Genomic DNA, 111690 nt, shown 5'->3' with positions numbered 1-111690 from the left:
TCACGGATCAGCCCGGCCAGCCCGCCGTCATGGCCGTGATAGGCATTCACGTTCTGGCCCAGCAAAGTCACCTCGCGGACGCCGCGCTCTACCAGATCGCGTGCCTCGGTCATGATACGGTTTGCGGGGCGGCTGACTTCGGCACCGCGCGTATAGGGCACCACACAGAAGGCACAAAACTTGTCGCAACCTTCCTGAACCGTCAGAAATGCCGTTGGTCCGCGCTTGGATTTAGGGCGCGAGGCCAGATGTTCGAACTTATCCTCTTCGGGAAACTCGGTGTCCAAAGCCCGTTCACCACCCTGGATTTTGGTCTCCATTTCAGGCAGGCGGTGATAACTTTGTGGTCCCACCACCAGATCAACCATCGGCTGGCGGGCGACGATCTCGGCGCCTTCGGCCTGGGCAACACAGCCCGCGACACCGATTTTCAGGTCTGGATTTGCGTCCTTCAACGGGCGAAATCGCCCTAGTTCCGAATAGATCTTTTCCGCAGCTTTCTCGCGAATATGACAGGTATTCAATAGGATCATATCGGCATCATCTGCCGTCTCGGTCGACACATACCCCTGCCCGCCCAGCGCTTCGGCCATGCGTTCGCTGTCATAGACGTTCATCTGACAACCGTAGGTCTTGATATAAAGCTTCTTGGGCGCGGCCATAACGGATCAACCTGTCATTCGGATCATCGCGCGTCCTACACGGGCGTGCACGTCTTGCCAAGGCTTCGAAGGCCGTGCGATGGTCGCCGAAATCGACGAAAAGCAGAAAACCAGCCGTGCAGTTCAAAGGCGTCACACAGGCAGCGTCAGACGACGCGATCAAAAAGGCCAAAGGTCCGGTCGCGATCATCATCGCCGAGGACGAGGTCGAGGTTGATACGACCATACGCCACCACGCTTATTTGGGGTTTCGCACGATCTTTCTGATCGCGCCGCCGGAACTGTCGATTCCGAAATCGGTGCGCGACATGGTGATCCGCATCGACTGTGCAACGCGCGACGCAGGAACGACGGAAAAGTCGGTCAACACAATTGCTGCCGCGCTGCCCGAGAACACTTGGCTATATTACTGCTATAACGCCGAATATCTGTTCTTTCCCTATTCAGAGACGCGCAGTATCGGCGAGATGTTGACGTTCCATGCAGAAGAACGCCGCCGTTCAATGTTGACCTATGTTGTCGATGTTTACGCTGGCGATCTTGAATTTGCCCAGAACGCAGTTTCTCTCGAAGACGCACATTTGGACCGTTCGGGCTATTACGCGTTGGCGCGTCAAAACGGTGATGGAGCGCCAAAAGACCGGCAATTGGATTTCTACGGCGGCCTTCGGTGGCGATTTGAAGAACACATCGGTGAAGAGCGTCGGCGTATCGATCGGATCGCCCTGGTGCGCACGCATTCAGGTGTCAAACTCAAATCCGATCACACCTGGTCAGATGAAGAACTAAACACCTATTCCTGCCCCTGGCATCACAATCTGACCGCCGCCATCGTGTCATTTCGCACGGCCAAGGCTCTGCGAACCAACCCCGCGAGTCGTTTCGAAATCGACACGTTTCGCTGGTATAACTCGACCGAATTCGAGTGGCATTCGCAACAATTGCTGGAGTTGGGTCTGATGGAGCCCGGCCAGTGGTTCTAGCGCTCGCGCGTGCGGACGACCTCGTCAAATCGATCCAGTGGTAACACCGGTTCAAGCACTGCGCGCAGTTCGGCGCGTCGGGGATGGTGTGGATTGGCAAATGTGAAACACAAGTAATCTTCGATAATCGCTGCCTGCTGCTCGTAGCCAAACCGGTAGAACAACTCGTGCGCTCCGCTGGCTGAAAAGTAGGGATCGGCCAGACGGACGCTCTCCATTATTGCCCGAAATGCCGAATATCCGGTGGTTTCACGGTTCTGCCATTGCCAGACATGCGCCAACTCGTGGGCAAAGATCAGTGTCTGCGGGAACCGCCGTGCCTTTGGCCAGCCAAGTGCCATGTCATCAGAATAAAGGCCCGGATCAAAATGCAGCCCGTTTCTGAGTGCAAAAGCCTGCGGTGGTTGCGCCCCGCGCGGCTGTGGTGTGCGCACACAGGCTTTATCGGTTCCGACAAGTACGCGAACGCCGGTTTTCTTCAACTTTGGTGGCGGTAAGATGCCAAGGCCCAAACTGACGCGAACGTTTGAAGTGTCCAGCGAGGGACCATACAGATCTTCGGCAAAGGCGACTTCGTTTTCGGTCAGCGGGCGCGAACATGCGGCCAGAACCAGCAACAGACACAAAAGTATCCGCATTACAGCATCGACGGTACAACCTGGTCCGGTGGGCGGTGCTCATCGGCGAAGGTTTTGATATTTATGATAACTTTCTCGCCCATCTCGACGCGGCCTTCCACGGTCGCCGATCCCATATGCGGCAACAGAACCACGTTTTTCAACTCGCGCAGGCGTGGATTGACGTCGTGACCGTGTTCGAAAACATCAAGCCCCGCACCGGCAATTTCGCCCGCACGCAGCATCCGCGTCAGGGCGTTTTCGTCGATCACTTCGCCACGCGATGTGTTCACGATCACCGCCGACGGTTTCATCAGTTTCAATCGGCGTGCGTTCATCAGATGAAAAGTCGACGGCGTGTGCGGGCAATTTATCGACAGGATATCGACCCGGCTAACCATCTGATCCAGACTTTCCCAATAATTCGCCTGCAACTCTTCTTCGGTCTCGGTCCGCAGCTTGCGGCGATTGTGGTAATGGACCTGCATTCCAAACGCCGAAGCGCGTCGCGCCACTGCCTGCCCGATCCGACCCATGCCCAGAATGCCCAATCGGCGGCCACTTAGCCGCCCACCCAGCAAGGCAGTCGGCGACCAGCCATCCCATTCGCCCTTTTGCATGACCGACAGACCTTCGGGGATGCGACGGGTCACTGCAAGGATAAGCGCCAAGGCCATATCAGCAGTGTCATCAGTCACAACACCCGGCGTGTTCGAAACCAGAATGCCCCGCTGTCGCGCGGTCTGCACATCGATGTGGTCGACGCCCGCGCCGAAATTCGCGATCAGCTTAAGACGATCCCCCGCTTGCGACAGCAGCGGCGCATCAATCTGATCGGTCAGTGAAGGAACAAGAATGTCAGCGTCCTGAACCGCCGCGATCAGTTCGTCGCGCGACATCTCATTGTCATCAGGATTAAGTCGGACATCAAATAACTCGGACATCCGCGTTTCGACCGCCTCTGGTAACCGACGCGTGACGACAACACTCAGGCGCGTGTAAGGCATTTCGACATCCCCGACCATTTTTTACGTGCGAACTTCATGTCAAAGTGGCAAGAAGACTGCGCGGGCACAAGAGACGCTTTAATGAAAAGCGCGGCGGCAAACGAGGTATCAGGCGGGATGACATTCTTGCGGACTGGAATCGCAGGCATTTTAGCCATCTGGATCACAGCATCCGGCGCATTCGCGACCGAGCGTGGGCCCGTCACAAATCTGCCAATTCCGCGTTATGTTTCATTGAAAGCCGAAGAGGGTAATGCCCGACGTGGCCCGTCCCTATCCCATCGCATCGACTGGGTCTTTACCCGTCGCAATATGCCGCTGGAAGTTACGGGCGAATACGGGCACTGGCGCCGGGTCATAGATCGCGACGGTCAAGGCGGCTGGGTGCACTATGCGCTGTTGTCGGGAGTTCGCCATGTCATCATCGAAACCGACATGACGGCGCTTTATGTCAAGCCAAACGCTGAGAGTCCGGTCAACGCCTATTCTGAGGCGGGAGTCGTGGCGCGTTTGGGGTCTTGCGCACTGGATTGGTGTCGAATCACGGCTGGCAAAAGCAAAGGCTGGATCGAAAAGCGCCTGCTTTGGGGCGTAAAACCCGAAGAAATCCGGGAATAGTCAGTCTTTCACCTCAGAGCTATCGCCCATCAGAAACCTTGCGCCTTTCCCTTTGTGGCGTGCGGCATCATCCGGATTGTAAAGCGCACACCGCGCCAACGACAGACAACCGCACCCAATACAGCCATCCAGATTGTCGCGAATGCGTTCCAGCGTCTCGATGCGTTGATCCAGCTCGCCACGAATGTCCGTGGCGATCCGCCGCCAATCGCGCGGGTTCGGTGTGCGCCCGTGCGGCAGACGCGACAGAACCTCGCGAATGCGGGCCAAGGGAAACCCCAGATCCTGCAAAATGCGAATAAAGCTGAGCCGCCGCACATCGGCGCGAACGAATCTACGTTGGCCCGCCGCGTTCCGCTCGGCCAGCAAAAGCCCTTCCGCCTCGTAAAACCGAATGGCTGACACAGCGACACCGGTGCGTTCCGCCAGAAACCCGATGGATATCTCTTTATTTCTAAGCGTTTGTGCCATCATTTTGCCTCTCGAAAATACTTCTTGACCTCAAGTTAACTTGAGGCCTCAGATTAAGCCAGCATCGAAATTGAAGGAGCCACAAAATGGCACAGGCAAGACTTGAACACGTCAATCTGACCGTCACGGATCCAAAGGCAACCGCCGCCTGGATCGAGCGTATCTTTGGCTGGAAAATCCGCTGGCAAGGTGCCGGAATGCAGACCGGTCACACAATCCATATCGGTGAAGATGACACCTACCTTGCTCTGTTCACCTATGGCGACGCTCAAAAGGGCAACGAAACCAGCTATCACACCGTTGGCGGCCTGAACCACGTGGCCGTAGTGGTGGACGATCTGGATGCCACCGAACAGCGGGTGATCGCCGAAGGTTTCACCCCCAAAAGCCACGCCGACTATGAACCCGGACGTCGGTTCTACTTTTACGATGGCGACGGCATTGAATTCGAAGTCGTCCAATACGACTGAACACCTTGACCTTTGGCGCGCGGCTTGGCACCCCGCGCGCCATGTCTGATCAACATCCCTCTGGCGCTCCCTGGCGCAATTTCTATGGCCGCTTCAAAGGCAAGGCCCTGCGCGAAAGCCAAAAGAAGTATCTGGACGACCTGGCGCATCTGTCGCCCGGCAATGTCGATTGGGACACAAATCCCGACCGCACCCCGCTTGATCTGAAGACTTTGTTTGGCGACCGCCTGTTGTGGCTGGAGATCGGATTTGGCGGCGGCGAACACATGGTGCATCAGGCTGCGCTGAACCCTGATGTCGGCATCATCGGCGCAGAGCCCTATATCAACGGCGTTGCGATGCTTTTGGGCAAGATGCGCGACGCCAACGTAACCAATGTGCGGGTGCACCCCGGCGACGCGCGCCATCTGATGGATGTTCTGCCTGCTGGATCTGTCGCCAAAGCCTTTTTGCTTTATCCTGATCCCTGGCCAAAGAAGCGCCACCACCGCCGCCGCTTTGTCACGCAAGAGCATCTGGCCCCTTTGCATCATGTGATGGCCCCGGGTGGAGAACTGCGCATCGCCACGGACATCCCCGACTATGTTCGCCAATCTCTGGAAGAGGTGCCAAAAGCAGGCTTCGAATGGCTGGCCGAGCGCGCCGATGACTGGCGCACACCCTGGTCCGACTGGACGCGCACCCGTTACGAGGCCAAGGCCATCCGCGAAGATCGAACACCACATTACCTGACCTTCCGTCGCATCTGAGCGCGAAAAAGCGCGGCTGCCCGGATGGACGCCCCCGATTGTCTGCGCTAACAGACCGAAGACTTCAAAGGATCGGAGACCCACATGTCAGGCCACGGAACTCCCGTTCCCATGACATCCCGCCGCGCCGCGCCGCTGAAAGGCGAAGCCCGCGTGCCCGGCGACAAATCGATCAGCCATCGCTCGCTGATTTTGGGTGCTATGGCCATAGGCGAAACCCGGATAACCGGTCTGTTGGAAGGCGAAGACGTTCTGCGTACCGCCGATGCCATGCGCGCATTCGGAGCCGAAGTCACCCAACATGGCCCCTGCGAATGGAGCGTGCACGGCGTCGGGGTTGGCGGCTTTGGTGAGCCCGAAGATGTGGTCGATTGCGGTAATGCGGGTACCGGCGTGCGCCTGATCATGGGGGCCATGGCCACCACACCGATCACGGCAACCTTCACCGGCGACGCCTCGCTCAGGTCACGCCCTATGGGTCGCGTAACCGACCCGATCGCACTGTTTGGTGCAACGTCTTATGGTCGCACCGGTGGCCGCCTGCCAATGACCGTGGTCGGCGCGTCCGATCCCATGCCGGTTCGATACACACTGCCCATGCCGTCGGCTCAGGTGAAATCTGCTGTCCTGCTGGCGGGCTTGAATGCGCCCGGCCAAACCGTTGTTATCGAAGGCGAGGCTACCCGCGACCATACCGAACGAATGCTGCGCGGCTTTGGCGCAGAAGTCACCGTCGAGGAAACTGGCGAAGGGCGGATTATCACCCTGACCGGTCAACCCGAACTGGCGCCCCAAACCATCGACGTGCCGCGCGATTCGTCATCGGCGGCCTTCCCCGTCGCCGCGGCACTGATTGTCGAAGGATCGGACGTGCTGGTCCCCAATATTGGCCTGAACCCAACCCGCAGCGGCCTTTTTGAAACGCTACGGGATATGGGAGCTGACCTGAGCTATGAGAACATGCACGAAGAAGGCGGCGAACCTGTTGCTGACCTGCGCGCCCGTTATTCGCCGGATATGCAGGGCATCGACGTGCCCCCGGATCGCGCCGCTTCAATGATTGACGAATACCCTGTCCTGTCGGTGGTCGCGGCCTTCGCAACCGGCAAGACAACCATGACCGGCGTCAAGGAACTGCGCGTCAAGGAAAGCGACCGCATCGATGCCATGGCCACGGGGCTACGCGCCGCTGGCGTCACCGTGGATGAAGGCGAGGACTGGTGGGAAGTTACCGGCAACGGCCCCGGCAGCGTGGCGGGTGGCGCAACCGTTGCCGCGCGTCTGGATCACCGGATCGCCATGTCCTTCCTCTGTCTCGGCATGGCCAGCACAAAGCCGATCACTGTCGATGACAGCACGCCCGTGCTCACGTCATTCCCGGTCTTTGAACCTTTGATGACTACCCTCGGCGCACGTCTGGATCGCGCCAACCAATGAGCCGCATGGCGGCGCTGCGTTTGCTGTTAGGGGTTGTTTCGGCGGCCCTGTTTACAATTATGATCTGGCTTGGCGAAACCCGCATTGCACCCCTCGTTCCGAACGGTGATCTCTTGCAAGCGCAGGTTTTTGGTTACGATACCCATAGACTGGTCAGCTTCATGTCCGCCCTTAAAGGCAATCCCGCCGAAGCAACCTACAAAGCCATCCTGCAATGGCTCGACGCTGGCTTCATCACAACCTATGCCGCTTTCGTCTTTGTCATGCTCTGGCCCCACCGCCGCCTCGCCCTGACCCTTGCCCTGCTCTATGCCGGACTGGACCTCGCCGAAAACATCAGCCTCTTACAAGCGCTCGCCGCCATTCCGCAATCAACGGGCACCTCTCCGCCTGCGTCGGGCACCTGGTCGCTTACGGGCGTCATCACGGCGCTGAAATACGCGACGCTTTTGACAATCGCGCTGACAGTCATCTGGCGATGGACCAAAGCGCGGCACATATGACAACCGGTGGCTGTAACTGCGGCGCGATCCGCTATGAAATTAAAGGACCGCTGCGACCGGTCATCGCTTGCCATTGCGAGCAATGCCGCAAAACCAGCGGTTTTCACGTCGCCGCCACCAGCGCTGCCAAATCCGACATCGTGATCACAGGCGACCCCACCTGGTTTCACGCATCCGACACCGCGCGACGCGGATTTTGCCCAACTTGTGGCTCCAACCTTTTCTGGGACGGCCCCGGTGCCAACCTGTCGATCTTCGCCGGCACGATCAACAGCCCAACGGGACTTACACTCAAAGGTCACATCTACTGTGCCGACAAGGGTGATTACTATGACCTGTCGGATGACCTGCCCAAAGCGCCCGGCGATCATCCCGATCTGACTACCAAAGTCTCTGGTTAATTCGCACTTTCTTTCTGGCGAAAATACTCCCGCCGGAGGCAAGAAAATCAATTCGGGGCAAAGCCCGCACCAGAACCACGCATGTGCCCGTCAGGGTGCATTCCGTCTGATCAAACCCGATCAATCCCGCCCGAGATCCTGCAGAATCGGGCAATCGGGCCGCGCGTCACCCGCGCAGTTCTCCACAAGATGCCCCAATGTCGCTTCCATGGACTGCAAAGCTGCAATCTTGTCTGCAATCTCGCCCAGATGCTTGCGTGCTATGCGCCGCACTTCTGAACTGGCCCGCCCCTCGTCCTCATATAGTGCCAATAATGCCCGACAATCTTCTATCGAAAACCCCAGGGCCCGCGCGCGACCCAGAAACCTGAGCTTGTGTAAATCGCTTTGGGAAAATTCCCGATAGCCATTTTCACCACGCCCGGCGCGCACCAGGTCAATGTCCTCATAATATCGGATTGTCTTTGCTGGCAGCCCCGAGGCCGCAGAAACTTCGCCAATATTCATTCTTCTGCCTCCGTTCCAAACCGCCGCAGCCTGAGCGCATTGGTAACCACTGCAACGCTTGACAGCGCCATGGCCCCCGCCGCCAGCATTGGCGACAGCAATACCCCGAATACCGGATAAAGCACCCCGGCTGCCACTGGGATCAAAACCAGATTATAGCCGAACGCCCACCCAAGGTTCTGGCGAATATTGCGCATGGTCGCCCGGCTGATGGCTATGGCGCGTTCAACGCCGGCTGGCGAACCCGACATCAAGACCACATCCGCCGTCTCCGCCGCAACATCCGTGCCCGTTCCGATCGCAACACCCACATCAGCGGCAGCCAGGGCCGGAGCATCATTCACCCCATCCCCGACAAAAGCCAATGATCCCATGGCCTGCAATTCCTTCAGTGCCGCAACCTTGCGGGCAGGCGTGGCATCTGCAACGACAATATCAATCGCCAGTTCCGCCGCGATCGCGCCTGCGGTCGCAGCATTGTCACCGCTGATCATTGCCACCTTCAAACCGCTATTCTGCAATCCGCGCACCATCTCTGCTGCGCCTTCACGTATGGGATCCGCCACGGCAAGAGCTCCCAAAAGCTGCGTCCCCCGCGCCACATTGAACACGGTTTTCCCCGCCCGTCTCAGCGCCTCACTTTCAGCCGCCAGGGGGTCTGCATCCACCCCATGGGCATCCATCATTGCGCGGTTTCCAACCCGTATAATCGCACCGTCAACAAGCCCCTGAACGCCCTGCCCGGTGACCGACATGAAATCCGTCGCAGGCGTAACCTCTCCGGCGCGGTCCAAAATCGCCTTTGCCAGAGGGTGCTCTGAATGAGCTTCGACCGCTCCTGCCAACTGCAAAATCTCTGCCTCGCTCACCCCGTCGACGGACAGAACATCTGTCACTTCGGGCCGCCCGACGGTTAAGGTTCCCGTCTTGTCAAAGGCGACGACGTTTACCGCTTGCAACGCCTGCAACCCGTCAGACGCCCGAAACAGCACCCCCATCTGGGCCGCCCGCCCGGTTCCGACCATGATCGATGTTGGCGTCGCCAACCCCAGCGCACAGGGACAGGCAATGATCAAAACCGACACCCCGGCAATCAATGCCAGCGCCAGACCCTGCCCAAGCAGCAACCAGACGGCAATTGTCACCGCCGCCACAACCATGACAGCTGGTACGAACCAGGCTGTGATCCTGTCCACCAATGCCTGAATGGGCAGCTTGGCACCCTGTGCTTCGCGCACCATGCGCACAATGCCAGCCAGCGCAGCATCGCGACCCACCGCGCGCGCCTCAACCACAAGGGATCCGGGCCCATTGACCGTGCCGCCCGTCACAGCATCACCGATTGCCTTGGCCACCGGCACCGGCTCGCCGGTCATCATGCTTTCATCCACATGGGACGCCCCCTCGACCACGACTCCATCCACCGCCAATCGCTCACCGGGGCGCACCCGCACCCGGTCGCCGACAACCAAAGTCTCGACCGGCCGCTCAACATCGCCCGCCTCGCTCAGAACCAACGCCGTATTGGGGCGCAACTTTAGCAAAGCCCGCGCTGCGGCACCCGTGCGTCGCTTGGCCCCTGCTTCCAGCCTGCGCCCAAGTAGGATCAGCAGGACAATCACTCCCGCCGCCTCAAAATAAACCTGCCGCGAGGCCTCAGGCAGACCCCCAGGAGCAAAAGTTACAACGCTGGAATACAAAAACGCCGCCCCCACCCCGATGGCGACCAACGCATTCATATCCGGCGCACCCCGCCAAAGTGACTTTGCACCACGGGTGAAAAAATCCCGGCCCGGCCCCAAAAGTGCCAGACCAATCAGCAAGAATTGCACCAGCTGCCAATTCTGATGCCCGATGAACTCACCAACCATATGATGCACAGCCGGCAGCAGATGCCCGCCCATCTCGATCAGAAACACCGGCGAAACCAGCACCGCCGCCCAGCGCAGCGACCGGGTCAACTTCTCAGTTTCTTCCATGAACTGCGCGCGCCGATCAGAAGCACTTCCCAAAGGCCCAACAGGATAGCCCGCTCCGCGCGCCGCATCCTCAATCGATCCGAATTCCACGCTCTCCAACACACGCAAAGTCGCAGATGCATTGGCCAGATTGACCGCGACATCTATAACCCCCGGCACCTCGCGCAGGGCTTTCTCAAGACGCCCGACACAAGAGGCGCAGGACATCCCCGAAACTGAAACTTCCATACGCTTCAACGACGGCGCATATCCGGCCGCTTGTAAGGCCGCCGCCACGTCGCTGCCCAACTCTGCCCCTGCATCAACCGACACGACGCCGGTCGCCAGATTGGCCCGCGCGGCCTGCACCCCGGCAACTGACTGCGCAGCCGCCTCAACACGGCGCACACAGCTGGCACAGGTCATTCCCTGCACTTCTATTTCCAACGGGTTTTGATTGGACACGGCAACATTTCCCTCAAGTTCATGGTTGACATAAGGGTTCCAGTGACTGGAAGGTCAAGGCATCCAGCTTCTTCTGTCCAAAAATACTTCGGGGGACGCGCGTCAGCGCGGGGGGCAGCGCCCCAATTCCCGCGAAACGCCAGTTTCGCGCGGATCGCCTCGGCGCAGCCGAGGGGAAACCAATACTATGTCTAAGCCGTCTCGGCCTCGCGCACGGCCTTCAGGGCCTCTTCAACCCGATGGCAAGCCACCCGCGCGCCTTCGATCGACCGCAACTCGGGCCGCTCCTGACGACAAATATCGGTGGCGAGAGGACACCGTGGATTAAATGCACAGCCTGACGGCGGATTAATCGGATCGGGAATTTCCCCCTGCGGCGGTGGTATTTCCCGCCCAAAACCATCCATCTTCGGTGCAGCCGCCAGCAGCATTTGCGAATAGGGATGCGCCGGGCGATTAAACAAAGTCGTCGGATCCGCCTCTTCCACAAGGCGGCCCAAATACAAAACCCCGATCCGGTCGGCCATGTGCTGCACAACCGTCAAATCGTGACTGATGAACAGATAGGTAAGGCCGAACTCGTCCTTCAGATCGCTCATCAAGTTCAGAACCTGCGCCTGCACCGATACATCCAATGCCGATGTCGGTTCATCGCAGACGATCAGTTTTGGCTCACTTGCCAAAGCGCGGGCAATACAGATGCGCTGCCGCTGGCCGCCCGAAAACTCATGCGGAAATTTTCCGGCATCTTCCGCCGCCAAACCGACCTGCTCCAGCAACCGCTCGGCCAGTCCCTCAGTTTCGCCACCCTTCGCGGCTACCGGCTCGGCGATAATATCGCGCACCTTCCAGCGCGGGTTAAGAGAGGCGAAGGGGTCCTGAAAAATCATCTGGATGTTCGAACGGACCGCCTCGATCTTGTCTTCATCGGTTTCCCGGGACAGATCCACGCCCTCGACCTCAACCAAACCTTCGCTTGGTGACAGCAACCCCACCACCATCTTGCCAATGGTCGACTTGCCGGACCCGCTTTCGCCGACCAACGCATAGACCTCACGTTCGGGGATCTCAAAACTGACATCGCTCACCGCCGTCAGCATCGATTTCGGCAGCCGCTCGATCATCCGGTTCAGCCAAGGCTTGGAGACATCAAAGACCCGCGTCAGGTTTTGCACCGATACCAGCGATTTCATTCTGCCATCTCCTTGTGCTCAACCGGGAACCAGCAGGCCGCGCGTCCCGCATCCGCATCCAGGTTTGGCCAGGGGTTGGCCCGGCATTTATCCTGAGCCTTGGGGCATCTGGGATGAAACGCACAGCCATCCGGCAGATTACCCAACCGGGGCATCGACCCCGGTATCTGGCGCAATCGTCTCTGCCCGCGTGAGGCGCGCGGCGTCGAGCCCATCAGACCTTCAGTGTAAGGATGGCGTGGCTCCTGAACCACATCGCGCACCGGACCCAATTCGGCCAGACGACCTGCATACATCACCGCAACCCGGTCAGCCGCTTCGGCAATCACGCCCATATCATGGGTCACCAGCATCACAGCAGTCCCGCGCTCGCGACAAAGCCGCTTCAACAAGGCAATGATCTGCGCCTGCACCGATACATCCAGCGCCGTCGTTGGTTCGTCGGCGATGATCAGCGACGGTTCGGCGCATAGAGCAAGGGCAATCACTACACGCTGACGCATACCGCCTGAAAACTCATGTGGATAGCTGTCGATCCGGCTGGCGGCGGCAGGTATGCCCACCTCTTCCAGAGAAGCAACCGCGCGCTTGCGGGCTTCGGATTCTGAAATATCCAGATGGGCCAGCATGGTCTCGGTCAGTTGGTCCCCGATCTGCAAAAGCGGATTGAGCGACGTCAGCGGATCCTGAAAGACCATCCCGATCTCTTTGCCGCGTACCTTGCGCATGTCCTCGCGCCCAAGCTGGTCAATGCGCTGGCCTTTCAGAAGAACCTCACCACCTGCAATCCGGGCTGGTCTGTCCAGCAATCCAATCACCGCGTTGCCAGTCATTGACTTGCCCGCGCCACTTTCACCAACAACCCCAAGAATTTCACCCGCAGCGATATCGTAGCTAACATTGTCGACCGGTTTCACGACCGCAGTGCGGGTCGGAATTTCAACGACAAGGTTCCGCACTGAAAGGACAGGGTCGGACAAGGCATTCTCCTTCAGATTTCTGGCCTTTATGGACGTCTCTTAGCCCCAAGAGCAAGCAATCACTGCCCTAAACCTTGGTCTGAGAGGCGCAAAGATAATCCCAAGTGCCATGGCGATACCGAGGGCCTGCCCCGATCTGCCACTCATCGCACCAAAGCGACCCATAACTTGCAAAGGAAAACTGACATGACACGCAATCCCTTCCCAATGATCTCGGCTGCAGCTCTTACGGTTCTTATCCCGGCTGCGGCCTTCGCAAATTTCAGCGTCGGCGACACGCTTGGTACCGACCTCGAGGAAATTCGTGCCAAGTTCGAAGCTCAAGGCTATACGGTAACTGAGATCGAAGCCGAAGACGGCGAGATCGAAGTAGAATACCTGATGGACGGCCAGGAATACGAAGTGACCATTGCCAGCGACACTGGCACCGTGGTCGAGATCGAGGCCGAAGACGGCGATGATGATGACGACGGTGAAGACGACGACGAGTGATAAATTTCAGCGGGCGCGGCTGGCATGACCGGCCGCGCCTCTACCCTATGGGCCCTGTTCGCCCTGCAGTTATTCTGTGCCATTTTCTTTGTGCTCGACGCCGTGCTTGATTTTCTGGGCCTTGAAGGCGGAACCGGCATTCGCAACCTTAACACTTTTGAATACTTCATCGCCGCCGCCTTATTGATCGGTGTTCTGGTGACAGGGCGCGAAATCTCACGGGTCATGCACCGCAACAAACGTCTGACAGATCAGGTTCGTGCCGCCTCGGGCGAGTTCACCAAACTGATGGAAGATCACTTCGAAGACTGGGGCCTGACAGCCTCGGAACGCGATGTTGCCATTCTGGCCATCAAGGGCCTGTCCATCGCCGAAATCGCTGCCGCACGCGGCAGTGCCGAAGGCACAATAAAAGCCCACAGCGCCGCGGTTTACCGCAAAGCAGGTGTCAGCGGCCGATTACAACTGCTCAGCCTGTTCGTGGATGAACTGGTGGATGTGTCAGGCAGCAGCACCGCGACCTGATCACACGCCACCTATTGCCCATATCCACAGCGTTAAATAGGGTTTCCTTCCGTTCAAATTTTTCCCTTCGAGGTTGATTTTCCTATGCCCGATTTCGCGATTTACCCAAGCCTCAAAGACAAAACCGTCATCATCTCAGGCGGCGCACAGGGCATCGGTGCTGAAATGGTCACCGCATTTGCGGCCCAAGGTGCAAAAGTTGGATTTCTGGACCTTGACGAAAGCGCCAGTGCCGCCTTGACAGAAGCAACGCCCGGCCTTTCTTACGAAATCTGCGACCTTCGCGATATCGACGCCATGCGCGCCGCCCTTGGCAAGCTAATCGACAGACTTGGCCCGTCCCATGTGCTGGTCAACAACGCCGCCCGCGATGATCGTCATAACTGGCAGGACGTGACCCCGGAATACTGGGATGAACGTCAGGCCACCAACATTCGCCACATGTTCTTTGCCATCCAGGCAATCGCGCCCGGCATGATCGAAAACGGCGGCGGTTCGATCATCAACATGGGATCAAACTCGTGGTGGGAAGCTGGCGGTGGCTTCCCGGCCTATACAACGGCCAAAGCCGCCGTTCATGGCCTTACGCGAACCATGGCCCGCGATCTGGGTGACCACCGCATTCGGGTAAATACCGTGGTGCCGGGCTGGATCATGACCGATCGCCAGAAAGAGCTTTGGGCGACGCCAGAAGCGCTAGAGTCGCACCGCGCACGCCAATGCCTGCCCGATCTGATCGACCCGGTCTATGTCGCCCGCATGGTGCTGTTCCTCGCCTCTGACGACGCGGCCATGTGCTCGGCAAACAATTATATGGTTGAAGCTGGCTCGATCTAAACCGAGCGTGTAAGCCCGCCATCAACCCGCAGGTTCTGTCCGGTGATATAGCTGGATTTGTCCGAGGCCAGAAAGGCAACCGCCTCTGACAGTTCCTCAACCCGCGCATAGCGCCCCGCAGGGATGCGCGCCACGCGATCCTCTTTCTCGGGCAAGCTGTTGATGAACCCCGGCAACACGTTGTTCATACGTATGCCGTCCGCCGCAAATTTGTCCGAAAACAGCTTGGCATAACCAGCCAATCCAGCCCGGAACACCGCAGATGTCGGAAAGTCCGGATCAGGTTCGAACACCGCAAATGTCGATATGTTCACAAACGATCCTGACCCCTGTGTCTGCATGATCGGCAAGACCAGCCGCGCGATCCGCACCACATTCAGGAAATAATAGTCCATCCCCAGATGCCAGTCGTCATCGCTGATCTCTTCCACCGGCCCTTTCGGCCCGTGACCGGCGCAGCTGATAACACTGTCGATCCGTCCAAACCGCTCCATCGTTGCGGCGACAAAGGCTTCCAGATCCGCAACAACCAGGTTCGAGCCGGTAAATCCAAGCCCGCCAAGTTTGTTGCCCAGCGCCTCACCCTTGCCCGAGGACGACAGGATCGCCACGTCAAAGCCTTCGTCAGCCAGCTTGCGCGCAGCGTCAGCACCAATGCCGCTGCCTCCGCCCACGATCATCGCGACAGGTTTACTCATTTTAGTATTTCCTTATTTCAGCCTTGGGTTCAGCGCATCCCGCAACCAATCCCCCAAAAGATTTACAGAAAGCGCCAACGCCAGAAGCGTCATCGCAGGGAAGAACAGGATCCACCATTCGCCAGAGAACAGGAAGCCCTGCCCGATGCGGATCAATGTGCCCAGCGACGGCTGCGTCGGCGGCGCGCCGACGCCCAGAAAGCTCAGTGTCGCCTCGGCAATGATCGCCAAAGCCAGAGAAATCGTTGCGATCACCAGAACCGGTGAAAGTACATTCGGCAAGATGTGCCGCAGCATGATCGCGGGCGACGTGCGCCCGATCAACCTGGCCGCCTGCACATATTCCTTGTTCCGCTCAACCAATGTGGCCCCACGCACCACGCGCGCAAATTGCACCCAGTCACTCAACCCGATCGCAATGATCAACACCCAGATCGCCATCTGATCGCGGTATTCAACAGGCGTGAAGCCCTTGGCGACCCCAAAGATCAGCATCGCAACCAGAATGGCCGGGAACGTCAGTTGAACATCCGCCACCCGCATAATGATCGTTTCAGTCCAGCCGCCCAGATACCCGGCAATCAAACCCAGCGTGACTCCCAGAACCATAGCGAAAGCAACAGCGGCAAAACCTACAAACAGCGAAATCCGCATCCCATACAGAATGGTCGAAAACACATCGCGTCCCTGATCATCGGTGCCCAGCCAGAACTCCTCGCCCGTAAAGGCATTTGGAACACCCGGCGCGCTGAAGCCGTTCATCAGGTTCAGACTGGCAGGATCAAACGGGTCATATGGCGCGATCAACGGCGCGCACACCGCTGCCATAACCAGAACAACCGTGACGGCAAAGCTGACCATAGCCACCGGAGACCGCTTGAACTTCCAGAAGAAATCGCTGTCCAGAAACCGCGCGATGCGCCCGACGTCTTTGGCCGCCACCGGCTTGGCATTACTTGCTGTGCTGTCGGTCATGAGACCATTCCCATTCGCTCGTGCCATGCCTGCAGACTTTCGTCCGGATAGGCGTCAAAGGTCTTGTCGTTTTCGCCAATTATCGGTTCGGCCCAAGCGGCGCGAGAGCCCAACATCAGATGCGTCCGTTCCGGCGCGGCTGGTATTTCAGTGTCAATCGCCGAGGCATGGGGATGCAGCAACTCGGGCCACTTCGGCGAATACGCCCAAAGCGCGCTTCCGCAATTGCCGCAAAACGTCCGTTCCATATTCTCGCTCGAGGCGTACGTGCGCATGTGCTCGCGTCCCGAAACCTCCAGCGAATTGGCCTTGGCACCGACATTAATCGCATAGCCACCACCGCCCGCCGTCTTCCGGCAGATCGAGCAGTAACACAGGTTGAACGGCACCGGATGCGGTGCGTCCACTTCAAACTGCACCGCCCCGCAATGACATGACCCCTGAAGCTGCATCAATGCGCCCCAACCCGGTCAGCCCTGAGCCTTGGATCCACCCAGAAATAAAGCAAATCAACCAACAGATTGATGCCCACGAACATCACCGAAATCAGCATCAGATAGGCCGCCATCACCGGAATATCGACGAACTGAATGGCATTGATGAACAGCAATCCGACGCCCGGCCACTGGAACACTGTTTCCGTAATGATGGCGAAAGCGATGATTGACCCCAGTTGCAAACCGGTCACCGTGATCACCGGCACAAGCGTATTTTTTAAAGCATGACGGAAGTTTACGGCCCGTTCTTTAAGTCCCCGCGCCCGCGCAAACCGGATGTAGTCCTGACGCAGAACCTCCAGCATCTCGGATCGCACCAACCGCATGATCAACGTCATCTGATAAAGCCCCAGCGTGATTGACGGCAGTATCAGCGCCTTCAACCCGCTTTCGGTCAAAAAGCCTGTGGACCACCACCCAAGCTGAACGACCTCTCCACGCCCAAACGACGGCAACATATCCAGTTCGACCGAGAACAGATAAATTAACAGAATCCCGATCAGAAATGTCGGCAGACTCACCCCTATGAGTGACACCGACATGATCACATTCGAGGCCCAGCCGTCTCGTCGGATCGCGGTAAATACCCCCAGCCCAATTCCGATGGAAATCGCCAGAAACCCAGACACTGCCGCCAGTTCCAGCGTTGCAGGCGCGCGTTCTGCAATGATCGTGCCAACCGGTCGACCCTGCCGATAGCTGACACCAAAGTTGCCTTTCACCGCGCCGGTCAGGAACTTGTAATATTGAACCGGAAACGGCTGATCCAAACCTAGTTCAATGCGCAATCGGTCGATGTCGGCTTGCGTGCGCTCCTGTCCCAAAAGGTTGTCAATCGGATCGCCGACAAAGCGAAACATCGAAAAGGCCACCAATCCCACTACAAGCAGGACCAGAATGGATTGCGCGATACGGCGGATAACATAGGCAAGCATGGATATGTTTGTGGGCTGCAACCGTCCCGCCGTCAAGGCACGTCCCCATGCTTCTTCTGTCAAAAAATACTTCGGGGTGAGCGCCATAGGCGCGAGGGGCAGCGCCCCTAAACTTTGCACCTGTCACATTGGCTCACCCACATGTGCGTTGCACGAACCTCAAACCGCCCCCAACTGTGAAGACACCACAACAGGAGGTTCCATGCCCCGCTTTATTTTTGCCGCCATCGCTGCCCTGCTGATAGCTCCGACGCTGGCACAGGCGCAATCCAGCGAACCGATGACACAGGGGCGCGTGTTGGACATCCTTCTGGCCCTTGATCCGGATGCGGCTCCGTCTGGTCCCGGCATCGAGCTTACCATCGAAGATGTGCCGCTCCTTGTCATCGTCGACCCTCGAAGCGACAGGCTGCGTGCTATGGTCCCTATTCGATCCACCGATGACATGAGCGACGATGACCTCAGACGTGTCCTGCAGGCCAATTTCGACACTGCCCTTGCTGCACGCTATGCCGTTGCGCAGGGTCGTCTCTGGGGCACATTCCTGCACCCTTTGTCACCGCTGCAACGTGACGAGCTCATTTCCGAACTTGGCCAGACCGTCAATCTGGCCCTTACATATGGCACGCTATTTACCAGCGGCGCCCTCAGCTTTGGCGGCGGCGACAGCCCCGATCTTCAGCGCGATCTCATCAACCGTCTGCTCGAAAAAGGTCAGGATATCTGAAAGTTATCCTGGCTCAGACCAATTCGCCGGCCTTGAACAGCTCCATCAGATCAGCCTCTGGGCGTGCTCCGATATGAGAAATTACTTCCGACGCCGCAGCGCATCCCATGCGCCCACACATCTCCAGCGGCAAGCCTTGAGAATGCGCCCACAAAAATGCGCCCGCAAAGGCATCGCCAGCTCCCGTCGCATCGACAATCTCGGTCGCCACGGCGGGCGCGTGCCAGCGTTCACCACCGGACAGAATATGCGCGCCTTTCGCGCCTTCGGTGCAGGCTACGATCTCAATTTCTGACGCGGCCTGCGCCAGCGCAGCTTCGAAATCATCGGTCTGATACATCGACATGATCTCGTCTCGATTGGCGAACAACAGATCCACATGATCCCGGATCATCACACGAAAGGCGTCTCGATGGCGCTCAACACAAAACGGATCCGACAAGGTCAGCGAAACCTTTCCACCCGCCGCCTCGGTGGCCCCGATAGCTTTGGCAAAAGCTGCCTTACTTTCAGGCCCGTCGAAACGATATCCTTCCAGATAGATCATCGCCGCATCAGCCATCTGAGCGTCGTCGATATCTTCGGACTTCAGAAATTCGGTGACGCCCAGATAGGTATTCATCGACCGCTCCCCATCCGGGGTAACCAGAACAATACACCGCCCTGTCTCGGCCTCTTCGCTTGCTGGCGCCAGTGACGTCTCATAAACCGCACCCTGCGCGCGCAGGTCGTGGGCAAAAATCGCCCCCAGCTGGTCGTCTTTCACCTTCCCGACGTAAGCCGTTGAACCGCCCAGCGCTGCAACCACCGCAATCGTATTGGCCGCAGACCCGCCCGAAACTTCGCGCGCCGGTCCCACTCGCGCATAAAGATCAACGGCGCGATCCATGTCGATCAACTGCATGATACCCTTTTCCACCCCGACTTCGGTCAGAAAAGTATCCTCGGCGCGCGCCAGCACATCCACCATCGCATTGCCGATTCCGACAACATCAAAGCGTTTCGTCATTCTGTCTTGTCCTCGAATTGGCACAGATCGCGTATCAGACACGCGTTGCATTTGGGTTTGCGGGCGACGCAAGTGTATCGCCCATGCAGGATGAGCCAGTGATGCGCATGCTGCTGAAATTCGGCTGGAACCTGATCTTCGATCGCCCGTTCAACCGCCACCACATCCTTGCCCGGTGCCAGACCGGTGCGATTTCCAACCCTGAATATATGGGTATCTACCGCTTGAGCGGGATGCTTGAACCACATGTTCAAAACCACATTCGCAGTTTTGCGCCCGACACCCGGCAATGACCGCAAGGCGGCACGCGACGACGGGACCTGACCGTCATATTCATCCACCAGAATTCGGCTCATCTTGATGACGTTCTTGGCCTTTTGACGAAACAGACCAATGGTCTTTATATGCTCGGTCACACCCTCTTCGCCCAGCGCCAACATCTTCTCCGGCGTGTCGGCGATCTCGAACAGCTTGTGGGTGGCTTTGTTCACACCTGCATCCGTGGCCTGTGCCGACAACGCTACGGCCACAACCAGCGTATAGGCATTGACGTGGTGCAGTTCGCCCTTTGGCTCGGCCTCAGAGTTCTGAAAACGGGTAAAGACCTCGTGGATCGTATTATAAGAAAGCTGTTTGGCCATCGGTGCCGGTTTTGGCGGATTGGTCGCGGCGCGGCAAGGGCGTTCTACGCAAAGGCGCTTATGGCCTCGGCGTTTTGGCCCATGTGCAATTATCAAACTCGGTAAAATCCACCAATCGCTCTACCTGACCGCTTTGCGACAGGCGTGAACAGCCCTCGATGGCATCAAAATCGGTGAAAACCCGCACGGTTCCCGCATCCCCCGGCAAACAAATCACTGTGCCGAACCCGCCAGTACGCGATGTGGCCTTATCTGCCACATCAACAACCAACAGCAACTCGGACTGGCTGTCGTTGTGCAGACAGATTTCGGCGGCAGCCGGGGTTGCCCCCGCGGCCAGCATCACAACCAAAAATCGAAGCACCTTCTAGTTCAGCGTCGCCAGATAGGCGGCAACATCCGCACGGTCACCTGCATCCCGCAATTTGAATGTCATCTTCGCCTTGGCGCGACTGTCGTCCAGATACTCGCGCAAGAAAGCACGCGGATCGGCAATGTAGTCGGCCAGATTCTCTTCGTTCCAGACCAATCCGGCCTCACCCGCTTCGACCATAGACTTGCCGTAGCGATAGCCTTTGAACGTCCCGGCCTGCCGTCCGATCACATCCGTCAATACTGGCCCCGATGCGTTGCGCGCCCCATCACCCACTTTGTGGCAGGCAGAACATTTCTTGAAACCGGCTTCACCGGCAACCGGGTCACCCGCGGCAAAAGCAGGGGATGCCAGCAACGAAGCGACAATTAGGGCAGCATTCATACGAAGAGACATTTGACGACTTCCATTTAAAACAACTGTTCTGAACGCTTATCAGCCTGAACACCGGTCCCTGTCAGCCCATGGTCACTTCAAAGTGAAGAAAATTTGGGCCCTCGTGAACACAATTCGAGGCATCAAAGGCGAACTGGATTACAACTAACAGGAATCGAACACGTGAAACAACTGACGACGATTGCCGCAGCAGCGGTTTTAGCGCTGGGCACAGCTGCAACTGCGCAAGATGCACCCTTCGGAGGCGACGACGACACCGCTTATGCGGCCGTGTTGTGGGATGTCATGGTGGCCGCCCGCCTGGCCGGTGACGACCGCATCCAAAGTTTTCCCTACGAAGGCCTCGAACCCCACGGTTTTGTGCTCGAGACATTCTACACAACTGCGACCGTGAACGGGCATACCGGCGATCTCGTCATCAAGAATAACTATGGCCCAGAAGGCGTTGAATTTGAAGAAGTTCAGGCAGATCGCAACGGGCACCTCGGCGCTGTTACGATCATGTTCCGCCGCGAAGCTGGCTATGACGATGACAACGCAAACTGGTTCTGGGCGAAATATTTGCCAGACGGCTCTCTCGATAAGAATCCCAAAGGCATGGAGCTTGCCGGACGTGTCGCCAAAGGCGCTGATGCGGGTTGTATTGCCTGCCACACCGCCGCAGATGGCGACGACTACATATTCACCACAAATCACATTACCAACTAACCCCAAGGGAATGTTCCCCCCGAGGTTGGAAATGTGAAACAGCGCGCATGCCCAAAGCATGCGCGCTGTGTCTTTTTGAGGTCCGCGTTCGAAAGCGCAAAATCCGGGTCGCCAGACATGGTCCGCTTGCCTATCCAGATGACATGCCCAAGGATATGCACATGACCCCGCCCAACACCGCAAACGACGCCGAGACCGGCTATCACTATCAACTCATGCGGCGCGCCATCGACTTGATCGACGCCGACCAGGACCGCGATCTGTCGCTGGAAGACATCGCCGGGCAAATGCGTATGAGCCCAGCCCACTTTCAACGTATCTTTTCGCGCTGGGCAGGTGTGTCGCCAAAACGCTATCAGCAATGGCTGGCGCTGGACCACGCCAAGACCCTGTTGGCAGACCGACACACAACCTTGGAAACAGCCGACGCCGTGGATCTTTCCGGTTCAGGACGCCTGCATGATCTGTTCATCCGCTGGGAAGCCATGAGCCCGGGCGACTATGCGAAAGCCGGTGACGGACTGAGCATCAATTGGGGATGGTTCGACAGCCCCTTTGGTCCCGCTCTGATCATGGGCACGCACAAAGGCATCTGCGGCATAGGATTCGCCGCCGAAACCACTTCCGACGCGACAATGGCCGATCTGAAGTCCCGCTGGCCCAAGGCAACATTCACCGAAGACGCCGACGCTCTTGCGCCCTTCGCCGCTCAGGCGTTCCCGCGCGAAGGCTCAAACCGCGAACCGGCGCAGCTGTATCTGATCGGTGCGAACTTTCAGATCAAAGTCTGGGAAGCCTTGATGCAAATCCCCACCGGTCAGGTCACCACCTATTCCGATATTGCCCGCACTATTGGCCATCCAAAGGCCGTGCGCGCCGTGGGAACTGCGGTTGGTCGTAACCCGATCTCTTGGCTGATCCCCTGTCACCGCGCATTGCGCAAGTCCGGGGGCCTGGGCGGCTACCATTGGGGCCTGCCTGTGAAACGCACTATGCTTGCCTGGGAAACAGCGGAATCCGCTTGAAAAACAGTGTTTTTACGGGCTGATATCCCATAACAGCGCCGTGATCTTGCCTAACACCCGCAGGATCGGCACATCTTCGCCCATCACCGCTGGTGCACCATCCAACATGGTGTATAGCGGCCATAGGAGAAGTGCGAATGACACAAGGAATTTCAATGTTACTCACCAAAAAACCGCTGGCGCTGGGTGTCGTGGGGCTTTTTGTTTTAACTGCGTGCGGAGATGCCTCGCAGTATCCCGGAACCGAAGGCAACCGCGCCAAAGAAGGCGCAATTGCCGGAGCGGCCCTGGGCGGCATCCTGGGCGCAATCACCGGTTCAGGTGATCGTAAAGACGACATCCTGACCGGCGCCATCGTTGGCGGCATCGCAGGCGGTGTCGGCGGATCGATCCTCGATGCGCAAGCTGCCGAGCTGGAAGATGATTTCAGCAACAGCAATATCGACGTGATCAACACCGGCAACGAGTTGATCGTGCGTATGCCCGAGGCGATTCTTTTCGCCACTGACAGCGCATCGCTGAACCCGCAGTTGCGTTCGGATCTGTTCGTGCTGTCCAACAGCCTGAACAAATATCCGCAGTCCGTTGTCACGGTCACCGGCCACACAGACAACACCGGCACCGCGTCCTATAACCAGGACCTTAGCGAACGCCGCGCATGGGCCGTCTCTGACGTGCTCCGCTCAGGTGGTGTCTCCGGGTCGCGTATCCGCACTGTTGGAGCTGGCGAAGGTCAACCGATTGCGACCAACCAGACTGCCGCAGGCCGGTCCATGAACCGCCGCGTGGACATTACGATCACGCCGACCGGCTGATCCAGATCATATCCGACTCGAAGGGGCGGCGGGCATCAAGCCCGCCGCCCTTTTCTTTGGTGTCCAATGCCGCCGCCTAACCCGCCACTTGGACCCGCAGCAAACTGGAAATCAATGTCGCCTGATTATGTGCGCCGGTTTTATCGAACATCCGCCGCAGCTGCGTTCGCAAAGTATTGGTGGTTACACCCAGCGCATCAGCTGCCGCCGTCAAATCTTTTCCGCTGGCCAGTAACTCTGCCAAATTCAGCTGCGCCGGAGATAACCCAAAGGTATCTGCTGCCACTTCCAAACGGGCGCGCAACAAAAAGTCGTCGTCAAATGTCACCAGAACCCGTTCCTGCTCGGTAAACACCCAACAAAACATCGGACGCCCCTGTGAATCTTCGCCCAGCGCGACCACTTTTTCGGGGATATTTAAAAATCCACGCGGCAGGTTGGTGGCCAGATGACTGGTCCAAACCTCAATCGCCGCTTGAAGTTCGGCGTCGAACGCACGGTTATTTGCGCGAAGCCGTTGCCCCGACACCGTTAATCCTTCGTGATCCTTCAAACGTTCTCGCGCCAGCCCGTTCAGCCGCTCCACCCGACCGCTGGCATCAATCTCGATGCGCGGACGATCTTCGCGACCCAATGCCGGCACTGCAACGGTCAAACTGACCAGCTTCCAATTACCCTCAATGCGATGAACGATACTTTTGCTCGTGCGAAAAATCGGCTGCGTGAATACCTTCAACCGGCTGCGTCTTTCTCAGATCATAAGATGCCCAGGCAATATCGCCCGAGACGTGAACCTGAACGTTCTCCCACTGCAAAATCTCCAGCGCATCGTAATCCTGTGGATACCTTCGAAATCCCTCTTTGAACTTTTCGCGCAGGTTCTCCCAGCCAATATGCACCCGCGTTCCCACTGTCGGACCCGAAATGATCCACCGCACCTCCGGCCCATGATGCCAATGGTCGATAAAGGCTTCAAAATCACCGCCGTAATAGCTCACCTGCTCCGAGCGCAGGAAATCCAACACCTCTTGTTCTTCATCGGAAAATTCCACGGATACTCCCCGCGACCCCGCTCGATATTCAACATATGATCTGCCGCCCAGGACAGGTTGCCCGTCCACTTTAACCTTCCCGGCGGCGTCTGACCACTTGGCGCAATTCAGCGATCTGGGCCGGAATTTCCTGCAAAGTATCGCGCAGCCAAACCAGTCTGGCCGCAATACGCACCCGCCGCTGCTCAGCGCGCAAAATTGCACGTTCCATTTCAGCTTGATCAAACTTGATCTGATTGTCGTTCAGTTTCTGCGACAGGGTTATCTGGTTCAGGTCCATGGTGATCTCCTTGATCTCATGACCCAAACTTAGCCGTGCATCCCGAAACAAGTTGTCATCCCAATGGATGACAGACCTATAAAAAGTTCAAAGAGCCAAACCAAACATGGTTGTCTCGGCATCCGACATCTCGGCAACAGGTGTAAATCCCGCCTTCTCCAACACGCGGGCAGACGCCGGGTTGCCTGCCTCAACGCCCCCAAGAAGCTGTTCGCCGGTGTTCAAAGCTCGTCGCCAAAGCACCAATCCGCGCATCATTTCGCTGGCGTATCCATGCCCCCAGGCAGTCTTGCCGAATAAATAGCCAATATGCGTCACCATCCCGGCTTCTTCTTCAAACGATGCCAGGATCAAAACGCCAATCACCGCGTCACCCTCGCGTTTCTGTATGCAATAAACATCGCTTTCTGCCAGCCGCGCATCCAACCAGACCGCCGTGGCACCATCCCCCTCACCCAATTGCAAGGGGTCTGGAAGATGCAAAAGAACGTCAGGGGTCAAAATCTCGCCCAACGCCCCTATCACAGTCGCCCGGTCCAGACCGGAACATGGCACGACACGCATTCGATCGGTTTCAAACCCGGCCATCTCCGTCATACCCTTCCTCTTTTTGAACGTCCCTTGACATATCCTAGCACAAATTATAGTTAGGATGCCAGACTAACTGGATGACCATCATGGACATATCAACCTTCGTGGAACTCGCGCACCGCCACGCTCATCGCACTTGGGCACGCGACAGCGCAAAAATCGGCCTTAGCCACAGCGAATACGAATACCTGCGCGCAATCAAGGACCAAGAGGCCGCCCGGATCGACAAGGACGATCATGGCCAGCATCTGGCAGACGTCGTGGCCGATATGGGTGTTCACAAAGCATCGGCCAGCGCCATGGTCGTTAAACTCGAAGACCGTGGATTGGTTACGCGCATCCCCTGCCAGTTCGACGCCCGCGCACAGCATATTCTGCTGACCGATCAGGGCCGTAACCTTCTGTCTGAAGGCAATCGTCTATATGAAACCGCCGCCGCGCGTGTTTTTGCGGGCCTGTCCAAATCTGACGAACGCACAATCTCGGACATTCTCCACAAAATTGGCTGACAGCTTCGCATTTACCCAATCTAGTAAGTCTTCCAAACAAACATAAAGGATACTATCATGACCCTCGAACTCGCCCTTATCGGCACCGCAATCCATGTCCTTATCTGGGAAAAACTCCCCGAATGGGGAACCTGGTTCAACACGTTTATCGCCAGTCTGCCGCGCCCCCTTCAAACGCTCTATGAACAATGGCGCTGCCCCTATTGTGCAGGGTTCTGGATCGCCTTGGCACTTCATGCCCTGACTGGACTTTGGACAAATCAATCTTTGTCGGCCCTGCCCCCTTACCTCGGCCCGCTCGCCACACCGACGGGGTGGTTCTTGGATGCGCTGGCCACCGCCACACTGATCCTTGCCGGCACCATCGCCCTGAAAGCCCTGGGTCTGCCTGCGATGAAAGCCCATTTAATGAAAGACGAGTTCATGAAATCGGCGTTTGGCGACGCATCAAAATCCACGGCCGCTTGAAAACAAGGGCAAAACGGAGCGTCGTCTGGCGCTCTGTTTACTCTTTCGTAACCAACGCGCCCGAATTCTCAGGACTTTCATAACCTCTGTTAACGAATGGTTTGCACATCGCAGATACCGATATGGCATAGTCATATTCAGCGAGGCCACCGTTGACCCCAATGATACGCACCGCCATCTTTCCCGTTGCTGGCAAAGGCACCAGAATGCTGCCTGCCACCCGCGCCGTTCCCAAAGAACTTCTGCCAGTTCTCGACAAACCCCTCATCGATTTCGCGATTGAAGAAGCCATAGATGCGGGTATCGAACGTCTGATTTTTGTGACGTCGCCCCAAAAAACGGCAATCCACCACCATGTCATCAGTGCGCCGGACCATGCGGCACTTATGACCGCTCCGGATTTGATCTTTACCGAACAACTGAAACCACTCGGCCTTGGGCATGCGATCCTGGTTGCGCAACCTCATGTTCTACCCGGACCGGTCGCGGTGCTTTTGCCCGACGACCTTATTGTCGATGGCCCCGGCTGCCTTTCTGAAATGGTCGCGGCCTACGAAAGCACCAGCGCCCACCACCTCGTCGCCAGCATGACCGTGCCGGGTGAACACGTGTCGCGCTATGGAATACTGGATATCACCAGCACCAACGGCCCGATCCTGCCCGCCAGTTCAGTGATCGAAAAACCTGCATCTGACACCGCCCCATCCGATCAGGCGGTTGTCGGTCGCTACATCCTCGACCCGTCAATCTTTGATGCCATTGCGGCCCAGGAACCAGATGCAAGCGGCGAAATCCAACTGACCGACGCTATTGCCGATCAGGCAAAATATGGCCTGGCCGGGTTCCAGTTCGCTGGACGTCGTTTTGACTGCGGCAGCAAAGAAGGGCTTCTGGCCGCAACTCTCCACCGCGCCGCCAATGATCCGACCTACAGCGCCGCGCTTGTCAGCCACCAGCCGCAGAGTGCCGCCTCCGCCGCCGCCTGATACCAAAAGCCAGACCTAGCCTCTGAACTCGTCGAAGACGCGCTGGCTTGGCAGCGCTTCCGGATTTCGTGTGGAAATCCGGCATTGGTCAAAAAACCTTTCCAGTTGTCCCGCCCCACCGTGCGCCGTAAACTCCTTCTAGAACGGAGGTTCGCGCCCACCATGCCTTTTGAACGCATCAACCCGGAAAAACTGTCTCACTCTGTCGTACGCCAGATCGAGCTTTTGATCCTGCGTGGCATCCTCGGCCCGGGCGAGCGTTTGCCCTCGGAACGCGAACTTTCAGAACGGCTTGGTGTCTCGCGCCCATCTTTGCGCGAAGCGGTGTCCGAACTGCAAAACAGCGGCCTTCTGACGACCAAGGCCAATTCGGGCATCTACGTTGCCGATGTCCTGGGGTCTGCCTTCTCACCCGCCTTGACCCGGCTATTCGCCTCCCACGACGAAGCGGTCTTCGACTACCTCGACTTCCGCCGCGATATGGAAGGCCTCGCCGCCGAACGCGCGGCACGCCTCGGCTCAGACACTGACTTGCAAGTCATCAATTCGGTTTTCGAACGCATGCAGGCCGCCCACAAAAAGCGAGATCCCTCGGACGAAGCTAATATCGACGCCGAGTTTCACCTCGCCATACTTGAGGCCAGCCATAACGTCGTCATGCTGCATATGATGCGCTCGATGTATGACCTTTTACGTGAAGGCGTATTCTACAACCGCCAGATCATGTTCCGCCAGCGCGCCACCCGCGACGAATTGCTGAACCAACACGGTGCCATCAACAGCGCACTTCAAGCCCGCGATGCCAAAGCTGCACGACAAACCATCGAGGCCCACCTGGACTATGTCCGCAGCTGTCTGTCTGACCAGATCAAGGCCGACCGAAACGAAGACATCGCCAAAAAGCGACTGGAGCAGGAAAAGGCCCGATAGGTCCTGCCCTGCAGCTTGCAACGGCAAATCCAGCCGCTGCGTGCCTTTCTTGCCGTCAACTGAAATCGTGCTGATTGATTTCGGGCCACGCCAGTGGATTTGCTGTTTGCAACTTCGACCTAATTCCGCCGAATTCCAGTGGCATGAATGGCATTGTTAGCAGTTTATTGCATTCATTCAGCTTTGCCGAACTTCATTTAGGACCGAATTTCATGACATCCATTCTTGCCAGAACCTTATTTATCGCCGCCATGGTGTTCAACTCAGCTACACATGCCATTGCGTCACCGCAAACCGATGCAAATTACATTGCCCAACAGACGCTTACAAAGGAAATGTTCGAAGGCGCGCTCATCGCGCAGCGCCCATTGATCTTATCCGCAATTCAAAATGATCTGCGCAATAACGGGGTGATCCTCAAAAAACCCGAAGCGTTCTTTGATCTCTTCATGGGTGAATTCGTCGACGAATTCACACTGGGCATGCGAGAAGAAGGTGCGCAGCTTTATCTGGATACGTTCACACCAAAGGAACTTTCGGACATCGCAACTTTCTACAAGAGTGAAACCGGCCAATCATTCCTTAAGAAAACCCCCGCGCTCATGCAGACCTCATTTACATTGGGCGAAAAGGTCGGTGCTCGTGCAGGCATGCGCGTGGCTCCTTCGCTCAAAAAGCGAATTCGCGATGAAAATCTGTTGGAACTGGAAGACCGTTCGGTGATTGACAAACTTCTGAATATCTTAAGATAGAGATTTCACCGACACTTAACCGGATAGGTAAAGCGCGGCGGACCTATCGGGTATCGCGCACCGTCTTCAAAGCAGGTCACTATGCCCTTCCCGGCCAGCCAGAAATAGTGCGGATCCCTCGGGCGCATCCGCCGGCCCTCGCGCCCGACCAGCACTTCGAAATGCAGGTGCACCGCCGACCCCAAAAGCCCGGTTGATCCCATCGTCCCCAGAACATCGCCGCGCTTGACCTTCTGACCAACTTCCACCGAACGCCGCGTCAAATGGAAATACTGGGTGTCAAAGTGCTGCCCATTGGCATCGGCGCCATGATTGATCCGCACCCGGTGCCCATAAAGGGGCTCGTGTCGCGACTCGACCACCACTCCGTCGGCAGCGGCCAATATTGGCGTCTTGGGGGTGCCCCAGACGTCCATGCCGTTGTGCTGAAAATTGTCCTCGTTCGGTCCTCGAAAATACTGCTGCGAGATGAACAGAGCATTCTCGGGCACCTGTACTTCAATAATATCGGGCGAGTCCGGGCGATACGCTGTCGCATCCCCGTATCGTTCCACAGAGCACCCCGTCAGCACCGTCACCAAAAGGCCGATGCCAACCAATCGCATCAAACGCCCTCAGACGACCGCGACCACAAATTCAATCCGTCTGGCTCTTTCGCCAATTCATCAATCGCGGCCAACTCGGACGCGCTGAATTCCAACGACGCCACCGCGCCCACACAATCCTCGATCTGACGCACCTTCGACGCCCCGATCAACGCCGTGGTGACTCTCCCTTCGCGCAGAACCCAGGCCAGCGCCATCTGCGCCAGTGTTTGCCCCCGCTCTCGCGCGATATCATTCAAACCATTCAACCGCTTAATCGCCTCATCGCCCAACAAATCAGGGTTCAACGACTTTCCTTGCGTCGCCCGACTTCCCTCCGGTACACCCCCAAGATATTTCCCTGTCAGCATCCCCTGCGCCAAAGGCGTAAACGCGATCGACCCAACGCCCACATCCTCCAGCGCATCCAGTAACCCGTCCCGCTCGACCCATCGGTTCAGCATATTGTAAGACGGCTGATGGATCAGGCAGGGGGTGCCCAGGTCCTTCAAAATCGCCACGGCTTCCCGCGTCCGTTCGGTGTTGTATGAACTGATCCCCGCATACAGCGCCCGCCCCGACCGCACGATGTGATCCAACGCGCCCATAGTCTCTTCCAGCGGAGTCTCTGGATCAAACCGATGCGAATAGAAGATATCAACATACTCCAACCCCATCCGCTTCAACGACTGATCACAGGACGAAATCAGATACTTCCGGCTGCCCCATTCCCCATAAGGCCCCGGCCACATGTCGTAGCCTGCCTTGGACGAAATAATCAGCTCGTCCCGATAGCCCGCAAAATCTGTCGCCAGAATCTCGCCAAAAGCCTCTTCGGCACTTCCCGGAGGCGGTCCATAGTTATTGGCCAGATCAAAATGCGTGATCCCGTTGTCAAACGCCGCCCTGCACAAGTCACGCTTCAGCTCATGCGGCGTGTCGCCACCGAAATTATGCCAAAGCCCCAGCGAGATCGCGGGCATCTTCACCCCCGACCGCCCACAGCGGCGATACTCCATCGTGTCATAGCGTGTGTCAGCGGGTGTATAGCGGGGGGTTGAGGCTGGTCTGATCATGGCCGCAACTTCCGCGCGGGGTGTGGAAATGTCAACGGGATGGGACGATCTAAAAGAAACGAAATAGAACCAGATTCTTGGCACAAGATTGAACGCCAATTCAGACTTCGATAACCTTGTCCACCAAAGGAATTGATATGCGTGCATACGGACTGATTTTGGTAGCGGTTATCGCTGCGCTCCATTTTTACATAGCCTATTTCGAAATGTTCGCATGGGAATCCCGCGGGCCAGCAGTCTTCCCGGACTTTCCAAAAGAATTGTTCAGCCAGACCGGCGCACTGGCTCTGAACCAGGGTGTCTATAACGGTTTTCTTGCTGTCGGTCTGATTTGGTCGCTGCTCATCGGGGATAGACAATGGCAACTGAAAGTTGCCGTATGTTTTCTGCTTTTTGTAGCCGTCGCCGGCATTGTCGGTGCCGTCACCGCATCGCCAAGGATTTTGTTTGTGCAAACCGTCCCAAGCGTTGCCCCGCTGGCACTGCTGATGGCCGCAGAATGGCGATCAACGCGGATATAAATACCACCTCGTCCTCAACAAACGCCATTCAAGCCAAAAGTCCCGCCTATGGGGTCATCAATTTCTACGCCAAGATCGGCTTTCCCCGGATCACAGAAGGTATCGCGCAAGCACCATTGCCGTTGTCATATCCGAAAGGTTGGCTTGGCCAGTCACTGACCTGACAAGAATTTGAGCCTCTCCCATGCCAATCCGAATGCGTAGCGGCACTGGATAACCAGGACGAATGGTGAGCAGTTGTGCAACCGCACCGAGGCCGGAAAATGCCGACAGTGCTATCTCTGCAAAGCCGTCGTTTGTTTGTCCTCCAATATCCGCAAGAACCGGAAATAACGCAGACTTCTGCCGTGGACTGGTTCGGTTGCAGCAACGCGGGACAAGGTAGCTGTTATTCTATTTCTGCCGTCGTTCGCACACCCATATCTAGACGACCCACTCAAAAGCGTATCCCGCCGCAAGTGACCCCACGACAGCAAACAATAGATACAGCAGAAACGGCTTCAGCTTGAGTACAGGGGCAATGGCCATCGCGCCCCAAATGCTGACCACTCCACCCGAAACTAAAAAGGCCATAGCCGCACCTTTGGACATACCATTTTCAATCAATGCCCGCGTTAAAGGCAGAGCGGCATATCCGTCGATATAGGCCGGGGCGCCGACAATGACGGCAGCGGGTATCGCCCACCATTGATCCTCGCCGACATAAGCTGCAAGCGCACCTGGTGTCAGCGCAGCGTTCAAAGCATACTCAGCGGCGAAGGCAGGGATCAGACAAATCAGGATCAAACGCGTTGTTGCTCCGAATTGTTTACCAAAGGCCTGCCGGCGCGCTTCGGTTTTCCAAACCCACGGGTCGAAAACCTGACCTTCACCACATCGTGCGGAACTTAACTGGCGAGTCAGGCCGTTGTCGCGAAGTGCGTTCAAGGCCCAAGGCGTCTTGGCGAACAGACTGGCGATTGTGCCGCCAAAGAGACCCAACCCGAATGCTGCGAGCGTTTTGCCGATTGCAAAGCTCAACCCAAGTGTTGCGGCAGTTGTCGCGAGCATCGCCGGGTCAGTGATCGGAGAAGACAACCAGAACGCCATGATCGGAGCAAGCGGCACACCCGCCGCAAGCAGTCCGGCCATTAGGGGCAACACAGTTACACCACAGACCGGCGTGACGGCCCCGATCAGCGACGCGGCCACCACCGTTCGCAGCGTCCGGCCCTCAAATGCACCCGCGATATGCGTGTCAGCACCGCTGGCAATTATCCACGCCGCAAGAAGGATGCCCGGAATGACGATAGGGGCGACAACAATCAAACCCCAAAGGACAAATCCAGCAACATTTACAGCATGTTCCGGCCAAGCAAGACCGACAACTGCCACCAGCAGAATGCTCGCACCCCATACCATTGAACTCCAGTGGAGTTTTTGTCGTGTTACTTGCTGATCGGACATCGGACACTCCTTTGAGCTTGAAAAATAGTATCTGGAAAGGCATATGTGAAACGAATAGTTTCAATATCAGATATTGATAAAACAAATGAATGATCTGGATAGCGATTTGCTGCGCACCTTCGTCGCAGTAGCTGAAGCAGGAAGCGTCACAGACGGTTCTGCGCGCATTTTCCGGTCCCAATCAGCTACCAGTCTCCAAATAAAGCGTCTCGAAACCATCATTGGCCAATCTGTTTTCGAGCGGCACGGGCGTGGTGTCATTCTGAGCGACACCGGCCGTCAACTGTTGCCAGTCGCTCAAGAAGTGACAGCTCGACTCGACGCAGTACTAAGGGACATTTCCCAGGACGCCGTAACGGGCAAACTCCGTTTTGGCATTCCGGATGACCATGGCCGTGCCAAGCTGGCCGAAATCATCGCGGCCTTCACCCGTCAGTATCCAAAAGTCGAATTGGAGGTGACCTGCGCTCTTAGCGCGGAATTTCCGGATGCACTTCAAAAGCGAGTTCTGGACCTGGCGGTTTATGAGGTGGAACGCCCATCCAAGCATGAAGAAGTGCTGTTTGAGGACCCGACCTGCTGGGTTTCGTCGGCACATCGAAGTTTCTCGGCCACCGAAAAGCTACCGGTGGCTTTGTTCGATCACGCTTGCTGGTGGCGAGACGCTGCAATCAGGTCTCTGAAAGCTCGTGGAAAGCCATACAACATCGTCTATTCCAGCCAAAGCGTTTCAGGGGTCATTGCAGCGGTCGAAGCAGGGATCGCAGTGGGGCTTCTGGCCCGTTCCTCGCTGCATTCAGGTCTGTCGATTGAAAACGAAAGGCTTGGATTCAAAGGCACGCCTGCCTCCAAATTGGTTATGGCATCGAGTGAACCACAGGAATCCGGGCCACAGCTTGCTATGAAGGCAGCCATCCGAAAGGCGTTTCTGGCCCGCGCCTAGAAAGCAGCCTATGGATCAAATACAGCCAATGAATATGACACGCCCACAGCAACTGATCACACACCCCTTGAAGAACCGCTCCCAAACAATCCCCCTAGCCCGCTCGCCAAACCAACACTACGGTGCCCCCAAAACCGGAGGCACACTCCTTGACCAATATCGTCTTTGACATCGGCAACGTCCTTATCGCCTGGGATCCACACGCTGCCTTCCGAGACCACTTTGCAGATGACGCCGCCATTGATGCCATGTTCGCTGAAGTCGGCTTTTTCGACTGGAACTTGGAACAAGATCGGGGCCGCAGCCGCGCCGACGCGGTCGCCGTGATCCAAAACCAATGGCCGCACCACGCGGCGGTTCTTGATCAGTTCTTTGACCGCTTCCCGGCCACCATTCAACAAAAGGTCACCGGCACCTGGCAGGTTCTGGATGATCTGAAATCTGCCAACCACCGGATTTTCGGACTGACCAACTGGGGCGGCGATACCTGGCCCATGGCCAAACAAGTCCACCCAGAGCTAAACGACATTTTCGAAGACGTCGTCGTCTCGGCCCACGAAAAGCTGATTAAACCAGACTCACAAATCTATAACGTCCTAACGGACCGAAATAACCTGACCCCTGCCGACTGCCTGTTCATCGACGACAGTCCCAAAAACGTCGACGGCGCGCGCAACGCCGGTTGGCAAGCGGTGCATTTCACAAGCGCAGATGAATTGCGGAAATCTGTCAATAACTTGGCGTTGCTCTGAGTTCCATATTCCCCCGCCCGGCACCCTCACCGTCACAACCGTCGGTGTCCCTTTCGCCAAACTTTTGCCACGTGATATCAATATCGTATCAAGATGGCAGATTTCGCCCCAGAGATATCAATGCTCAACTCGCGTGCCACCTTGCAAATCCGGCTGGCGAGGAAATCCGACTTCGATGCCATCCGCAGTAATCACCATCGGACCTATGCTGAACACCGTGCGCGAGAAGACGATTTTACAAGCGAACCATTCATCGACAATGCACTCAAGAACTTCAAGAACAGCAATTTCCGCCTCAGAAATTTCTTGTGGCACAGCTGCACGTTGTTTCAGGTCGCTGTTTCAGGTCGCTGAACGGAATGACAAAGTCGTAGGACATTTAATATATGTCCGATACTCGATATTTTTCTCGCCACACTCAGTCTTTGTCACCGATATCTCAATTGACCACGGTCATCGCCGATCCGGGATCGGTTTGGCCCTACTCAATGACATGAAGTCCAAAGAAAGTCGCCGTGGCGTCAGAAGATTTCTTGCCGGTATCTGGCCAAAAAACAAAGCCTCATGCAGCTTATTTACCAAAGCAGGGTTTTCAGTTCAGCAAGACAAGTCGTTAAAGAAATTGCCCTACAACATGATGCAGCTAGAGCAACCGCGCTAAACTCAAGGTTAGCTTTCAGTCGTCCGTTATTGATCAAATCTTTCTTCTTAATTGTCGCAGCAGTTTACCTGCCTGATCTGCCTCCGGTCTGAGCACCCAGTTTAACCGCCAACTTCACGACCTTTGCCCAGACAAATCTTAACCATCACACCACCAATTGCATTCGCCCTGCGGCACGGCTAAGTCGAACCTGCTCAGATATTCCGGGGAGAGTTCGACATGACCGCTTACCAATACGTCTACCACATGGACGGCGTCTCCAAGACATATCCCGGTGGCAAGAAACTCTTCGAGAACATCCGCCTCAGCTTCCTGCCCGGCGTCAAAATTGGTGTCGTCGGCGTCAACGGTGCCGGTAAATCGACCCTGCTGAAAATCATGGCCGGTCTCGACAAGGATTTCGCGGGCGAGGCATGGGCCGCCGAAGGTGCCCGCGTCGGCTATCTGCCCCAGGAACCCAAGCTCGACGAAACCCTAAGCGTGCGTGACAATGTCATGCTGGGCGTCGCCGAAAAGAAGGCCAAGCTTGATAAGTATAACGAGCTGGCGATGAACTACTCGGATGAGACCGCCGATGAAATGGCCACCCTTCAGGACGAGATCGACTCGAGCAACCTCTGGGATCTCGACGCCCAGATCGACGTCGCGATGGAGGCCCTGCGCTGTCCGCCCGACGACGCCGATGTCACAACTCTTTCCGGCGGTGAAGCCCGACGTGTCGCCCTTTGCAAACTGCTCCTCGAAGCCCCCGAAATGCTGCTTCTCGATGAACCGACCAACCACCTCGACGCTGAAACCATCGCCTGGCTGCAACAGCACCTCATTGATTACAAAGGCACAATCCTGATCGTCACACACGACCGCTATTTCCTGGATGACATCACCGGTTGGATCCTGGAACTCGACCGTGGCCGCGGTATTCCCTACGAAGGCAACTACTCAAGCTGGCTCGGTCAAAAGGCCAAACGCCTCGCCCAGGAAGCCCGCGAGGATAAATCCAAGCAGAAAACCCTCGAACGCGAATTGGAATGGATGCAGCAGGGTGCCAAGGCCCGGCAAGCCAAACAAAAGGCCCGGATCAACGCCTATAACGAACTCGCCGGTCAGTCCGAGCGTGAGAAACTGTCGCGCGCCCAGATCATCATCCCCAACGGTCAACGTCTTGGCTCGAAGGTGATCGAAGTCACCGACCTGAAGAAAGCCATGGGTGACAAACTACTGATCGAGAACCTCGACTTCTCGCTGCCGCCCGGCGGCATCGTCGGCGTCATCGGTCCCAACGGCGCGGGTAAAACCACGCTCTTCCGCATGTTGACGGGCCAGGAACAACCCGACGGCGGCGAAGTCAGCTACGGCGACACCGTCCAACTGTCTTACGTCGACCAATCCCGCGACGCGCTGGACCCGGCCGTCACCGTCTGGGAAGAAATCTCATCCGGTGGCGAGGTGATCCAACTGGGCGACGCCCAAATGAACTCCCGCGCCTACTGCTCGGCCTTCAACTTCAAAGACGGCGACCAGCAGAAAAAGGTCGGCAGCCTCTCGGGCGGCAAACGCAACCGCGTCCACATGGCCAAACTCCTGAAATCCGGCGGCAACGTCCTCCTCCTCGATGAACCTACCAACGACCTTGACGTCGAGACCCTGCGCGCCCTCGAAGACGCCCTGGTCGATTTCGCAGGCTGCGCCGTCGTCATCTCCCACGACCGCTTCTTCCTCGACCGCATCTGCACGCACATCCTGGCCTTCGAAGGCGAGGCCCATGTCGAGTGGTTCGAAGGCAACTTCGAGGATTACGAAGAAGATAAGAAGCGGCGGTTAGGGGACGTCGAACCAAAACGGATGAAGCATAAGAAATTTACACGCTGATGACGCTTGAGCCAAAGCACCAAAATCCTTTCGCGGACCTCGCTGAGCTTGAACTCAACCAATCGTCATACGATGACGCATCGGATGAACATGAAATAAACGCGGAGTTGCGCTTCTCGTTGTATGACCTTGAAGTGGAATCGCTCTCTGTCGAAATTGGCGTTTCGAGAGCATCATTGCAACTCGAACTTTGGGGGTCAAAGATCAAACCCGGCACTAGACTGAATGATGGGAGCGGGCGAACATCGACGGAATTGGTCGAGATATCTGATGAAGACGAAGCATCCGTTGGTGCCGACGCGAATCTGGCCGCGACCCCCCAATCCGCCGACTTGATTGCTTCCGTTGGCGCTGGAAAGAAGAGGTCCACAAAACGGTCCAAGAAGTCGATTACAGAGGGAAAGCGCCACAGGGTTAAGGCCAAGGCCGGACAGAAATGGTCGGTTGAAGAGCCAGACGCCGACGCTGATCATTCCTTGGATGATACGTATATCGCCAACGAGAGGCTTTGTGTGGTAACCCTAAACCCAGACACAAACATGGTTGAAGTCAGTGCCAAGATCGTAGTTCGCAAAAAAGACCTGAACATTCGTCCAGATGGAATGCCTCTGCAAAGGGATTTCCGAAAACTGGTCCACAAAGAAAAGATTGTTAAGGCAATTCTTGGGAAGTCCGTAGCTGATAGCCTTGGACAAAAAGAATTGGCTGAAAAGTATGGCGTAATAACCGTTTCGCAAAGCACGCTACAGGAGAGCGGCAATGCCGATACTTGAAGAATTATTACCTGCGGTCGACATCAAACGCATTCAGGACGTTTTGGAGTCTGAAGAATGGTCATTCTCGAGTTTGGCGACGCTTGGCTCTTTAGACCCACGATGTGACTTTCGGTTCTGTGACCTTCGAGGTCTTGATTTGCGCGATGAGGATCTTCGGGGGTTCGATTTCACAGGTGCCGACCTGCGCGGATGCATAAGGAACGATGGCACCAAGATTGACCAAACAACGATTTTCAATGATTGCCAAATTGATTGGGTTGAAGCGCAGAAAACTCCAATCGTGCAAGTTATGCTGGAGGTCGAAAATGCCTCAAGCAACGCTCAGCGGAGAAGAGCATTGGAAGTTCTCGTATCCCAATATTGTCTGAAGTCAGCGCCTATGGGTCCAATTAGGTTAATTTGATAAGAGAGTTTTGTTGGCTCATCGTAACCACTGAGGAGTGGGACATGAGACAGACAACTGGAACTCGCAGGAGCCCCGGCGAGCAGATCGTCAAAGAGATCAAGCGCGCGACGCGCAAACAGTATTCGTCAGAAGAGAAGATCCGGATCGTGCTGGATGGCTTGCGTGGCGAAGACAGCATTGCTGAGTTGTGCCGTCGTGAGGGAATATCTCAAGGTATCTACTACAAATGGTCCAAGGACTTCATGGAAGCTGGCAAACGGCGGCTTGCTGGAGATACGGCGCGTGCGGCTACGACCGACGAAGTCAAGGACCTGCGCCGCGAAGCCCGAGACCTGAAGGAGGTCGTTGCCGAGCAAACACTGGAACTGCGTCTTCTCAAAAAAAGCATGACCGGCGGTGGGGGCGACCAAGAATGAGGTATGCTGCATCTGAGAAGTTGGAGATCATCCGGCTTGTTGAGGGGTCGCATTTGTCTGCTCGTCGAACATTGGCAAAGCTGGGCATCCCCCGCACCACATTTTACCGTTGGTATGATCGGTATCGGCAGCGCGGCGACGCTGGCCTTGTGGATCAAGCGCCTAAGCCCAGACATGTCTGGAACCGCATCCCCGACGAAGTCCGGCGCAAGGTCGTCAAGCTGGCGCTGCAGGAGACGGAGCTGTCGCCGCGCGAACTGGCAGTGACGTTCACGGATCGGGAGCGCTACTTCGTCTCGGAATCTTCAGTCTATCGGGCCCTGAAGGCCCACGATCTGATCACCAGCCCGGCCTTTATCGTGCTCAAGGCGGCAAACGAGTTCAAAGACAAGACCACTGCGATCAACCAGCTTTGGCAAACCGACTTCACCTATCTCAAAGTGCTTGGCTGGGGCTGGTTCTATCTCAGCACAATCCTGGACGACTACAGCCGCTACATCATCTCGTGGAAACTCTGCACGAACATGCGGGCAGAGGACGTGACGGACACCCTGGATTTGGCGCTACAAGCATCAGGGTGCGATCAGGTTCACGTCATCCACAAACCCCGCCTCCTCAGCGACAACGGGTCCAGTTACGTCTCTGGCGATCTGGCTGAATGGCTGCAGGACAAAGGCATGAAGCATTCTCGGGGCGCACCATATCATCCCCAGACACAGGGCAAGATCGAGAGGTGGCATCAAACCCTGAAGAACCGCATCCTATTGGAGAACTACTTCCTTCCGGGAGACCTCGAAACCCAGATCGAAGCCTTCGTCGATCACTACAATCACAAGCGCTACCACGAGAGCCTGAACAACGTCACACCCGCCGACGTCTACTTCGGGCGTGACAAAGCCATTCTAAGACAACGGGAAAGGATCAAACGAAAGACGCTCGAAGCGCGGCGCTTGCATCACAGACAGCGCGCCGCATAATAACATCAACCAGACGAGCCAAACTCTTTACTTGTTTAAGCAACTCTTGGTTCCCAAAACCCTGACGACGGACAACTGACGGGTTGCTTCCTGAATTGGCAATGGAATGGCGCGGCTAAACCGAATTCCGAAGCCGCCGCAATTGACGTCTTTGCAGCAACACCCTTTGGCGCAGGGTCGACAACCACCCCCGATTTCGAGTGCGCCGCAACCTTCATCGTTGCGCTCCGTGGCACTGATTCTGACAGAGACGTCGGCGCAGACGTCCTCGAACACATTGCCGACCCCATCCGCCAGCACAACCACCGATGGGGCGAAGTCGCGCCCCATCACATCCTTGAAATCTCACGCCTCCCTCATCCAGCCCCCCGGTGTCCGACATCACAACACCGACCATATGCTGGCCGCACAAACCCAACAAAACCCTTGCTTTTCGCGCTGAACCATCCCATATGCCGCCTCAGCTACGTTATCTATCTCGACCACTGACTTCCCTAATCGGCCGCCAGTCTATCGATACAGACCAACTAAGCCGGGCCACCGCATCCCGTGGGTGGCATAAATTAGGAGACGTCACGATGGCTAATGGCACCGTGAAATGGTTTAACACAACTAAAGGCTACGGCTTTATTGCACCGGAATCCGGCGGCAAAGACGTATTCGTCCACATCTCTGCAGTCGAGCGTTCGGGCCTCACCGGTCTGGCCGACGACCAGAAAGTCACCTTCGATCTCGAAGCTGGCCGCGACGGACGCGAAAGCGCGATCAACATTCAGCTGTCCTAAGACGGCTAACAGGCCCGAAGCATCGCCTCAGGCCGCATCAGATACATCAGCTGGGCGTTCGCGCCCAGCTGACCCCTCTCCTCCCAATATTTCAGATGCCAGCAATGCCCGCGCCTCAGGTTCGGATGCATCCAGCATGCCTTGATTATAAGCCCAGCTTTGATGCAAGGCCCGACGCCCCTCTTCCAGATGGCATCCAACCTCCTCGCGCCCGGCCTCGGCCATGTCCGCTTCGATCTGGCTCAGCAGATCCACCTCTGTAACAAGCGCCTCTGACATCTTCATCTGAACCCAGGTCGCCAGTATCCGGTTGATGCGCGCGTGATACCCCGCCCCCATACGCCGGAACATCTGCGCGACTGACTTATCCAGATATAACGAAACCTTCTCTTTCGGCTCGGCCACATCCAAATCCATCTCCAGTGTCAGCCAGGCCTCGGGCACCTCCCGCCGGGCAGCCGCCAGAAATCCGTCATCATCTTCCAATGACGCCTGATAAACCAACTGCCGCAAACGCGCCTCGGCCAGTCGTTTTGATTTCGGACCCTTCGTGGGCATCCAGGGCAAAGTCATCCATCAATCTCCTTTGATCAGATGTGAAGCCGCCCCAGCCTGACGCCCAGACCTTAATCAATGAAAAACCATGCGTGCGCAGCCACCGACGTCATACCGACACGATACCGACGCGAAACAGACGGCCTATTTCAACCAATCCCCGGCAATTATCGGCCCAAAAATATCCTCGCCGAAGGCCAGCGGGCGGCACGCACGCTCCCCGGATTTCGCGTCGAAATCCGGCCCCTCTTGGCAAGTCGCCACGACGCCATTACCGTCGCGCCCATGTTGGCGGATATCACCCTCATCGACTATATCGGAGTCCTCGGTTCTCTTTTAATCGCATGGGCTTACCTTGCGGTCTCACGGGGCTGGGTCGATCCAAAACGCCCGGCTTACAACCTCGCCAATCTCGCAGGTGCGGCCCTCATACTCCTGTCGCTCTGGTATCGCCCAAACGCCGGAGCCATCGTCATCGAAGTCCTGTGGTCCCTGATCGCGATCGTCGCCCTTGTCCAATTCTGGCGCACCCGACAACCGGCTGATAAATCAGGATAAAATCACCGAAACTCCCCACAATCCAACACCAAACACCGTATGAGCAACCAGGCCCATCGCACGCGCCTTGCCCGGCTCCGGCACCTTGGATGCGGCCCATCCTAAGCCCAATCCCGGATGCAACAGAAACCAGCCAAACCCAATGGTGACCAAAGCAAAGACCCAGGCTTCAATAAACGTCGGCACACCGACAATCGACACCAAGACAACCCCATAGATCGCCCCCACCACATAGTGAAAGACCCAGCCCAATCTCAGCTCCTGCGCCACGGGCTGCGCGTCGGCGATATCATCATGAAAAACAACGCCTTTGGATAGGTGATCGACCCAACGCCCGACCATCGCCCAATTCGGCGGGGCCACCCCGGCCAGCCGGCTTAACACCACGGCCCAAAGGTCCATCAGCACCGTCGCACCGATCCCCATCGCCAATCCACCGCTCATATACTGCGTGCCCCCTCGCTCATTCCCTGATCGTCTTTTCAAACATTCCAACGGCAAGAGGTCAAATGCCCCGGCATTCCAAGACTTTATCACCGGTGTTGCAACAGGTCACATTCCAGCGAACGGTGAATTTCCTTGATTCTAACGCCCATATCTGCATTTTGGGTCCCGCAAAAACTCGGAATGATCAATTGCCACCGGTTTCCGGCTGTCAGTCTCGAAACGGGCCGATGCCAAGCCGTCGCAGAATGTGGGCGGGTTACTTCAAGGAGACACACGTTATGCCAAACGGCACCGTGAAATGGTTTAATACAACTAAAGGCTTCGGCTTCATTGCACCTGATGAAGGCGGTAAAGACGTATTCGTCCACATCAGCGCCGTCGAGCGCTCTGGCCTCACCGGCCTCGCAGACAATCAGAAAGTCAGCTACGAATTAGAGGCTGGCCGTGACGGTCGCGAGAACGCGGCAGATATCACACTGCTGTAATCCCGCTCTGGGCTCGAAATTTCAGCGAGCTCACTGCGCATCACATTCAAGCCAGCCGTTTGAAAGATGGCTGGCTTTCGCCATGTTTGCCCCCAAGTCTGGATGACATCGAAAGGATACGTCATGCCAGATCAAGCACCGCAACCACAGCCACCAAAAGATACCCAAGCCCCAATATTCGACGATTGGGCGATGATATGAATGCCTGCAAAAATAGATGAGCTTCAAATCATAAACACCTGTTTTATAATATTTATTTCTATGCCATTACTCAGATTTTGACAGTATTCCAACTTGATCAGCCGCGACCTAGCGCGCGCTTTCCAGCGTAACTCTGGTCAATATCTTCAAGCCTATCTCCGGCCCCACCAACCTGGGAAAACCCGTGGCGCCAAAGTCGCGCCGATCAATGTCTCCGGTCATCAAGATCGACAACCGACTGCGATCTCCGGCCTCTGTACCAACCTGACGAAACAGTCGCGCCTCCAGCAAAATTGGCCGCGTGACATCGCGAATGGTGATGTCTCCGCCAATCCTGGCACCGCCCTTCACGCGCTCGATCTCGTCAGATTGAAAGCGGATTTCAGGGAACATTCTGGTGTCCAGAACGCTGGCATCCTTCATTGCCTCGGTGGCATAAAACGGCCCCGCCTTGGCGCGGCGCACATCCAGAACAGCGGTAACATTGCTGTTTTCCAACCGGTCGATATCCAGCGCGATATCTGCACTTTTAACCGGCATACGGCCATTCACCTTGCTGCCGTTCAGCACATAACTGAACCCGACAACCGATTGTTCGACATCCAGAATATACTGTTGCGGCGCAGCCCAAGCCGGTCGCACAGCCAAGGTCGCGGCCAGTGCGGTAAGGAAATGACGACGATACATGTTTGGAAGCCTAGCATGTCCAGCCCCGGCCAGGCGATCACGTTGCAGTGTCAGACGGCATCAAAGCCATGCCTTTGGGCGTCCCCGACACCTGCCATTCTTTCACTGGTTCGGTCCGCGCCCTCAGCCGCTCCAACTTCCAACGCTCGGTCTTGGCATCAGGGTGCTGCGGCACCAACGACCAGCGGCTCTCAACCCCCGGCGCACCACCCTCGCCGGGCGTCAGCAACAGCCCCAGCGGCGCCGTTTCCAGCCATCTCGGCCCCGGTCTCTGCCGCCAGATGCAAGCGCCGCACCGCCGTCAGACCCGGCGGCCCCGGCAAATCCGCCACCACCAGCGGCATGATTCCCGCCCGCAACGCCTCTTCAGCGGTCCATAGCAGGTCCTCGGGTCGTTTCGGCGACACCATGATCAACCGCGACGGGTCCATAAACCGCATAAAACCTTCGGGATTAAGCCGCCCCGGCATCCAGCTTGGCCGGATCCATAAAACGTTCCCCTCCATCGCCTGCGCGACCGTAAAGGCCAACACTCGCCGCGCCCCACCACAAAGCTCATGCGCTCGCGAACGCACCAATGACAAATCGTCCAGAAACTCAAGCGCAGACCCACCGCGATTGCGATGTGTGTGGCGGTTCAGAAGATGGGCAGCGGTCTTACTGGACATGGGAGGTCACCCTAGCATATTCGTTTTTTGTTCTCAATATCCCGGAACACCTTGCCAATCCCCGCAAGGCCGTTATCCCTAGGGCCAATTAAAGACAAAGGACGTCCTCCATGAAGCGCACAACACTCGGCCGCACAGGCATCGAGGTCAGCGAATACTGCCTAGGCACCATGACCTTCGGCACACAAACCCCCGAAGCGGATGCACACCACCAGATCGACCGCTCGCTCGACGCCGGCATCGACTTCATGGACACCGCTGAAATGTATCCGGTGAACCCGGTCCTGAAAGAAACCGTGGGCAACACCGAACGCATTATCGGCAACTGGAACGCCAAATCCGGCCGCCGCGATGATGTCGTCATCGCAACCAAACACAGCGGTGACAACGGTGGCTTTGTGCGCGACGGGCGCGGCATCCATGCCGACACGGTCCGTGATGCGGTCAACGGCTCGCTGGCACGCCTTCAAACCGACTACATCGACCTTTACCAGTTCCACTGGCCCAACCGCGGCTCGTTTCAGTTCCGCCAGAACTGGAACTTCGATCCGCGCAAACAGCCGCCAACACAAGAAGTTCTCGACAACATGGCGGGCGTCATGGCCGTTTTGAACGAGCTTGTGCAAGAAGGCAAAATTCGCGCCTTCGGCCTGTCCAACGACAGCGCTTGGGGCACAATGCAATGGCTCCGCGCAGCCGAGGTTGTCGGCGGCCCCCGCGTCGCATCAATCCAGAACGAATACTCGCTTTTGTGCCGCCCCTATGACACCGACATGGCCGAGCTTGCGCATCACGAAGACATCACCCTTCTCGCGTTTTCGCCCCTGGCCACCGGCTTTCTAACGGGCAAATACCGGAATGGCGCTGTGCCCGACGGGTCGCGTAAATCCATCGGCCCCCAAATGGGCGGACGGGCCTCTCCTCGCGTTGACGGCGTGGTCGAGGTTTATGCCGGAATTGCTGAAAAACATGGCGTCGATCTGACCCATCTGTCGCTGCAGTGGTGCCTGACACGGCCCTTCCACACCATCCCGATATTCGGCGCAACAACCTCGGACCAACTGGAACACATCCTGAAAGGCGTCGACGTCGAACTGTCGTCAGAGCTGTTGGATGAGGTATCCAAGGCACACCGCGCAAATCCAATGCCTTACTAGGCTGGCCAAGGTTGCCCATTGCCTCCCCCACCGCATAGTCTCATTCGGACGGGGGAGGATCGACGGAGGATCTCATGTCTGCGCTTTGCCGCGGTCTAATGATACTGCTTACGGCCCTGACCGTAGCAGCCTGCCAGGAAGATGGCCCCCAAGCCTCGGCCTCCGAAAATGGCGTTGTGGTCCCAGAACTGGTTGCTGCTGAACAAACCCTATGCGAACGCACAGGTGGCCGCTGGGCCCCGCGCACTGGTGACGTGTTGTTCGTCTGCTACCGGGATCTGTCCGATGCAAACAAACAATGCAGAACCTCGAACGACTGTCAGGGGATGTGCCTGGCGCGCTCACGCACTTGCTCGCCAATCGAACCCTTCCTGGGCTGTCATGAAACCCTGTCCAGCGCCGGTCTGCCCGCAACCGTATGCATCCAGTGAAGCGACTAGGCACCATATCCTGTTGCCTTCTGTTGGCGGCCTGCGCAGCAGACACCGGCAATCGCGACGCTTCGGCACCCATTTCGTCCATCGCCAGTTTCGAGACATCTCGCTTTGCCGGAACCTGGTATCAGATTGCCAGTTTTCCGTTGAACACAGGCGTCACCTGCCGCAACACCATCCTGACCTACACCGCCCAAACGCCTAACACATTGAATCAGGCGGTGTCCTGCCAGACTGAGATCGGCACAATCGCCACCTCTGGCCCCGCCCGCGTAACGGGTCCCGGCCGCCTGACCATGCGTGCCGCCGGGGAAAGCACCTTAAAGGAAATTTGGGTTCTTTGGGTTGATGGTGACTATCGCACCGCTGTTTTGGGCACACCCGACGGCAGCGTCGCCTATATTCTCGACCGCACACCGAACATCCCGCAGGATCGGCTAAAAGCCTCGCTGGATGTTTTGAATTTCAACGGTTTCGACACTGATCTGATGCGCATGACCCGACAGGAGGACGCATGACTAGAAGGGCCGCCATTCTAGGCCTCGGCCAACGCGGGCACACAATTGCCGAGCTATTTCGCGACGCCGGTTGGTCTGTGTCCGGGTTCGATCCTGAACCAGCAGCCCTTGGCGCTGCCCAAATGGCTGATCGTAAGTCTCTTAAGCCAACCATCTCGTCCGCCGTCAGCCACGCCGACATAGTTGCCATCTGCCTGCCGGAACGTTTGGAGCTAATGCGCAAAGTCATCCAGCGCGCCCAGTTCGAGGCACCAAAGAATGCTGTCATTGCAGTTCTGATCGCCGAACACGACATTGATGCAATTCAGGGCTGTGCCCTGCGCCCTGACCACGTTGTGCGTGTCAATCAGTCCGACGGCGGCGGATTCACGGCAGATGTTTCAAACAAGACCCACGCCACCGCTCGCGAACAGCCAACGCAGGTGCTTGCTGAATTGGCTGCGGTTCAAAGTCTGGTCAATCCGGCCGACGACAACACTCAGCCGCCAGAAGCCGAAATCGCCTGAAGGTGATCGGGCCAACCGCGCGCCGAAACATCGGCCTCTCGTACCAGCCAATCAAATTGTCGCGTCAACACCTGAACCCGTTCGCGGTCTCGAAATGCCATGTAATGTTGACCGATATAGAGCGTCGCCACCAAAGGTCCGAATATCGTAACCGGCACCGACCAGAGACGCCTCGCGTCGTATAAAAACACCCGCAACGATGGGTAAAGTTGGTCGTGCAATGATTGCAGGTGCTCGATCTGTGCGCTCCGCACATGCCGGGGCAAACCTTTGTAGTAACCTGTCGAACTGGCCAAAGATTCAACCTCATACAACGGCATGGCGATTTCGTAGTCTGACATGGCATCCCGCATCCAATTCAGACGATCCTGACTGGCCCCTATTGCCTGCTCAGTTGTGCGCCCCAAATGCGGTTCGAACTCCCACCGCAACATGTCCGGTGTTTTCAGCATATCCGGCAATGTCGCCGGAACGTGCCGGATTTTGTAGCCCGCTGCCTCCTGATGCCAGGCGAATATCTGTTCATCCACCATCGCCCGCGGAGCATCCGCAACCTGCATGGCCTCCGCCAACAGATCTGCCGCCGGTTCTGGTTTGTCTGACAGTCCCAGCAACCAGTCTGCCGAAACCCCCAACGCCGCCGCACATTCGGCAACGACCTGAGCGTTAGGAAGTCGTGCAGACTTTTTTGCTAAAAGCTGCGAGATGGTCGAGCGATCGATACCAACGGTTCGCGCCAAGGCACTTTGGTTCACATCCCGGTCACGCATTGCCTCGTTCAGTCGGTACGTAAACAAAATTGATCGATCTCGTTTGTCCAAAATCACACTCCGTGATTAAAATCAACAATGTTGAGTTTATGTTGATCACATACCAAATACCGAATACATCACGCAAGTGTCATACTACCTGGAAGAACTACTTATCCGGGCAAAATGAAAACCGAATCTGAAACAGCCTTTGAATGGCCGACGCTTGCCCTGCTTGGTGCGACTTATTTGGTTTGGGCTTGGGCAACCACTTGGCTTGCAGCCTGGTCGCTACCACTCGCAATAGCCGTCGCGGCGATCGCAATCGCACAGCATTCCTCACTGCAACACGAAGTCATCCACGGTCACCCGTTTCGCAATCAGCGTCTGAACAACGCACTGGTATTCCCCGGCCTGTCGTTGCTCGTCCCCTACTTTCGGTTTCACGACACCCATCTGGCCCACCACAAAGACAGCAACCTAACCGACCCTTACGACGACCCCGAAACCAATTTTGTCGATGCAGGTGACTGGGAAAAGCTGTCGCCGTTCTGTCGGGCGGTCCTGAATATCAACAACTCGCTGGCGGGTCGCTTGATCTTGGGCCCGATCATTGGAACCATCTTCTTTATCATCTGCGAAATCCGCCTCGCCAAAAAAGACCCTGGCGTATTGCGCGGTTGGCTTTGGCACATCCCGGCGATGTCTCTGGTGATGATCTGGGTCAGCTATTCTTCGATGCCGCTCTGGGCCTATATGATAGCCGCATACGGCAGTCTGTCGTTGTTGCGCATCCGCACATTTCTGGAACATCAGGCCCACGAGAAATCCCGCGCTCGTACAGTTATCATTGATGACAAAGGCCCCCTCGCCTTACTGTTTTTAAACAATAACTTTCATTCGGTGCACCATAACCATCCTCGCGTTCCCTGGTATCAATTGCCCGGTCTTTATCGGGAAAATGCCGATCACTATCTGCGCCAGAACGAAGGTTACTTCTACAAATCTTACGGCGAGGTTTTTAGGCGTTACTTCTTTTTCCGCAAAGACGCTGTTCCGCATCCGCTTTGGCGGCGCAATTAACCGCTTCCCCTTCCATGCAGTTCGGCAGATTGTGCGGCCATGGAACTTTGGGTCATCCTTTCAATTTGCGCCGCTTTGGCACAAACCGCACGTTTCGCTCTGCAAAAAGTGTTGGCCGGGGCAACCCTAAGCCCGGCGGCAGCGACATGGGCGCGCTTCCTTTGGTCGGCGCCGGTAATTGCCGCTGTCGTTACCACATACGTCGCCGTGACCCCGGCGTCTCTGCCCTCATTTGAACCGCAATTCTGGCCTTACGCACTGGGTGGCGGCCTTGCACAAATCCTCGCCACAGTCTGTACCGTCAGCCTGTTCAAACAGCGCGCGTTTGCCGTTGGAATAACATTCAAGAAAACCGAGGTGATGCTCACCGCACTCGCCGGGCTGGTCATCCTTGGCGACCATATTTCACCAGTTGGAGCAGCATTCATCGCACTGGGGTTCGTCGGCGTCCTGCTGTTATCCAATCCCCCGGAAGGCGGCGGCATATTCAATCGCGGCGTAGCTCTTGGACTGGCGTCAGGTGTGTTTTTCGCTTTATCAGCAGTGGGTTATCGCGGCGCGACTTTGGCTGTTTTGTCCGACGATACGTTCCTCGTTTCGGGCATCACACTGGCATTGGTCACCACGTCTCAAACCATCGCCCTTGGCTTCTGGCTCTGGCGTCGCGAGATGGGCCAGATCGCGGCCACATTGGCAACTTGGCGCACCGGCCTTCTGGTAGGTGTCACATCTCTGATCGGAAGCTGGTGTTGGTTCGCCGCGTTTTCCCTTCAGAATGCAGCTTATGTATTCGCTGTTGGCCAGATCGAGTTGATATTCTCGCTGATTGCGGGTGTGTTGTTTTTCCGCGAGCGCCCCTCAGCCCGCGAACTACTTGGCATGGGAGTTATCACCGCCTCGGTCATCGCGGTTGCCGTCATCGGCTGATCAAAGCCAGATCACTTTGCTGTCCAACGCATCATTCCGCACAAACGGAACTCCCTTGGGCGCTTCCAGCGATGGCAGATGTTTCTGCAACTCTGCCAGCACCAACTGCGTAATAAATGCCAGATTTAATTGCCTCACTTCTGACAAGGGCACCCATTGTAGATGCGAAAGTTCATCAGTCGGAGGCACGATATCACCACCTCCATTTGCCAGTGCGTTCTCTGACGCCACAAAAAACCGCGCATCAAAGCGGCGTGGCCGTCCCGGTGGAGTCAGCGCCCGAAAGAAGAACTTCAATTGGCTGGCATCCGGCCGAAACCCCATTTCGGCAAATCCTGACCAATCCGACGGTGGATCGCGCCAAACGCTTTGCCGCCCCATGACAAATCCGGTCTCCTCCCAAAGTTCCCGTATCGCCGCAACGGCCAAAGTATGAGGCGTTACCGACGCATTACTTTGTGCAAGCCTCTGCAAACATGGCTCTTTCAGCTCACCGGTCAAGTCAATGTCTCCATCCTCGGCGTCCACGCGACCACCTGGAAACACAAACTTGTCAGGCATGAAAACAGCAGTTTTGCCACGCTGCCCCATCAATACCGATGGCGCTTCGTCGGCATTACGAACAACGATTATTGTTGCCGCGTCGCGGATAGGTTCCGCGTCGCTCATGGTTTCACGCCGCTTTGGCGGCCCCAAATCCGTGAAGTCTTTTCGCCCATTGCAACCCGACAATCGCCCCCTTCAGCCTTGGCAAAAGGTATAGCGAAAGTCCGACACATCCGACAGTGAAAGTCGTCGCCAAAACCAACGGGTCGGGCCGAAATTCAGTGAACGCCCAGATAATCGATGGTGCCATGATATGCCCGACAATCAGAATTGTCAGATAGGCAGGACCATCGTCCGCTCGATGAACCGAGAGTTTTTGATCACAAACAGGGCAGGTATCGCGCACAGCCAAGTATCCCTTCATCAAAGGGCCCTTGCCACAGCGTGGACATTTGCGCCGCCACCCGCGCAGCATCGAGCCGCGCACGTCACGATCTTCAGCATCGTGCCGGTGTTCATTTTCATCTGTGATTTGTTCATGGAACATTTTGGTCGCCTCGTTAACTGCCGACACCATGGACCTAAGCCGAGCCAGTTAAAATGCAACGAAACGTCCTTGCGGCGGGATGTCGCGTCGCATTCCCCGGAAAACTTTTTTCGGAAACCGCGACGGAAACTTCACAGCCTCCCGTTTGAATTACTGGAACGACAGACAGTGACCCATTCATACAGGAGAATTAACCGTGGATCACACTACAGCTAGAATAGTTATTGCAGCCGTCATCATCGGCGCAGGATTTGGCGTAGCAAACGCCAAAGAACGTGGTTTCGACCACGAACCGGTCAGCTTCGAAACTCTCGACGTTGATGGCAGCGGCGAAATCGACATGGCAGATCTGGACGCGCTGAAAGCTCAGCGTTTTGCCGAAATCGACACTGACAGCGACGGACAGGTGTCCGAGGCGGAATTCCTTGCCCATGCTGAAGCCAAAGGCAACGAGCGAGCAACCAAAATGTTCTCGCGGCTTGATGCAGACGACGATGGGTTCCTGTCGCGTGATGTGCTGGAAAATCGCGGCCGCGGTGGCTTCGGCGAACGCATGATAAGCCGTGCCGATACCGACGACTCAGGTGGCATCAACGCTGAAGAATTCGAAGTCATGCAGGAACGCATGGCCGAACATCGCGGCAAAAAAGGCAAGCGTAAAGGATCAAGAACCGAATGATCGGAGCTGCGCCGGATTGCTCCCGTAGCACTCCGGCGTTACTTCCGTTCTGTGTCCATGTTGCAGGAAGCCATTCCATCCGCCGACGACAGCATCAGCGATCAGGTATTGCTGGTGGCGGTCGGCAATGGCGACGCAAGTGCGGCGCGCCTTTTGGTGTCCCGATTGGCCCCGCGCCTGTTCAATCAGGCATGGCGACTTCTCGGCGATCGGGCCGAGGCCGAAGACGCAGTTCAGGAAACACTACTGAAATTATGGAAAATCGCACCGGACTGGCGACAAGACGAAGCAAAAGTGTCGACCTGGTGCTACCGGGTTCTGGCCAACCACTGCACAGACCGGCTGCGCGCCCGTCGCCCATCGGTCGATCTGGATGCCATCGCCGAACCCGAGGCCGATCTGAAATCAGCGGTGGCGCGCATGACCGAAACAGCCAGAAACGATGCACTGAACACAGCCCTGCTAACTTTGCCCGACCGGCAACGACAGGCCGTGGTTTTGCGCCACATCGAAGAGCTTACCAATCCGGAGATCGCCGAGATCATGGACATAAGCGTTGAAGCCGTTGAAAGTCTGACCGCGCGTGGAAAACGCACTCTCGCAGCGGCCCTGAAGGGCAGACGCGATGAACTGGGGTACGAAGATGACTGAGAAACACCAAAGGGACGACGACGCGCTGGACGCCATGTTCGGCGCCGCACGCTCGAATTCGCCGGACTTGGGAACCGACTTTATGGCTCGTCTTATGGTAGACGCCGAAGTGGCGGTCGCTCCGCCGCGCCAGGTCTTATCGTCCGAACAAGTAAAAGGCCCGTCCTTTTGGTCAAGACTCGCCGCCACTTGGCTCCCGGCATCTGGGTTGACGGCGGCAACCGTCATGGGCGTATGGATCGGGCTGGCTCTGCCGGAATCACAATTGGCAGACAGCTTTCTGACCGGCACAACTACCGAAATCGATTTAAGTTCGTTCCTGCCGGGCGCTGATCTCAGTCAGTTCACAGCATTGGAGGTCGACGGATGACCGACAACCCTCAGGCCCCGCCAAAGAGGCGCTGGCTAATGCCGCTCTTTCTGGTTTCGATGGCACTCAATCTACTAATCGTGGGTATAGCCGCCGGTTGGATGTTTTCGGCCAAAGGCCCAAGCAAGGGTGAACGCATCAGCGGCCCATCCCGGTCTCTCATTGGCGAACCATTCGTCCGCGCCTTGTCCAAGGAAGATCGCGAAAGCCTGATCAAATCCATACGGTCGAACCAGGACCGCCTTCGTGAAAACCGTAAGGCACTGAAAACGCGGTTTGAGTCTTTTCTCATCGCCGTAACCGCTAATCCGTTTGATGCCGACGCAGTGCGGGAACTTTTAGGCGCACAGCGCAGCGTCGCGGTGAACCGTCAGGAAATCGGGGAAACTCTTTTAATAGAGCGCCTTTCGTCCATGAACTTGGAACAGCGCCAGGAGTACGCCGCGCGATTGTCGCGATCTTTGCGTCACCTCAGGCGCGATTAACAGCCATTTCAACCCGATTCCGCCCAGATGCCTTGGCGGCATAAAGCGCCGAGTCAGCCATCCGCAACAACCGGTTCGCAACACGTTTGGTGCTTTTGGCCGCTATTCGATCTGTCGACGGCGCGCAATTCGCATGACGTTCTGCCAACGGTCGCAATCCGCTAACAGTAACTCCAATACTAACGGTCACATCAATCTTCTGATCGTCACTTAGTCGGATAGGTGTATCGCAAGTTCGGGACCGCAACCGGTTCGCCGCCAGTTCGGCCAGATCAGAATTTGTGCCCGGAAGAACCACCAGAAACTCTTCGCCACCAAAGCGCGCCACCAGATCAACTGACCGCAAATTCTTGCGCATGCGTTTGGCGACCGCCTTCAATACGGCATCACCTGCGGCATGTCCCAGTGAATCATTGATGCCCTTGAAATGGTCAATGTCCACCATCATCAGTGTGAAGGGCTGGCGCGTGGTTTCTGCGGCGGCGATGGTATCTGACAAATATGCTTCGGCGTAACGGCGATTGAAGAGGTTCGTCAGGGTGTCAGTGACGGCCAACTGAAGCCCGCTCTCGGACATCTGCCTTAAAGCGTCACTCGCAGCCTTACGTTCCAATAGGTTCTCCACGCGCATCACCAGTTCCTCACCTAAAGCGTTGCAGTCCACCACATCCGACGCACCGCTATCCAGGGCAAGAATAGCAGCGTCCACATCGTCGCTTTCGTGCGTGACCAGAACCGATGCATGGCGTGTATGGTCACGCGCGCGCAATTCCGGCAACGTACCCAGCATCCGCATTTTGGGCTGACATGCTCCGTCCAGAACAAAGGCATCAATGGCCGGGCTGTCAGAGGACAAAGCCATCGCTTCCGCAGCAGTCAGCAAAGTTAGGTTTTGCCCGAACTTTTCGACCAAAGCGGAATTCCCTGGAATACAATTAGGATCTTCGGCAACTAAGGCAACGCGACCTGCGCGCCGAAAAACAGTGGCCTCTTCGGCAAATCCAAGAGAAGCAGCCGCCGACTTTCGGCGCAGTATTTCACGCGCGCCCCCGGCCTCGCGTAATACATTTCGCATCCGCGCTAATAGTAGACAGTCCGGACAAGGATAACCCAACAATTCCCGCGCACCGGATCGCAGCGCATCCAGCCGTCGCTCCGGCGTGCCATCTGGGTCGATGCAAATCACGGGCACCGTGGCGTTTTGAAATGATACGACCCCCGCTTCCCGCAATAGTTCCATAATGTGGGTTGGCCCGATGGCACCCACTCCAGCAAGAATGACATCCGGTCTTTGCTGCTTAGTCGCGCGGGCTGCCTCATCCACGCTTACAGCCGTCGCAACATGATACTGGCTCGCCGACAGAAGCGACGAAAGTAACATGCGCGTCGTTGGCACGTGATCAATGACCAGAATCCGGCTCGACACGTTTCACCTCAATTTGTTTACAATTATTGCTTCCCGGTTCAGTCTTTGCTCAGAAGCGTTAAGAAATGCTTTCCAAGAGAGGTTCCATGACACCGCTTTCGCAAGATTCCGCTGAAGTCATTGCAATTGAAGCATTATCCTGGCTGGCGGGGACCGATGACCTGTTCACGATCTTCATGGGTTCAACTGGAACTTCCGCCGTAGACGTGCGAACACGCGCTCAGGACCCGGAATTTCTGGCCTCGGTGCTGGATTTTCTACTGATGGATGACGCCTGGATATCGGCGTTTTGCGCAGCCGAGAACTATGATCCGGACTTTCCCATGCGGGCACGTGCCGCGCTGCCCGGCGGAGCCCAGGTTAGCTGGACCTGATTCAAATCGCCAAAAAACTTATGCTGATTTGCGACGCTTTACGGCTGATTTTTGCGGAGCGTTACTGTCGATAAAATCCAACACCAGCGGACGGATATTGTTCCGCCAGCTCTTGCCCGCAAATATCCCATAGTGTCCGGCGCCGGGCTCCAGATGCGCAGCTTTCTTGCTGTCCGGTAATCCGGTCAACAGATCCAAGGCCGCCAGACACTGTCCGGGGGCGCTGATATCATCCCGCTCGCCTTCAACCACCTTTACGGCGACATCACTGATGGAACCGATGTCGATCTCGGTGCCTTCAACGACAAAAGCATTCCGGGCAATTTCACGATCTTTGAAAATGCGTTCAACTGTCGACAAGTAAAATTCCGCAGTCATATCCATGACCGCCAAATACTCGTCATAAAACCGATTGTGTTTGTCGTGGTCACCCGCCTGCCCTTTGGCAACGCGCATGATCTGATCAGAAAACGCAGTTGTATGCGTTTCAGAGTTCATCGACATAAACGACGCCAGTTGCAGTAATCCTGGGTAAACTTTGCGCCCGACACCGGCGTATTTGAACCCAACACGCTGTATGATGAACTGCTCAAGCTGGCCCATTGTCACCCGCCGCCCAAAGTCCGTCACATCCGACGGCGCGGCATCAGGGTCGATAGGTCCGCCGATCAACGTCAACGTTCGCGGTTGTGATTTTGGCTTTTCGGCCGCCAGCAACGCAGTTGCGGCCAACGCCAGCGGTGCTGGCTGACAAACTGCAATGACATTCAAGTCAGACCCCAAATGATCCATGAAGTCCGCCAGATACCGAGTGTAATCTTCGATATCGAACTTGCCGACGCTCACCGGAATATCGCGCGCATTGTGCCAGTCGGTGATCCACACTTCTGCATCTGGCAAAAGGCTTTGAACAGTTGAGCGTAACAAAGTTGCATAGTGTCCCGACATCGGCGCCACCAACAGAATGCGACGCTTCTTTTCCGGCCGCCCCTGAACATTGAACCGAATGAGGTCGCCAAATGGCCGCTCCACCTCGATATCAACTGACACCAGATGATCGCGCCCGTCAGCCGCGACGACAGAATCAATTCCCCAGTCCGGCTTGGCGACCATTCGTGAAAAACTGCGTTCCGTCACTTCACCCCAGGCGGCCATCATTTTGAAAGCAGGATTGGGAACAACGCCCCACATGGGGTAAGATGCCATTGCCTGTGCGGTCGCACCGGCCCACTGATTGGTGGTGCGGATGGTCTCCATGAGGTCGTAAGTCATCATATGCCGCATGAGCATGCCTTTCGCCCGCCGAGCCAAAACGTCGCTTTGACCGAAATGGTTCAGGGACGTAAAGGTACAATTACCGTGCAGCATGATTATGCTGCAACTGCAAACTAGGCGCGAAAAACCGTTATGACAACTAAAGATACCGATTTACCTGTCGATCTTGAGCGTCTGAATGATAATTTGGCGCGAATTGAAGAGTTATCCCAGCGGATGACCGAAGCTATGTCGCGCAAAAATCCGACCAATCCCGGCCTCGAAGGGCCAGGCCAGGACCTTTATGCAAAGGCAGCGGGCGCGTATTTCTCGGAAATGGCGGCAAACCCTGCGAAACTGATGGAACAACAGGTCGGCTATTGGGGCAAAGCCCTACAACACTATGCAGAAGTGCAACAGAATCTGAGCAAGGGTTCACTGGAATCAGTTGAAGACACTCAAACCAAGGATCGCCGTTTTGCCGATCCCATGTGGGAAACCAACCCATTTTTTAACTTCATTAGACAGCAATATCAGATGTCCGCTGAAGCCGTGACCGAGACGGTTGAAGCTCTTGATGATCTCGAAGACCAGGACAAAAAGCGACTTCGCTACTTCAGCCGCCAGATCATCGACATGATGAGTCCGACCAACTTCCTGGGCACAAATCCAACGGCTCTGAACAAAGCGCTTGAAACCAACGGCCAAAGCCTTGTCGACGGGCTTGAGAACCTCGTGCGCGATCTGGAAACCAACGACGGCGAAATGGCAGTAACTCTGGCGGACAAAAGCGCGTTCACGGTTGGCGAAAACATCGCATCGACTGATGGATCTGTTGTCTTCCGCAATGAAATCTTCGAGCTGATCCAATATGCGCCGCTGACCGAAACGGTTCACAAGATACCGCTGATCATCTTTCCGCCCTGGATCAACAAGTTCTATGTGCTCGATCTGAAACCTAAAAACAGTTTCATTCGATGGGCAGTAGAACAGGGCTATACTGTCTATGTGGTCAGTTGGAAGAACCCCGACGCAAGCTATCGGAATTTCCGATTGGATGACTACGTCGACAAAGGCTACCTGACTGCAATTGAACAGGTCAAAGCGATCACCGGTGAAAAACAGGTCAATGCTATCGGCTATTGCATCGCCGGCACCACCTTGTCGCTGACGCTGGGCGTACTGCAGAAACGCGGCGACAAATCGGTAAAGTCAGCCACGTTCTTCACCACGCTCACTGATTTTTCCGATCAGGGCGAAGTCGGCGTTTTCCTTTCCAACGATTTCGTCGACTCGATCGAAGCCGAAGGCATTCTCGACAAAAAGATCATGTCGCGCACCTTTAGCTTCCTGCGGTCCAACGATCTGATCTATGGCCCGGCCATCCGCAGCTACATGCTGGGCGAAGCGCCCCCCGCGTTTGATCTGCTGTACTGGAATGGCGACGGCACAAACCTGCCCGGGACCATGGCCATGCAATATCTGCGCGGCCTTTGTCAGGAGAACAGATTTGCAACCGAAGGGTTCGAAATTCTTGGCGAAACTGTTCGCCTCAGCGACGTAAAGATCCCACTTTGTGCCATCGCCTGCGAGACGGATCACATTGCCGCGTGGGATACCAGCTATCGTGGAATTCAACAGATGGGCAGCAAGTCAAAGACTTTCTTGCTGTCTGAAAGCGGCCATATCGCCGGGATCATTAATCCCCCATCCAAAAAGAAATACGGCCATTACACCAATGACGACTGGGCACTTGCCCCCGAAGATTGGCGTGAAAGTGCGGATTTCCACGAAGGGTCATGGTGGCCTAAATGGGACGAATGGCTGTCATCGCGGTCTGGAAAACAGGTTCCGGCGCGGACTCCTGGGGCCAAAAAGGCTTACCCTGTGTTGTGTGCAGCACCTGGAAAATATGTGTCCGAGACACCGAAATCATCCTAACTATCTGATTTTAAAATATAATAAAAATTGCTGCAATGCAGCAAAAACAATTGATTTGCTGCATTGCAGCATCTATATCCTTTGCAGACGCAGAAAAGCGGCCGCCACGACCGCGCATATTTAGGATAGAGACCAATGGCTAAAGCTTCGAACGACTACACAAAGATGATGAAAGACATGATGGGTGCATTTCCGGTCGACATGACTGCAATGCAGGACACCTTCAAAAACCAGGCAGCTCTCGCCGACAAAATGTCGAAAGTTGTCTTGGAAGCCGCAGAGAAATCCACAGTGATCTCCGCTGGCTGGGCAACAACCACAATCGGCAAAATCGGTTCGGTTACAACTGCCAAAGAAGACCCTGCAGATTACACCAAAGCAATCACTGACTTTGCTTCCGCTCAGGCTGAAACAAGCGCCGAATCCATGGCTGCTTTCGCCGAAGTTGCCAAAAAAGTTCAGATGGAAACTGTTGAACTGATGATGGCCGCTGGCAAAGACATCAGCGACGACACATCGGCTGCTGTTAAGAAAGCAACCAACGACCTGACAGCTGCTGCTAAGAAAGCCGCTGCTGCCAAGTAAGTCATACCGATTGCCAACTCCTCCCTGTTGGTAACATTAACTAGCGGGCCCTTTGCGGCCCGCTTTTTTTATGCAGCGTTCGACGTTGACAAATACGCTGCCACGATGCCTTCAAGCGTGCTGTAGGAAACTGGCTTTTCCACAAATTCAAAGTCGTCCAGCGCCGATGTCAGCTCCCATCGGCTATAGCCCGACATAAAGACAACTTTCCCGCCCAGGGCTGCGATGCGAGAACCAGTTGCGACGCTGGATATTCCACCGCCAAGCCCAACATCCAAAAGCGCGAGCTCGATGTGGATTTGCCCAAGAATTGCTTCTACACCTTCGATATCATACGCGACGTATGCATCGACGCATCCAAGATCGATAAATGCTTCCGCCAATTCGTCCGCGATTGACTTGTTATCATCCAGACACAGCACCCTAGGTCCGGAAAGAACTTGGGTCTGCCCTAACCGGGCGCCAGGGAAAGCCATTGTTAACGTCCGTTGCGAAAAGACGGCGTCAGCATAGCGCGACGCAGCACAATTTATTAGTGCTATCTGGAAGTTAATACAATTTTAAGTTACATCAAAGGATAAGCCGACGTCAGCGTGCCAGCTGGCGATCTGAAAGATTCCTATTTCCAGGCCCGACGCACCCTGCCCTAAGTTCCTTCAACTACAATCGCAACGCTTTCTGCGTTCCGCTTTCGAATATCCGCAACTTCTTGATATCGTGAGTCATTATAGGCAATCTTCGCTTGCTCATACGATGGAAACTCAATCACAACGTGCCGGTCAAAAGTGTCGCCTTCTGGGACTTCGCACTGTCCACCACGGACCAGAAACCGGCCTCCCAGCCCCTCAATAATCGGTGTGTCTTTTTCAACATATTCCTTGTACGCCTCAGCGTTATTCACCGTTACGTGCAAGATCCAATAGCCCTTTGCCATCCAAGCGATTCCCTTAAAAACTGTGTTTCTGTTCGTTCCGGCAAACGCTACCTCTGCACCTCGATGCCAACAAGGCCAGAACACGAAACACCTTTGCTTGTCGTATCGCTGTTTTCCGGCATGGCCTTGCCCCACAAGGTCTTGCCTGTTCTAGTCCTGACGTATGAGCAACTATGACCTAATCCTGCGAAATGGCCGGGTGCTGACGGCGACAACCAATGACTCCCAGGACATCGCAATCCGCAACGGCAAAATCGCTGATATTGGCCAGATCGATGCCCATGCCGATACCGAGATTGACGCGACCAACAAGGTCATCACCCCCGGCGGCGTCGACGCGCACGCCCACATCGAGCAAATGTCCGGAATGGGCCTGATGAACGCGGACACTTTTGAAACCGCCACACGGTCAGCGGCACTGGGCGGCACAACATCGGTGATCAGCTTTGCGCCCCAAACCATGGGCATAACACTTCGGGCCGCTGTTGCCGACTACGCGGCGCGCGCGCGCCGTGGGGCCAGCATCGATCACGCTTTTCATATCATCCTGAACGATCTCGCCGAACCAAATGTCATAAAAGACCTTGGAAACCTCATTGCCGCTGGCCACCGCTCGATCAAGATTTTCACAACCTACAACATCAAACTCTCTGACCGTGACATCTGCGATGTGCTGGCCGTAGCCCGCGAAGCCGAGGCTCTTGTTTGTGTGCACGCTGAAAACGACGGGCTTATTGGCTGGACGAAATCTGCACTTCTGGCCAATGGTAAAACACAGCCAAAGCATCACGCCATTTCCCACCCTCGCTTGGCCGAGATTGAAGCCGTCGACCGCCTGATCCGATTTGCGGAGTATTTCGCAACACCTGTCATGTTATTCCACATTTCGACCCACGAAGCCGTCGCAAGCATCCGCGCCGCTCGGGCACGGGGCGTTCCGGTTTGGGCGGAAACCTGTCCCCATTATCTTTTCATGACCGATGCTGCTCTGGAAAAGCCAGGACTGGACGGAGCGAAATGGATGTGCTCGCCGCCACAACGCACCCAAGATGACCAGATTGCACTGTTTGACGGCCTTGCGGACGGCACTCTTGATCTGGTGTCCTCTGACCACGCGCCCTATCGCTTTGACGACACAGGAAAACTGTCCAACGGTCCAAAAAGCACCTTCGCCGAAATAGCCAACGGATTGCCCGGACTTGAGGTGCGCATGCCACTTATGTTTGACGCCATGCAACGCGGGAAAATCACCTCGCAGCAGTTCGTAACCCTTTGCTGCACAGCGCCCGCCCAGATCCACGGCCTGGCCAACAAAGGCGACATCGCCATTGGATACGACGCCGATCTGGTCATTTGGGAACCAGACGCACAATCGACTTATGGTGACAACGACCTCGGCGACAACGTCGGCTATAACCCCTGGCATGGCCGCCAGCGCATCGGCCAGGTGGACTCTGTCTACCTGCGCGGCACACCCGTTGTATCCGACGGCGCATTTGTTGGCTCGCCCGGTAGCGGCCAGTGGCTAAGCCGTGATCGAATGGGAGTCACAACAGATGCCGCCCCAGCCGACGAATACACCGCCGCAATCTCATAACGCTCGCCCAGCATTCAAACTCCTCGAAATTTGTCGCAAGGAAGGTGTTGCCATGGCCGCCCACCAAACTAACGTGATCGCAACCCACCAACCGGAGCCGACATATGCTTGACGAAACCGCCAAGGGCGTCTTCACCATCGCCGCAACGCCCTTTCAACCTGATGGATCGTTGGACGTCGCAAGCCTCGACAGCATGACCGATTTCTATCTGGAGCGCGGGGCCACCGGTCTGACGATCCTTGGCATCATGGGTGAAGCCGGCAAGTTGTCTGCCGAGGAAAGTGCCACAGTCATCAAGCAGGTCTGCGCCCGCGCCACGGTGCCTGTCATTGTCGGCGTCTCGGCACCCGGCTTCGCGGCAATTGAATCCTTGACCAACGTCGCAATGGATAAAGGCGCTGCTGGCGTAATGATCGCGCCACCCGGCAACCTGCGCACTGATGCTCAGATCGCAGGTTACTACCGCACGCTTGGCCAAAAACTTGGATCGACACCTTGGGTTATTCAGGACTTTCCCCAGGTCACCAATGTTCAGATCGACACCCGCGTCATCCTTCAAATCGTCGAAGAGAACCCGTCATGCGTGATGCTAAAACACGAGGACTGGCCGGGCTTGGAAAAGATTGCCGCTTTGCGTGCCGCTTCGGATAATGGTGCACGCCGGATATCAATCCTGTGCGGAAATGGTGGTCAGTTTTTATTGGAAGAGATGTTGCGCGGTGCGGACGGCGCAATGACCGGCTTTGCCTACCCCGAAATGATGCGCGATGTTACGACCTTGATGAAAAGCGGTAACGAAATTGCGGCCCGAAATATCTTTGACGCTTACTTGCCGCTCATTCGGTACGAAAGCCAACCGGGTCTGGGCCTTGCCATTCGCAAGTATATCCTCGCCAAGCGCGGGGCTATTGCTCATGCCGCAGTCCGGGCTCCGGGGCCAAAACTCAGCACCGCCAGCATTGCTGAAATCGAAACATTGATCGCGCGCCAGACCGAACGCCTGAACCGTGCTTGAAAGATAACAGGCGCTTCCGACGCAATGCGGTCGGGCAACCGGGTCTCACCCAAGCAATTTTCACACCCAACGCGGCAACCGACGCTTTTCTTAAATCCAAACACAACATATAGTGCCGCCAATCGGCAAAGATATTGAATCGCCGCAAGATCAGAGGCAGCAGTGGCCCACATAATCGTCGTAGGAAACGAAAAAGGCGGCGCGGGGAAATCCACCGTGTCGATGCACATCGCGACCGCATTGGTCCGCATGGGGCACCTAGTCGGAGTGTTGGACCTTGACCTGAGACAGCGCAGTTTTGGGCGATATGTCGAAAACCGGCGCATATTCGTCGAAGCCGAAAATCTGAACTTGCCCAGCCCGATCTACCGCGAACTTCCCAACATTCGCCCCGACAGCCTGGAACCCGGCGAAAACGTCTACGATCAACGCCTGTCGGCGGCAGTAACTGGCCTGGAGCGCGAAGTAGAATTCATCCTGATTGATTGTCCGGGGTCCCATACCCGCCTCAGTCAGGTTGCCCATTCGCTGGCCGACACGCTGGTTACGCCGCTGAACGACAGCTTCGTCGATTTCGACCTCCTCGCCAAAATTGACACGCGCGCCAACAAAATCCTTGGGCCTTCGGTGTATTCTGAAATGGTCTGGAACGCCCGCCAGTTACGTGCCCAGGCTGGCCTCGACCCCATCGATTGGGTTGTCGTCCGCAACCGCGTGGGCGCGCAACAGATGCACAATAAAAAGAAAATGGCTCAGGCTGTGGATGCGCTTGCCAAACGCATTGGGTTCCGCGTCGCACCTGGATTTTCCGAACGCGTTATTTTCCGCGAACTTTTCCCGCGCGGCTTAACCCTTCTCGATCTGAAAGACATTGGCATTCAAAACCTGAACCTATCCAACGTCGCTGCCCGTCAGGAATTGCGCGAGCTGGTGAAAGAGCTCCACCTGCCCGGTGTCACTGTCGACTTCTGATCCTGTTCACCGCCGAAGTGATCCTGTCGGAAACCACGCGCCCCTGACGCTTTTTGGGCTTTTCGGCGAATAATAGATCGTCCTGGCTGGCAAGGGGCTGAAAGAATAGCCCGGCCCGAAGCCCACTTAGATCGCCGACCTCGTGATCGACCGCACGGGAAACTGGTTGAGATACCTCTTTCGAACGCAATCCCGGCAAAAATCCCCACACTATCAGGGCACCACCCAGACCTATCGACATAAGCCCCAGCATTGTCAGAAACGCGATCTGACGGTCAAAATCCGGGGCCGCATATATCACATCCCGCGAAATCACATAGGGCGCGATCAACGCAACCGGCACCTCGCCAGCAATCTCAGTGACCGCTTCGTCAAATCTGGCACCGAGAATGGGCGTTTCCCAGATCATGCGATCAAATCGCGCTCCACGCACAGCGATAAGTTTCCGATCAAATCCCGAACCCAGATATGTCAATCCGTATCCATCCAGCCAATTCGGCAATGCTGGTCTTTCGGCCAGATCAAATATCAGCATGGCGACCGGTGCAACATCCTGATCCGCCGCTCCACGAGCGACAGGACGATGCGGCGTACTTACGTCGGCTTTGGCCGCAATGTTGTGTTGATACTCTAGTGCCCGAGCACGGCTACCTGCCCCCACGGCGTAAACGGGCAACATTGCAACTGATCGGCCCAGCTTGCTTTGTTCGGCATCCAGAACAACAATCTGATCGGGATCGGCCTCAACCAAAACATGCACTTCGTCCAGCAGATTGGTGTCATCAGAACCGTCGAAATTCTGAATCATGACCGGATCAGGAACATCCATCTTGGAGGCCAATAAATTGTCAGCCACTGCCTGATCGCGATGATACCCCAACACACTGGCCCCAACTATCAGCAACGCGCCCGTGGCAAGCCACAAACGCGGTGATCTAATCTTGTTGGACAATCCCAAATTCACCTGCCGACCCTTGCCTTCCCGCCTGTGCACCTCTTTTCTCGACGAAATCGGTGGCATGATCATGGCGCAATCAGGGTCTATTGTCCGCACACAAGAGACAGTGTGTTCACACCCAAGGGGCCAAAACGATCATTTCCTGTGCTATGTGTCGGCTCACGCGCAAATCAGGGCAAAGTCGTGTCAAACAACCACGCCGAAGCTATCGCTTTCGCTTTATTGTCGACGTTAGACAGGCAAACCCTTTGATCTCTCTTACGCCCCACCCATCCACCATCGACCCGCACCACATGCCCATGCAAGTAGTCCAACGCTTTTGAGGCGAAAAAACACCGCTGGACCCGCAAAGTTGATTGGCTTGCCCCACCGGCCCGCAGGACTCCTTAAAAGGATTACGCAGGCTCCTCACCGCCGCACATCACACTCGCCCTGACCCGGGCCTGCTCAAATAGCCCACCACTGAGTCAGGCGCAAAATCCGGCAACCGCACCTGCATTATTTAGATACGCAATGGTATTGCGTCCCGCTATTCTCCAAAAGCAATACCTTCGCGTCTGGGGTCGGCGCCACCGCTCAGAGTTTCCGACACCTGAATGGCGTGCAATCCCGAGTTCAGGCCGCGCAAATTGACCTTGAACCCCATGTTCGTCAGCGCATCTTCAAAAGCAGCTGCATCTGTTCCGTCCTCCAGGTCGTATGTCCCAAAACGGTTAACCAAATGCGGCATTGAGACGGCCTGTTGAACATCCATTCCCCAGTCCAAATGGGCAATGATCGCTTGCGCCACGTACCCGATAATCCGGCTCCCTCCCGGCGAGCCGATCACCAGACTGGGGGCGCCGTCCTGCAATACAATCGTCGGAGACATGGAAGAACGAGGGCGCTTCCCCGGCTCAATACGGTTCGCAATCGGAAGTCCGTCGCGTTGAGTGCGGAATGAAAAGTCCGTTAGCTCGTTGTTCAGAAGAAATCCGCGAACCATGAGGCGCGATCCAAAGCCGTTTTCGATGGTTGTCGTCATCGATAACGCGTTCCCATACTGATCAACGATCGAGATATGGGACGTTGATGGTAGCTCGAGGGACTCGTCATCGGCCCAAAGAACTGCGTGGTCCCATTCTGGAGACCCTGCCGAGACCTCGGACAACGCCATTTCGCCGCCAAGTAGGGCAGCGCGTTCATCAAGATACGCATCCGCAGTCAGCCCTTCCGCAGGCATTGGAACAAAATCACTGTCGGCCATAAAACGCCCGCGATCAGCAAACGCCAAACGCGATGCATCGCCAATAAGGCGCCACGCATCTGAACTTGTAGGGCCCATGGCCGCTAGATCGTAACGATCCAGCATCCCCAGAATCTGCCCTAGAGTAAGCGCACCCGACGAAGGCGGGCCCATGCCGCAAACCTCGCTTGCGCGGTATGTCACACAAACTGGCTCGCGTTCGACTACACTATAAATAGCAAGGTCAGTTGCGCTGAGAACACCGGGGTTACCAGCTGCTGTTCGTACGGTTGCCACGATATCGTCAGCAATCGGTCCTGTATAAAAGGCATCGCTTCCGTGCGCGGCGATCAGCCTGAGAGTATTTGCATACTCATCATTCACCAACATGTCGCCAGCCTGCAACGCCTCCCCTCCGGGGAAGAAATAGTCAGCGGTCTTCGTGAACGTCTGTAGGCGTTCGGCCCCACCGGCAACTGAGCTGGCCATGCGTTCGGATACAGTAAAACCGTCCTCGGCCAGGGAAATAGCCGCCTCAAATAGCCCGGCCCAATCGGACCGGCCCCAACGGGTATGTGCTTCTTCCATCAACATTGGCGTGCCCGGAGTCCCGACCGAGCGGCCACCGACCACAGCATCCCAGAATCCCATGGGTTCGCCGTCGGGGGTTTGGAACAATGTCGGAGTGACGTCCAATGGCGCGGTTTCGCGGCCATCCAGCGTCGTGACCTCGCCAGAATTCGCGTCGTACCAAACTAGAAATGCGCCGCCGCCCAGGCCCGATGACTGCGGCTCAACCAATCCCAAAACAGCTTGAACCGCAATCATGGCATCTGCAGCGGTGCCACCATCGCGCAAAACCGCGGCTCCGGCTTCAACTGCCAGTGGATTCGCTGCCGCGACCATCCAGTTGTCAGCAACCGTTGGCGTCCCGGCCTCTTTGGCGGCAAGAGCAGCCTGCGCCGCCTCAGAAAGTGAATCGAATTTGGATAAGCCGCTGGCAACTTCTGGAGAAACGGCATCTGCGGCTTGTTGTGCGAACGACGGTGTAAGCAAACAAGTCGCAAGTGCCGCTGATGAAAGAAGAGTGCGTATCATTTTTGGAATCCTCAATACATGCAATGCTCCAATGCTGACGTCACGGCCGCAAAATGCAACACTTATGCAATGCAATATGGAAATTGCTCGCGGCGATTGCGGTTGGATTGAGGTGCACAACCAAGACAATTTCGCGCTGTGCAATTGACCGTGATCACTCGACCAGAAATCGCCTTATGTGATCAATCAGGTGTGAAAACGCTGGTTCCGCTTCCAGCAAAATATGGTTTTTACTATTGAGAGAAACAAGGCGCGCGCCCGGATGTCCTGACGCAATGAACCTGCCAACTTGCGCGGATATTTCAGTGTCGTTACGGGCCAGAAGAACCAACGTTGGTGCTGCAACTGGTAGAACCAGTCTGATTGTTCCTGCGTAGCAACCGGAATGAAACTGGATGTGAACGATCGCCAAATCTCTGGGCTTTTTTTGCTCCAGCCGGTTTGGAAGAGCATGCTCTTCGCGACGGGTTGCACAATCGCCTGTTCATCCTTGGCGAACCGCCAACGCTGAGAGAATCCACCATAAATGACCAGTTTCTGAACTGCTGCAGGATGGCGAACGGCACAATCGATGGCAATGCAAGCACCCCGAGAAACACCGAAAAGATAGATGGACCGTTCCAACCCCAAATGAGCCACAAGGCATTCAAGATCGCGAACCAGTCTTCATACGTTGCATTATCCACGTGCCAGTCTGACGAACCAATGCCTCGTTCATCATACCGGATGAAAACTACATTCTTGTCATTGCCCAACCCGAAATCGGTTTTTGGTTCAGAAAAGCCGCGGATGAAAAGATTATGCGCATTGGCGTTTCGACCGACGGTCATCATCCCGCTTCATCGCCGATTAAACGCCCTCGCCAAATTGAATATCTGAATTACTTCCGAAACCTGATCGAAGCCCTTAAAAAGTTTGTCGATCTCTCGGCCCCCGCCGCCCCTAGCGGATTGAAACTTCAAAAACAGGCGAAGCGCCGGACGATAAAGACTGTCTTCGCCCACCAGTCGGTCAAAAATATCTCGTTCTAAAGCAGACTCTAACAGCTCTGAGAACTACCACTGATCACGCCGCGCCCCGTCGCATCCGCCGAAAAAATTTGCTGCGCGCGTCGTTTCTGTGCGAGTATCCACGGCGGAGGATCTGAATGTTCCGTCGGCAATTTACTTTCGCAGCCGGTGCCTCGCTTTTGGCAGCGCCTAGCCTTGCACTTACAGACAAGGTGCTCAAGTTCGGACTGACTCCGGTATTCCTGACCAATGACCGCGAATTATTGCAGCGTCTGGAACAGTATTTGGCGACCGCGCTCGGCGGGAAAATCGAGTTGGTCTTCAGGAAAACTTACCAGGAAATTACGTCATTGTTGATCGCCGGCGAATTGCAGGCCGCGTGGATTTGTGGCTATCCGTATTTGCGCAACGAAGACCGGCTCACCATTTTGTCGGTGCCGGTTTGGCAACGCCAACCGCTGTACCAGGCTTATATGATCGCCCGTGCCGATCGGACCATCGACGATCTTGAGGCGCTTGAAGGCGATGTGCACGCATACTCGGATCCGGATTCGAATTCCGGTTACCTGGTGACGCAATCCGAATTGATAAAGCGTGGGCACAAGCCCGCGTCTTTCTTTGAAAAGACTTTCTATACATTTGGGCACCGCAATGTTGTGCGCTCTGTCGCGGCTGGACTAAGCCATTCGGGAAGCGTGGATGGCTATGTCTGGCAGGCGATGAATGTCGCCGAGCCGGAGCTAACGATGCGCACGCAAATTGTTTGGAAAAGCGAATGGATGGGTTTTCCACCCATTGCCTGCCTGACATCCAAAAAAGAATCCGAAGCCGTTCTGGCCGTTAAGAGTGCGCTTTTGTCGATGAATGAGACGGATGATGGAAGGACCATCCTGGGTCTTTTGCAACTTGACCGGTTTATGGTGCCTTCACCCAATTTGTTCGAGCCGATCCGGAGCCGGATGGCATTGCTAGATGCAGAAAACTAGGCGATGCGTTGGACGTTCCACTATCTGCCAATAAAGATCCGCGCGCCCTTGGCGGCTGCTCTTTTACTGATCCTGGTGGGCGCGATTGCTTCACAACACGTCCTGTCACGCCTGTCCAAAACGCAAGACCAGAACTTGCAGTCTGTCGCAACGGTATTCCTGACAGGGCTTTCGGCCACGCTTGAACCCTCGGTATTGAACGAAGACATTTGGACAACGTTTGCCATCCTTGAGCAATTCAAGGGCGATGGTGCAGCCATTCCGGTCAACAACTTGGTTGTTGTTGATGCTTCGGGAATTGTGTTGGCCGCCGGTGATCCAGAGAAATACTCAAATGGTTCAGCGCTGCCCGACACGATTCAATCCGCCGGGGACGTCAACAAAGTCTCTTTGGTATTAACCGGAGAAAGTCTTTGGGTCCGTCGCGACATTAACTATCAGGGCCAGCCCATCGGGTCTGTTTATGCCGAATTTGATGTCACAAGATACCTGTCTGAAAGGTCGTCGGCGATATGGTCGTTATTCATCGGCAACGCACTTGCAACGTTACTGCTTTCTATTGCCGGGTTTTTTCTAATCCGGCGAATGCTTCGTTACGTTTCTACGATCTCAGACTACATGAAGGGCGACAACGGGCATCCTGAACCGATACCGGAAGCTCTTTTCCCTTCGGATAGAAACGAATTCCGAGAGCTTTTTGCACGATATAATCAGTTGGTAAGTGCCGAAGAACAACGGCGCCAGGCCATGACGCGCTTGTCCGAGCAGGCACGTCTGGTCAGCCTTGGTCGACTGTCATCAACGCTTGCACACGAAATCAACAACCCCCTCGGCGGTCTGTTGAATGCGGTAGACACGGCGAAACGCTATCAAGACAGCCCCGAGGCGCTTGGCAAATCGCTTGAGCTTATTGAACGGGGGCTAAGAACAATCGCTGACGTCGCGCGCGGAACTCTTGACTTTTATCGCACTGATCGGCGCGCAGTTGCGCTCTCAACAAGTGATTTCGAAGACATCGCCCTGCTGCTCGAACCCGAACTAAGAAAAAAGTCTCAAAAACTGGTCAGACATATTGGCGCCACTGACCCGGTACTGGCAGATTTTTCAAACGGCCTCGTCCGGCAAATTGTGCTAAACCTGCTGCTGAATGCGTCGGCTGCCACACCTGAAAATGGAACGTTGCATCTAAACGTCACCGAAGATCCCTCCGGTTGCTTGATCATCCGCATTGCCGACGAAGGGCCAGGGTTGCCAGCGGATTCCAGAGACATTCTGCTGTCTGAAACCCCCCTCAATCCGGGAGCCGGGCTTGGTCTGCGGCTGGTGCGTGATCTTGTTGGTGAATTGCAGGGCGAGATCGACATTCTGACGCATGAAAATGGCGGCACCGAGATTGTCATTCGATTGCAGCCAGACTCTGAGCATGGATACGCCGCATGAAATTCGAAGGTCGCCATATTGCCCTGGTTGAGGACGATGAAATCATGGGCGGCTCTTTGGTTCACCGGTTGGAGCTGGAAGGCGCGCGAATTAGTTGGCTGAAAACCCATGCTGTCGCGCTGGGAGCAATCAGAACGCCCTACAGATCCTTTGACGCCGTTGTGTCCGACATAAAACTACCAGATGGGGATGGAGGGGATCTGTATCAGACACTTTGCGACCACGGGAACCCGCCGCCGTTCCTGTTCATTACGGGGCATGGCGAAGTTGAACAGGCTGTGAAATTAATGCGCAGTGGTGCGTCAGATTACTTTGTGAAACCGTTCGAGATGGACGTGTTTCTGGACCGACTAGCACAAATTTTACCATCGAGACTTGATAACAAAACAACTGCAAACGTTGGAGTTTCCGATGTTGCCAGACATGTTGAAACAGAAGTTGCTCGCGCTGCAGCTTTGGATCTGCCCGTGTTGATAAAGGGTGAACTGGGAACCGGAAAAGGGCTTCTTGCCGAGGCCATTCACTATCAGTCGGCTCGAAAATCTGCCGAATACCAAAAACTTGATTTTGCCCGTATCCCGGAAGAGAAACATGCGACAGTTCTGACTGAGATGCTCGAAAAGGACACGAGCGGTACGCTTTTGCTGTCCGTTGTGTCAAGTGCCAGTGCAAACGCGCAGGCTCATCTTCTCAACACGCTGGATGCCGGCAAATTGCCGATGAGGATCATCGCATCCGCGCGCGAAGTCTCAAGTAATACCGATCAAGGGGCCGATCTGCGAATGGACCTGTCACTAAGGCTGAGCGCTTTCGAGATCCGCATACCACCGCTTCGCGAACGCCCTGAAGACGCTGTATGGTTGCTACACAGGTTTTTTGATCACGCAAACGCACTCGAAGGAATGCGTCTGGATGGCATCAGCGCGCAATGCTTCGACGCGGTGCAAACCCATCCTTTGCCCGGAAATGGAGCCGAGTTGAAGGCCCGGGTTAAGCGTGCCGTCGCCTTATCACAGAGCAGAATTCTCATGAGTTCTGATTTGTTTCCGGAACTGGCGGAAAAACATCTTTCGGACGTTCGGCAAGAAACTGTCATAAGGCCGCTGGCCAGCACACGCGCAGAAGCTGAGAAAACCGAAATTCAGCGCGCTCTGGCGGCTGCGGACGGGCACGTCAGCGAGGCTGCGAAGATGCTGAATATCTCCCGCACGACTCTTTGGGAGAAAATGCAACGATACAAGCTGTGATCAATGTTTGGATTTCCGAACATCACGCTGCGCCGTCGTTCGTAAATCCGAACATCCAGTTTTAATTATTCATTAACAATGAGTTGTTTCTGCTTTGCAGCCAAGTTTCGGCGGCGTTGACGCCCCCGATCCGGGCTAACCTATGGCCAAGTCAATAGGAGGAGACTTCTCATGAAATGCAACAAACTTGTCGACGTTGGCCGTCGCCAGTTCTTAAGCGGCGGTGCGGCTGCAACAGCGGGTGCGGCTGCGTTGGCCGTCTCCGGGACCGAAGCAAAAGCGGCATCCGCAGGTGCGCGTCTCGATTACCCATCTAATCGACTTGCAAACGTTGCCGACCTTGCCGTCAACGAACCCATGGACATCGCCTATCCAGATGATGACAGCCCCGGCATTTTGATCAAGCTCGGTTCGGCTGTCGAGGGCGGAGCTGGCCCGGACAGAGACATTGTCGCCTATTCGGTTCTGTGCCCACATAAAGGGTGGTGGCTCCAGTATAATCCCGGCGACAAGACGCTCAATTGCCCGGGTCACTTCTCGCGCTTTGATTGCGAAGCAGGCGGCCAGCAGACCTGGGGACATGCAACGCAAAACCTACCACAATTTCTACTTCCGCATAGACGCCAGCGGCGACATCCACGCCGAGGGCGTGGACGAGCTTATTTACGGCCGTCTCAGCAACGTGCTCTGAGGGAGGGACACATGGCTTACAAACGTCAAATCGACCGTCTGCCGATCATTCCAGCAGACGCCAAAGAACAAAACGTAACATGCCACTATTGCATCGTTGGGTGCGGCTACAAAGCCTACACCTGGCCGATCAACAAGCAGGGAACAAACACGGACAATATTTTCGGTGTTGACCTTGGTGAGCAACAGTCGATGGATACTGATGCGTGGTATGCGCCATCAATGTACAATATCGTTCAGCAAGACGGCGAAGATGTCCATTTGGTCATCAAACCGGATTCCGATTGTGTGGTGAACTCTGGCCTGGGCTCTGTCCGCGGTGCTCGGATGGCCGAAAACCGTCGCTCAGACGTAACTGGAACGCAGCAACAACGGCTGACCGATCCGATGGTCTGGCGTTACGGAACTTACCAGCCAACGAGCTGGGACGATGCACTGGATCTGGTTGCCCGTGTCACCGCACGGTTCATCGAAAAGGATAACGAAGACAACCTTTATGTCTCGATGTTTGACCATGGCGGTTCGGCGGGCGGTTACGAAAACACCTGGGGAACCGGCAAGCTCTATTTTGGCTCAATGAAGGTCAAAAACTGCCGCATCCACAATCGTCCGGCCTATAACTCAGAGGTACACTCGACCCGCGATATGGGCGTCGGCGAACTCAACTACGCCTACGAAGACTACGGTCTGACCGATACTATCATGCTGGTCGGCGCCAACCCGTTGGAAACTCAAACTAATCTGTTCCTGAACCATATGGTTCCCGGCATGCAGAACGGCGCGAAAGTGGTTATCATCGATCCGCGCCGCACAGTCACTGCCAACGCCTGCGAGATGCAAGCCGGTGCAGACAACGTGCTGCACCTGTCAATCAATTCCGGCACCGATCTGGCACTGTTCAATGCACTGTTTACCCATATTGCCGATCAGGGTTGGGTCGATAGCGATTTCATCGCGGCGTCCACGTTCCAGAACGGTGAGGCTGTGCCTGAAAGCGGCACGCACCCTTGCGCACTTGGCTCGTTTGATATGGCACGTGAAGCGCTTCGCTTGTCCCCCGCCGAGGCTGCCGACATCTGCGGCGTTCCAGCAGCGGACATCGTAAAAGCGGCAGAGTGGATCGCCAAACCAAATGACGATGGTAGCCGCCGGAAATGCGTAACGGCCTATGAGAAAGGTATCATCTGGGGCAACGACAATTATCGCACTGTCGGCGCGCTGGTGAACCTTGGTCTTGCGACGGGCAATATCGGCCGCGAAGGCGGCGGCGTCTGCCGTCTGGGCGGCCACCAAGAAGGGTACTTCCGTCCGCCAGAAGGCGATTTCGTCGGACGCCCCGCAGCATATCTGGATGACCTCATCATCAATGGCGGCGGCAAGGTCCACCATGTCTGGGCCTGCGATCACTATAAGACAACGCTCAATGCGACGACCTTCAAAGCCGCATATAACAAGCGGACGAATATGGTGAAAGAAGCCATGGACGCCGCTGCCGGCAAGTCACGCGAAGAGGTGGTTGACGCAATTGTCGCCGCCATTGACGCCGGAGGCTTGTTCTCGGTAAATGTGGACATCATCCACAGTCAGATCGGACAGGCAGCGCATGTGGTGCTTCCAGCGGTTGAATCCGGCGAAATGAATCTGACTTCCATGAACGGAGAGCGGCGTTTGCGGCTGACCGAAAAATACATGGACGGTCCGGGTTCGGCGATGCCAGACTGTTTGATTGCCGCGCGAATGGCCAATCATCTGGAACGCGTTCTGGGCGAAATGGGCAGCTCAGATTATGCGGCTCAGTTCCAGGGTTATGACTGGGAAACCGAAGAAGATGCATTCATGGATGGGTATAATCAGGGCAACCCGGATGTAACCTATGATCGCCTTCGGGCCATGGGCACAAACGGGGTCCAAGAACCGGTGACCGGCTATGATAACGGTCAACTCGTCGGCACGGCGCGCTTGTATACAGACGGCGTATTCAATCGCCATGGGCGCGATGATGGAAAAGCCCTGTTTGCCGCCAGCACCTGGCGCGGTCTTCAAGCGCCAGGCAAACAAGCGCAGAAGGATAAGTTTGCTTTCCTCATCAACAATGGTCGGTCAAATATTCACTGGCAGAACTGGTTTCTGGATCAGGACAACGAGTTCGTGGCGGACAGATACCCCTATCCGTTCATCGAAATGCACCCCGATGACATGGCATCCGTCGGAGCCGGGGCGGGCGATCTCGTTGAAATATTCAACGATAACGGCGCGACCCAGGCGATGGCATATCCGACCCCTTCCGCAAAACGAGGAGAGACCTTCATGCTCTTTGCTTCGCCCAAGGGTGCGCAGGGTAACGTCATCAACAGCGGCACGAACGAATTAATCCTGCCGAACTACAAACAAACATGGGCCAATATTCGCAAATTGGCTGATGCACCCGCAGCCGTGAGCCACCTGTCATTCAAATCGAAAGAGTTCGATTTGGGCTGACCACCATTCACGGTTTCGGACAAGCGCCCGGCGATTTTCGCCGGGCGCTTTCGTTACTCGCTTGCAAAAAGCGAGTAGGATGAGAGGACAAAATAAGCGAGCATCATTCGACGCCGGTGCATCAGGGCGCACCATAAGCATACACGATGCTGAATCCGCCGCGCTCGCGATTGCCTGGCCAGTCGTGACATCTGACACCGTTTGCCCGGAGCAGGTTAACGGCAGAATTCTGGTTGAAAATATCGCGGCATCGATCAGCCTGCCGCCATTCGGGTACTCAGCAATGGTCGGTTAGTCGAAAGACTGACGCACTTAACGAGCTGCTGTCCTCATTTCCGATTTAGGCGTTCGGCACAAGTCCGTTTGTAAGAACAGCTGTTGTGAGATGCTGTGTTCCGGCTAGAATGACCGATGCTCCGGAATTTGCGTTGACGACCGTCATGATCGCGCGCTCACCAGCAGGGGATTTCATACACCTTGCGAACTGCCCTGCCATACCCTCGGGGACACTTTTGGGTGCGCAAAGAAGTGTAGATGCGGGGTCTTCGTGCTGGCGAGATGACAAAGGCAAAGTGGCTAGGTCTGAGCCGCTATGCGTTACTGTATGCAGGTCAGCACAAAGAGCTAACGCGACAGACAAATACGCCCGAGACCGGTCCGATAATGCGAACAAAGTGATTCATCTGAGGCAGAGAATGTAGAGAACGTGACCGTAACGAAGATCATCCATCCACAATCAAACATCAAACGCGGATCGGCTAAGTCATTGAAAAATGGCGCGCTGGGAAGGATTCGAACCCTCGACCCCCTGATTCGTAGTCAGGTACTCTATCCAACTGAGCTACCAGCGCACGGGCTTGGCATCTAAAGCCGGACGCCCCGCTTTGCAAGAGCGATTTTACTCGGCAGCCTGATCTTCTGTGACCACGCTTTTCGGCAACTCAATGGCAAAGGTCGTTCCCGCCTCGCCCGTCTCGCGCAGCATCAATGAACCACCGTGACCACGCACCAGTTCGGCAGCAATCGCCAGCCCCAACCCCGAGCCTCCTTTGCGCGCACCACCCTGAAACGGTGTAAACAAATGCTCCTGTGCCTTTGGCGGCAGACCAGGGCCCGTGTCTGAAACCTTAACCGTCCACTGACGCGCAGTTTCCTCGGCCGCCACCCGAATCTCTCCAGATTTGCCAGCGGTCTCCAAAGCCTGTCGCGCATTGCGCACCAGATTGGACAAGACACGATACAACTGCTCAGGATCAGCACGCACGATCATGCCTGCCGGCACCTCATCTTCGAACCGGATATCACCGGTCGCAGCCAGACGCTCACCTTCAATGGCATCTTGAACAATCGATGCCAAAGGTATGCGATCCAACGCCGGGGGCGGTTCTTCGGCCTTGCCAAACGCCAGTGTGCTCTCACACAGATTCACGGCTCGCCCGATCGAGTTCATCAGCTTCGGCGCCATCCGCGCCACGACCGGATCTTCACTGCGCTCCAACCGGTCGGCAAACAGCTGCGCCGTGGTAAGTATGTTGCGCAAATCGTGGCTGACTTTGGCAACTGCCCCGCCCAGCGATGCCAGCCTTTCGCGCTGACGCAGAACACTCGTCAACTCGGTCTGCATCGACTTCAAGGCGTTCTCGGCATCGCTCAACTCGGTGACCGAAGCCGTCGGTTGGATGATCCGCCGCGCGTCTTCCGGCGCTGCGGCATAGCTTTTCATCGCCGACACGACCCCCTTGATCGGGCGCACCAGAAATTGACGCACCGCAAAGAACAACAGCGTCGCCGTGAAGATCGAGATCACCGCCGACAACAGCAAAATCCGCACTCCATAGTCGATCATCGCTTCGCGAAGCGGCCCGGTCGGCATGGTGATTTCTATCAACTGGCCTGCGTCCCGCGTCGGGTTTCCGATCACCCGCACCACCTGATCTTCGGTTTCGATTAACCGGCGCGACGCATCCATGATCAAGGTCGTCGCGGGGGCATCCCTTAAATCAAATGTCGCAACAATCGGCGATGGGATCTCGGACGACAGCATAAGCTGGCTGACCTCATCGCGACGTAAGACAACGTTATAAACCCCGGCATTCTCCAAAAGCTCTTTCTCAAGCTCGTCATCAATCATGTCGTTGGCCAGCAATGCCAGCGACGCAATCTGCGACCGCTCAAGGCGGTTCATCATGTAATCTTCGCGAAACCGCGCAATGGACGGGACGAAGATAAATACCTCCGCCAGCATCACAAACAGAATCGTGAGTGCCAAAAACCGTCCAGATAACGTGTTCAGAAACATACCGCCTCGTTTCTCAGGGCGTTAAGGCAGGTAACGCTGCACGAACCCGACAACCCTTTTCACCGTAGGGTTATCAAAGAGTTTGGGCGAGAAATAGGCCCCAGCGGCGCGCTTGTTCACTTCACCCAGCGTCGGATAGGGCGCAACCATTGCTGCAACTGCTCCCATTTTAAGCCCGTTGGCGATAGCTAACGCCCAGACACCGATCAATTCACCGGCCTGTGCACCCACAATCGTGGCGCCAATTGGCTTGCCCTTCAGCACCATCACCTTGATGAAACCGGCAGTTTTGCCCTCGGCAATTGCGCGATCATTCTCGTCGTAGTCAAAACGTACAACCGTGAGCGCCTCGCCGTGCCGTTTCTTCGCTTCGGCTTCGGTCAAACCGACCTGTGCCAATTCCGGATCGGTATAGGTCACCCAGGGGATATGGCTGTATTTCGCTTTTGACGGCAACCCAAACAGCATGGACCGGATGACAACACCGGCATGGTAACCCGCGACATGAGTAAACTGCAGACCGCCAGCCGCATCGCCGACGGCGTAAACCTTGCGGTTAGAGATGCTGCGCAAATCCGCGCCAACTTTCACAGCCCGATCATGGTCAACATTACCCGCCTTCAGGTCCAGCTTGTCGATATTCACTTTGCGACCAACGGCCATCAGCACATGACTTCCCGAAAATGACCCGTTCGAGGTTTGAACTGTTATGACGCCATCGGCTTCACTGATACTCTCAGCCATGGCATCTTCGACAATTTCGACGCCCTCGGCTCGCATATGGTCCAAAACCACCGCAGCAGCATCGGGATCATCCCTATGCAATGCCTTCAGGCCTTCGATAACGGTCACCTTCGAGCCAAGCCGAATATGCGCCTGCGCCATTTCCATTCCAATGGGGCCGCCGCCGATCACCAGCAAATGGTCCGGCTTCTCGCGCAGTTCAAAGATGTCTTCGTTGGTGTAGTGGGTCACGTCTTCAAGGCCCGGAATTGGAGGCACAAACGGCCCCGACCCGGTCGCGATCACAATCCGCCGCGCCGTAATCACCGTATCGCCCGCCTGAACTTCCGTCGGGCTGATGAACTTTCCGAACTCGCGAATGACATGCACCCCAAGCCCCTCGAACCGCTCCTGGCTGTCCACCGGCTCAATCGTCTCAATGACCTTATGAACATGGTCCTTGGCAGCCGAGTAGTTCACCTCTGGCATCACCGGTGTAACCCCGTATTTCTCGCCAGTTTTCATCGCATGGGCTTGTTTCCCAGCCGCAATCAACGCCTTTGACGGAACACAGCCAAAGTTCAGGCAATCACCGCCCATCTTGTGGCCTTCCAGCAAAACCACCTTCGCGCCAATTTGCACGGCCCCGGCCGCGATGCTCAGCCCACCCGAGCCCGCACCGATAATCAGAACGTCTGTCTTGATACGATCCATGATCCTACAGCCCCTTCTTGCCGCGCACGGCCTTCAACAAGATCGGCAGAGCAGCCAGCGCACTCAACCCAAGGATTGGCAACAAAATCTGCGGCTCAAAGATAATGCCCAGGTTCGGCGTCTCACCACGGGCAAACACCTCACCCAAACCGGCCCCGACGGAAGTATAAACCACCGCCCCCGGAATAATCCCTAGGAACGTCGAGATCACAAATCGATGCAATGGCACTTCCAGAAACGACGGCACAAGGTTGGCAACAAAGAACGGCACCGCTGGCACCAGCCGGATCAGAAACAGCATCGACCATTGGTTCTCGTCGATCCCCTCCTTGATCTTCTTCACCGCCCCGTCCGAGGCTTCCAGCTTCGCGCCCAACTTCTCGCCAAAGCCCCAGCGCGCCGCCAGAAAGATCGCCGTCGCCCCTATCGTGGCCGCCGTCACATTGAACAAGGCGCCCGGAAAGGTCGTGAACAAAAAGCCACCGGTCAGCGTCGCAATCGTCGCCCCCGGCAAGGAAAACCCAACAATCACGACATAAGCCGCAATAAACGCCAGCACCGTCAGCAGATAATTGGCATCGCGGAAAGCAATCAACGCTTCGCGGTTGGCAGCCAACGCGTCAAAGCTCAGGTAATCGCGTAATGTAAACGCCCCGATCACTGCAACGATGAGGATAATCAACAAGGGCAGCCGCCGGGCCAAACCTTCTTTCGGTGCGCGAATTTCTGTCATATCGGCCATTCCAATCACTTTCCGGCTGTGGTCACTGTCCTGCCAGAAGATGCGCCCCCGTTGGGTGAATTATCAGGGAGATCACGCTCGGTTGATGTCTGGTGATCATTCCCGACCCAAATCCGGGCCATTCCTGCACGAGTGTAACAATTGCCGCGCCTTTTCGCGTCGATTGTTGCAATTCAGTGGCTCACCGGCGTTGACTTGGTCATCTGATGCCCTTAGAGACCGGGCTTCGAAACGATTTGGCCCCGAATCCAACGGGATTTCTGGCCCACGACCCGGAGAAAAGCGATGAAGCGCACCTTTCAACCATCGAACCTGGTCCGCAAGCGGCGCCACGGCTTCCGCGCGCGCATGGCAACCAAAGCTGGCCGCAAGATCCTGAACGCACGGCGCGCACAGGGCCGGAAAAAGCTGAGCGCCTGATTGCAAGTGACTTAGTCGACGGGAACCGCCGCGGGCAACCGACGGCGGTTTTGTCGTTTCTGGGGATTGGCAAATGATACTGAACGGCCTCACCATCCTGTCAAAACGCAGCGACTTCCTGAAAGCCGCCCGCGCAGAACGTATCTCCACACCCGCCTTCACCCTGCAATACCGCCAGCGAGACCCGGACGACGCAACCGGCATCCGCGTCGGGTTTACCTGCTCCAAGAAAGTCGGCAACGCCGTCGCCCGCAATCGCGCCAAGCGGCGATTGCGCGAGGCTGCGCGCCTCACCCTGCCCGCACACGCACAATCCGGATTTGACTATGTCCTGATCGGCCGCAAAGACACCACCGCAGACCGCCTGTTCAAGGACCTCTGTACCGATCTGCAAAACGCGCTTGCCAAGGCCCACAACTGATGTCGCCTTTCGCGCATATCATTGCCTTACCCGTGCGGGCTTATCGGCTGATCTTCAGCCCCTGGGTCGGGTTCAATTGCCGCTATCACCCCACTTGTTCAGCCTACGCGTTGGAAGCTTTGGAAAAACACGGCGCTATCAAAGGCAGCTGGCTGGCAGCAAAACGCATCGGGCGGTGCCACCCATGGGGCGGCACGGGCATCGATAACGTGCCAAATAAGAAAGACGACTAGCTGCCTAGAATGGCCCGCACATACCCTTGGGTTTCGCGATAGGGCGGCACACCCCCAAAACGTTCAACCGCCTCCGGCCCGGCATTATAGGCCGCAAGCGCCAGTCTCCACGTCCCAAATCGACGGAATTGTTCGGCCAGATAACGCGCACCGCCTTCCAGGTTCTGCGAAGGATCACTTGGATCAACCCGCAAACTCTGCGCTGTGGCTGGCATCAACTGCGCCAGACCCAACGCGCCTTTTGGCGACTTTGCGCGCGGGTTCCAGCCGCTTTCCTGCTGCACCAGCCGCAAGAATAAATCCGGCGGCACGTCATGACGTGCCGCTGCCGCGCGGGCCAATTGCAAAAACTCGCCCCGATAGGTGCCATCATATTGCGGCACACTTCCCGGCGCGCCCGGCACCAGAATATCGCGTGGCTGCAGGCGAACGGAACTAGAGTATTGTTCGGCCGCGCGACCATCAAGAATTTCGGTCTGTGCCGAGAACAGCGACTTGCGCGCCTTCGAGGCGGCATCAGCCGCCAGGGCAGATCCGCTCGAGGCTACAACAAGCGCAAGTGCCGCACCGCCTAAACGGCACAATTTTCTGTCCCCCAACAAAGCCATCAGAAGAGACTATGTATTTTTTCCCCGAAATTCCAGTCAGGAGCGATTCATCCCCTGTAAACCATGTTGCGACAGGTATAGGTTCCCTGAAACAACATGGAATCGGCGGGAGGCAAGCATGGCAGGTTCGGTAAATAAGGTGATCCTGGTGGGCAACCTGGGGCGTGACCCCGAAGTGCGTACATTCCAGAACGGCGGCAAAGTCTGCAACCTGCGGATTGCCACATCTGAACGTTGGAAAGACCGTAGTTCAGGCGAGCAACGTGAACGCACAGAGTGGCACAGCGTGGCGATTTTCTCTGAACCGCTGGCCCGCACTGCCGAGCAATATCTGCGTAAAGGCTCAAAAGTGTATCTTGAGGGCCAGTTGGAAACGCGCAAATGGCAGGACCAGTCCGGCCAGGACCGCTATTCCACTGAAGTCGTGCTGCGACCTTACAATTCGACCATGGTCATGCTGGATGGTCGCTCTGGCGGCGGCGGTGATGGCGAAGGCGGCGGATACGGCGGCGATGATCGCGGTTATGGCGGTGGTGGCGATTTCGGTGGCAGCAGTGGTGGGTCGCGCAGCCCGGCCCCGGCCAACAACGATCTGGACGACGAGATTCCATTTTAAGTTTCCCGGACTGACGTCCGCGACCCAAGGGGGGCTTTGCCCCCCAGACCCCCCAAAGTATTTTTGAACAAGAGAAGTTCAGCTGCGCAGCGCGCAGTGCTGGGAATGATGGTCATGAATATTATTGGCCCAAAAATATCCTCGCCGAAGGCAGCGGGCACCTGCCCGCTTTTCCGATTTCGTATCGAAATCCGCATTCCTCAAAGAAGAACGAAATCAAAACGAACCGTTCGGGTCCACCGACGCAATACCGACGTCATACCGACGCGTTACAGGCAGGGTACTTTAGCGCGTTTCTAACGCCTCAGTCAGCGTATCTTTGACGACATCAGCGGGCACCTCACTGGTGACAAAAGCCTCGCCAATGCCGCGCGCCATGACAAACCGCAGGGTTCCGTCTACGACTTTTTTGTCTTGTCCCATCAGATCGATCAGGGAATCGGCACCGGGCAATTGCCCTTCAATATCAGACAGATCCGTCTTCATGCCCATAGTTTTCAGATGCGCCCGCACCCGGCTTGGGTCCTCCTGCGAACAAAAACCTGCCCGCGCCGACACCTCAAACGACAGCGCACAGCCAATTGCGACACCTTCCCCATGCAGCAGACGGTCCGAATACCCCGTTGCCGCTTCCAGCGCATGACAGAACGTATGTCCCAGGTTAAGCAACGCCCGGTCCCCCTGCTCGGTCTCGTCGCGCACCACGATATCGGCTTTCATCTGCACGGATATGCGCACGGCTTCCGCACTTAAATCCTTGTCGCCATTCAGCAATTCAGGCCCATTCTGCTCCAGCCAGGCAAAGAAATCCGCGTTGCCAAGCAGACCGTATTTCACGATTTCACCATAGCCGGCCAAAAAATCGCGTGGATTTAACGTATCCAGAGCGTCGATATCAGCCAGTACCAGTGAGGGTTGATGAAACGCGCCGATCAGGTTCTTGCCCGCTGTCGAATTGATGCCCGTCTTTCCACCCACAGAGCTATCGACCTGCGCCAGAAGCGATGTCGGTATTTGAACGAACCGCACCCCACGCCGCAAGATCGCCGCAGCAAACCCAACCAGATCACCAATGACGCCGCCGCCCAGCGCTATGACAACATCACTGCGCTCGACCCGCTCTGACAGCAACCATTCGGTTGCGCGGGTCAATCCATCCCAGCCCTTTGTTTTTTCACCAGCGGGCAGCACAAGGACTGCACAGGTAATGCCAACCGCTTCCAGGCCCGACCTCAACGATTCCAGGTGCAATTTGGCGACATTTTCTTCCGTAATTACAGCAACATGCTTGCGGCGAAGTAACGGCGCGACTGTCGCACCTGCGCGTTCCAACAAACCCTCGCCAATTCGGACATCATAGGCTCGCTCACCCAGGGGAACGTGCACAATAGTATCGCTCATTCCAGCTCCTCCAACACATCGGGGCGCTCCAATAATCGCTTCAAAACCCGGTCGGTCATTTGCTCTATCGAGTAATCAGGATGCGCATCCACAGCAATATCCGCCTTGGCATATTCAGGAACCCGCTGATCGTACAATGCAGCCAGACTGGCCCGGGGATTATCGGTAAGCAGCAATGGTCGAGTTTTCTTGTGTCGCACGCGCTGCCAGAGAAGTTCCAAATCTGCGCGGAGCCACACCGCAATACCATACTGCGAAATCGTGGCGCGGTTCCCTTCAAAAAGATAGGCTCCGCCACCCGTGGACAAAATGCCCTGTTCCGTCATCAACAACCTTTGAATAACCTGGCTTTCTTTCAGCCTGAAAAACGCCTCGCCATCACGTTCGAATATCTCAGCAATCGACATGCTCGAAGCGGCAATAATCTCGGCATCGCTATCAAGAAACGGCACATCCAACTGGCGCGCCAAAGCAATCCCGATGGCGGATTTTCCGGCCCCCATCATGCCCACAAGAGCGACAGTTTTTTTCAGCCGGAATGGCAAAACGGCAGCGTCCCGCTTATCTTTTCTAACATTGGTCCTGAATGGCGTGATCTTGCTGGAAAGACCAGTTATAAAATCGCCGAAGAACCGCACAATGCGGCAGTGGCTCTTATTGTAAGGGCCCGAGGCAGAAGGGTTTATTGGATGCTTAGGCTTTTGAAGCTCTTGTTCATTCTCGCGGTGCTGATAGCCGCGACAGTATTGGGGTATGCGTATCTGGGCGATTTGCGTCCCGATCAGCAGGATGTGAGCACTCCCGTTGAACTGGATGCAAATTAACCGCACGGCGCTTTCGGCGCTGTCACTTATTCTGGTGAGTTCATTTGCAAGCGGCCAATCGGCGGCAGACGAAAATGGTGCGCCGTTGTCGGCAATAGACTGGCTGTCGGATTCCATTTCGATCCCAGCGGCAACACCCAAAACAAAAGATGATATCCCTGCCGCAACTCATGTACCCGAAGTCATGGTCGCTCCTCTGGATGTACCGGTTGTCGATCGTTTCGGGTTGATCGATGCTCGCAATCTTGGTCTTCCGGCGAACCTTTGGGGCGGCAGTGCTGCCGGTGATCTGGCGACGCTTATTCACGCCATCCCTCCGGTCGAACAACCCAGCCTTCGCCATTTCCTTGCGTCATTACTTTTGGCCCGGCTTGATCCCCCTATTGATGCGATTGCCGATGACAGCTTGTTTCTGGCACGTCTCGATAAACTCCTTGATCTTGCTCAACTGGACGCGGCCCATAATCTGATCCAACAGGCGGGCGCACCTGAACCCAAACGATTTCGCCGGCAATTCGATATTGCACTACTCACAAGTACCGAAACCGAAGCCTGCCGAACCATCGAAACCACACCGGACTTATCGCCAACTTTTCCAGTGCGCATCTTCTGTCTTGCTCGAAACGGCGAGTTTGACGTAGCTGCACTTACTTTGGGCACCGCCGAGGCTTTGGGGATACTTTCGGAAGAAGAAGACCAGTTGTTACTGCACTTTTTAGACCCGGATCTGTTCGAAGACGATCCGATACCGCCCCCGCCGGCTCAGATATCTCCCCTTATGTTTCGTTTATACGAAGCTATTGGCGAGCGACCCACGACCGAAACGTTGCCAGTCGCTTTTGCCGCAGCGGATCTGGGGCAGACGGTAGGGTGGAAAGCGCGCTTGCGTGCTGCTGAAAGGCTGGCCTCGGTCGGAGCCTTAGCACCAGACCGCTTCAGGACCATCTTCACGGAAAGAAAACCGGCGGCATCCGGCGGCGTTTGGACGCGGGTCGCGGCCATTCAAGCGCTTGAACGAGCAATCCAAAAGAATGACAGCAATCGGATTATCGAAACACTCCCGCCCGCTTGGGATGCAGCAGTTAGTGGTGGATATGCACCGTCGTTGGCCTCCTGGTTTCTGGATGTCGCAAAATCGGCTGAAATCGAAACCCCTGCTCATCACGCACTTTTCGAGATTGCGGTAACCGGAGATGATCCAGATTTCGCGGCGCAGCTTGCCGCATCATCCATAGAAGACCAAACCGTTCTTGCTGTGCTTCGTGGTCGCCCGTTTGACATGCGTTCAACAACGCCTTTGGCTCAGGCGATCCGGCAAAGCCTGTCTGGGCTTCCTCCGGGCGAAACCTATCGAAGTTTCATGGATCAGGGACGCAATGGCGAGGCCTTACTGCTGGCAATAACTGCGCTGGCCGATGGGGTCGAAAGCGATCCGAATTCCATTCGCGATGCCCTGTCTTTTCTGAATGCGTTCGGACTTCAGGACTTGGCGCGTCGAACCGCCGTCGAGCTACTGTTAGAGGATTCGCGAATTTGACAGACAACCAGCGCATATCGACGTTTCTCGAGGCACAGGCCGCCGAGCTTGACGCCTCGGAAAACACGCTTCTGGCCTATGCCCGCGACCTAAAGGATTTTGCGGAATGGCGGACTAAGAACCATGGCGACATCCTAGGTGCCAGCCAGTCCGACATCGAAAGCTACTTGCTGTCTCTTGATGACGCCGGACTGGCACAGTCCACAAGGGCACGCCGCTTATCCGCAATTCGCCAGTTTTTTCGGTTCGCCTATGAAGAGGGTTGGCGCTCGGACAATCCCGCAATCAGACTAAAAGGCCCGCAGCGCGCAAAGCGTCTACCAAAGACATTGTCAGAATCAGAAGTGGACGCGCTATTGAACGCCGCCCGCACCCAAGGACGCGAATCGGATCTGGCGCGTAACACTTGTTTAATGGAATTACTTTATGCCACTGGAATGCGCGTAACCGAATTGGTTTCGTTGCCCGTTTCGGCGGCACGGGGCAATCCGAACATGCTATTGGTGCGCGGCAAAGGTGGAAAAGAACGGATGGTGCCCCTGTCGGGACCAGCGCGCGACGCAATTTCCCATTGGTTAATAAAGCGAGATCGAGACGAGGACTTCGCGCATAGTGAGAAAGGCGCTCCGCTTTCCAAGTTTCTTTTCCCGTCGCGAGGAAAATCGGGGCACCTAACCCGCCATCGATTCTATCTGCTGATCAAAGAATTTGCGGTCAAGGCAGGCATTTCACCCGACAAGGTCACGCCACACACATTGCGTCATGCTTTCGCAACCCACCTTTTGGCCCATGGTGCCGATCTTCGGGTTATCCAGACATTGCTTGGGCACGCCGACGTCGGAACGACAGAAATCTACACCCATGTTCTGGAAGAACGCTTGCGTGATCTGGTCATGGATCACCACCCGCTGGCCGACTCCTGACGCCGCAATCCCGGTGGAAGAACATCCTCGCTGGGCCAAATCCCACTCGTGATCGCTTCATGATACCCTTGGGTTAACCCTGCCAACTCCATAGCGCGACGGGCACCTTCAGCATCATAATTCAGACGTTCGAACACGACCTCGCCGTCAGTAAGCACAGCGTATCGCGTGGCTTGCCGTCCGTCGTGAGGTGGCAAGCCAATTGCTCCGGCATTGATCCAATGATGCTTGCCAATGTTTCGCTGAAACGCCATCCCCGAATGACCCGCCACAACACTATCAACTGACCCAATCACGCGCTCAAGTTGTTCTATTTCCTCAATAAAATATGACTCCTCCGAGTTGGACCACAAGAAGCGATTGACGGCAGTCACGCCACCGTGGATCACCGCGTACCGCCTTTGACCCTGCACAAAGACCCCAATGTCAGGCAGCCCCGCCATCCAGTCCAAATCGCTATGCTCCATTCGCGAAGCCGTATAGGGATACCAGCCCCGTGACAGCAGATCACAGGCGCTATCCGCTCCAAATCCGCAGCCGCAATCGTCGGCCCCCTCAGCCAACTGGCGTTCACAGTTCCCAGCAACAACCGACACCCCTGCCGAACGGATCGCCCGGACCGTTCCAACAGGGTCCGCAGCGTAGGCAACGACATCTCCTGTGCAGATCGCCGGTCGGCCGTCCAATGCTTCCAAAAACGCCTCTGCAGCCTGTCGATTCGAATACGGACCGCCAAAAAGCACCACAGGACCCTCAAAGTATCCGAAATCATTCACTTTCACTGCGTGTCTTCCCTTGATTGCAGCCGCCATGACCCCCATAACATGACAAAGCTCATGTTTGACACGCGCGATGGACCCCTCCTCACAACTGCTTGATACCGCGTTCTGGATTGTATCCGGGGCAATTATTGGACTTCTGGTCCTGTCCGCCTTCTTTTCCGGCTCGGAAACGGCGCTGACGGCGGCGTCGCGCGGCAAGCTCAAAGCCAAGGCCGAAAAGGGCTCGAAAGGTGCCGAGCGTGCGCTGGCAATAACTGAAGACAGTGAACGCCTCATCGGCGCCGTCTTGCTGGGCAATAACCTCGTTAATATTCTGGCCGCCTCTTTGGCCACTGCCCTGTTCACCCGGGTTTTTGGTGAAAGCGGCGTGGCCCTCGCTACGTTGGTCATGACCGCGCTTGTATTGGTCTTTGCAGAGGTTCTTCCAAAAACCTACGCAATCACCAATTCGGAACGTGCCGCGTCACTGGTGGCTGCCCCCATTCAGTTGGTGGTGGTCGTCTTCTCACCAGTCGCCAACTTCGTCCGCTTTTTGGTTCGCGGCATTCTTCGCTTGTTCGGCGTCCAAATAGATCCCGACAGCCTTATTATGTCCGCGCGCGAAGAAATCGCCGGGGCATTGCAACTTGGCCATTCGGAAGGCCTGTTCGAAAAAGAAGACCGTGACCGGTTGTTGGGCGCCTTGGATCTTGGCGAACGCACTGTAGACGAGATTATGCTTCATCGCAGCCAGATCGAGATGATTGATGCTGAATTGCCCCCGCAAGAGGTCTTGGAGGCCTGTCTGAACTCACCGCACTCGCGCTTGCCGATATACAGTGGACAACCTGAAAACATTGTCGGCGTCATGCACGCAAAGGACCTGTTGCGTGCCATGTATGCCCGCGCCCAACAGGGCGACACTTCGACCGATCCGCTTAAAGATTTCAACATCATGGCCGTCGCCATGAAACCTTACTTCGTGCCCGAAACAACTTCTCTGGACGACCAGATGCGCCAGTTTCTAAGGCGCTCCACGCATTTTGCGTTGGTAGTCGATGAATACGGTGCGCTCGAGGGTCTGATCACATTGGAAGACATCCTTGAAGAGATTGTCGGCGAAATTACTGATGAATTCGACGTCGATGAAGATCTACCATTGCGTCGCACGGAAACCGGTGACGTTGTTGTCGATGGTTCAATGACCATTCGCGATCTCAACCGCGCGACCGACTGGAATCTACCTGACGATGAAGCCAATACAATCGCCGGGCTGGTAATTCATGAAGCCCAGACCATTCCTAACGCAGGGCAGGTCTTCTCGTTTCATGGCTTCAGGTTCGAAATCCTCGAGAGGCAGGACAACCGGATTACCACTTTGAAAATCCGCAAGTTGATTATCAATGTTTCTCAAATGCAATAATAACATCGCCGATATGAATGCCGAATTTCTTAATGTAGGCGCGGTTCAACAGCCGGTCATCTGCCAATAACCACATCCAATCATCGAAAGTTACGCGGGTGGTTTCTACGGTACCGTCTGCAGAAGGTACTGGCAGGTCAATGGCGTATTGCCAATTAAACGTATCCCCGCGCTCGGTCCCCTCTGCCGTGCCAATCACACCTGGCGCAGTTCCCTGCCAAGTATTAGCGCCGGTTTTGACCAAGCTCCAAACACGCCGCTCGGTTGCGTCGTCCTCGTAAACGAAATCTTCAATCAGCGTCAGACGCTCACCGTCCCATGATCCATTAATCTCAACCTCAAACCGGCGGCGTACAGTTCCAAACACATCCTGAAACTGGCCATAGGCCACTGTTTCACCCTCGAAAAACTCTTCCAGGTTCAAATCGCGATCACTCAGCGCCGCATCATTCAGTGCGGGTTTTCCTGTGCAACCCGCCACCAGTATTGACGCCATCAATGCTATTGTTCTGAACATATCTCACCCTCCAACTAGTCTTACGAACAGCCACGCCGATCGGATGCTATCGTCTCTGAAATCTTGTGCGTTGCACCCAAACTGTCTAAGGCTCCCGCCATGCTTGATGTTGGCTCTGAAATTCACCCGCTGTTTCACGGCGCGCCACAAACAACCGAGTTTCGCAAATTGCGAAAGCGGATTATCCGCTACGTGCGTGAAGCCATCGACCAGTACGGAATGGTCGAACGTAACGCGCGCTGGCTGGTCTGCCTATCTGGCGGCAAAGACAGCTACACACTTCTTGCAGCACTTTATGAACTAAAGTGGCGCGGTCTCTTGCCAGTCGACATTCTGGCCTGCAATCTCGATCAGGGTCAGCCGGGATTTCCCGCAACCGTCCTTCCAGAATTTTTGGAACGCATGCAGGTACCGCACCGGATCGAATATCAGGACACGTATTCCATCGTCGTCGACAAAGTCCCGAAAGGCAGAACATATTGCGCGTTGTGCTCGCGTCTGAGGCGGGGAAATCTCTATCGGATCGCCCGCGAAGAGGGTTGCACAGCCGTCGTCTTGGGACACCATCGCGACGACATTCTTGAAACGTTCTTCATGAATCTGTTCCACGGCGGCCGCTTGTCCACGATGCCGCCCAAGCTGGTGAACGAAGAAGGTGATCTGTTTCTTTACCGGCCGCTCGCCCACGTGGCCGAAGCAGATTGCGAACGCTTTGCCAGGTCAATGAACTACCCGATCATCCCTTGCGACCTTTGCGGCAGCCAGGACGGGCTGCAGCGTCAGCAGGTGAAGCAAATTCTCGACCAGTGGGAAAAGAACAACCCCGGTCGCCGACAGGTCATGTTTCGCGCGCTCATGAACGCCCGGCCGTCGCACCTTTTGGATCCCAAGTTGTTTGATTTCAACGCACTGAGTGTCCAACCGCCAACAGAGTCCGAAACAGATCAAGCGCCGGAACCAAATTAACCAATCCTACAGTTTGGCGCTTTAGCCTGTCGAAGCGACACTAGGATTGGATAACTTCGTGTTGAATTCTATTCGACGGCCAGATTCCTTCTGGCTCAAAAAACATTTGTATTGGTTAGCTACCGGTTCCCGGCCATTTTTCGTTCTTCCGCTAATTTTCTTGGGCTGTCTTTGGTTTTTTGGGGAAAGCACGACAATCGCCATCACAGCCTGTCTGCCGATTATCGGTTTGATAATGGTGAACGCCATAAATTTGGTGAATCTTCGCGACGACGTGGATGTGACCACAGGGTTCAGCAATGCATCCGCAACCGCCAACTGGCTGGAACAAAAGGCGCTTCACCAGGGTGTCGCTGCACAGAATGTCGCCGTGCTGGCCATTTCAGTCGATGGACTTGGCTTACTCGAAGATCGCGTCAGCGGCCCAATTCAGGATGCGATTCTTACTGATCTCGCCAAACGGCTTCAAGATATGGTTCGACAGGGTGATCTCATAACGCGCGGGAAACGGTCGGATTTTCTGATTTGTGTTGCGGACATTGCCCCACCCAGAAACGAAGGACTGCTTCAGATGGCGCAGCGCATCCAGGCGTCCTTGGATACACCCTTTTCCAACGGTTCGGTGCAAGTTTACTGCACTGTATCCATTGGCATCGTGCGCCGCGGGCAAATGGAAAACCCAACACCAAACGAATTGATCCGCGCCTGCGAAGCTGCTGAGGCTAGTGCGCGCGAAGTAGGACCCGGCGCCATTCGCATGCACAAGTCGTCTTTCGCTCAGGTGCCTCGTTCTGACATGGATTTGGTCCATCAAATTGCTTCCGCCCTCGAGAACGGCGAAATCGTCGCTTGGTATCAACCGCAAGTCTCCACCGAGACTGGCGAGATATCCGGGTTCGAAGCGCTTGCGCGGTGGGAGCATCCGGATCGCGGCCTCATCTCGCCGGCAACTTTTTTAAGCTTGGTTGAAAAGTCGGGCCTATCGCAACGCTTGGCAGAAATCGTGCTTACCCATGCACTAAGTGCGCTGCGCGCCTGGGATACCTCGGGCCTGAACATCCCATCCGTCGCCGTCAACTTCGCGACAGAGGAACTTAGAAACCCACGCCTGCCGGATTTCCTGAATTGGGAACTCGACCGCCATAACATTAAGGCCAGCCGGTTAGGGGTCGAGGTTCTTGAGAATGTCATCGCCGAATCCCATGATGCGATGGTGGCGCGCAACTTGCGGACGCTGGCGTCGATGAATTGTCGTATTGACTTGGATGATTTCGGGACCGGCTTCACATCAATCTTGAATATTCGTCGTTTTTCGGTCTCGCGGATCAAAATTGATCGCCGACTGATATCGCGTCTGGATTGTGATCGGGATCAGCGTGATCTGGTGGCGGCATTGCTTGCTATGGCCGAAAGGCTGGGCATCGAAACACTTGGGGAAGGCGTCGAGACACCTGCAGAACACGCGATGTTGGCGCAACTTGGCTGCGATCACATCCAAGGCTACTGTCTGGCAAGGCCCATGCCGCTTGGTGACACACTCGCCTGGATTTCGAACCACCGCGCCAACGTTTCCGCCCAGAATTCGTTCCAACTTCCACTGCCAACAAAAAACCGCGCGCCATAAGCTCCTCTAGTTTTTGCGGGAAATGGCAGCCGGTTTCTTCTCATTTCGCACTTTCTTGCCTGAGTTGCTGGAAAAACAAGTTCACGAATGGGTCTAGGACGCCAAGTAAGGTCAATTTCGCTTGACCTTTTGGTCCATGGAAGGTTGAACCACCTGCGATCCAGATAGACCGGTGGAGCACATGGACGAACAGAACAGAAATCTTCTGTTGGCAATGGTACTCAGCACTGCGGTGCTGTTTGTGTGGTTGAATATTTTCCCGCCGCCGGAACCTGCACCCCAGGACGAAACCGCTGTTACCGCATCTGATGGCAGCGTTGCGTTGCCGGCGGCGGACGACAGTGTCGCCCAAACCGGACTCGGAGACACATCCACCGGTACAACCACGGCCCCTGCTGCCGTCGAAGCGCCACGCATCGAAATTCAAACACCAAGCCTTTCAGGGCAGATTTCGCTGGCTGGCGGACGCATCGACGCGCTCTCGCTAAAAGACTACAGCCAATCACTGAATGATGCCGAACAGGTTGCTCTGTTGTCGCCAGTTGGTACCGCACGACCTTACTATGCTTTGTTTGGATGGGCTCCGGGCGGTGATCTTAAAGGCGACGATGTCCCCGGCCCAGATACAGTTTGGTCCATTGAAAGTGGTTCGACGCTTTCCGACACAACACCGCTCACTTTGAAATGGGAAAGTCCCGCCGGCCTGATCTTCCGCCGTGACATCTCGGTCGACGACAGGTTCCTGTTTACAGTGCGCCAAAGTGTCGAGAACCCGACTGGCAACAGCGTTCGGCTTGCACCATATGGTCTTGTCGCCCGCGAAGGCGAACCTCAGGACTTGATGGGTTTCTTCATTATTCACGAAGGCGCCATTCGCATGTCGGACGGCGAGTTGGTGGAAACCAACTACGACGATATGCCCGGCCTGGGATCCGATGACGTTTGGGGGCCATCGGCCGATGTGGTCGAAGTTCAGGACCGCGGATGGGTCGGTTTTTCCGACCACTATTGGATGACCACGCTCATCCCGGAACAAGGCAGACCCTTTACCAGCGTCACGCAATACCTGCTAGGCACCGATGTTTACCGCACCTTGGCGCGCCACCAGACAATCGAAGTTGCCGCTGGCGCAACAGGTGTAAGCACGACACAGGTCTTTGCTGGTGCCAAAGAATGGGAAACTATTCGCGACTATGAAGCCGGGCGAAAAATCGAAGGCTTTCGTGAAGCCGCAGCCTATAACTTTGGCCTCAGTGACCAGGATGGTATCGATGGCTTTATCGACGCAATCGACTGGGGCTGGTTCTATTTTCTGACCAAGCCGATCTTCTTTATATTGCACGAATTGAACGGTCTTATTGGCAACATGGGCTGGGCTATCATTGCCCTGACACTTCTGATCAAAGCCCTGCTCTTTCCGCTGGCACGCAAGTCTTACATCTCGATGGCAAAGATGAAAGAACTTCAGCCCGAGATGGAAAAGCTGAAAGAACGCACAGGCGACGACCGGCAAAAAATGCAGCAAGAGATGATGGCGCTGTATAAAAAGGAAAAGGTAAACCCTGCTTCGGGCTGCTTACCGATCCTTCTGCAAATCCCCATCTTTTTCTCTCTATACAAGGTGATTTTCGTCACCATCGAATTGCGTCATGCGCCCTTTTTCGGTCCCTTCCAGGATCTCAGCGCGCCAGATCCAACATCGATCTTCAACGTATTTGGCCTATTGCCGTTCGAAGGTCCCGAAGTTGGCAGCATTTTGGCCCTGATCTTTATCGGCATTCTGCCCCTGCTTTTGGGCATTTCGATGTGGCTCCAGCAAAAACTAAACCCGGCACCAACCGACCCCACGCAGGCCATGATCTTTGCCTGGATGCCATGGGTCTTCATGTTCATGCTGGGAAGTTTCGCAAGCGGTTTGGTCATCTACTGGATCGCCAACAACGTCATCACCTTCTCGCAGCAGTATGTCATCATGCGCAGCCATGGTTTCAAACCCGACATCTGGGGAAACATCCGAAGCGGATTGGCGAAAAAGGCGCAAGCTGAAGACAACAAAAAAGAGACCAAGGCAAAGAAATGACGGCCTGCGTCAAAGCCATTGTTCGCCATCCGATCAAATCCATCGGGCGGGAAGAGCTGAACAAGGTCGAGCTCAAGGCAGGCGCGTGGATGCCCTACGACCGCAAATGGGCTATTGCTCACGAACGGTCCAAACTGGAAGGCCAGTGGGGCAAGAAAGCAAACTTTCTGCGCGGCGTGACCGATCCGGCGCTCATGGCCGTCTCATCCAGCTTCAATGAAACCACCCGCTTGCTGACCTTGACCCATCCAAAACATGGTTCGATCGAAATTCGACCCAACTCCGCCAGCGGATCCGAGCAGTTGTCTGATTGGCTTCGGGGCCTTTGGTCTGGCGATCTACCAAAACCCACCGGCATCTATGCTTCTGACGACGCTCATATGACGGATGTTCCCGACCCTTGGATTTCAATTAATTCCATCAGTTCTCTAAAATCTCTGTCGCAGCGCTCTGGAAGAGACTTGTCCAAGCATCGCTTCAGAGGGAATATCTGGGTGGAAGGGTTGTCCCCCTGGGAAGAATTCAATTGGGTTGGGAAAACCGTAACAATTGGACCGGTCAGCCTATCAGTGCGCGAGACAATCACCCGCTGCAAAGCCACAATGGCCAACCCAGAGACCGGACAACGAGACGTGGACACACTGGAGATCCTCGATGAACTCGGCCATCAGGATTTTGGCGTCTATGCCGAAGTTATCGAAGGCGGCACCATAGCCTTGGGCGATGTGGTAATAGCTCCGGCATGACCCCGAACTTTCCGATCATCGAGGTTGAGCCTTCTGAACAAGAAATTGGGCGCAAGTTGTTTGCGGGCCCCAAGGAGTTTTTGAAGGGCGTCGTTGCGATGGATGGTCTTCCACCCGCCGACCGGCTTGAAGTGTGTTTCGCTGGGCGCTCGAACGTAGGCAAATCGTCGCTGATCAACGCACTGACCAATCGTAAAGGCTTGGCGCGGGCGTCGAACACCCCCGGTCGCACCCAGGAGATTAACTTTTTCACACTGGGCGACGAAAAATATCTGGTCGACCTTCCCGGATATGGATTTGCCAACGCACCTGTCAAAGTTGTCGAAAAATGGCAAAGGCTGCTGAAATCATATCTTTCCGGTCGGCAGAATCTGCGGCGGGCTTTCGTTCTGATCGATGCCAGACATGGTGTTAAAGCCGTGGACGAAGAAATACTCGCTCTGCTCGATTCTTCAGCCGTAACATTTCAGGTCGTCCTGACAAAGACCGACAAGGTCAAAGCAATTGATCGCGACAAGGTTCTGTCTCAGGTGCGAAACGCTATGACCAAACACCCTGCGGCCTATCCTGGTATCATTCTGACATCGTCGGAAAAAGGCGACGGGATCGACACGCTGCGCGCAATCATTGCGACGCTGGCTTGAGCCCAAGTGCGTGACAGTCTAACGAAGTTCTGAAATCAGGGTCGTTATGAGACAACGAGACATGAACCGCGATTGGATTGCCACAGCGCGCACACTCAGTGAAGCGTTGCCATACTTACAGCGCTATGATGGCGCGACAGTCGTCATCAAGTTTGGTGGCAACGCCATGGGCGATGATGACGCCATGGCCAGCTTCGCACGCGATATCGTTCTGATGCGTCAAGTCGGTCTTAATCCAATCGTCGTGCATGGCGGCGGCCCGATGATCAACGAGATGTTGTCGCGGCTGAATATTCAGTCCGAGTTCGTGAACGGCAAACGCGTTACGGATGCCGCAACCGTTGAAGTCGTCGAAGCTGTCCTGTCCGGGGTGGTAAACAAACGTATCGTTCAGGCCATCAATGGCCAGGGCGGGCGCGCTGTTGGCATCTCGGGGAAAGACTCGAACTTGATGATCTGCGATCAGACCGATCCAGACCTGGGATTTGTAGGAACCCCGGCAGAACTTGACCCAACTGTTCTGCGCACCCTGACGGCATCGGAAACCATTCCAGTCATTGCCCCATTAGGCGCTGGACGGAACGGTGAAACCTACAACGTAAACGGTGATACGGCAGCGGGCGCAATTGCCGCCAGCCTCAAGGCAGACCGCCTGTTATTGCTGACAGATGTTGAAGGCGTCAAAGATGCATCTGGCAACGTACTGACCGAACTCTCGCCGGACCAAATCCAATCCCTGACCGACGCTGGCACTATCGCCGGTGGCATGATCCCGAAAACGGAAACGGCGCTGGATGCGATCAATGGCGGTGTCCGGGCTGTTGTCATTCTGGATGGGCGGGCGCCCCACGCCTGTCTTTTGGAACTGTTCACCGAACACGGTGCCGGCAGCTTGATCCGCCCAGTCCGATGAGTCTCGGTGCGGTATCCCAGCGGCTTGATCGCAACTTTCTCGACATTTTTGGAGCATTTCACACCACCCCCGAAGATGGTATCGGCGCTGGCACCCTCGTACTGCTTGGCCCGAAAGAGCCTGGATTTTGGGCCAACTTCACTGCCACGCCCGAATGGAACGATGGCATCGAAGACCCCATGAACCGGTGGTCAACCCGCGTCATCAGCGCCGCAGCTGCCGATCTTGGTGCAACCGCCCTCTTCCCATTCGGCCAGCCCGTGCGCCCGTTTCTCAGCTGGGCATTGAAGTCAGGGCGCGCCTGGCAGTCGCCGGTAATGCTCCTGGTGCACGACACTGCCGGGATGATGGTGTCCTATCGGGGTGCCCTTCTCTTGCCGGAAGAAGTCGCGCTGCCAGAAACCGGACAATCGCCATGCCTGACATGCGCAGATCAACCCTGTCGCACCGCCTGCCCGGTTCAAGCCCTGACCGCTGATGGCTACGACCTTGATGCCTGTCACGGCTATCTCGACACTTCCGATGGCGCCCACTGCCTGTCCAATGGCTGCGCTGTCCGCCGCATCTGTCCTGCTGGTCAGTCTTACGAAAGACAACCAAAGCAATCCGCCTATCATATGGGACAATTTCACAAATGACCCGCACACTCATTTTGATGCGACATGCGAAATCAAGTTGGGACGATCCGGCCCTGGATGATTTTGACCGGTCGCTGAACGCGCGCGGGCGCGCCTCCGCCACTTCTATTGGCAAATGGCTGAATTCCAATGGCTACCAACCTGATGCAGCCATTGTATCCGCTGCGCAGAGAACTCAGGAAACCTACACGCTGACGGCAGCAGAACTCACCAAGACCATTGATGTCACATTTACTCCGGCACTCTACCTCGCCGGTGCAGACCTGATCCTGAAAACTGTCCAAAACCAAACCGGCCAGTCTCTTCTGGTGATCTGCCACAACCCCGGCATTGCCGATTTCGCCAATCGGATCACGAAATCTCCCGCGGGTCACGCGCGCTTCTTTGACTATCCAACAGCAGCGACCACGATAATCGAATTTCAAGTCGACAGCTGGCAGGATATTTCCTGGAAATCCGGCACCGCCAATGACTTCATCGTTCCCCGTGAGCTCGACACTTAGGTCCTTCCTTTTGGGAAAAATACTCCGGGGAGGTCTGGAGGGGCCGCGCCCGTCCGGCGGATCGACGCGCGTCAGGCGCGGCGAAAACCGTCGTCAAATCTGCTTCTGCCTGCGCTGTTCAAGAGATCGGATTTGCTGCGCTGAAAAACGTGGCGGCATGGCAAAAGGCACTGCGTTTCAGTTCGGCCTCGTCTTCCGCCAACTCATCCCTGCCACACTGCTCGATTTGCCATTCTTCGTCCAGTCGCGACAATGCCCATCCTTCATCGGCTGTGCGCACTCCCTCTGACACTGCCAGCGCAATCGAAAATGACCCGGACAAAGTGACCAGATCATAAAACCCGGTCAGTTCAAAATGCGTCATTGGCGACATGACTCCCGCCAAACGCCGCAACGCATCGCCATCCTGCGCAACCGGCATAACACCCGTCGCCGGGAGCAAACGCACATCATACCGACTGGCAACCCAGTCCAGAACCGGATCCCAACGATCAGCCTGCCGCGCGACCAGCCCATCCGGGTTATCCGCCCGATAGATCAGCAGATCCGTTTCCGCATATTCAATCAGGTGTCCCTCGACTTCCGAGCGTTGCTCGGCAACCTTGTCGATTGCCGCATTCGCTGACCGCGTCCATGGCATCATCGCTGGGTCGACGACATCAATCTGGCTGTCCCATTCCAGGGCAATCGGATCAGCCAGCTCACGCGTCGGGACAATGAGTTGACGTTTTGCGGGCGTCTTCACCGCCCGGCCATCCAGCAACACCGCCCAACCGCCGGGCACCTGAGAAGAGTTAGCGCTTTTCCAGAACCGCTTGTTGGCCCAGCCGCTCATTCCAATTCCTCGAAAGGATCAGCCGGAACGTCCGCCGGGTTCCAGTCAAACATCTCCCAGGTACGTGCCATATGCTCAGGAAGTGGAGCGATGAACGTCTGCAAATTGCCCGTCACCGGGTGCTCCAATGTCAATTGGCGAGCGTGAAGGTGCAGCTTCCGGCTCAGCTCACCGCCCAATTGCGCGCCCCAGCCGTCACCTAAATTCTCCTGCGCCGATCCGCCATATTTCCCATCTCCAACAATGGGATGCCCGATCTCCGCCATATGCGCGCGCAACTGATGTGTGCGTCCGGTTATGGGCACAAGGGCCGCCCAACTCACCCGCCGTCCCAGCGATGACAAAAGCGCATAGTCAGTCGTGGCGCGCTTGGCATCTGGCGTGGAGTCAACATCGCGAGGATGCACGGCCATCATCTTCTCGCCCTCGCCCCGTGCGCCATGACCCGGCGCTTTGACGAGGCCAAACCGAATAGTACCCATTGATGGCTGCGGAACACCGGCAACCGCCGCCCAGTATATCTTGCGCGTGTCGCGATGCCGAAAGGCTTCAGTCAAGGCGGATGCGATTTTGCGCGTCCTGGCCAGAACCAGAACGCCAGACGTATCCTTGTCCAGCCGGTGCACCAATCTCGGCTTTTCGTCATATCCAAAGCGCAAAGCATCAGCCAAGCCATCGATATGGCGCGTCTGTTTGCTACCACCCTGGGTTGGCAGTCCGGGAGGTTTGTTAAGCACGATCAAATAATCGTCTCGCCATAAGACCGAAGACTGCATCAATTTCACGTCGGCATCCGACAAGTTCGAACGATCCGGCTTTGGTGCCTGTCCCACCGGCAAAGGAGGTATCCGCACTTGTTGTCCCGCTTCCAGACGCGTAGCAGCCTTTACCCGACCCCCGTCCACACGGATCTCACCCTTACGGCACATCTTCTCAATGCGTCCCTGCGGCACATGCGGGAATATGCGACGAAACCAACGATCCAGTCGTTGATCGGAATCATCCTCGGAGACTGTCAGCATCTGAACCGCACTCATGCCAACACCGTCCTGGCCAGCCACAGGCCTAACATCAACCCACTAATCGACAAAACAACCGACAAGCCAATATAGAGCCCAGCCTGAGCAACCTCGCCGCGCTCATAAAGCGTCACCGCCTCCAGGGAAAACGCCGAAAAAGTCGTAAAGCCCCCAAGCAGTCCGGTCATCACAAATGGCGACCAACTGGTCAGCCCACGCTGTGCAGCCAGCACAACAAATACTCCCATCAGAAATGACCCCAATACATTGACGGTAATAATCGCCACAGGAAAGCCGTGACCAACGGCGCGCATAACCGCCAGGCCCACGCCATAGCGTGCCATGGCACCAATTGCACCACCCAGTCCAACAGCTAAGAAATGTCCCAACATACTGCGCGATGTCGCCCGGTCACGACGGGATGTCAACTCTGACGGCGCGCTCGCAGCTTTGCAAAGTAATCCAGCCGCTTTTTCAACTCGCGCTCGTGCCCGCGCTCCACCGGTTGATAGTAAATGCCGCGTTTCATTCCGTCCGGGAAATAGTTCTGCCCGGAAAATCCACCTTCGGCGTCGTGGTCATAGGCGTAGCCATCGCCATACCCCTGCTCTTTCATCAACCGTGTTGGCGCATTCAGAATATGCTTTGGCGGTGGCTCGGAACCTGTTTGCTTGGCCGCCTTCTGCGCAGCTTTGAACGCCACATAGGTCGCGTTCGATTTTGGTGCCAGCGCCAGATAGGTCACCGCCTGCGCAATCGCCAGTTCACCCTCCGGACTTCCAAGGCGTTCATAGGTCTCCCAAGCGTCGATGCAGATCGCCTGCGCCTGTGGGTCCGCAAGACCGATGTCCTCAACCGCCATTCGGGTCACTCGACGTGCCAGAAAGCGGGGGTCCTCACCGCCTTCCAACATCCGCGCCAACCAATAAAGCGCGGCATCCGGGTCCGACCCGCGAACCGATTTGTGCAAGGCTGAGATCAGATTGTAATGCTCATCCCCCGACTTATCGAATTTCGCCGCGCGACGCGTCAGCCGTTTGGTCAACCCGTCTCGGTCCAGCGGTTTATCCAGCTTCCAGGCTGCCAATTGCTCGATCAGGTTCAGTAATGCCCGGCCGTCACCGTCCGACATCTCTAACAATGCTTCGCGCGCCGGCCCATCCAACGGCAAGGCTTTGCCCAGTTCCGCTTCCGCCCGTTGTGCCAACAGCTCTAGCGACACCAACGTTAGTCGTTGCAGCACCAATACTTGCGACCGGCTAAGCAAAGCAGCATTCAGCTCGAACGATGGATTTTCCGTCGTCGCACCGACCAACAGGATGGTCCCGTCCTCCATATGGGGCAAAAACCCGTCCTGCTGCGCTTTGTTGAAGCGATGGATCTCATCGACGAACAATAAGGTGCCCTGCCCGTTCGTGCGTCGCATCCGCGCTGCCTCGAACACCTTCTTCAGGTCGGCGACCCCAGTGAAAATCGCGCTGATCTGCACAAACGACATATCAACAGCATCCGCCAACAGGCGTGCAATTGTCGTTTTGCCAACACCCGGCGGACCCCAGAAAATCAACGATCCAAGCTGACCAGCGGCCAGCATGGACCCCAGCGGCGCTTCAGGACCAAGCACATGCTCCTGCCCGATCACCTGATCCAATGCCGTCGGCCGCAGCCGATCAGCCAGCGGTCGCAGCGCCGTGGACGCGTCATTCGACGCAGATGCAGTTTCAAACAGATCAGCCATGCACGGCCCAAGCTAAGCCCGAGCCGCGCCAGCCGAAAGAACAATCTTTAGTGCAGCTTCGACGCCAGACTAATATTAATGCAAACGCTGCGATCACCTTCGTCCGTCTCGACCACGCGTCCCGCAGGCTGACAATCGATCCCTGTGCGACGTGCAAGGCGTGGCGAGTGCTCGGGCACAATGCCGACAAGCGACGTCGCTCCCAACGTGCGCGCAGAGCGCACCATCTCGTCGATCAGCGAACACTGAACCCGCAGCCTCATCTTGGATGGCACTGCGTCAGCCACAAATACGCGACTTGATTCCCAAATGTGGGGGGCGACTGGGGCCTCTTCGAACAACAGGTCCGAAGGCAGGCTTTCAAGTAGCCCAAGTTGAGCATCGCGGATCATGTAGGAATAGATGCCACAGCGCGCTGTCGTTGGTGTCAAACGAACACCGGCCAATACACGGCCAAACTCGTGAACTGCGACCCACCGGCTTGCCGGAGTGTCATACTGGTCGAATTCCATGCCATCGGCTTCTGGCAACTCCCAGTGATTGCGTTCAATAAACGTCTTGTGACGCGCGCGAAGCATGTTTGCAAAAAGCTCGCCATGGTTGTGCATATTTTCGAAAGATAGAGTAGTGACTTGCATTGGATAGGCCTCCAGTCTGGGTTGAAAATACAGTCCAGGGGAGGCCCAAAGGCCTAGAGCAATTGGTATTCGCGCGCCTTTTTCAGTGCTTGTGCAGTTGTTCGCGCGCCAAGTCTGACGCGGGCAGACTGCAATCTTGCCTTAAGTGCGCTTTCGGAAATACCAAGTTTTGCAGCCGCGGCAGTATGCCGATCCCCGTCTGCCAGTAATCGCAGGGCTTCAACCTGCGCTGGCGTTAATTCGGTTGGGGGTTCCGCGGAAACATGGAGGCGCTTAACAATTTTGACCGCCTCGGCAACTTCTGTATCGGTAAATTCACGATCCTCGCGCGCAATTTCGACGATCGTTCGTGACGTAATAGCTCCATGTGAAACCACTGCCCCATAAACCAGGCCATAATCACGTGCCTGGCCAAGAATATTGAAGGGGTCCGGCAGTCGTATTTCGCTCCACCTGGTGGAACCTTTTACGCCGAATCCCCAGAAAACCAGGGGGTCACGCAGAGCAAATGCATTGTCGTCATATATTTTTGTCCAGGCATCCTCATAGGTGCGGACATAGACAAGTGGCGAAGCGAAACGAATGTGAAGTCCGGCAGAAAATCCTTTGGGAGCGATTTCCGACAATGCATCGAAACCCGCCTGAAGACCCGGTTTCTCGGGTTTATGAGCAAGTTTGGAATGCTTTTCGCTGTTTAGCGTGTCGTATGTCTCATTATCGCGCCACATATATCAATTGCCTGTCAATCGTCCGTCCATCGGTCCGCACATTCATCTTCGGCCTGTTGCCGACAATGCTATTACAGTCTCTTACCCCACCTGTCCAATTAGATAGGTTGTTGCTACGTCTTAGTCAACTTTAAAGTGTATAGAAGTTAAGAATACAACGAAAGATTTAGCGATGAAAAAATCAACACATTTATCAGACCTCAGGTCACTGGTTTCACAGGATGTCTTTGTTGATCTTGAGAGATTCCTCAGTCTCAGCGCCTTTCACGCACAATCGCCTTCGGATGCCGAAACCCGCCTACTGGAATCGCTTTCAGTCACATATTTCTTAAATCGGATGCCAAACTAAAAAAGGGACCGCACATGCGATCCCTTTTTAATCAGACACCTGAAAAATGCTTATTCTTCAGCAGCTTCTTCTTCCGCAACCCGTGCGCGGTCGCCCGCGCCTTTGGCGTCCACGTCCCGGTCAACCAGTTCGATGATGGCCATTGGGGCCATATCGCCATAACGGAAGCCAGCCTTAAGAACGCGGGAATAACCACCCTGGCGCTCAGCATAACGTGGTCCAAGAACCTCGAACAGTTTCGCCACATAGGCGTCCTGCTTCAACTGCGAACCAGCTTGGCGACGCGCGTGAAGATCACCGCGTTTTCCTAGGGTTATCAGCTTGTCGATGATCCGCTTAAGCTCTTTGGCCTTTGGCAGAGTTGTTTTGATCTGCTCATGTTCAATGAGCGAGCCAGCCATGTTCGCAAACAGCGCCTTGCGGTGCTCGTGTGTGCGGTTCAGGCGGCGATAGCCTCGTGCGTGACGCATATTTCTTACTCCAATGTGCCTTCTACAGGCGGTTTTGCTTTGTCTGGCAGCCGATGCGTGTCAGCCGCTCTCCTTGGGGTCTCTCCGGGCTTGACCCGGGGCCTCGAAACTCTCGCCGTTCGACCCGAAACGGCGAGGCCCCGGATCATGTCCGGGGCGATCGCAAAGCGATCAGAACTGGTCTTCGAACTTCTTGGCCAGGTCTTCGATATTCTCCGGCGGCCATTCCTCGACATCCATGCCAAGGTGCAGACCCATTCCAGATAGAACCTCTTTGATCTCGTTCAGCGACTTGCGGCCGAAGTTTGGCGTGCGCAGCATTTCTGCTTCGGTCTTTTGAATGAGATCGCCGATGTAAACGATGTTGTCGTTCTTCAGGCAGTTTGCAGACCGCACCGAAAGTTCCAGCTCGTCCACTTTCTTCAGCAGAAGCGGGTTGAACTCCAGACCATCGTCTTCGTCCTGACGGCTTGCCGATTCCGGCTCGTCGAAGTTCACGAAGATCGACAGCTGATCCTGAAGAATGCGCGCTGCGTAAGCAACCGCATCATCCGGCGTAACCGAACCATCTGTTTCCAGCTTCAGTGTCAGCTTGTCATAATCCAGAACCTGCCCTTCGCGGGTCGGCTGAACATCATAGCTGACCTTCTTGACCGGCGAATAGATCGCATCAACTGGCACAAGACCAATCGGCGCGTCTTCGGGACGGTTCTTGTCGGCAGCGACATAGCCCTTGCCGGTGTTTACGGTCAGTTCAATGAACAGATCGGCGCCATCATCCAGGTGACAGATGACATGCTCTTTGTTCAGGATCTCGATGCCAGCGGTTTCCGAGATGTCACCAGCGGTAACAACCTGCGGACCCTTAGCGGAAATCGACAGACGCTTTGGCCCTTCGACTTCCATGCGGATCGCAACGCCTTTGAGGTTCAAAACGATGTCGGTGACGTCTTCACGCACACCGGCCACGGATGAAAACTCGTGCAGAACGTTGTCGATCTGAACGCTGGTGATAGCCGCGCCCTGAAGCGACGACATCAAAATGCGACGCAGCGCGTTGCCCAGCGTCAGGCCAAAGCCACGCTCAAGCGGTTCAGCCACAACAGTTGCATTGCGAGACGGGTCATTGCCCGGCTTCACTTCAAGCTGCGTTGGCTTGATCAATTCCTGCCAGTTCTTATGGATCATGTGGGTCTCCTCAATTCTGGTCTGCGGCCCATGTCCAAGACAACAGACGCCCCGAGGGTCAAAATGACATTGCCGGGCCCCGGAGTATTTCCAAGGCCCGTGCGCTAATCTTTATCCGTTAAACGCGACGGCGCTTTGGCGGACGGCAGCCGTTGTGTGCAATCGGCGTCACGTCACGGATCGACGTGATGTTGAAGCCCACAGCAGCCAGTGCGCGCAGTGCCGATTCACGACCTGAACCCGGCCCCTGAACTTCGACTTCCAGCGTGCGAACACCATGCTCCTGAGCCTTCTTGCCCGCATCTTCCGCGGCCATCTGAGCAGCATAAGGCGTCGACTTGCGCGAGCCTTTGAAACCCATGGTGCCTGCCGACGACCATGCAATGGCGTTGCCCTGCACGTCCGAGATCAGGATTTTGGTGTTGTTGAACGAAGAATTCACATGAGCAACGCCAGTGGCGATGTTCTTAGAGGCCTTCTTTTTTACGCGACGATCACGTGCCATTGGTCAGCCTCCTTATTTCTTCTTGCCGGCAATGGCCTTTGCGGGGCCTTTGCGGGTGCGTGCGTTTGTGTGTGTCCGCTGACCGCGAACCGGCAGGCTGCGACGGTGGCGCAGGCCACGGTAGCACCCAAGGTCCATCAGACGCTTGACGTTCATCTGAACTTCGCGGCGCAGGTCGCCTTCGACGGTCAGGTTGGCATCGATGTACTCGCGGATGGCCAGAACTTCAGCATCGCTGAGTTCATTGACCCGACGCGTTTCGTCGATTTTTACGGCTTCGCAAACAGCTTTTGCTGAAGTTGGGCCAATTCCGGTGATGTAGGTAAGGGCGATCGGAACCCGCTTTCCAGTGGGTATGTTGACGCCGGCAATACGTGCCACGTGTGGTCTTCCTTTTCGTTGCGAGCCCGTGATCCCAGGCCCTTTTTTCACAACGTAAGCCCGAGGCGTGTGGCCACGGGCTTTACGACGTAATTCGGGTGGTTTTCCGTCCGGGGTGCGACCCCTGAAATGGTTAACCGATTCTCTTGCGAGATGGCGGTATTTAGGGTGTTGCGGGCGTGGGGTCAAGGGCGCGCGACGGGGGTGTCAAGGGTTTTGTCGCCAGGGCACATCTGCTACGATTTTCCTCATGCGAAACGGACCAGTTTTCCAAGTTGATCTTGAGACAGATCTTGATGCCGTTTTGATGTATCTAAGCGCAGAATGGGGTTACTGTCATACCGGCCTTTCTGGCGCTGACTTCATTAACAGAACATATTAGCCAGATGAAATTACGTGCACGATCCTTAGGGCCGAAGGTCTGGATCCAGAACTGGACATCAAACAACGTCGAAGCATAGCGCGCTTTTTTAAGGACCGTTACGGTGAAATCATTAACTCGCGAACTTTCGGAGTTTGAACTTAACCGTCTAGCGCACCCGCAATCCCAGCCGCAACCTCATCGATCTCACCCAGCCCCGGTACCCACTGAAGCTGCCCCTTGGCGTGGTAATAACCGATCAAAGGCGAGGTCTTCTTGTAGTATTCCATCAGACGGATCTTCAGGCTTTCTTCATTGTCGTCGGCACGTGCCGTGCCGCCAGCGGCCACCGCTTCCTTCGCGCGGTTCAGGATACGACCGACCAAAGCCTCGTCGTTCACTTCCATAGCGATAACGTGGTTCAATCCGGTTCCATGTTTCTCCAGCAACGCGCTTAAAGCGTCGGCCTGCCCGAGCGTCCGTGGGAAACCGTCAAAGATAAACCCGCCGCCATGGTCACCCTCGAGTTTCTCCTCGATCAGACCAATGACGATCTCGTCCGTTACGAGTTCGCCTGCATCCATGATGGCAGCAACCTTGTTACCCATCGCGGTGCCCGATGACCGCGCCGCGCGCAGCATATCCCCGGTCGATAGCTGGATCATGCCGCGCTTCTCGACAAGGATCTGCGCTTGCGTTCCCTTCCCGGCCCCCGGTGGCCCAAGCAGAATTATGTTCATCGGCGTTGTGTCCCCTTACCCTTCCCGCCACGCTTCTTGCCGCGCAACTGGGATTTCTCGATCAGCCCTTCGTATTGATGGGCCAACAGATGAGACTGGACCTGCTGGATAAAGTCCATACCCACGCTGACAATAATCAGGATCGAGGTGCCGCCAAAGTAGGCCGTGATCGCAAGGTTCGTGCGCACAATCTCCGGCATCAGACAGACCAGCGCCAGATAGCTGGCACCAAGCACAAGAATGCGGTTCACAACGTATTCAAGATACTCTTCGGTCTTCTTTCCGGGGCGAATGCCGGGGATAAAGCCGTTCTGGTTCTTCAGGTTTTCGGCAACATCATCAGGTTTGAACGACACGTTAAATGTATAGAAATACGTGAAAAACATGATCATGCCCGCAAAGAACAACAGGTAAAGCGGCTGTCCGGGGCCGAAGTAGGCCAGTATCCAACTCATAACCGGTCCTGCCGAACTGCCCGAGAAGGTTGAAAGCGTGGTCGGCAGCAGCAGCAAAGACGATGCAAAGATCGCCGGGATAACTCCAGCCGGGTTCACTTTGACCGGCAGGTGCGACGATCCGCCGTCGTAAACCTTCATGCCAACTTGCCGTCGCGGATACTGAATATGAATTTTTCGCAGACTTCGCTCCATGAAGACAACGAAGACAAGCGTGCCCAGAAGCATGACGATAATGCCCAGAATCACCGCTGTGGACAAAGCGCCCGAGCGACCTTGCGCCAGGAACTGGCCCAATGCACCGGGCAATTCAGCGATGATGCCGACATAGATGATCAGCGAGATACCGTTGCCGACGCCGCGTGCAGTGATCTGCTCACCCAGCCACATCAGGAACATTGTGCCGCCAACCAGCGTAATCACTGTAGAAGCGCGGAAGAAAAGGCCGGGATCAGTCACCAGACCGCCCGCTTCCATCGAAACCGCAAGGCCATAAGCCTGTACAGTCGCCAGGAACACCGTGCCATAACGGGTGTATTGCGTCATCTTGCGACGGCCGCTTTCACCCTCTTTCTTAAGCTGTTGCAGCGGGCCCCACATGGCGCCCAGAAGCTGAATGATGATCGACGCCGAGATATACGGCATGATCCCAAGGGCAAAGATACCCATCCGGCTGAGCGCGCCGCCGGTAAACATCCCCAGAACACCAGCAATACCACTGGCCGCCTGATCCATGAATTCACGCAAAGCAAAACCATCAATGCCGGGAACCGGAATATAGGTGCCGATGCGGTAAACGATCAGAAGTCCGATGGTGAACAAAAGACGTTGCCGAAGCTCAGTCGCCTTGCCCAGCATGCCCCAACTGACGTTCGAGGCCATTTGCTCTGCTGCGGATGCCATACGTATCTCTCTTATAAAAGCACCGCCAAACCGGTTCCCGGTCGGCGGCGCTGGAAAACCTGTGGTGATATGTAAGCGGCCAATGCGCCGCTCACAAGCTGTTACTCAGCAGCCGACGCAGAAGTGACCGTCAGCGAGCCGCCGGCTTTTTCAACAACCGCAACAGCAGATTTCGACGCGCCAGTGACCGAGATAGTCGCCTTTGCCGAAAACTCGCCCTTGGCCAGCACCCGAACGCCGTCTTTTTTGCGACGCACAAGACCGCTTTCAATCAGAACATCTTCGGTGATGTCTTTTTTGGCGTCGATTTTCTTGTCGTCGATGAATTTCTGGATCAGGCCCAGGTTCACAACTGCAAATGCCTTGCGGTTTGGCTTGTTGAAGCCACGTTTAGGCAGACGCTGATACAAAGGCATCTGGCCGCCTTCGTAACCGTTGATAGCCACACCCGAACGGGATTTTTGACCTTTAATACCGCGACCGGCGGTTTTACCCTTGCCGGAGCCCGGACCGCGACCAACGCGTTTTGCTTTTTTGGTCGCACCTTCGTTGTCACGAAGTTCGTTTAGTTTCATGTCGCTTCTCCTTGCCGGATGCGGCCCCCAGCGACGGGAGCGGCCGAACACGGCGTTTTTGATAAGGTTTATGCGGCCGAATTTGCGACCACCGGCGGCGTATAGACCTGCGTCACACCTGAATCAAGCGTTGTTTTTCAGGATTTTGGCAGCTGGAAGCTATGTTATCAGGCAACTAAGAAGACGAGGCACCAGCCCAGACACCTCAAACATTTCGCACGCGGGCACAAACAAATCGTTTGACCTCAAGTTAACTTGAGGTCGTAGAAAGCCTCGAATCAAACATGCAAAGGAGAAGTTCCATGTTCAAATCGCGCCCAAGACAACCAGCACATTCGTTAAGTCGATCCATTCAAATGGAAGTATTGTCGCTTCGCCACGCCGATCAGTTAGATCGGTTAGGCATGTCGAAACACCTGCAGCGTGACATCGGCATTGACTGCGGGTGCCTGGACCGCCCAGGGGCGATCAACTGCCGTTGATGGCCTTCGCGCCTGCGGCCCTAGCGCAGCCTCAGCGACTGGATCACCTGGGCTGCGCCAGCCTCTAATTCGTCCATTATCTTTGCTGCGGGCATGACCTCGCGCACTTGTGCGACCCCCTGCCCAGCCCACATTGACATCGCTTCAATTTCACCGGTGTCTCCGGAAGACGGCGTATGGCTTTGATACCGAAGAACATCACGGTTCTGACTGTTTTGACCAATTACGCTGCCCTCAAGCGAGCGGCTACCGGGCTCTGGCCGCCCTTCGGCCATCCATTGCGCGTATACCGAATTCTTCAGCGCACGGTGCGGCGCGTTTTCCCAGCCGTGATCGAACAGGTTCGCAGAGTAGAAACTATCATCTTCCCCGGCCTCTAGTATCCGCTGCCGGTATACCTCGTGAATATCCAACTCTTCGGCTGCCAGAAACCGGGTGCCGACCCAGACGCCAGATGCACCAAGTGCCATTGCCGCTGCCATCGCACGTCCATCAGAGATACCACCAGCCGCAACCACCGGCACATCGCCCGCCACATCTACCACTGCCGGGATCAACGCCATGCTGGCCACAACGCCCCACACATGGCCACCCGCTTCCCATCCTTGCGCCACCAATACATCGGCGCCGGCATCAATCGCCTGTCGGGCCTCTGCAGCGTTACAGACAGTAACCATGGCTTTGGCACCTCCCGCCTTCACGCGCGCAATCGCCGCTTCCGACATGCCCCAAAACAACGAGATGATGGGAACGTCCACACTCAGACAGGCATCTATCTGATCTTCATGGGGAAATCCGACGTTCAGATTAACCGCAAACGGCTTGTCCGTCCTGTCTCTGATGTCTGCCACTGCCGCGCGGATTTGATCAGGCGTGCTTCGCCACAGCGGGATCGTACCCAGGCCACCCTCGTTGCTGACAATGCCGACCATCTTCGGGCCAACGGCACCCCCCATAGGCGCAAGAATGATCGGGCGGTCGATGTTCAGTGTATCGCAAAGACGATTGGTCATAGAGTATGGGCCTTCAAGTTATTGAATTGTCCGACCAAACAACCATCAACCGCACCTGTCCCGCAACCCAAAGCCCTCTCCACAAACGCAAAACGCCCCGGCGTTTCCACCGGGGCGTTCAAATTTTCCAGGTCGAAGCGGGCTTAGCCGCGCTCTTCCACGATCTCAACCAGATGCGGGATCGAGTTGACCATGCCGCGAACCGAAGGTGTGTCTTCCAGCTCGCGGGTTTTGTGCATCTTGTTCAAGCCCAGGCCCACCAGCGTTGCACGCTGTTTGGCCGGACGGCGGATCGGGGAACCGATCTGCTTGACGACGATGGTTTTTGCCATGGTTTAAGCCTCCTCGGTCTCGGCAGCAGGTGCCGGAGCTGGTGCTTCGTCACGCTTGGGCAGAATGTCAGCGACTTTCTTACCGCGACGCTGTGCAACCGAACGTGGGCTGGCTTCTTTTGTCAGACCGTTCATGGTCGCGCGGATCATGTTGTAAGGGTTCTGCGAACCGATCGACTTAGCAACAACGTCCTGAATGCCCAGCATTTCGAACACAGCACGCATCGGACCACCGGCGATGATCCCGGTCCCAGTTGGGGCTGTGCGCATAACCACTTTACCGGCGCCATGACGACCTTCGATATCGTGGTGCAATGTGCGACCTTCGCGCAGGGGCACGCGGATCATTTGGCGCTTGGCCTGCTCACCGGCTTTGCGGATCGCTTCTGGCACTTCTTTGGCTTTACCTTTGCCAAAGCCAACGCGACCTTTCTGATCGCCAACGACGACGAGGGCTGCGAAGCCAAAGCGCTTACCACCTTTTACGGTCTTCGAAACGCGGTTGATCGCGACCAGGCGGTCAGCGAATTCCGGGGTCTCGTCGCGTCCACCGCGTCCACCGCGCTGGTTGCCGCCCCGTTGATTTGGATCTCTGGCCATCTGGCCTCCTAATTTATCTCTGCGCCGAAGCGCCTGTTGTCCAACCGAAGTGCCATGTGGCCCCGGTCATCGAAGGTGGGATGAAACCCCACCCTTCTTTTCAGTCAAATCTACATGTCCAAATCATTGAACGTATCGTAGACCTTCTTCGACGGCACGACACCGCACCTGCTCAGAAAGGTACTTAGTTCGAGAAAGGTGGCAAAATCGGTGTGACATTCACATCCCCACACCGCCTCGCAATCATAACACAGCATAACTGTGCGACCGATTGCACCTATCTCAACCTTTCTTAGCCAGTCCTGCCCACAACGCGGGCAAGCCTTTTTCATTTAGATCTTCAACCCTGCTTCCCGCGCAGCGTCGGCCAGGGCCTTCACTTTGCCGTGGAACAGGAAACCACCGCGGTCGAAATAAGCCTCTTCGACGCCTGCCTTCTTGGCACGCGCGGCGATGGCTTCGCCAACCTTGGTTGCGGCTTCGATGTTGTTCTTGCCAACAACACCAAGGTCCTTTTCGAGCGACGAAGCCGATGCCAGCGTGGTGCCTGCCAGATCGTCGATCAGCTGGACGCTGATGTTTTTGTTCGAACGGTGAACCGACAGACGCACGCGTCCGGCGTTCACTTTGCGAAGTTTGTTCCGGACGCGCATGCGGCGCTTCTGGAACAGCTCTCTTTTGGAAAGTGCCATGTGTCCGGTCCTTACTTCTTCTTGCCTTCCTTGCGGAAGATATACTCGTCTTTGTATTTGATGCCTTTGCCCTTGTAAGGCTCCGGCGCACGCCATTCGCGGATATTAGCCGCAACCTGACCGACGAGTTGTTGATCGATGCCTTCGATGACGATTTTCGTCTGTTTCGGACAGGTGATTGCAACACCTTCCGGAATCTGGAATTCGACATCGTGGCTGTAGCCAAGGTTCAGGCGCAATACGTTGCCCTGAATAGCTGCACGATAACCAACGCCGTTGATCTCAAGTTCTTTCTTGAAACCAGCCGATACGCCGGTGACCAAGTTGCCAACCATCGTGCGGCTCATGCCCCACTGCTGCTTGGCGCGCTTGGACTTGCCGCGCGGTTCGATTGTCACCACGTTTCCGTCAATGACGATGCTTACATCGTCAGAGGCGGTGAAATCGCGGCTGCCCTTCGGGCCCTTGACTGTGACGGTCTGGCCGGAGACTGAGGCTTCAACCCCAGAAGGCAGCTCGACCGGTTTTTTCCCAATACGAGACATTGTTCTCTCCTTAGAAGACCGTGCAGAGCACTTCGCCGCCGACGTTAGCCGAACGAGCATTCAGGTCCGACATAACACCTTTTGGCGTCGACACGATCGACACACCCAGACCCTGACGGACCTGTGGGATGTCTTTCACGCCCATATAAACACGACGACCTGGGGTCGAAACGCGCTTAAGATCGCGGATAACCGGAGTGCCCTCGTAATACTTCAGGCTAATCTCGATCGCCGGATGGCCATCTTTACCGGTCGTTGCTTCGTGGCCGCGGATGTAGCCTTCGTCGGCCAGAACATCCAGAACCCATGCCCGCAACTTGGACGCAGGTGTTTCGACTGTGGACTTCCCGCGCATCTGCGCATTGCGGATGCGGGTCAGCATATCACCTAGAGGATCATTCATACCTTACCCTCCTTACCAGCTTGACTTGACCATGCCGGGGATCTGGCCATTCGACCCAAGATCCCGCAGCGCGATCCGGCTGAGTTTCAACTTACGATAATAGGCGTGTGGACGCCCCGTCAGCTGACAACGGTTATGAAGACGGGTGGCAGAGCTGTTGCGCGGCAGTTTCGCCAGTTTAAGGCGGGCCTTGAAACGCTCTTCCATCGGCTTCGATTCATCATTTGCGATCTCTTTCAGCGCGGCACGCTTAGTGGCGTATTTTGCCACCAGTGCTTCCCGCTTCTTTTCGCGTTCGATCATTGCTTTCTTTGCCATCTCGTAATCTCTCCCAGGCTCAGCTGTTGAATGGCATGTTGAAAAGCTTCAACAGCGCCTTGGCTTCTGCATCCGTGTTGGCGTTGGTGCAGATGATGATGTCCAGGCCCCAGCTTTCGTCGATTTTATCAAAATCGATTTCAGGGAAGACCAGATGCTCTTTCAGACCCATGGCATAGTTGCCACGTCCGTCAAATGACGTGCCC

131 protein-coding genes, 1 tRNA gene and 2 pseudogenes (2 of these 134 only partly in view) are annotated in these 111690 nt (G+C 56.0%); 67 read left to right on the top strand and 67 right to left on the bottom strand.

Going from position 1 to position 111690, the window contains the following annotated elements; all coding sequences use genetic code 11:
- On the bottom strand, window positions 1–662 hold the 5' portion of the coding sequence (miaB, locus tag GKR98_01240) for a tRNA (N6-isopentenyl adenosine(37)-C2)-methylthiotransferase MiaB (protein ID QMU56949.1). 658 nt of this gene lie to the left of the window's left edge; only the first 662 of its 1320 coding nucleotides appear in the window; it begins with the start codon at window positions 660–662; its stop codon lies off the left edge, out of view.
- 116 nt (window positions 663–778) lie between these two features.
- Here miaB and GKR98_01235 point away from each other — a divergent pair, with 116 nt between their 5' ends.
- The gene (locus GKR98_01235; GenBank protein ID QMU56948.1) at window positions 779–1645 is read left to right on the top strand and encodes a hypothetical protein; all 867 of its coding nucleotides are present in this window, start codon (window positions 779–781) and stop codon (window positions 1643–1645) included.
- On the opposite strand, the gene GKR98_01230 is transcribed toward GKR98_01235, so the two are convergent.
- Both GKR98_01230 and GKR98_01225 read right to left on the bottom strand, forming a co-directional pair.
- Window positions 1642–2283 (bottom strand): hypothetical protein, encoded by a 642-nt coding sequence (locus GKR98_01230; protein QMU56947.1) that lies wholly within the window; start codon window positions 2281–2283, stop codon window positions 1642–1644. The two genes, GKR98_01235 and GKR98_01230, sit on opposite strands and share 4 nt — an antisense overlap.
- A complete protein-coding gene (locus GKR98_01225; GenBank protein ID QMU56946.1) occupies window positions 2283–3269 on the bottom strand; it encodes a D-glycerate dehydrogenase in 987 nt (328 codons plus the stop codon). The genes GKR98_01230 and GKR98_01225 overlap by 1 nt, the downstream gene beginning before the upstream one ends.
- An 81-nt stretch (window positions 3270–3350) precedes the next feature.
- Here GKR98_01225 and GKR98_01220 point away from each other — a divergent pair, with 81 nt between their 5' ends.
- On the top strand, window positions 3351–3887 hold the full coding sequence (locus tag GKR98_01220; GenBank protein QMU59928.1) for an aspartyl-trna synthetase: 537 nt from the start codon (window positions 3351–3353) through the stop codon (window positions 3885–3887).
- Here GKR98_01220 and soxR read toward each other — a convergent pair whose 3' ends face one another.
- Window positions 3888–4358 (bottom strand): redox-sensitive transcriptional activator SoxR, encoded by a 471-nt coding sequence (gene soxR / locus GKR98_01215; GenBank protein QMU59927.1) that lies wholly within the window; start codon window positions 4356–4358, stop codon window positions 3888–3890.
- An 86-nt stretch (window positions 4359–4444) separates the two neighbouring features.
- Here soxR and GKR98_01210 point away from each other — a divergent pair, with 86 nt between their 5' ends.
- From GKR98_01210 to GKR98_01190, 5 genes are all read left to right on the top strand, one after another.
- Window positions 4445–4828 (top strand): VOC family protein, encoded by a 384-nt coding sequence (locus GKR98_01210; GenBank protein QMU56945.1) that lies wholly within the window; start codon window positions 4445–4447, stop codon window positions 4826–4828.
- 41 nt (window positions 4829–4869) lie between these two features.
- Window positions 4870–5577: a tRNA (guanosine(46)-N7)-methyltransferase TrmB gene (gene trmB, locus GKR98_01205; protein QMU56944.1), complete on the top strand. Its 708-nt coding sequence runs from the start codon at window positions 4870–4872 to the stop codon at window positions 5575–5577.
- Between the two features lie 84 nt (window positions 5578–5661).
- Window positions 5662–7014 (top strand): 3-phosphoshikimate 1-carboxyvinyltransferase, encoded by a 1353-nt coding sequence (gene aroA, locus GKR98_01200; GenBank protein ID QMU56943.1) that lies wholly within the window; start codon window positions 5662–5664, stop codon window positions 7012–7014.
- Entirely contained in the window at window positions 7011–7517 is a 507-nt protein-coding gene (locus GKR98_01195) for a hypothetical protein (protein QMU56942.1), read from the top strand. The genes aroA and GKR98_01195 overlap by 4 nt, the downstream gene beginning before the upstream one ends.
- Window positions 7514–7918 (top strand): GFA family protein, encoded by a 405-nt coding sequence (locus GKR98_01190; protein QMU59926.1) that lies wholly within the window; start codon window positions 7514–7516, stop codon window positions 7916–7918. Before GKR98_01195 ends, GKR98_01190 begins: the two co-directional genes overlap by 4 nt.
- 120 nt (window positions 7919–8038) lie before the next feature.
- Here the strand turns inward: GKR98_01190 and cueR are convergent, their stop codons facing one another.
- The 4 genes from cueR to GKR98_01170 all read right to left on the bottom strand — a co-directional run bounded on the left by cueR (window position 8039) and on the right by GKR98_01170 (window position 13021).
- Window positions 8039–8425, bottom strand: coding sequence for a Cu(I)-responsive transcriptional regulator (cueR, locus tag GKR98_01185; GenBank protein ID QMU56941.1), 387 nt, complete (start codon window positions 8423–8425; stop codon window positions 8039–8041).
- Complete coding sequence (locus GKR98_01180) at window positions 8422–10848, bottom strand: heavy metal translocating P-type ATPase (GenBank protein ID QMU56940.1); 2427 nt, start codon at window positions 10846–10848, stop codon at window positions 8422–8424. The genes cueR and GKR98_01180 overlap by 4 nt, the downstream gene beginning before the upstream one ends.
- 191 nt (window positions 10849–11039) lie before the next feature.
- Window positions 11040–12041: an ATP-binding cassette domain-containing protein gene (locus GKR98_01175; GenBank protein ID QMU56939.1), complete on the bottom strand. Its 1002-nt coding sequence runs from the start codon at window positions 12039–12041 to the stop codon at window positions 11040–11042.
- Window positions 12038–13021: an ATP-binding cassette domain-containing protein gene (locus GKR98_01170; GenBank protein QMU56938.1), complete on the bottom strand. Its 984-nt coding sequence runs from the start codon at window positions 13019–13021 to the stop codon at window positions 12038–12040. The genes GKR98_01175 and GKR98_01170 overlap by 4 nt, the downstream gene beginning before the upstream one ends.
- A gap of 186 nt (window positions 13022–13207) precedes the next feature.
- Between GKR98_01170 and GKR98_01165 the strand changes: the two genes are divergently transcribed.
- The 3 genes from GKR98_01165 to GKR98_01155 all read left to right on the top strand — a co-directional run bounded on the left by GKR98_01165 (window position 13208) and on the right by GKR98_01155 (window position 14875).
- Window positions 13208–13513: a PepSY domain-containing protein gene (locus tag GKR98_01165; GenBank protein ID QMU56937.1), complete on the top strand. Its 306-nt coding sequence runs from the start codon at window positions 13208–13210 to the stop codon at window positions 13511–13513.
- Between the two features lie 24 nt (window positions 13514–13537).
- Window positions 13538–14038, top strand: a complete 501-nt coding sequence (locus GKR98_01160) for a hypothetical protein (protein QMU56936.1) — start codon at window positions 13538–13540, stop codon at window positions 14036–14038.
- Window positions 14039–14122: 84 nt separating this feature from the next.
- Window positions 14123–14875 (top strand): SDR family oxidoreductase, encoded by a 753-nt coding sequence (locus tag GKR98_01155; protein ID QMU56935.1) that lies wholly within the window; start codon window positions 14123–14125, stop codon window positions 14873–14875.
- On the opposite strand, the gene GKR98_01150 is transcribed toward GKR98_01155, so the two are convergent.
- Genes GKR98_01150 through GKR98_01135 form a run of 4 tightly spaced genes read right to left on the bottom strand, consistent with a single transcriptional unit; the run spans window position 14872 to window position 17980 of the window.
- Window positions 14872–15573, bottom strand: coding sequence for an SDR family oxidoreductase (locus GKR98_01150; protein ID QMU56934.1), 702 nt, complete (start codon window positions 15571–15573; stop codon window positions 14872–14874). The two genes, GKR98_01155 and GKR98_01150, sit on opposite strands and share 4 nt — an antisense overlap.
- A 12-nt stretch (window positions 15574–15585) precedes the next feature.
- Window positions 15586–16548, bottom strand: coding sequence for an ABC transporter permease subunit (locus GKR98_01145; GenBank protein QMU56933.1), 963 nt, complete (start codon window positions 16546–16548; stop codon window positions 15586–15588).
- Complete coding sequence (locus GKR98_01140; GenBank protein QMU56932.1) at window positions 16545–17000, bottom strand: GFA family protein; 456 nt, start codon at window positions 16998–17000, stop codon at window positions 16545–16547. The genes GKR98_01145 and GKR98_01140 overlap by 4 nt, the downstream gene beginning before the upstream one ends.
- Complete coding sequence (locus GKR98_01135; GenBank protein ID QMU56931.1) at window positions 17000–17980, bottom strand: ABC transporter permease subunit; 981 nt, start codon at window positions 17978–17980, stop codon at window positions 17000–17002. The genes GKR98_01140 and GKR98_01135 overlap by 1 nt, the downstream gene beginning before the upstream one ends.
- A 202-nt stretch (window positions 17981–18182) precedes the next feature.
- On the opposite strand from GKR98_01135, the gene GKR98_01130 reads away from it, so the two are divergent.
- Window positions 18183–18707 (top strand): hypothetical protein, encoded by a 525-nt coding sequence (locus GKR98_01130; protein ID QMU56930.1) that lies wholly within the window; start codon window positions 18183–18185, stop codon window positions 18705–18707.
- A gap of 13 nt (window positions 18708–18720) precedes the next feature.
- Here GKR98_01130 and GKR98_01125 read toward each other — a convergent pair whose 3' ends face one another.
- From GKR98_01125 to GKR98_01110, 4 genes are read right to left on the bottom strand one after another with little or no spacing between them, the layout of a single operon-like run.
- Window positions 18721–19716: an adenosine kinase gene (locus GKR98_01125; protein QMU56929.1), complete on the bottom strand. Its 996-nt coding sequence runs from the start codon at window positions 19714–19716 to the stop codon at window positions 18721–18723.
- Entirely contained in the window at window positions 19713–20357 is a 645-nt protein-coding gene (nth, locus tag GKR98_01120) for an endonuclease III (protein ID QMU56928.1), read from the bottom strand. Before nth ends, GKR98_01125 begins: the two co-directional genes overlap by 4 nt.
- A 58-nt stretch (window positions 20358–20415) precedes the next feature.
- Complete coding sequence (locus GKR98_01115) at window positions 20416–20721, bottom strand: hypothetical protein (protein ID QMU56927.1); 306 nt, start codon at window positions 20719–20721, stop codon at window positions 20416–20418.
- A 3-nt stretch (window positions 20722–20724) separates the two neighbouring features.
- Complete coding sequence (locus tag GKR98_01110; GenBank protein QMU59925.1) at window positions 20725–21114, bottom strand: c-type cytochrome; 390 nt, start codon at window positions 21112–21114, stop codon at window positions 20725–20727.
- A 297-nt stretch (window positions 21115–21411) separates the two neighbouring features.
- Between GKR98_01110 and GKR98_01105 the strand changes: the two genes are divergently transcribed.
- The 3 genes from GKR98_01105 to GKR98_01095 all read left to right on the top strand — a co-directional run bounded on the left by GKR98_01105 (window position 21412) and on the right by GKR98_01095 (window position 23674).
- Window positions 21412–21834, top strand: a complete 423-nt coding sequence (locus tag GKR98_01105; GenBank protein QMU59924.1) for a hypothetical protein — start codon at window positions 21412–21414, stop codon at window positions 21832–21834.
- Window positions 21835–21995: 161 nt separating this feature from the next.
- Window positions 21996–22859, top strand: coding sequence for a methylated-DNA--[protein]-cysteine S-methyltransferase (locus GKR98_01100; GenBank protein ID QMU59923.1), 864 nt, complete (start codon window positions 21996–21998; stop codon window positions 22857–22859).
- A 155-nt stretch (window positions 22860–23014) separates the two neighbouring features.
- Window positions 23015–23674 carry an OmpA family protein gene (locus tag GKR98_01095; protein QMU59922.1) on the top strand — a complete coding sequence of 220 codons (660 nt, stop codon included), beginning with the start codon at window positions 23015–23017 and terminating at the stop codon, window positions 23672–23674.
- Between the two features lie 76 nt (window positions 23675–23750).
- Here the strand turns inward: GKR98_01095 and GKR98_01090 are convergent, their stop codons facing one another.
- The 4 genes from GKR98_01090 to GKR98_01075 all read right to left on the bottom strand — a co-directional run bounded on the left by GKR98_01090 (window position 23751) and on the right by GKR98_01075 (window position 25603).
- The gene (locus GKR98_01090) at window positions 23751–24329 is read right to left on the bottom strand and encodes a hypothetical protein (GenBank protein ID QMU56926.1); all 579 of its coding nucleotides are present in this window, start codon (window positions 24327–24329) and stop codon (window positions 23751–23753) included.
- Window positions 24330–24351: 22 nt separating this feature from the next.
- Window positions 24352–24726: a hypothetical protein gene (locus GKR98_01085; protein ID QMU56925.1), complete on the bottom strand. Its 375-nt coding sequence runs from the start codon at window positions 24724–24726 to the stop codon at window positions 24352–24354.
- Window positions 24727–24796: 70 nt separating this feature from the next.
- Window positions 24797–25006 carry a hypothetical protein gene (locus tag GKR98_01080; protein QMU56924.1) on the bottom strand — a complete coding sequence of 70 codons (210 nt, stop codon included), beginning with the start codon at window positions 25004–25006 and terminating at the stop codon, window positions 24797–24799.
- 87 nt (window positions 25007–25093) lie between these two features.
- Window positions 25094–25603, bottom strand: coding sequence for a GNAT family N-acetyltransferase (locus GKR98_01075; protein ID QMU56923.1), 510 nt, complete (start codon window positions 25601–25603; stop codon window positions 25094–25096).
- 71 nt (window positions 25604–25674) lie between these two features.
- Between GKR98_01075 and GKR98_01070 the strand changes: the two genes are divergently transcribed.
- From GKR98_01070 to GKR98_01050, 5 genes are all read left to right on the top strand, one after another.
- Entirely contained in the window at window positions 25675–26106 is a 432-nt protein-coding gene (locus GKR98_01070) for a MarR family transcriptional regulator (GenBank protein QMU56922.1), read from the top strand.
- A 57-nt stretch (window positions 26107–26163) separates the two neighbouring features.
- Window positions 26164–26574 (top strand): hypothetical protein, encoded by a 411-nt coding sequence (locus GKR98_01065; protein ID QMU56921.1) that lies wholly within the window; start codon window positions 26164–26166, stop codon window positions 26572–26574.
- A 161-nt stretch (window positions 26575–26735) separates the two neighbouring features.
- On the top strand, window positions 26736–27560 hold the full coding sequence (locus GKR98_01060; GenBank protein QMU56920.1) for an NTP transferase domain-containing protein: 825 nt from the start codon (window positions 26736–26738) through the stop codon (window positions 27558–27560).
- A gap of 162 nt (window positions 27561–27722) precedes the next feature.
- Window positions 27723–28490, top strand: coding sequence for an FCD domain-containing protein (locus GKR98_01055; GenBank protein ID QMU56919.1), 768 nt, complete (start codon window positions 27723–27725; stop codon window positions 28488–28490).
- Window positions 28491–28633: 143 nt separating this feature from the next.
- Window positions 28634–29242, top strand: a complete 609-nt coding sequence (locus GKR98_01050) for a DUF2059 domain-containing protein (GenBank protein ID QMU56918.1) — start codon at window positions 28634–28636, stop codon at window positions 29240–29242.
- 5 nt (window positions 29243–29247) lie between these two features.
- Here the strand turns inward: GKR98_01050 and GKR98_01045 are convergent, their stop codons facing one another.
- Both GKR98_01045 and mgrA read right to left on the bottom strand, forming a co-directional pair.
- Complete coding sequence (locus tag GKR98_01045; GenBank protein ID QMU56917.1) at window positions 29248–29847, bottom strand: peptidoglycan DD-metalloendopeptidase family protein; 600 nt, start codon at window positions 29845–29847, stop codon at window positions 29248–29250.
- Window positions 29847–30902, bottom strand: a complete 1056-nt coding sequence (mgrA, locus tag GKR98_01040; GenBank protein ID QMU56916.1) for an L-glyceraldehyde 3-phosphate reductase — start codon at window positions 30900–30902, stop codon at window positions 29847–29849. The genes GKR98_01045 and mgrA overlap by 1 nt, the downstream gene beginning before the upstream one ends.
- A 137-nt stretch (window positions 30903–31039) precedes the next feature.
- On the opposite strand from mgrA, the gene GKR98_01035 reads away from it, so the two are divergent.
- Both GKR98_01035 and GKR98_01030 read left to right on the top strand, forming a co-directional pair.
- On the top strand, window positions 31040–31423 hold the full coding sequence (locus GKR98_01035; GenBank protein ID QMU56915.1) for a DUF1304 family protein: 384 nt from the start codon (window positions 31040–31042) through the stop codon (window positions 31421–31423).
- Window positions 31402–31587, top strand: coding sequence for a hypothetical protein (locus tag GKR98_01030; GenBank protein QMU56914.1), 186 nt, complete (start codon window positions 31402–31404; stop codon window positions 31585–31587). The genes GKR98_01035 and GKR98_01030 overlap by 22 nt, the downstream gene beginning before the upstream one ends.
- A 259-nt stretch (window positions 31588–31846) precedes the next feature.
- Here GKR98_01030 and GKR98_01025 read toward each other — a convergent pair whose 3' ends face one another.
- Window positions 31847–32869, bottom strand: coding sequence for a permease (locus tag GKR98_01025; GenBank protein QMU56913.1), 1023 nt, complete (start codon window positions 32867–32869; stop codon window positions 31847–31849).
- A gap of 85 nt (window positions 32870–32954) precedes the next feature.
- On the opposite strand from GKR98_01025, the gene GKR98_01020 reads away from it, so the two are divergent.
- From GKR98_01020 to GKR98_00985, 8 genes are all read left to right on the top strand, one after another.
- Window positions 32955–33812: a LysR family transcriptional regulator gene (locus tag GKR98_01020; GenBank protein QMU56912.1), complete on the top strand. Its 858-nt coding sequence runs from the start codon at window positions 32955–32957 to the stop codon at window positions 33810–33812.
- A 149-nt stretch (window positions 33813–33961) separates the two neighbouring features.
- The gene (locus tag GKR98_01015; protein QMU56911.1) at window positions 33962–34564 is read left to right on the top strand and encodes an HAD-IA family hydrolase; all 603 of its coding nucleotides are present in this window, start codon (window positions 33962–33964) and stop codon (window positions 34562–34564) included.
- Window positions 34524–35225 (top strand): GNAT family N-acetyltransferase, encoded by a 702-nt coding sequence (locus GKR98_01010; protein ID QMU56910.1) that lies wholly within the window; start codon window positions 34524–34526, stop codon window positions 35223–35225. The genes GKR98_01015 and GKR98_01010 overlap by 41 nt, the downstream gene beginning before the upstream one ends.
- A gap of 219 nt (window positions 35226–35444) precedes the next feature.
- Window positions 35445–37094: an energy-dependent translational throttle protein EttA gene (gene ettA, locus GKR98_01005; protein ID QMU56909.1), complete on the top strand. Its 1650-nt coding sequence runs from the start codon at window positions 35445–35447 to the stop codon at window positions 37092–37094.
- A complete protein-coding gene (locus tag GKR98_01000) occupies window positions 37094–37867 on the top strand; it encodes a hypothetical protein (protein ID QMU56908.1) in 774 nt (257 codons plus the stop codon). Before ettA ends, GKR98_01000 begins: the two co-directional genes overlap by 1 nt.
- Window positions 37854–38273 carry a hypothetical protein gene (locus GKR98_00995; protein ID QMU56907.1) on the top strand — a complete coding sequence of 140 codons (420 nt, stop codon included), beginning with the start codon at window positions 37854–37856 and terminating at the stop codon, window positions 38271–38273. Before GKR98_01000 ends, GKR98_00995 begins: the two co-directional genes overlap by 14 nt.
- Before the next feature lie 44 nt (window positions 38274–38317).
- A protein-coding gene (locus GKR98_00990; protein QMU56906.1) for an IS3 family transposase occupies window positions 38318–39669 on the top strand; the annotation gives its coding sequence in 2 pieces (ribosomal slippage) (window positions 38318–38653 and window positions 38656–39669; 1350 coding nt in all).
- A gap of 578 nt (window positions 39670–40247) precedes the next feature.
- Window positions 40248–40454 carry a cold-shock protein gene (locus GKR98_00985; GenBank protein ID QMU56905.1) on the top strand — a complete coding sequence of 69 codons (207 nt, stop codon included), beginning with the start codon at window positions 40248–40250 and terminating at the stop codon, window positions 40452–40454.
- Between the two features lie 27 nt (window positions 40455–40481).
- On the opposite strand, the gene GKR98_00980 is transcribed toward GKR98_00985, so the two are convergent.
- Window positions 40482–41027, bottom strand: a complete 546-nt coding sequence (locus GKR98_00980) for a hypothetical protein (GenBank protein QMU56904.1) — start codon at window positions 41025–41027, stop codon at window positions 40482–40484.
- A 60-nt stretch (window positions 41028–41087) separates the two neighbouring features.
- Here GKR98_00980 and GKR98_00975 point away from each other — a divergent pair, with 60 nt between their 5' ends.
- A complete protein-coding gene (locus GKR98_00975) occupies window positions 41088–41567 on the top strand; it encodes a hypothetical protein (GenBank protein QMU56903.1) in 480 nt (159 codons plus the stop codon).
- On the opposite strand, the gene GKR98_00970 is transcribed toward GKR98_00975, so the two are convergent.
- Complete coding sequence (locus GKR98_00970; GenBank protein QMU56902.1) at window positions 41559–42011, bottom strand: DUF2938 family protein; 453 nt, start codon at window positions 42009–42011, stop codon at window positions 41559–41561. The genes GKR98_00975 and GKR98_00970 overlap by 9 nt on opposite strands.
- Window positions 42012–42292: 281 nt before the next feature.
- Between GKR98_00970 and GKR98_00965 the strand changes: the two genes are divergently transcribed.
- On the top strand, window positions 42293–42499 hold the full coding sequence (locus GKR98_00965; GenBank protein QMU56901.1) for a cold-shock protein: 207 nt from the start codon (window positions 42293–42295) through the stop codon (window positions 42497–42499).
- 309 nt (window positions 42500–42808) lie between these two features.
- Here GKR98_00965 and GKR98_00960 read toward each other — a convergent pair whose 3' ends face one another.
- Window positions 42809–43387, bottom strand: coding sequence for a hypothetical protein (locus GKR98_00960; protein QMU56900.1), 579 nt, complete (start codon window positions 43385–43387; stop codon window positions 42809–42811).
- A gap of 37 nt (window positions 43388–43424) precedes the next feature.
- Window positions 43425–43971, bottom strand: a pseudogene (locus GKR98_00955) (hypothetical protein).
- 194 nt (window positions 43972–44165) lie between these two features.
- Between GKR98_00955 and GKR98_00950 the strand changes: the two are divergent.
- The 4 genes from GKR98_00950 to GKR98_00935 all read left to right on the top strand — a co-directional run bounded on the left by GKR98_00950 (window position 44166) and on the right by GKR98_00935 (window position 46670).
- Window positions 44166–45212, top strand: coding sequence for an aldo/keto reductase (locus GKR98_00950; GenBank protein QMU56899.1), 1047 nt, complete (start codon window positions 44166–44168; stop codon window positions 45210–45212).
- A 74-nt stretch (window positions 45213–45286) separates the two neighbouring features.
- The gene (locus GKR98_00945; protein ID QMU56898.1) at window positions 45287–45643 is read left to right on the top strand and encodes a hypothetical protein; all 357 of its coding nucleotides are present in this window, start codon (window positions 45287–45289) and stop codon (window positions 45641–45643) included.
- A complete protein-coding gene (locus GKR98_00940; GenBank protein ID QMU56897.1) occupies window positions 45631–46164 on the top strand; it encodes a lipocalin in 534 nt (177 codons plus the stop codon). The genes GKR98_00945 and GKR98_00940 overlap by 13 nt, the downstream gene beginning before the upstream one ends.
- Window positions 46161–46670: a hypothetical protein gene (locus GKR98_00935; GenBank protein ID QMU56896.1), complete on the top strand. Its 510-nt coding sequence runs from the start codon at window positions 46161–46163 to the stop codon at window positions 46668–46670. Before GKR98_00940 ends, GKR98_00935 begins: the two co-directional genes overlap by 4 nt.
- On the opposite strand, the gene GKR98_00930 is transcribed toward GKR98_00935, so the two are convergent.
- A complete protein-coding gene (locus GKR98_00930; protein ID QMU59921.1) occupies window positions 46643–47440 on the bottom strand; it encodes a helix-turn-helix domain-containing protein in 798 nt (265 codons plus the stop codon). The two genes, GKR98_00935 and GKR98_00930, sit on opposite strands and share 28 nt — an antisense overlap.
- A gap of 165 nt (window positions 47441–47605) precedes the next feature.
- On the opposite strand from GKR98_00930, the gene GKR98_00925 reads away from it, so the two are divergent.
- Together GKR98_00925 and GKR98_00920 are read left to right on the top strand one after the other, a co-directional pair.
- Window positions 47606–48502: a fatty acid desaturase gene (locus GKR98_00925; protein ID QMU56895.1), complete on the top strand. Its 897-nt coding sequence runs from the start codon at window positions 47606–47608 to the stop codon at window positions 48500–48502.
- A 39-nt stretch (window positions 48503–48541) separates the two neighbouring features.
- Window positions 48542–49429: an EamA family transporter gene (locus tag GKR98_00920; GenBank protein QMU56894.1), complete on the top strand. Its 888-nt coding sequence runs from the start codon at window positions 48542–48544 to the stop codon at window positions 49427–49429.
- On the opposite strand, the gene GKR98_00915 is transcribed toward GKR98_00920, so the two are convergent.
- Together GKR98_00915 and GKR98_00910 are read right to left on the bottom strand one after the other, a co-directional pair.
- A complete protein-coding gene (locus GKR98_00915; GenBank protein QMU56893.1) occupies window positions 49430–50098 on the bottom strand; it encodes an NUDIX domain-containing protein in 669 nt (222 codons plus the stop codon). It abuts the gene before it with no gap.
- A gap of 4 nt (window positions 50099–50102) precedes the next feature.
- Window positions 50103–50522 (bottom strand): DUF983 domain-containing protein, encoded by a 420-nt coding sequence (locus GKR98_00910; protein QMU56892.1) that lies wholly within the window; start codon window positions 50520–50522, stop codon window positions 50103–50105.
- A gap of 196 nt (window positions 50523–50718) precedes the next feature.
- Between GKR98_00910 and GKR98_00905 the strand changes: the two genes are divergently transcribed.
- Genes GKR98_00905 through GKR98_00890 form a run of 4 tightly spaced genes read left to right on the top strand, consistent with a single transcriptional unit; the run spans window position 50719 to window position 52707 of the window.
- Entirely contained in the window at window positions 50719–51201 is a 483-nt protein-coding gene (locus tag GKR98_00905) for a calcium-binding protein (GenBank protein ID QMU56891.1), read from the top strand.
- A 57-nt stretch (window positions 51202–51258) separates the two neighbouring features.
- Window positions 51259–51852, top strand: coding sequence for an RNA polymerase sigma factor (locus GKR98_00900; GenBank protein QMU56890.1), 594 nt, complete (start codon window positions 51259–51261; stop codon window positions 51850–51852).
- Window positions 51845–52222, top strand: coding sequence for a hypothetical protein (locus GKR98_00895; protein ID QMU56889.1), 378 nt, complete (start codon window positions 51845–51847; stop codon window positions 52220–52222). Before GKR98_00900 ends, GKR98_00895 begins: the two co-directional genes overlap by 8 nt.
- On the top strand, window positions 52219–52707 hold the full coding sequence (locus GKR98_00890) for a periplasmic heavy metal sensor (GenBank protein ID QMU56888.1): 489 nt from the start codon (window positions 52219–52221) through the stop codon (window positions 52705–52707). The genes GKR98_00895 and GKR98_00890 overlap by 4 nt, the downstream gene beginning before the upstream one ends.
- Here the strand turns inward: GKR98_00890 and GKR98_00885 are convergent.
- Window positions 52694–54133, bottom strand: coding sequence for a diguanylate cyclase (locus GKR98_00885; protein QMU56887.1), 1440 nt, complete (start codon window positions 54131–54133; stop codon window positions 52694–52696). The genes GKR98_00890 and GKR98_00885 overlap by 14 nt on opposite strands.
- A gap of 86 nt (window positions 54134–54219) precedes the next feature.
- Between GKR98_00885 and GKR98_00880 the strand changes: the two genes are divergently transcribed.
- Window positions 54220–54507, top strand: a complete 288-nt coding sequence (locus tag GKR98_00880) for a DUF3572 family protein (protein QMU56886.1) — start codon at window positions 54220–54222, stop codon at window positions 54505–54507.
- 18 nt (window positions 54508–54525) lie between these two features.
- On the opposite strand, the gene phaZ is transcribed toward GKR98_00880, so the two are convergent.
- Window positions 54526–55791 (bottom strand): polyhydroxyalkanoate depolymerase, encoded by a 1266-nt coding sequence (gene phaZ / locus GKR98_00875; GenBank protein ID QMU59920.1) that lies wholly within the window; start codon window positions 55789–55791, stop codon window positions 54526–54528.
- A 123-nt stretch (window positions 55792–55914) separates the two neighbouring features.
- On the opposite strand from phaZ, the gene phaC reads away from it, so the two are divergent.
- Entirely contained in the window at window positions 55915–57702 is a 1788-nt protein-coding gene (gene phaC / locus GKR98_00870; protein ID QMU56885.1) for a class I poly(R)-hydroxyalkanoic acid synthase, read from the top strand.
- A gap of 135 nt (window positions 57703–57837) precedes the next feature.
- Window positions 57838–58287, top strand: a complete 450-nt coding sequence (locus tag GKR98_00865) for a phasin, PhaP (GenBank protein QMU56884.1) — start codon at window positions 57838–57840, stop codon at window positions 58285–58287.
- 68 nt (window positions 58288–58355) lie between these two features.
- Here the strand turns inward: GKR98_00865 and GKR98_00860 are convergent, their stop codons facing one another.
- Window positions 58356–58763 (bottom strand): hypothetical protein, encoded by a 408-nt coding sequence (locus GKR98_00860; GenBank protein ID QMU56883.1) that lies wholly within the window; start codon window positions 58761–58763, stop codon window positions 58356–58358.
- Between the two features lie 170 nt (window positions 58764–58933).
- On the bottom strand, window positions 58934–59221 hold the full coding sequence (locus GKR98_00855; protein QMU56882.1) for a DUF1330 domain-containing protein: 288 nt from the start codon (window positions 59219–59221) through the stop codon (window positions 58934–58936).
- A 163-nt stretch (window positions 59222–59384) separates the two neighbouring features.
- Here GKR98_00855 and hydA point away from each other — a divergent pair, with 163 nt between their 5' ends.
- The 3 genes from hydA to GKR98_00840 all read left to right on the top strand — a co-directional run bounded on the left by hydA (window position 59385) and on the right by GKR98_00840 (window position 62806).
- On the top strand, window positions 59385–60818 hold the full coding sequence (gene hydA, locus GKR98_00850) for a dihydropyrimidinase (protein QMU56881.1): 1434 nt from the start codon (window positions 59385–59387) through the stop codon (window positions 60816–60818).
- Window positions 60819–60922: 104 nt separating this feature from the next.
- Window positions 60923–61834: a dihydrodipicolinate synthase family protein gene (locus tag GKR98_00845; GenBank protein ID QMU56880.1), complete on the top strand. Its 912-nt coding sequence runs from the start codon at window positions 60923–60925 to the stop codon at window positions 61832–61834.
- Window positions 61835–61996: 162 nt separating this feature from the next.
- The gene (locus GKR98_00840) at window positions 61997–62806 is read left to right on the top strand and encodes an AAA family ATPase (protein QMU56879.1); all 810 of its coding nucleotides are present in this window, start codon (window positions 61997–61999) and stop codon (window positions 62804–62806) included.
- Here the strand turns inward: GKR98_00840 and GKR98_00835 are convergent.
- The 3 genes from GKR98_00835 to GKR98_00825 form a co-directional block, all read right to left on the bottom strand.
- A complete protein-coding gene (locus GKR98_00835) occupies window positions 62790–63833 on the bottom strand; it encodes a hypothetical protein (protein ID QMU56878.1) in 1044 nt (347 codons plus the stop codon). The genes GKR98_00840 and GKR98_00835 overlap by 17 nt on opposite strands.
- A 460-nt stretch (window positions 63834–64293) precedes the next feature.
- The gene (ggt, locus tag GKR98_00830) at window positions 64294–66087 is read right to left on the bottom strand and encodes a gamma-glutamyltransferase (protein QMU56877.1); all 1794 of its coding nucleotides are present in this window, start codon (window positions 66085–66087) and stop codon (window positions 64294–64296) included.
- A gap of 311 nt (window positions 66088–66398) precedes the next feature.
- Entirely contained in the window at window positions 66399–66920 is a 522-nt protein-coding gene (locus GKR98_00825) for a hypothetical protein (protein ID QMU56876.1), read from the bottom strand.
- Between the two features lie 314 nt (window positions 66921–67234).
- Here GKR98_00825 and GKR98_00820 point away from each other — a divergent pair, with 314 nt between their 5' ends.
- From GKR98_00820 to GKR98_00800, 5 genes and pseudogenes are all read left to right on the top strand, one after another.
- Window positions 67235–68083, top strand: coding sequence for a PhnD/SsuA/transferrin family substrate-binding protein (locus tag GKR98_00820; protein ID QMU56875.1), 849 nt, complete (start codon window positions 67235–67237; stop codon window positions 68081–68083).
- Between the two features lie 3 nt (window positions 68084–68086).
- Window positions 68087–69523 carry a sensor histidine kinase gene (locus tag GKR98_00815; protein ID QMU56874.1) on the top strand — a complete coding sequence of 479 codons (1437 nt, stop codon included), beginning with the start codon at window positions 68087–68089 and terminating at the stop codon, window positions 69521–69523.
- The gene (locus GKR98_00810; GenBank protein ID QMU56873.1) at window positions 69520–70770 is read left to right on the top strand and encodes a response regulator; all 1251 of its coding nucleotides are present in this window, start codon (window positions 69520–69522) and stop codon (window positions 70768–70770) included. The genes GKR98_00815 and GKR98_00810 overlap by 4 nt, the downstream gene beginning before the upstream one ends.
- Before the next feature lie 171 nt (window positions 70771–70941).
- Window positions 70942–71461 (top strand): annotated as a pseudogene (locus tag GKR98_00805) (arsenate reductase (azurin) small subunit).
- 11 nt (window positions 71462–71472) lie between these two features.
- Window positions 71473–73938, top strand: a complete 2466-nt coding sequence (locus GKR98_00800) for an arsenate reductase (azurin) large subunit (protein ID QMU56872.1) — start codon at window positions 71473–71475, stop codon at window positions 73936–73938.
- Window positions 73939–74712: 774 nt separating this feature from the next.
- On the opposite strand, the gene GKR98_00795 is transcribed toward GKR98_00800, so the two are convergent.
- The 4 genes from GKR98_00795 to GKR98_00780 all read right to left on the bottom strand — a co-directional run bounded on the left by GKR98_00795 (window position 74713) and on the right by GKR98_00780 (window position 78416).
- Window positions 74713–74789: transfer RNA gene (locus GKR98_00795), tRNA-Arg, on the bottom strand.
- Window positions 74790–74836: 47 nt separating this feature from the next.
- Window positions 74837–76231, bottom strand: a complete 1395-nt coding sequence (locus GKR98_00790; GenBank protein QMU59919.1) for a sensor histidine kinase — start codon at window positions 76229–76231, stop codon at window positions 74837–74839.
- Window positions 76232–76258: 27 nt separating this feature from the next.
- Complete coding sequence (locus GKR98_00785; GenBank protein QMU56871.1) at window positions 76259–77674, bottom strand: dihydrolipoamide dehydrogenase; 1416 nt, start codon at window positions 77672–77674, stop codon at window positions 76259–76261.
- A gap of 4 nt (window positions 77675–77678) precedes the next feature.
- Entirely contained in the window at window positions 77679–78416 is a 738-nt protein-coding gene (locus GKR98_00780; GenBank protein QMU56870.1) for a TVP38/TMEM64 family protein, read from the bottom strand.
- A gap of 285 nt (window positions 78417–78701) precedes the next feature.
- Between GKR98_00780 and rpmH the strand changes: the two genes are divergently transcribed.
- The 3 genes from rpmH to yidD all read left to right on the top strand — a co-directional run bounded on the left by rpmH (window position 78702) and on the right by yidD (window position 79490).
- Window positions 78702–78836, top strand: a complete 135-nt coding sequence (gene rpmH / locus GKR98_00775) for a 50S ribosomal protein L34 (protein QMU56869.1) — start codon at window positions 78702–78704, stop codon at window positions 78834–78836.
- 73 nt (window positions 78837–78909) lie between these two features.
- Window positions 78910–79257 carry a ribonuclease P protein component gene (gene rnpA, locus GKR98_00770; GenBank protein ID QMU56868.1) on the top strand — a complete coding sequence of 116 codons (348 nt, stop codon included), beginning with the start codon at window positions 78910–78912 and terminating at the stop codon, window positions 79255–79257.
- Window positions 79257–79490: a membrane protein insertion efficiency factor YidD gene (gene yidD / locus GKR98_00765; GenBank protein QMU56867.1), complete on the top strand. Its 234-nt coding sequence runs from the start codon at window positions 79257–79259 to the stop codon at window positions 79488–79490. The genes rnpA and yidD overlap by 1 nt, the downstream gene beginning before the upstream one ends.
- On the opposite strand, the gene GKR98_00760 is transcribed toward yidD, so the two are convergent.
- The gene (locus GKR98_00760; protein ID QMU56866.1) at window positions 79487–80098 is read right to left on the bottom strand and encodes a transglycosylase SLT domain-containing protein; all 612 of its coding nucleotides are present in this window, start codon (window positions 80096–80098) and stop codon (window positions 79487–79489) included. The two genes, yidD and GKR98_00760, sit on opposite strands and share 4 nt — an antisense overlap.
- A gap of 118 nt (window positions 80099–80216) precedes the next feature.
- Between GKR98_00760 and ssb the strand changes: the two genes are divergently transcribed.
- A complete protein-coding gene (gene ssb, locus GKR98_00755) occupies window positions 80217–80714 on the top strand; it encodes a single-stranded DNA-binding protein (protein ID QMU56865.1) in 498 nt (165 codons plus the stop codon).
- A 285-nt stretch (window positions 80715–80999) separates the two neighbouring features.
- Here the strand turns inward: ssb and GKR98_00750 are convergent, their stop codons facing one another.
- Both GKR98_00750 and GKR98_00745 read right to left on the bottom strand, forming a co-directional pair.
- Window positions 81000–82115 carry a 3-dehydroquinate synthase gene (locus tag GKR98_00750; GenBank protein QMU56864.1) on the bottom strand — a complete coding sequence of 372 codons (1116 nt, stop codon included), beginning with the start codon at window positions 82113–82115 and terminating at the stop codon, window positions 81000–81002.
- A complete protein-coding gene (locus tag GKR98_00745) occupies window positions 82112–82711 on the bottom strand; it encodes a shikimate kinase (GenBank protein ID QMU59918.1) in 600 nt (199 codons plus the stop codon). The genes GKR98_00750 and GKR98_00745 overlap by 4 nt, the downstream gene beginning before the upstream one ends.
- 217 nt (window positions 82712–82928) lie before the next feature.
- Between GKR98_00745 and GKR98_00740 the strand changes: the two genes are divergently transcribed.
- Both GKR98_00740 and GKR98_00735 read left to right on the top strand, forming a co-directional pair.
- Complete coding sequence (locus tag GKR98_00740) at window positions 82929–84476, top strand: hypothetical protein (protein QMU56863.1); 1548 nt, start codon at window positions 82929–82931, stop codon at window positions 84474–84476.
- Window positions 84473–85399 carry a tyrosine recombinase gene (locus tag GKR98_00735; protein QMU56862.1) on the top strand — a complete coding sequence of 309 codons (927 nt, stop codon included), beginning with the start codon at window positions 84473–84475 and terminating at the stop codon, window positions 85397–85399. Before GKR98_00740 ends, GKR98_00735 begins: the two co-directional genes overlap by 4 nt.
- On the opposite strand, the gene GKR98_00730 is transcribed toward GKR98_00735, so the two are convergent.
- A complete protein-coding gene (locus tag GKR98_00730; protein QMU56861.1) occupies window positions 85375–86220 on the bottom strand; it encodes a metallophosphoesterase in 846 nt (281 codons plus the stop codon). The two genes, GKR98_00735 and GKR98_00730, sit on opposite strands and share 25 nt — an antisense overlap.
- 31 nt (window positions 86221–86251) lie before the next feature.
- On the opposite strand from GKR98_00730, the gene GKR98_00725 reads away from it, so the two are divergent.
- Window positions 86252–87583, top strand: coding sequence for a DUF21 domain-containing protein (locus GKR98_00725; protein QMU56860.1), 1332 nt, complete (start codon window positions 86252–86254; stop codon window positions 87581–87583).
- Here the strand turns inward: GKR98_00725 and GKR98_00720 are convergent.
- The gene (locus GKR98_00720; protein ID QMU56859.1) at window positions 87561–88100 is read right to left on the bottom strand and encodes a DUF3833 family protein; all 540 of its coding nucleotides are present in this window, start codon (window positions 88098–88100) and stop codon (window positions 87561–87563) included. The two genes, GKR98_00725 and GKR98_00720, sit on opposite strands and share 23 nt — an antisense overlap.
- A 99-nt stretch (window positions 88101–88199) precedes the next feature.
- Here GKR98_00720 and ttcA point away from each other — a divergent pair, with 99 nt between their 5' ends.
- The 8 genes from ttcA (at window position 88200) to GKR98_00680 (ending at window position 96214) form a co-directional block, all read left to right on the top strand.
- The gene (gene ttcA, locus GKR98_00715) at window positions 88200–89066 is read left to right on the top strand and encodes a tRNA 2-thiocytidine(32) synthetase TtcA (GenBank protein ID QMU56858.1); all 867 of its coding nucleotides are present in this window, start codon (window positions 88200–88202) and stop codon (window positions 89064–89066) included.
- A gap of 160 nt (window positions 89067–89226) precedes the next feature.
- Window positions 89227–90690, top strand: coding sequence for an EAL domain-containing protein (locus tag GKR98_00710; protein QMU56857.1), 1464 nt, complete (start codon window positions 89227–89229; stop codon window positions 90688–90690).
- A gap of 181 nt (window positions 90691–90871) precedes the next feature.
- Complete coding sequence (gene yidC, locus GKR98_00705) at window positions 90872–92770, top strand: membrane protein insertase YidC (protein ID QMU56856.1); 1899 nt, start codon at window positions 90872–90874, stop codon at window positions 92768–92770.
- Entirely contained in the window at window positions 92767–93516 is a 750-nt protein-coding gene (locus tag GKR98_00700; GenBank protein QMU56855.1) for an MOSC domain-containing protein, read from the top strand. The genes yidC and GKR98_00700 overlap by 4 nt, the downstream gene beginning before the upstream one ends.
- Window positions 93513–94160 (top strand): YihA family ribosome biogenesis GTP-binding protein, encoded by a 648-nt coding sequence (locus GKR98_00695; GenBank protein QMU56854.1) that lies wholly within the window; start codon window positions 93513–93515, stop codon window positions 94158–94160. The genes GKR98_00700 and GKR98_00695 overlap by 4 nt, the downstream gene beginning before the upstream one ends.
- Window positions 94161–94206: 46 nt before the next feature.
- Window positions 94207–95073, top strand: a complete 867-nt coding sequence (argB, locus tag GKR98_00690) for an acetylglutamate kinase (GenBank protein QMU56853.1) — start codon at window positions 94207–94209, stop codon at window positions 95071–95073.
- Window positions 95070–95711, top strand: coding sequence for a ferredoxin (locus tag GKR98_00685; GenBank protein ID QMU56852.1), 642 nt, complete (start codon window positions 95070–95072; stop codon window positions 95709–95711). Before argB ends, GKR98_00685 begins: the two co-directional genes overlap by 4 nt.
- Window positions 95708–96214 (top strand): histidine phosphatase family protein, encoded by a 507-nt coding sequence (locus GKR98_00680; protein QMU56851.1) that lies wholly within the window; start codon window positions 95708–95710, stop codon window positions 96212–96214. The genes GKR98_00685 and GKR98_00680 overlap by 4 nt, the downstream gene beginning before the upstream one ends.
- Window positions 96215–96332: 118 nt before the next feature.
- Here the strand turns inward: GKR98_00680 and GKR98_00675 are convergent, their stop codons facing one another.
- The 21 genes from GKR98_00675 to rplE all read right to left on the bottom strand — a co-directional run.
- Window positions 96333–97049: an ATPase gene (locus GKR98_00675; protein ID QMU56850.1), complete on the bottom strand. Its 717-nt coding sequence runs from the start codon at window positions 97047–97049 to the stop codon at window positions 96333–96335.
- On the bottom strand, window positions 97046–98086 hold the full coding sequence (locus GKR98_00670) for an RluA family pseudouridine synthase (GenBank protein QMU56849.1): 1041 nt from the start codon (window positions 98084–98086) through the stop codon (window positions 97046–97048). Before GKR98_00670 ends, GKR98_00675 begins: the two co-directional genes overlap by 4 nt.
- Entirely contained in the window at window positions 98083–98460 is a 378-nt protein-coding gene (gene crcB / locus GKR98_00665; GenBank protein QMU56848.1) for a fluoride efflux transporter CrcB, read from the bottom strand. Before crcB ends, GKR98_00670 begins: the two co-directional genes overlap by 4 nt.
- A 32-nt stretch (window positions 98461–98492) precedes the next feature.
- Complete coding sequence (locus tag GKR98_00660) at window positions 98493–99806, bottom strand: AAA family ATPase (protein QMU56847.1); 1314 nt, start codon at window positions 99804–99806, stop codon at window positions 98493–98495.
- A 47-nt stretch (window positions 99807–99853) separates the two neighbouring features.
- A complete protein-coding gene (locus tag GKR98_00655; GenBank protein QMU56846.1) occupies window positions 99854–100444 on the bottom strand; it encodes an N-acyl-L-homoserine lactone synthetase in 591 nt (196 codons plus the stop codon).
- Between the two features lie 53 nt (window positions 100445–100497).
- Window positions 100498–101172: a LuxR family transcriptional regulator gene (locus tag GKR98_00650; GenBank protein QMU56845.1), complete on the bottom strand. Its 675-nt coding sequence runs from the start codon at window positions 101170–101172 to the stop codon at window positions 100498–100500.
- A 399-nt stretch (window positions 101173–101571) separates the two neighbouring features.
- The gene (gene rplQ, locus GKR98_00645; protein QMU56844.1) at window positions 101572–101991 is read right to left on the bottom strand and encodes a 50S ribosomal protein L17; all 420 of its coding nucleotides are present in this window, start codon (window positions 101989–101991) and stop codon (window positions 101572–101574) included.
- Window positions 101992–102162: 171 nt separating this feature from the next.
- Entirely contained in the window at window positions 102163–103179 is a 1017-nt protein-coding gene (locus GKR98_00640) for a DNA-directed RNA polymerase subunit alpha (GenBank protein ID QMU56843.1), read from the bottom strand.
- 118 nt (window positions 103180–103297) lie between these two features.
- Window positions 103298–103684 (bottom strand): 30S ribosomal protein S11, encoded by a 387-nt coding sequence (gene rpsK / locus GKR98_00635; GenBank protein QMU56842.1) that lies wholly within the window; start codon window positions 103682–103684, stop codon window positions 103298–103300.
- A 12-nt stretch (window positions 103685–103696) separates the two neighbouring features.
- Entirely contained in the window at window positions 103697–104065 is a 369-nt protein-coding gene (gene rpsM / locus GKR98_00630; GenBank protein ID QMU56841.1) for a 30S ribosomal protein S13, read from the bottom strand.
- 522 nt (window positions 104066–104587) lie between these two features.
- Window positions 104588–105166 (bottom strand): adenylate kinase, encoded by a 579-nt coding sequence (locus GKR98_00625; GenBank protein ID QMU56840.1) that lies wholly within the window; start codon window positions 105164–105166, stop codon window positions 104588–104590.
- Window positions 105163–106524, bottom strand: a complete 1362-nt coding sequence (gene secY / locus GKR98_00620; GenBank protein ID QMU56839.1) for a preprotein translocase subunit SecY — start codon at window positions 106522–106524, stop codon at window positions 105163–105165. Before secY ends, GKR98_00625 begins: the two co-directional genes overlap by 4 nt.
- A 101-nt stretch (window positions 106525–106625) precedes the next feature.
- Window positions 106626–107099, bottom strand: coding sequence for a 50S ribosomal protein L15 (locus tag GKR98_00615; GenBank protein QMU56838.1), 474 nt, complete (start codon window positions 107097–107099; stop codon window positions 106626–106628).
- Window positions 107100–107601: 502 nt separating this feature from the next.
- Window positions 107602–108594, bottom strand: coding sequence for a nitronate monooxygenase (locus tag GKR98_00610; GenBank protein QMU56837.1), 993 nt, complete (start codon window positions 108592–108594; stop codon window positions 107602–107604).
- 143 nt (window positions 108595–108737) lie between these two features.
- Window positions 108738–108926: a 50S ribosomal protein L30 gene (gene rpmD / locus GKR98_00605; GenBank protein ID QMU56836.1), complete on the bottom strand. Its 189-nt coding sequence runs from the start codon at window positions 108924–108926 to the stop codon at window positions 108738–108740.
- Window positions 108927–108929: 3 nt separating this feature from the next.
- The gene (rpsE, locus tag GKR98_00600; protein ID QMU56835.1) at window positions 108930–109526 is read right to left on the bottom strand and encodes a 30S ribosomal protein S5; all 597 of its coding nucleotides are present in this window, start codon (window positions 109524–109526) and stop codon (window positions 108930–108932) included.
- A 332-nt stretch (window positions 109527–109858) separates the two neighbouring features.
- Complete coding sequence (rplR, locus tag GKR98_00595) at window positions 109859–110218, bottom strand: 50S ribosomal protein L18 (GenBank protein ID QMU56834.1); 360 nt, start codon at window positions 110216–110218, stop codon at window positions 109859–109861.
- 11 nt (window positions 110219–110229) lie between these two features.
- Window positions 110230–110763, bottom strand: coding sequence for a 50S ribosomal protein L6 (gene rplF, locus GKR98_00590; protein QMU56833.1), 534 nt, complete (start codon window positions 110761–110763; stop codon window positions 110230–110232).
- Between the two features lie 10 nt (window positions 110764–110773).
- Window positions 110774–111166, bottom strand: a complete 393-nt coding sequence (rpsH, locus tag GKR98_00585) for a 30S ribosomal protein S8 (protein QMU56832.1) — start codon at window positions 111164–111166, stop codon at window positions 110774–110776.
- A gap of 12 nt (window positions 111167–111178) precedes the next feature.
- Window positions 111179–111484 (bottom strand): 30S ribosomal protein S14, encoded by a 306-nt coding sequence (rpsN, locus tag GKR98_00580; protein QMU56831.1) that lies wholly within the window; start codon window positions 111482–111484, stop codon window positions 111179–111181.
- A gap of 19 nt (window positions 111485–111503) precedes the next feature.
- A protein-coding gene (rplE, locus tag GKR98_00575) for a 50S ribosomal protein L5 (protein QMU56830.1) crosses the window boundary here: on the bottom strand, window positions 111504–111690 show its end. Its footprint extends 377 nt past the window's final position; only the last 187 of its 564 coding nucleotides appear in the window; the start codon falls outside the window, past its right edge; its stop codon occupies window positions 111504–111506.

The organism is Boseongicola sp. (genome assembly GCA_014075275.1).
Classification (GTDB): Bacteria; Pseudomonadota; Alphaproteobacteria; order Rhodobacterales; family Rhodobacteraceae.
The sequence above is the reverse complement of the archived record's forward strand: the minus strand, read 5'-3'. Positions and strand labels throughout refer to the sequence as shown.

Coding starts and splice junctions, on each gene's coding strand:
- GKR98_01230 (QMU56947.1), bottom strand. CDS start 2,283: ATGCGGATACTTTTGTGTCTGTTGCTGGTTCTGGCCGCATGTTCGCGC.
- GKR98_01225 (QMU56946.1), bottom strand. CDS start 3,269: ATGCCTTACACGCGCCTGAGTGTTGTCGTCACGCGTCGGTTACCAGAG.
- GKR98_01220 (QMU59928.1), top strand. CDS start 3,351: ATGAAAAGCGCGGCGGCAAACGAGGTATCAGGCGGGATGACATTCTTG.
- soxR (QMU59927.1), bottom strand. CDS start 4,358: ATGGCACAAACGCTTAGAAATAAAGAGATATCCATCGGGTTTCTGGCG.
- GKR98_01210 (QMU56945.1), top strand. CDS start 4,445: ATGGCACAGGCAAGACTTGAACACGTCAATCTGACCGTCACGGATCCA.
- trmB (QMU56944.1), top strand. CDS start 4,870: ATGTCTGATCAACATCCCTCTGGCGCTCCCTGGCGCAATTTCTATGGC.
- aroA (QMU56943.1), top strand. CDS start 5,662: ATGTCAGGCCACGGAACTCCCGTTCCCATGACATCCCGCCGCGCCGCG.
- GKR98_01195 (QMU56942.1), top strand. CDS start 7,011: ATGAGCCGCATGGCGGCGCTGCGTTTGCTGTTAGGGGTTGTTTCGGCG.
- GKR98_01190 (QMU59926.1), top strand. CDS start 7,514: ATGACAACCGGTGGCTGTAACTGCGGCGCGATCCGCTATGAAATTAAA.
- cueR (QMU56941.1), bottom strand. CDS start 8,425: ATGAATATTGGCGAAGTTTCTGCGGCCTCGGGGCTGCCAGCAAAGACA.
- GKR98_01175 (QMU56939.1), bottom strand. CDS start 12,041: ATGAAATCGCTGGTATCGGTGCAAAACCTGACGCGGGTCTTTGATGTC.
- GKR98_01165 (QMU56937.1), top strand. CDS start 13,208: ATGACACGCAATCCCTTCCCAATGATCTCGGCTGCAGCTCTTACGGTT.
- GKR98_01160 (QMU56936.1), top strand. CDS start 13,538: ATGACCGGCCGCGCCTCTACCCTATGGGCCCTGTTCGCCCTGCAGTTA.
- GKR98_01155 (QMU56935.1), top strand. CDS start 14,123: ATGCCCGATTTCGCGATTTACCCAAGCCTCAAAGACAAAACCGTCATC.
- GKR98_01150 (QMU56934.1), bottom strand. CDS start 15,573: ATGAGTAAACCTGTCGCGATGATCGTGGGCGGAGGCAGCGGCATTGGT.
- GKR98_01145 (QMU56933.1), bottom strand. CDS start 16,548: ATGACCGACAGCACAGCAAGTAATGCCAAGCCGGTGGCGGCCAAAGAC.
- GKR98_01140 (QMU56932.1), bottom strand. CDS start 17,000: ATGCAGCTTCAGGGGTCATGTCATTGCGGGGCGGTGCAGTTTGAAGTG.
- GKR98_01135 (QMU56931.1), bottom strand. CDS start 17,980: ATGCTTGCCTATGTTATCCGCCGTATCGCGCAATCCATTCTGGTCCTG.
- GKR98_01130 (QMU56930.1), top strand. CDS start 18,183: ATGCCCCGCTTTATTTTTGCCGCCATCGCTGCCCTGCTGATAGCTCCG.
- GKR98_01125 (QMU56929.1), bottom strand. CDS start 19,716: ATGACGAAACGCTTTGATGTTGTCGGAATCGGCAATGCGATGGTGGAT.
- nth (QMU56928.1), bottom strand. CDS start 20,357: ATGGCCAAACAGCTTTCTTATAATACGATCCACGAGGTCTTTACCCGT.
- GKR98_01110 (QMU59925.1), bottom strand. CDS start 21,114: ATGAATGCTGCCCTAATTGTCGCTTCGTTGCTGGCATCCCCTGCTTTT.
- GKR98_01105 (QMU59924.1), top strand. CDS start 21,412: ATGGTGGCCGCCCGCCTGGCCGGTGACGACCGCATCCAAAGTTTTCCC.
- GKR98_01100 (QMU59923.1), top strand. CDS start 21,996: ATGACCCCGCCCAACACCGCAAACGACGCCGAGACCGGCTATCACTAT.
- GKR98_01095 (QMU59922.1), top strand. CDS start 23,015: ATGTTACTCACCAAAAAACCGCTGGCGCTGGGTGTCGTGGGGCTTTTT.
- GKR98_01080 (QMU56924.1), bottom strand. CDS start 25,006: ATGGACCTGAACCAGATAACCCTGTCGCAGAAACTGAACGACAATCAG.
- GKR98_01075 (QMU56923.1), bottom strand. CDS start 25,603: ATGACGGAGATGGCCGGGTTTGAAACCGATCGAATGCGTGTCGTGCCA.
- GKR98_01070 (QMU56922.1), top strand. CDS start 25,675: ATGACCATCATGGACATATCAACCTTCGTGGAACTCGCGCACCGCCAC.
- GKR98_01065 (QMU56921.1), top strand. CDS start 26,164: ATGACCCTCGAACTCGCCCTTATCGGCACCGCAATCCATGTCCTTATC.
- GKR98_01060 (QMU56920.1), top strand. CDS start 26,736: ATGATACGCACCGCCATCTTTCCCGTTGCTGGCAAAGGCACCAGAATG.
- GKR98_01055 (QMU56919.1), top strand. CDS start 27,723: ATGCCTTTTGAACGCATCAACCCGGAAAAACTGTCTCACTCTGTCGTA.
- GKR98_01050 (QMU56918.1), top strand. CDS start 28,634: ATGAATGGCATTGTTAGCAGTTTATTGCATTCATTCAGCTTTGCCGAA.
- GKR98_01045 (QMU56917.1), bottom strand. CDS start 29,847: ATGCGATTGGTTGGCATCGGCCTTTTGGTGACGGTGCTGACGGGGTGC.
- mgrA (QMU56916.1), bottom strand. CDS start 30,902: ATGATCAGACCAGCCTCAACCCCCCGCTATACACCCGCTGACACACGC.
- GKR98_01035 (QMU56915.1), top strand. CDS start 31,040: ATGCGTGCATACGGACTGATTTTGGTAGCGGTTATCGCTGCGCTCCAT.
- GKR98_01030 (QMU56914.1), top strand. CDS start 31,402: ATGGCGATCAACGCGGATATAAATACCACCTCGTCCTCAACAAACGCC.
- GKR98_01025 (QMU56913.1), bottom strand. CDS start 32,869: ATGTCCGATCAGCAAGTAACACGACAAAAACTCCACTGGAGTTCAATG.
- GKR98_01020 (QMU56912.1), top strand. CDS start 32,955: ATGAATGATCTGGATAGCGATTTGCTGCGCACCTTCGTCGCAGTAGCT.
- GKR98_01010 (QMU56910.1), top strand. CDS start 34,524: ATGAATTGCGGAAATCTGTCAATAACTTGGCGTTGCTCTGAGTTCCAT.
- ettA (QMU56909.1), top strand. CDS start 35,445: ATGACCGCTTACCAATACGTCTACCACATGGACGGCGTCTCCAAGACA.
- GKR98_01000 (QMU56908.1), top strand. CDS start 37,094: ATGACGCTTGAGCCAAAGCACCAAAATCCTTTCGCGGACCTCGCTGAG.
- GKR98_00995 (QMU56907.1), top strand. CDS start 37,854: ATGCCGATACTTGAAGAATTATTACCTGCGGTCGACATCAAACGCATT.
- GKR98_00985 (QMU56905.1), top strand. CDS start 40,248: ATGGCTAATGGCACCGTGAAATGGTTTAACACAACTAAAGGCTACGGC.
- GKR98_00980 (QMU56904.1), bottom strand. CDS start 41,027: ATGACTTTGCCCTGGATGCCCACGAAGGGTCCGAAATCAAAACGACTG.
- GKR98_00975 (QMU56903.1), top strand. CDS start 41,088: ATGAAAAACCATGCGTGCGCAGCCACCGACGTCATACCGACACGATAC.
- GKR98_00970 (QMU56902.1), bottom strand. CDS start 42,011: ATGAGCGGTGGATTGGCGATGGGGATCGGTGCGACGGTGCTGATGGAC.
- GKR98_00965 (QMU56901.1), top strand. CDS start 42,293: ATGCCAAACGGCACCGTGAAATGGTTTAATACAACTAAAGGCTTCGGC.
- GKR98_00960 (QMU56900.1), bottom strand. CDS start 43,387: ATGTATCGTCGTCATTTCCTTACCGCACTGGCCGCGACCTTGGCTGTG.
- GKR98_00950 (QMU56899.1), top strand. CDS start 44,166: ATGAAGCGCACAACACTCGGCCGCACAGGCATCGAGGTCAGCGAATAC.
- GKR98_00945 (QMU56898.1), top strand. CDS start 45,287: ATGTCTGCGCTTTGCCGCGGTCTAATGATACTGCTTACGGCCCTGACC.
- GKR98_00940 (QMU56897.1), top strand. CDS start 45,631: ATGCATCCAGTGAAGCGACTAGGCACCATATCCTGTTGCCTTCTGTTG.
- GKR98_00935 (QMU56896.1), top strand. CDS start 46,161: ATGACTAGAAGGGCCGCCATTCTAGGCCTCGGCCAACGCGGGCACACA.
- GKR98_00930 (QMU59921.1), bottom strand. CDS start 47,440: ATGCGTGACCGGGATGTGAACCAAAGTGCCTTGGCGCGAACCGTTGGT.
- GKR98_00925 (QMU56895.1), top strand. CDS start 47,606: ATGAAAACCGAATCTGAAACAGCCTTTGAATGGCCGACGCTTGCCCTG.
- GKR98_00920 (QMU56894.1), top strand. CDS start 48,542: ATGGAACTTTGGGTCATCCTTTCAATTTGCGCCGCTTTGGCACAAACC.
- GKR98_00915 (QMU56893.1), bottom strand. CDS start 50,098: ATGAGCGACGCGGAACCTATCCGCGACGCGGCAACAATAATCGTTGTT.
- GKR98_00910 (QMU56892.1), bottom strand. CDS start 50,522: ATGTTCCATGAACAAATCACAGATGAAAATGAACACCGGCACGATGCT.
- GKR98_00900 (QMU56890.1), top strand. CDS start 51,259: ATGTTGCAGGAAGCCATTCCATCCGCCGACGACAGCATCAGCGATCAG.
- GKR98_00895 (QMU56889.1), top strand. CDS start 51,845: ATGACTGAGAAACACCAAAGGGACGACGACGCGCTGGACGCCATGTTC.
- GKR98_00890 (QMU56888.1), top strand. CDS start 52,219: ATGACCGACAACCCTCAGGCCCCGCCAAAGAGGCGCTGGCTAATGCCG.
- GKR98_00880 (QMU56886.1), top strand. CDS start 54,220: ATGACACCGCTTTCGCAAGATTCCGCTGAAGTCATTGCAATTGAAGCA.
- phaZ (QMU59920.1), bottom strand. CDS start 55,791: ATGCGGCATATGATGACTTACGACCTCATGGAGACCATCCGCACCACC.
- phaC (QMU56885.1), top strand. CDS start 55,915: ATGACAACTAAAGATACCGATTTACCTGTCGATCTTGAGCGTCTGAAT.
- GKR98_00865 (QMU56884.1), top strand. CDS start 57,838: ATGGCTAAAGCTTCGAACGACTACACAAAGATGATGAAAGACATGATG.
- GKR98_00860 (QMU56883.1), bottom strand. CDS start 58,763: ATGGCTTTCCCTGGCGCCCGGTTAGGGCAGACCCAAGTTCTTTCCGGA.
- GKR98_00855 (QMU56882.1), bottom strand. CDS start 59,221: ATGGCAAAGGGCTATTGGATCTTGCACGTAACGGTGAATAACGCTGAG.
- hydA (QMU56881.1), top strand. CDS start 59,385: ATGAGCAACTATGACCTAATCCTGCGAAATGGCCGGGTGCTGACGGCG.
- GKR98_00845 (QMU56880.1), top strand. CDS start 60,923: ATGCTTGACGAAACCGCCAAGGGCGTCTTCACCATCGCCGCAACGCCC.
- GKR98_00835 (QMU56878.1), bottom strand. CDS start 63,833: ATGATCATGCCACCGATTTCGTCGAGAAAAGAGGTGCACAGGCGGGAA.
- ggt (QMU56877.1), bottom strand. CDS start 66,087: ATGATACGCACTCTTCTTTCATCAGCGGCACTTGCGACTTGTTTGCTT.
- GKR98_00825 (QMU56876.1), bottom strand. CDS start 66,920: ATGATGACCGTCGGTCGAAACGCCAATGCGCATAATCTTTTCATCCGC.
- GKR98_00820 (QMU56875.1), top strand. CDS start 67,235: ATGTTCCGTCGGCAATTTACTTTCGCAGCCGGTGCCTCGCTTTTGGCA.
- GKR98_00815 (QMU56874.1), top strand. CDS start 68,087: ATGCGTTGGACGTTCCACTATCTGCCAATAAAGATCCGCGCGCCCTTG.
- GKR98_00810 (QMU56873.1), top strand. CDS start 69,520: ATGAAATTCGAAGGTCGCCATATTGCCCTGGTTGAGGACGATGAAATC.
- GKR98_00800 (QMU56872.1), top strand. CDS start 71,473: ATGGCTTACAAACGTCAAATCGACCGTCTGCCGATCATTCCAGCAGAC.
- GKR98_00785 (QMU56871.1), bottom strand. CDS start 77,674: ATGGATCGTATCAAGACAGACGTTCTGATTATCGGTGCGGGCTCGGGT.
- GKR98_00780 (QMU56870.1), bottom strand. CDS start 78,416: ATGGCCGATATGACAGAAATTCGCGCACCGAAAGAAGGTTTGGCCCGG.
- rpmH (QMU56869.1), top strand. CDS start 78,702: ATGAAGCGCACCTTTCAACCATCGAACCTGGTCCGCAAGCGGCGCCAC.
- rnpA (QMU56868.1), top strand. CDS start 78,910: ATGATACTGAACGGCCTCACCATCCTGTCAAAACGCAGCGACTTCCTG.
- yidD (QMU56867.1), top strand. CDS start 79,257: ATGTCGCCTTTCGCGCATATCATTGCCTTACCCGTGCGGGCTTATCGG.
- GKR98_00760 (QMU56866.1), bottom strand. CDS start 80,098: ATGGCTTTGTTGGGGGACAGAAAATTGTGCCGTTTAGGCGGTGCGGCA.
- ssb (QMU56865.1), top strand. CDS start 80,217: ATGGCAGGTTCGGTAAATAAGGTGATCCTGGTGGGCAACCTGGGGCGT.
- GKR98_00750 (QMU56864.1), bottom strand. CDS start 82,115: ATGAGCGATACTATTGTGCACGTTCCCCTGGGTGAGCGAGCCTATGAT.
- GKR98_00740 (QMU56863.1), top strand. CDS start 82,929: ATGCAAATTAACCGCACGGCGCTTTCGGCGCTGTCACTTATTCTGGTG.
- GKR98_00730 (QMU56861.1), bottom strand. CDS start 86,220: ATGGGGGTCATGGCGGCTGCAATCAAGGGAAGACACGCAGTGAAAGTG.
- GKR98_00725 (QMU56860.1), top strand. CDS start 86,252: ATGGACCCCTCCTCACAACTGCTTGATACCGCGTTCTGGATTGTATCC.
- GKR98_00720 (QMU56859.1), bottom strand. CDS start 88,100: ATGTTCAGAACAATAGCATTGATGGCGTCAATACTGGTGGCGGGTTGC.
- ttcA (QMU56858.1), top strand. CDS start 88,200: ATGCTTGATGTTGGCTCTGAAATTCACCCGCTGTTTCACGGCGCGCCA.
- yidC (QMU56856.1), top strand. CDS start 90,872: ATGGACGAACAGAACAGAAATCTTCTGTTGGCAATGGTACTCAGCACT.
- GKR98_00700 (QMU56855.1), top strand. CDS start 92,767: ATGACGGCCTGCGTCAAAGCCATTGTTCGCCATCCGATCAAATCCATC.
- GKR98_00695 (QMU56854.1), top strand. CDS start 93,513: ATGACCCCGAACTTTCCGATCATCGAGGTTGAGCCTTCTGAACAAGAA.
- argB (QMU56853.1), top strand. CDS start 94,207: ATGAGACAACGAGACATGAACCGCGATTGGATTGCCACAGCGCGCACA.
- GKR98_00685 (QMU56852.1), top strand. CDS start 95,070: ATGAGTCTCGGTGCGGTATCCCAGCGGCTTGATCGCAACTTTCTCGAC.
- GKR98_00680 (QMU56851.1), top strand. CDS start 95,708: ATGACCCGCACACTCATTTTGATGCGACATGCGAAATCAAGTTGGGAC.
- GKR98_00675 (QMU56850.1), bottom strand. CDS start 97,049: ATGAGCGGCTGGGCCAACAAGCGGTTCTGGAAAAGCGCTAACTCTTCT.
- GKR98_00670 (QMU56849.1), bottom strand. CDS start 98,086: ATGAGTGCGGTTCAGATGCTGACAGTCTCCGAGGATGATTCCGATCAA.
- crcB (QMU56848.1), bottom strand. CDS start 98,460: ATGTTGGGACATTTCTTAGCTGTTGGACTGGGTGGTGCAATTGGTGCC.
- GKR98_00660 (QMU56847.1), bottom strand. CDS start 99,806: ATGGCTGATCTGTTTGAAACTGCATCTGCGTCGAATGACGCGTCCACG.
- GKR98_00655 (QMU56846.1), bottom strand. CDS start 100,444: ATGCAAGTCACTACTCTATCTTTCGAAAATATGCACAACCATGGCGAG.
- GKR98_00650 (QMU56845.1), bottom strand. CDS start 101,172: ATGTGGCGCGATAATGAGACATACGACACGCTAAACAGCGAAAAGCAT.
- rplQ (QMU56844.1), bottom strand. CDS start 101,991: ATGCGTCACGCACGAGGCTATCGCCGCCTGAACCGCACACACGAGCAC.
- GKR98_00640 (QMU56843.1), bottom strand. CDS start 103,179: ATGATCCATAAGAACTGGCAGGAATTGATCAAGCCAACGCAGCTTGAA.
- rpsK (QMU56842.1), bottom strand. CDS start 103,684: ATGGCACGTGATCGTCGCGTAAAAAAGAAGGCCTCTAAGAACATCGCC.
- GKR98_00625 (QMU56840.1), bottom strand. CDS start 105,166: ATGAACATAATTCTGCTTGGGCCACCGGGGGCCGGGAAGGGAACGCAA.
- secY (QMU56839.1), bottom strand. CDS start 106,524: ATGGCATCCGCAGCAGAGCAAATGGCCTCGAACGTCAGTTGGGGCATG.
- GKR98_00615 (QMU56838.1), bottom strand. CDS start 107,099: ATGAAACTAAACGAACTTCGTGACAACGAAGGTGCGACCAAAAAAGCA.
- GKR98_00610 (QMU56837.1), bottom strand. CDS start 108,594: ATGACCAATCGTCTTTGCGATACACTGAACATCGACCGCCCGATCATT.
- rpmD (QMU56836.1), bottom strand. CDS start 108,926: ATGGCAAAAACCATCGTCGTCAAGCAGATCGGTTCCCCGATCCGCCGT.
- rpsE (QMU56835.1), bottom strand. CDS start 109,526: ATGGCCAGAGATCCAAATCAACGGGGCGGCAACCAGCGCGGTGGACGC.
- rplR (QMU56834.1), bottom strand. CDS start 110,218: ATGGCACTTTCCAAAAGAGAGCTGTTCCAGAAGCGCCGCATGCGCGTC.
- rplF (QMU56833.1), bottom strand. CDS start 110,763: ATGTCTCGTATTGGGAAAAAACCGGTCGAGCTGCCTTCTGGGGTTGAA.
- rpsH (QMU56832.1), bottom strand. CDS start 111,166: ATGAATGATCCTCTAGGTGATATGCTGACCCGCATCCGCAATGCGCAG.
- rpsN (QMU56831.1), bottom strand. CDS start 111,484: ATGGCAAAGAAAGCAATGATCGAACGCGAAAAGAAGCGGGAAGCACTG.